Below are 115,343 nucleotides of genomic sequence, written 5' to 3'. Positions count from 1 at the left end.
GGCGTCTTCATTTTTTAGTGCCAAGTTTCAGCATAATATCGAAGAGCTTTTGGTGGCGCCGATCCCCAATTACGTGATCATTGCCGGTTATATCGGTGGCGGGATGTGTCGGGGGTTAGCGGTCGGCGCCTTGGTGACCATGACCTCTTTGTTCTTCGTCGACTTGCAGATAGCGCATCCGTTGATCGTGATTACCACCGTGGTCTTTACTTCGGCGGTGTTCGCATTGGGAGGACTTATCAACGCTATCTTCGCCAAAACGTTTGATGACATTAGCCTTATCCCCACCTTTGTGCTGACGCCCTTAACCTACTTAGGTGGGGTGTTTTATTCACTCTCACTGTTGCCCGATTTTTGGCAAGGGGTATCCAAGCTCAACCCGATTGTGTACATGGTGAACGCGTTCCGGTACGGCTTTCTTGGCGTGTCAGATGTCGGCATCATGACATCGTTTGGGGTACTGACGCTGTTTATTATCGGCTTGTATGCGCTGGCTTGGGGTTTGATTTCCAAAGGGACAGGCTTGCGTAGTTAACGACCTCACCGTATCTGTGATTCGGATTAATATTGGATAAAAAAGCCCCGGCCATGATGGCCGGGGCTTTTTATTACGAGCTTGAACGGTGATGCCTGATGGTGTGCTGACGGTTAATTAAATAAACCTTTCAGCCAGCCGACCGGGTCTGACTGACCACAGCGCTTGGCAAACTGCCCATCAATGTCCCAAACCGGCAGCGAGGCATCTCCGCGACAGCTCAGCTGGTATTGACTGCCTTTTTGCGTCACCGCGACCGTCGTGATGTGAGCCGGCCAAGATAACGTCAGCGCACTGGCGCCTCGACGACTGAGATAATCATCATAGACACGCAATGCACCTGAGGCCCCGGTGAGCCCGGTCGATTGGTTATCGTCGCGGCCAAGCCAAACTGTGGTGACTTCTTTATCATCAATACCCACAAACCAGCTGTCTCGGTTATCGTCTGTGGTGCCGGTTTTGCCGGCCAGTGCCACGTTGCCATGATGACGTTTTAAATAACCGCCGGTGCCTTGTTGCACCACTTGTTTCATCGCATACAGCGTTAGCCAGCCGGCTTGCTGAGAGACAACACGCTCGGCTTTTGGCCAATTTTGATAAAGGCTCTGTCCTTCTTTGGTGGTGACCGCGCGTAAGGCGGTTAATGGCGCACGTTGCCCACCACTGCCGAGCGTTTGATAGATTTGGGTGACGTCGAAGGGACTCATGCTAAACGCGCCGAGGAGCAATGACGGTACCTGGGGGATATTATCGGTATTAGCACCCAGTTTGCCAAAGGTATTGATCACCTCATCTAACCCCAATTGCATGCCGAGATTCACCGTCGGGACGTTATAAGACTTGGCGAGAGCGGTGAGTAAGGACACACGGCCTCGATACTGGCGATCATAGTTGCGTGGTTGCCAGCTACTGCCTTGGCTACCCTCCAAGCGAATCGGTTTATCGTCAATCTTACTGGTGAGCTGGAAACGTTCGGGGTGGCTCAACGCGGTCAGATACACCGCCGGTTTTGAGAGCGAGCCGATAGGACGTTTGGCATTTAATGCGCGATTAAAGCCTGCAAAGCCTGGGCGCGCCCCACCAACCATGGCGCGTATTTCACCGCTGCGTCTGTCTGCGATGACGGCCGCCGCTTCAAGTTTGTTGCCAGCTCTATTTTTCAGCGCCTTAACTTTATCCACCACCGCGCCTTCAATGGCTTGCTGTGAGACAGGATCCAGTGTAGTAAATATACGTAGCCCTTCTCCTGCCGCGTAGTTATCGCCTACATGTTGGCGGATCTCCTCTTTAAGTTGATCAAAATAGGCGGGTTGGGGACGCGAAAGTGTCGGGGTGGCCTGAATATCGAGCGGACGACTGGCGGCAGCATCGTAATTGGCACTGGTGAGTAGATTTTGCTCGAGCATCAAGCGTAATACCAGATCACGTCGTGTTTTCGCGCGTTCAGGGTGGCGGAAGGGATTGTAATAAGATGGCCCTTTTACCATGCCAACCAGCAGCGCGAGTTGATCAACACGTAGCTCACTGATAGGGCGACCAAAATACAAGCGCGCGCCCAAAGGAAAGCCATGCACCGGCTCGCCGCGGTTTTGGCCAAGGTAGACCTCGTTAAGGTAGGCCTCTAGGATTTTGTCTTTGCTGTAGCGAAAATCGAGGATCAAAGCCATGTAGGCTTCTTGCACCTTACGCCACAAGGTACGATCACGGGTGAGGAATAGGTTTTTAGCCAGCTGTTGGGTAAGCGTCGAGCCACCTTGCACGGTGCGTCCTGCGCGAATATTGGCGACCAAGGCACGCAAAATACCCGTAGGAGAGACGCCTTCGTGATGATAGAAGTCTCTGTCTTCCGTGGTAATCAAAGCTTCAACTAAAAATTCGGGAAAGCGCTCTCGTGGTAAGAATAAACGCTGCTCGCGAATTCCAGATTCCATCATGCCCAACAGCTTGGGCTCGATACGCAGTAATCCTAGCGGTTGTTGGCTGTTTACCTCGGTGATTTTACCCACTTGGCCGTCAGCAAAGCTCAACATCGCATGACGCGCCGGCGCGGGCCCATCCTCAAAATCAAATGGGCGACGAATGATCTCAAGCCGAGTGCTTGACGCCGAGTACTCGCCAGGCCGTTTGGGCGTACGCACTTTCTGATAGTTGAGGGCGTCTAGCTGTTGGCGCAGCTGCAAAAGGGAAAAGTCGCTGCCAGGAGACAGGTTGATGACTCGACCATAAACGACCCCAGGAAGCTGCCAAATCTGGCCGCTGAACCTGTCTTGGATTTTGCCATCCAGATAGATACCTAACATAACGACGGCCGCAATCCCGACGAGGCTGCACTTTAGCCCCAAGCCTAACAGGCGTTTCCCCCAACTTGGCTTAGTAGACGTCTTTTTGGGCTGGCGCTTGGGTGATGAACGTTTTTTGTTGCTCGGGCGTGAGCGTGTTTTTTTCTCTGCCATACAATAGCTTAACTCTGGTTAAAATGGCGCTTGGTTTTACGGGTTGGCGCATGGTTGGCCGGATCATCTGGCCAAAGGTGCTTAGGGTAGCGCCCTTTCATTTCTTTTTGCACCTCTTTGTAGCTGCCTTGCCAAAACCCCGCCAGATCTTGCGTGATTTGCAGTGGACGTCCGGCTGGAGAGAGCAACTCCACTTGCACGGCCACCTGGCCGTTAGCCAGGGTGGGTGTATCCGCCTGTCCGTACATTTCCTGCATTTTTACCGCTAAGACGGGCGCGTTTTCCGGGTTATAGCGCAGCGGATAACGTGATCCGGTTGGGACAGTAATGTGTGTGGGCAACGCGGTGTTTAATTGCTGTGTTGCCGCAAAACCGAACCAGGCCTCCAGCACGGGCTTGAGATCCAACTGCTGCAGGGCTTGCCAACGTGACATGCCATGGACAAAAGGCGCCAGCCAGGTATCGAGCGATGCCAATAAGTCGTCATCACTAAGTGGCGGTAGCATGATATCCAGTCCCCAGGCTTGTGCGCAGCGGGCGCGGGTGAGCAAGGATTGGCTGCCGCTTTGCCAGTTCAATGTATTAATGCCTTTTTGGCGCACGGCGTTTAATAACCCTTGCGCCTGTTGCTCAGCGCTGAGTGTATTAAGTGGCTCACGATAAAGCACTAATTCGCCGAGGCGTTGCTGTTTTTCTGCTTGTAATGTGCCGCGTTGGTCATCCCATTGTACGACCTCATGTTGACGTAATAAGTCGGGGCGCATTTGTTGTAGCGAGCGCAGTGAAAGCGCGATAGCACTGTAGGCGCGGCTGTCGTGTTGCTCGCCGGCCATCACATCACAAACCACGATTGCCTCGTTGTGACTGAGTGCGTCTTGGCTATCGAGTGTCACGCCGTGACCATTGGCCATCATAAAGCGCCCCGTTTTTCCCCGTCTCAATGCGATTCTATCTGGCCAGATGTTCGCGGCCAGCAGTGGCAATATGGCTTCATCGAGTGAGCGTTGTAACTTTATCCCAAGTGCCCGTGCCAGCGATTGAGCGCGGTCTTGATAGTCTTTGTGAGACATGACCGCCTGTAATTGGTCAATCAGTGCCAGTGATACACCTGAGGTCATCGGTTTGTCGGCCCATGCGGCGAGCCAGCAGGCGGTGGATAACACGGCGGTATCCGCCTTTTCAGCCCGAGCCAACATGGCGGCAGCGCGCGGGCTAGCAGCCAATTGGATGGCACGTTGCCCCAGCGCTGTGAGTCCTTGGCGCGTATCAATCAGCCCCAATTGTGTCAGTCTGGTACAGGCCGCTTGCCAATGCTTGGTGGGCGGCACGTCAAGCCAATGTAAATCTTTGACATCACAGCCCCACTGGATGACATTGAGGGCAAGATCGGTCAAGTCCTCTCGCAAGATCGGCGCGGTGGGAGTGGCAGGTAAGCGCTGAAATTGCTCTTCACTGTATAAGCGCAGGCATTGCCCTTCTTCGAGACGACCTGCTCGCCCCGCACGCTGGATGGCAGCGCTACGCGTTATTTGCCGCGTCACCAATTTATTGATACCGGTTTGGGCTTGGTGCAACACCAAGCGCTCAAGCCCAGCATCGATGACTAAACGAATCCCTTCGATGGTTAAACTGGTTTCAGCAATGTTGGTTGTGAGCACTAACTTACGTCTTCCAGGGGAGGGAGGCGCAATCGCGGCGTGTTGCGCCGAGACGTCAAGGCTGCCGTGGAGGCGGTGCAAATCCATGTCATCAGGTAGGCGCCCTTCTAGGGCGGCATAAACCTGTCTAATCGTGCCCACGCCGGGGAGAAAGAGTAGGGCCGACCCTGCGTGTTGAACGATAAAATCAAGGCTGGCGCTCGCTACTGCGCTGGCCCATGGTGAATGCCGTGACAGTGGGTGATAGTGATAATGAATCGGGTAGCTGCGCCCTTCAGTTGTCAGGGTCAGGGCGTCGGGTAAATGTTGCGCCAAGGCGTGATTATCTAAGGTGGCAGACATGACCACTAGGCGCAGATCATCTCGCAAGCCGGCTTGGCAATCTAGGCTCAAGGCGAGCGCCAGATCGGCATGCAGGCTGCGTTCGTGAAACTCGTCGAACATGATCACACTCACGCCATCGAGCATGGGGTCGGTTTGCAGCAAACGTGTCAGCACTCCCTCAGTGACCACCTCAACACGCGTTTTAGCACTGACTTTTGTCTCACCACGCATGCGTAAACCTATGGTTTGGCCAATAGGCTCATTCAGGTGATGGGCGAGGAAGCGGGCAATGTTGCGAGCGGCGAGCCGACGAGGTTCCAGTAGCACGATTTTTCCCGGCAGTGGTGCTTGCTCAAGTAGCGCGAGGGGTAAGCGCGTTGACTTACCCGCTCCTGGTGGGGCGGATAAGAGGATTTGTGGATAGGCCGCGAGCCCGTCTATCAGGTCAGGTATCACGGCATCAATCGGAAGCTGCGACAAGAATTTGCCCTTTGTGTCAGAATCAAAGTGACTATTTTAACGGACTGAGCGTAAAAGGAGAGCCCATGCGACTATTTTTCGCGCTAGGTTTGGAGGAGGACATTAACCAAACCGCCCGGGCGCAGCTGGTGGCGTATAAAAATCGCCTCAGTGGAGTAGGGCATGCGGTGCCCGATCAAAACTTACATCTTACCTTGGCGTTTTTGGGTGATGTGCCGGATGCATATATTCCTCGTCTGCAAGCCACGGTGCAAGACCTTCAACTGCCCGCCTTTTCCATCACGGCCTCGACCGTTGAAGTATGGGCTCAGCCGAGGATTGTCTGTGCAACGTTAGCGTCTCCTCCGCAAGCCTTATTGGCGCTGGCTCATCATTTACAGACCTTACCCGTTTGGCCAGCGAAAGCGGACAGTCATGCGTTTACCCCGCATATTACCTTGCGTCGTGGTGTCAAAGATGACGATGCGCTGGACTTACCGACGCCTCCTGCCCAGACATTTGCGTGTCAACGATTTGGATTATATGCTTCGCCTTCCTCCTCGTCGGATGAATCGATACCTCGAGATAATGAGGGGCGGGCGGTATACCAATGCCTGCGTCAATTCAGCCTTTGTTAATCATCAGCAGGAACGGCAGATGCAGTTTTCCCCACCACTAGCGTCGGCAACCTTAGTACGCCGCTATAAACGTTTTTTAACCGATGTGACCTTGGCTAATGGCGAGTCGCTGACGATGCATTGTGCCAATACGGGGGCGATGACCGGTTGTGCGACGCCAGGCGATACCGTTTGGTATTCCACCTCCGATAATACCAAGCGTAAATACCCTCACAGTTGGGAGCTTAATCATACCCAGCAGGGACACTGGATTTGTGTCAACACGGCGCGCGCCAACACCTTAGCGGTTGAGGCGGTGCAGGCGAATCGTATTCCTGAACTAGTGGGGTATCGACAATTACAGACGGAAGTACGCTATGGCAGTGAAAACAGCCGCATAGACCTACTATTACGTGACGATGACAAAGCGGACTGCTATATAGAAGTAAAGAGTGTCACATTATTGGAGGAAGACGGCTGGGGCGCGTTTCCGGACGCCGTCTCGACGCGTGGGCAAAAGCACTTGCGTGAGCTGATGGCGATGGCAGAGCAAGGAGATCGTGCGGTTTTATTGTTCGTTGTTTTGCACTCGGGGATTGAAAAAGTCACTGGCGCCCCCCATATCGACCCGGATTATAACCAGTTATTAAATCAGGCGTTGGCGTCAGGGGTAGAAGTGATCTGCTATCAGGCTCAGATGTCGCCGAGTGAGCTAAATCTGGTTAATTCCGTACCTTTTGTTAGTCATACCGCAAAAGTGTAAGCATGTTCACATTGGGCGTTGCGCGGCGTAAATCAAAGATTGCCACCCTAAAGGCTTTCTGCTATAGATAGCGCCCTCATTTGACAGACACGGGTCATGTCAAGGTTTTTTAGGAGAAGCTGAATGCCAGAAAGCAAAGAAAAGAAATCGCTGGGCATCCTGGCCATTGCCGGATTAGAGCCATACCAGGAGAAACCTGGAGAGGAGTATATGGGAGAGGCTCAGCTTGAGCATTTCCGTAAAATCCTCAATGCGTGGCGTAATCAGCTCAGGGAAGAAGTCGACCGCACCATGAATCATATGAAAGATGAGGCGGCCAATTTCCCCGATCCTGTCGATCGTGCAGCACAGGAAGAGGAATTCAACCTAGAGCTGCGTAATCGCGATCGCGAGCGCAAGCTGATTAAGAAGATCGATAAGACATTGCAGCGTATCGAAGATGATGACTTCGGCTTTTGCGACTCGTGTGGTATCGAAATTGGGGTGCGCCGCTTAGAAGCTCGCCCAACAGCAGAGCTATGTATTGATTGTAAAACACTGGCTGAGCTAAAAGAAAAGCAAATGGCTGGCTAACGCTGGCGCGTTATATTTGCACACATCGATGCCTAGCCGTGGTTAGCGGAGAGAAAATCAGACAGATAAAAGGGAGCCTCGGCTCCCTTTTTGTGTTTTAGGGTGCTTGTGTTAGCGCAAGATCCCCGTACAATTTGCGCTATTCACACTCGCTGCAGGCGTTGCACCTACTGTCTATGCGCTTATCATGACTTTGCAGACCGCTTATATTGGCCGTTTTGCTCCTTCCCCGTCGGGCCCGCTACACTTTGGCTCATTGGTGGCGGCACTTGGCTCGTATTTAGATGCGCGTGCACACCATGGGCAATGGCTGGTTCGGATTGAAGATATCGATCCGCCTCGGGAGCAGCCGGGCGCCGCGAGTGACATTTTGCGCACGCTAGAGGCGTTTGGTTTTGAGTGGGACGGAGAGGTGCGTTACCAAAGCCAGCACCTTTCTGATTATCAAGCACAAATAGAGGCTTGGCTTGCATCGGGACAGGCGTATTATTGCACCTGTACGCGTCGGCAGATTAAAGAGGCGGGCGGCGTCTACCCAGGTTGGTGTCGTGATAAAGGTAAAGGGGCGCAAGCGGCGGCGGTGAGACTAAAAAGTCCCGTTGAGGTGCTCGCGTTTCAGGACAGGTTGCATGGTACGCTTGATCTTGATGCGCATCTTGCCAATGAAGACTTTATCATCAAACGACGCGATGGCTTGTATGCGTATAACCTTGCGGTGGTATTGGATGATATCGACCAAGGTGTGACCGATATCGTGCGTGGGGCGGATTTAATTATGCCGACAGGACGCCATATCGCGTTGTACCAACAACTCGGCCAACCCGTGCCGCGTTATTTACACCTTCCTCTGGCTGTCAATGCAGAGGGACACAAGCTTTCTAAGCAAAACCGGGCTCCTGCCATTGATAATCAAGCGCCGCTGCCAGCTTTACGCGCAGCGATGACGTTTCTTGGTTTGCATGCAGTGGCTGAGCAAGAGGTGGCAAGTCCCACCCAATTATTGGACCTGGCGGTTAAGCGTTGGTCGTTGACACAGATACCGAGAAAAACGGAAGTGACGACAGCATTCTAAAATGGCCCACCCTGATATATTATATGCCGCTGTTTCATGGCCCGAACAATTAAATACGAGGTGAGCTATCTTTAATCGAGTGACCAGCTTTTGCCGTAAGGTTCTGAATCGTGATAGTAAAACACGCGCAATTGAGGATCTTAAGTTGGAAGTTATCCCCCGCAAAGCACATGGCATTTCGCGCAAAGGTATCAGCGAAAATGCGCTGAAAGTGCTTTATCGCCTGCACAAAGCGGGCTTTGAAGCGTACCTCGTTGGTGGCGGTGTGCGAGATTTATTGTTGGGGCGTGAACCCAAAGACTTCGATATTGCGACCGACGCAACGCCAGATGAAGTCAAAAAGCTGTTTCGTAACTGCCGGCTCATTGGGCGGCGTTTTCGTCTTGCCCATATCTTATTTGGCCGCGATGTGATTGAGGTCGCCACGTTCCGAGGCCACCACGGTAAAGGCGAAAAAGATAAGCAAACCGCTCGCTCCGAAGACGGGATGCTATTGCGTGACAATGTATATGGCACCATCGATGAAGACGCGCAGCGCCGTGACTTTACGGTGAACGGGCTGTATTACAATATCGCCGACTTTTCTATTCGGGATTATGCGGGGGGAGTCGATGATCTCAATAACCGCGTTATCCGCCTGATCGGTGATCCTGAAACGCGTTACCGTGAAGATCCGGTACGGATGCTACGCGCCGTGCGCTTTGCGGTTAAGCTTGATATGACGATTAATAGCGCGACAGCGGCGCCGATTGTCGAGCTTGCGCCGTTATTGCAAGACATCCCGGCCGCGCGAATGTTTGAAGAAAGCTTGAAGCTGTTGCAGTCCGGTCAAGGGTTCGCGACGTACCAAATGTTGCGCGAGTATAATTTATTTCAGCAGCTTTTCCCTGCCGTGGCCGCACACTTTACCGAAGCGCAATCTAGCCAAACGGAACAGATGTTAGAGCAGGTATTACGCTCAACCGATAAGCGGGTGGTTAACGAACAGCGCATTAATCCGGCTTTCTTATTTGCTGCCATGCTGTGGTATCCCTTGGTGACACGGGCGGAAGAAATGGCATTTGAGAGTGGTTTGAGCTACTACGATGCCTTCATGGTGGCCGCCAGTGACATTGTGGATGAGCAAGTTAAGACCATCGCCATTCCGCGGCGCTTCACCGCCATGATACGTGAAGTGTGGCAATTGCAAATGCGTATGACTCGTCGCACTGGTGCGCGTGCGTTTAAAACACTGGACGAGAAAAAATTCCGCGCGGCATTTGATTTGCTCGAGATGCGCGGTGCGGTCGAAGGTGAAGAGACCGAAGCGCTGTGTGCGTGGTGGCGAGACTTTCAGCGTGCAGATCAAAGTGGCCGCCAAAAAATGGTGCGTGCGATCAATAAAGTTCATAATACGCGTAAACCCAAGTCTCGTCGGCGTAAGGGACCGCCACGTCGGCGTAAACCGCAGTCAAATTCAGACGCATGAATCGGGTATATATCGCCATTGGCAGCAATCTCGGTGAGCCTGTAGAAAAAGCCAAACAGGCGATTGCTGCGTTAAAGACACTGCCGCAGAGTCGTTTTGTGGCAGTATCAGCCCTTTATACCAGCAAACCCATGGGGCCGACCGATCAGCCCGATTATGTTAATGCCGTCGCGGCGCTGGACACTCAGCTTGACCCTCTGACACTATTGGATGCAACACAAGCCATTGAGCTTGATTATGGCAGGGAACGCAAAGCAGAGCGTTGGGGACCGAGAACGTTGGACCTCGATATTCTACTCTATGGCAATCGCGTCATCGACGAGCCGCGACTGACGGTGCCACATTACGGCATGAAAGTGCGTGAGTTCGTGCTTTATCCACTTGCCGACATCGCCCCCGACTTGTGCCTGCCTGATGGCAGCACTCTCGCCGCGTGCCTGACGCGCGTTGATCGCAATGGTTTAACCCGTATTAGCGATCACGCTTAATCGGTGGGCCCCAGTTTCAGGCTTTGGGAGACACAATGAAAAAAATCACAATTACCGATCTGATCACTTGGAAGCAGCAAGGGCAGAAGTTTGCGTCCTTGACTGCCTATGATGCGAGCTTTGCTCAATTATTTGAGCAGCAGGATGTGCCTGTTTTATTAGTTGGCGATTCGTTAGGCATGGTGTTGCAAGGAAAAAGCGATACCTTGTCAGTCTCGGTTGACGAGCTAGCGTATCACACCCGTTGCGTGCGAGCGGGCAGTCCCAACAGCTTGCTGATGGCCGATATGCCATTTATGAGCTGTGCCACCCCTGAGCAAGCCTGTACCAATGCCGCAGCGTTGATCAAAGCAGGCGCCAACATGGTCAAAATCGAGGGTGGATCATGGCTGGTTGACGCGGTGAAAATGCTAACTGAGCGCGCCGTGCCGGTTTGTGTGCATTTGGGCCTCACCCCGCAATCGGTGAATATCTTTGGTGGCTTTAAAGTACAAGGCCGTGAGGAAGAGAAAGCCGAACAAATGGTGGCCGATGCGGTCGCGCTAGAGAAGGCCGGTGCGCAGATTATCGTACTTGAATGCGTTCCCGCGTCACTGGCTAAACGTATTACCGAGACGGTGTCGGTGCCGGTGATTGGCATTGGTGCTGGCGGTGACACTGATGGTCAAATTTTGGTCATGCATGATATGCTCGGCGTATCGGCAAACTACATGCCCAAGTTCTCGAAAAACTACTTGGCAGAGGCCGGTGATGCGCGCGCGGCGGTGGCTCAGTATGTGCAGGAAGTGGCGAGTGGCGAATTTCCCGGTTCCGCCCACACGTTTAAATAGAGAGACCGAGTATGCAGGTAATTTCTGAGGTGGCGCCACTGCGCGATCAAATCAGCCAGTGGCAAAAAGCGGATAAGCGCATCGCCTTTGTGCCGACCATGGGGAATCTCCACCAAGGGCATTTAACCTTGGTGCGCAAAGCTCGCGAGCGAGGCGATGCTGTCGTGGTTAGCATTTTTGTTAACCCGATGCAGTTTGATCGCGCGGACGATTTAGCCAACTACCCGCGTACATTGGATGATGACCTGGCCAAGTTGCGTGAGGAGGGCGTGGATCTGGTGTTTACACCAACGGCCGACACGCTATATCCACACGGACTCGATGCACACACCACGGTCGAGGTGCCAAGGCTCTCAACCATGTTAGAAGGGGCATCGCGCCCCGGTCATTTTCGTGGTGTTGCCACCGTGGTGAGCAAACTCTTTAATTTGGTGCAGCCAGCGGTGGCCTGTTTTGGCGAAAAAGACTTTCAGCAATTGGCGGTGATCCGCAAATTGGTGGCAGATATGGCCATGCCGATTGAGATTATTGGTGTACCCACCGTGCGTGAAAGCGATGGGTTGGCGATGAGCTCTCGTAATAACAACCTAACCGTCGATGAGCGCCAACGTGCACCAGTATTGGCAAAAACCATGCGCTGGATGAGTGCACAAATGCGCAATGGGCGTCGTGATCTCGACGATCTGATTGAAGATGCTCATGATCAACTGCGTGCAGCGGGATTACAGCCTGACGAATTTTATATTCGTGACGCCACCTCTCTTGCGTACGTGAACGAAGACAGCCGACAAGCCGTGATTTTGGTCGCCGCTTATCTTGGTAATACACGCCTTATTGATAACCTAACAGTGGAATTGCATCGAGCCGTCGATAAAGCGGACAAAGCTGATCCCAGTGGCGACTAATGCGTCGTTGCTTAGCCGTCAGCGTCCATAAAATAGGCAATTCGAGTGCGTGGCTTCAGGTACTCTTTCACCACTTCTGGCAATTTGGAGATAGGCACGGCCGTGTCTATCTCTAGCTCACTGTCGCGCATGTCAATGATGGTGGCTTGATCGGAAGGAATATCCGGATCATAAATCATCACATTGGGTTTAAGCAGGGCAGAGCTGTTCACCGAAATAATAATGCCGACATCGTCATTCGACAATTTCACCACCGTCCCCGGTGGATAGACGCCCATCATCTTGACAAATAATGCCAACAAACGTGGGTTGAACTTGGCTTTGTTGTCTTTAAAAAGATGAGACAAGGCAGCAAAAGGCATCCTTGCTGGTGCGCCAAACTGAGGGCGACATAAGCGGTCAAAAAAGTTCACCATACTGACAATTTGCGCCGCTTCGTCAATGTCATCGCCTAATAGGCCTTTGGGGAAACCACTGCCGTTAGCAAACTCGTGGTGCTGGGCAATGATGGTTTCTACCTCAGGGGTACACTCTTTCATTTCTGATACCAGTTCCGCCCCATAATTAACATGTTGACGGTAGTAATTCATTTCCGGCTCCGTCAGTCGCTCCTTTTTTCGCACGATGGCCGACGGCACCTTCTTTGTACCGATATCATGCAGCACCGCGCCGGTGATCAATGCGCGAAGCTGATCATTGTCGTACCCGTTACTACGTGCCAACATCAGCGCGAGGACGGCCACATTCAGTGAGTGCGCATACATGTCTTCTGCCAGGCTCGGATCGTCCATTAGATGCAGGGTGACATTCGACTCGCTACCAAAGACCATCATGCTATCGACGAGCATGCGGACATCCTCGTTAGCCGCTTGTGGACGGTTGGCTGCCTTCATATTGATGGCCCGTAGCTGTGCCATCGAACGTTGATAATGCTTCTGCACTTTTTGAATGCGAGCACGAAAGCGGCGTTGTTCCTCTATGCGCTGTTGTTTCTCCTGCTCCATTGCCTCTTTTTCTCGGCTGACCGCATGTGGGTCGACTTCATCCGGGTTTTCTTTTTTTTCTGTCAGTGCGGGTAAGGGCACCGCCGTACTTTTATCCGGGTAATAGTAGACAAAGCTTATCGGGAGCGAGCGTATCACCTTCGCTTGTGCCTCACTTTCTATTTGAAAACGATTGAGCATAAACGGATGATCGCGCCATTTTAGCGGCAGTTTGATGTAAAGACCGGCTTGAAGTCGCTCTGTTGAGAGCTTGATGCTATTGGCTGACATGCGTTAATGACACTCGATCCATGAGGTAAAAGACAAGAATAAACCCCCAACAGATTACCATAAATTGGTGATGTTGAGTAAAAAGCCTAATCGCTATCGCACTGAACGGAAGTCGACTTAAAGAGTAGCAAAAAGTGCCAGAGGGGGGATGCATTTGCTGTCGTGGCAAAGCGTTGCGTACCGTGTTTATAGCGGTGCGGCCTGCAAGGTGCGGCCTGCAAGGTCACCGACACGGTGTCGGCATAAAAAAATCCCCACTCATGTGAGCAGGGATTTTTTTAAGTATGGTGCCCGGAGGCGGAATCGAACCACCGACACGGGGATTTTCAATCCCCTGCTCTACCGACTGAGCTATCCGGGCTAAGGCGCACCATTAAATAGTATTAACCGTCTCTTGTCAAAGCATATTTAACGGCGTCATTCCATTGAAATAAGTATTATTCCCACCTTTTTAACCGTTGCTTTTTGTGATCTCATTCATTCTTTTGAATGAACAGAAATAAATGCAAAGGTGTTGATTTTCTTACATTTAATAAACAGTGCATCACATATTGTATTGTTTTTTAATCATAATTTTAGGTTTTCTTTTTTTAGAAATAACCCTGCTGTCGATAATCCATCTTTAAAAGTAGGGACTAAAATAAGCTGTTCAATTGATTGTTGCTACACTTATTCAACAAGCAAATGAGATGCCTTTTTTTGACAACAGCTTAGGGCGATTCGGCCATGGTAATAGCACTCGGAGAGTCTCTCGATATTTCTCAAGTACAGCAGGTAAAAGCGGAATGGGAGGCGAAAAAGACGGACAATCAGACACACGTCATCGACGCCAGCCAACTGGGCAGAGTGGATGGTGCAGGCCTGCAATTACTGCTGGGGTTGGTACTTTCGTGTGATGATCTTCAGTGGCAAAACGTACCGGATTGCTTACATACTTCGGCACAACATGCCGGCATGACGACTTTATTAAAGCTAAATACTTGATACACGGAGTAGGAGTAAAAGGATGGCCAATATACTAGCAGCGGATGATTCGGTGTCGATTCGGCAAATGGTGAGCCACACGCTAAAAGAGGCGGGTTATCAGGTTGAAACAGCGAATGATGGTGCAGATGCACTGCGAAAAGCAAAGTCTAAAAAGTTTGATCTCATCATTTCCGACGTCAACATGCCGGTGATGGATGGTTTTGAGTTTGTTAAACAAGTGCGAGGCGTGCAGCAGTACAAATTCACGCCGATATTGATGCTCACTACCGAAGCGTCCGCTGAGAAAAAATCGGCGGGTAAAGCGGCGGGCGCGACAGGATGGATTGTTAAACCATTCAACCCAGATACCTTACTGAAAACACTAAAGCGCGTGCTGTAAGGCGCATCAACGGAGGGTGATATGGCCATGGATATGGACCAGTTACGACGCATCTTTTATGAAGAATGTCGTGAGAACCTCGAAGTGCTGGAAAGAGAGCTCTTGGCGCTTGACCCGGGGGCGACAGATCTTGAATCCATTAATACCATTTTCCGTGCTGCGCACTCGATTAAAGGGGGGGCTGCCACCTTTAATCTTGACGATATTAGTCACTTCACTCATGTGATGGAAACCTTGCTTGACGAGGCTCGGGAGGGAAAGCGACAGCTCGACAGCCACACGATCGATGTATTACTGCGTGGTGGCGATTGTATCCTCGCGATGCTTGAAGCATATGAAAATGAGGCTGAGTACGACGAAAGCGAGCGAGATGCGGTGACTGCCGCCCTCAATGCGATTATGGACAGTGACGGTGCGGCTGATTCCTCTTCAAGCGCTTTATCCACGCAGCCGGTATCGAGTGACCTTGACGCGAAGGGGGCGGCGGCCGCAGACATCGAAGAGTGGTTAATCACCTTTGTGCCTCACCCGGATATGTTGTTTTCAGGCAATGACCCTGTCCGGATTTTGCGTGAGGTACATGCATTGCCGGGTGGGGCGGAAATTAGCTGTGATCCGACCCAACTGCCACGTTTTGCGCAGTTAGACCCTGAAAAGCTGTATTTACGTTGGGATATTCGGGTTGATGGACATGTCCCACGTGATGAAATCGAAGCGATTTTTGAATGGGTTGAAGACGAGTGCGATCTTACGATTACGCCTATCCATTGTGGCGTGGCCAGTGATGTGGATACCGAACCGGTTGAGGTGGAACCGTCTGCCACTGTGCCACAATCACCGGAAAAGCCCGTCTCATCTTCTCAGCCCAAATCCGCTGCCAATAAAGCCAACAAACCTGCGGCGAAAAGCGAAGCCAGTGTGTCTTCTATCCGGGTGGAGATAGACAAAGTCGATAACCTAATCAACCTCGTGGGCGAGCTAGTGATTACACAGTCGATGCTGGCAGAGTTAAGTAGTGACTTCTCCCCTGAGCGGCTTGAGCAATTGCAATCTGGCCTTGAGCAACTGATGCTCAATACCAAAGAGTTGCAAGAAAGCGTGCTCGATATCCGCATGTTGCCGATCAGTTTTGCCTTTAACCGTTTCCCTCGTTTGATTCGTGATCTCTCCTCCCAGTTGGGAAAGCGGGTAGAGTTAGTTATTGAAGGCGAGAGCACCGAGCTAGATAAAACCGTGCTCGAACGAATTGCCGATCCGCTGGTGCATTTGGTTCGCAACGCGGTGGATCATGGCTTAGAAACCCCAGAAGTCCGCGCGGAAAAAGGCAAGCCTGAAACAGGGAAAGTGCATCTGAATGCTTACCATCAGGGCGGCTCGATTGTGATTGAAGTCAGTGACGATGGCGCTGGATTACACAAAGAAAGGATCTGGCGCAAAGCGCTGGATAAAGGGCTGATTTCAGACGACCTCCCGCTCAGTGAACTGACCGACGCGCATGTTTTTAATCTTTTGTTTGCGCCGGGTTTTTCAACGGCGGAGCAAGTGTCTGATGTGTCAGGGCGTGGCGTGGGCATGGATGTGGTGCGCCGCAACATTGAGCAACTGGGCGGCAACATTGATGTGCACTCAGCACCAGAGCAAGGCAGTACCTTTAAAATCAGCCTGCCACTGACATTGGCTATCTTAGACGGTCAACTGGTGAAAGTAGAAGGCCAAGTATATGTGGTGCCGCTGATCTCTATCATTGAGTCGCTTCAGATTGATAGCCGCCAAATTAAAACCGCATCTGGTGTTCAGCTTTATCGGTTGCGAGAAGAAAACATTCCCATTCTTCGTTTAAAAGAAGAGTTTGAGCTCGGCAGCAGTGGCGACGATCTTGATAAACAGCTGCTTTGTTTGGTCGAAGCCGGGGATAAAAAGGTCGGCCTGCTACTTGATGAGCTGCTCGGGCAGCAGCAAGTGGTGATCAAAAGCTTGGAGTCAAATTATGCCCGCGTGCCTGGTATTTCAGGCGCGACCATTCTAGGAGATGGCTCTGTCTCACTCATTTTAGATATCCAAGGCTTAATCACTCAGTTTTTAGCACGTGTCAGCGATGCCAGCGGTCATATCGCGGCGGCATAAGGAGAGGCGATGCAGACGGTAACGGAATCAGACAATGTGCTCGATATCGATGATCGTGTTGAGCAACTGCAAGGCAGTGACTATCTGAGCTTCGAACTAGATGGCGAACTGTATGGCGTCGATATCCAAACGGTAGAGGAGATTCGGGTGTGGGAGTCACCGACACTGATCCCGCGCTCGCCCACTTTTATTTTGGGCGTGATCAACCTACGCGGAATGATAGTGCCCGTGATGGATTTACGTATTCGCTTTCAGGCTAAACAGGTCGATTATCACCGAGAAACCGTGGTGCTGATTTTGCGCGCCAGTGAGGTCGCCAATAACAAGGTGATGGGCGTGGTGGTCGATGCCGTTTCCGATGTGGTTGACCAAGGGGAGGGGCAGATTATGCCTCCGTTTGGTGATTCTCAGGTGATTGCTTATGTCAGTGGCTTACTCAATGTCGGCGAGCGGGTGATGTCGTTGGTGAATGTGGATGAGTTGTTGCGTATCGAGCGATGGATATAGGTGGGGATATGGCGCAATCGCGAGAATACTTAAGTTTCTTACTCGAGGATGAAGAATACGGCGTCCATATTCTCGATGTGAAAGAGGTGAGAGGGTGGTCGGAAGTCCGTCGTATTCCTAACACCCTGCCTCACATGTTGGGGGTGCTGGAGTTACGGGGGGAGTACATTCCCATTATGGACATTCGCCAGTGCTTTGGTATGACGCCAGCGACGCTCACCGCCATGAGCGTCATCATTATTGTTCGCAACCAACAAGGGGTGTCGCTCGGTATCGTCGTGGATGCGGTGGCTGAAGTGCACAACTTGGAAAAAGAGCAAATTAAAGCCCCTCCTGGACTGCATCAACACGATGAGTGGTACATGGAAGGCATTGCGTCAGTGAATGACAGGCACCTGGTGTTGATTAACTTGGAACAGTTGTTCGACTTTGATCAGTTACAACAAAGCGCACAACCGGAAAGCGCAAACGAGGACTAGAATATGGCGTGGTTTAAAAGGGAAGTACAGCAAGACAACCAACAGACAAAACAGAATGTGCAGCTGTTAGCGGCACTTAATGTCGCGCCTGCTGCACTTGTGATGCTCGACAGTCAGCAGCAAGTCACCTTGATTAATCGACGTGCGCTGCAACTGTTGCAATGTTATCAGGCAGCGATTCGCGAGCACGGCAATGTCGATTTCACCGCGCAAAGTGAAGTGCTGTTTGGTAAACCGATGAGCAGCATACTTGCGGCGGATTTGGTGGACTACCAACAGTGGCAGCAGCTTATTGACGACAAACCATCGGTCCAAACTGTCGAGTTAGGCGCGGGCAAGTTGCGTGTGTCTGCCAGTAAAGTCGCCGATGGGCAAGGCTACAGTGTTGAGCTGTGTGATGTGACGGCACGCGCCCACCAAACGGAGGAGCACCAACGTCTTAAAGGCGCATTGGATAACACTCACAGTGCGTTCGTTTTATTGGGAAGACAGGGCGAAATCACCCATGTGAATGAGCAAGCGGTAAAACTGTGTAAACAGCATGAGAAAACCTTTCGGGCGAAAAACAGTGCCTTTGTTGCCAGCCGTGACGATATTCTTGGCAAACATATTGATTATCTTTTTCCTCAGCTGCAGCGCGAAACCTTTCATACCCCCGATAAGATGCCTATCAATCGGGATATTCGCTTTAAAGATGCGCGCTTTGAGTTTCATGCCACTGCCAGTTACGACCGTCACGGTAAGCATGTAGGCACCACGATTGAGTGGCGTGATGTCACTGAAAGGCGTAAGAAAGAGTCAGAACGTTCATTATTGGCGGCCGTGGTCGAGGGAATGACCACCAATGTAATGCTAGCAGATAAAGACGGTACCATTCGCTATCTTAACCCGGCAGTGACGGAGCTGTTCAAGAGCCGTGAAGATGAAATGCGCGAGATTTTCCCCGGCTTCTCAACGGATAAACTCGTAGGCACTAGTATTGACCAATTCCACAAAAACCCAGCGCACCAACAGTCTGTGATTGCCAACCCCGACCGTATGCCATTTAAAGCTGAGATTACGGTCGGGGAACTCGAATTTGCGCTTAATTGTATTGCCCTCTACGACGATGACGATGAGTACATTGGCCCTGCGCTGCAATGGGAGGACATTACCGAGCAAATGGATAGTCAGCGCCAAGTTGAGCGTCTTATCGCAAAAGCGGCGGATGGTAATCTGAGCGATCGGATGAATACCAGTAAATATAGTGGCGCGATGGCAAAACTCGGTGAGGGGATCAACCAGTTACTGGATAGTGTTGTCGATCCGCTTAACGAGTGTATTCGCGTGATGCGAGGGGTCTCGAAAGGGGATCTCAAAACGACTATGCCGGAAGACTACAAAGGCGAGTTTGAAGATCTCAGCCAAGCGGTCAATGCATCGATTAATAACGTTCGTAACATGGTCGAAAAGATCACGCATTCGTCGGCACGGGTGGCGTCTGCGTCAGCCGAAATTGCTGAGGGAAATAACGACCTGAGCGAGCGCACTGAAGAGCAGGCGGCTAACCTGCAGGAAACGGCTGCCAGTATGGAGCAGATGACAGCGACCGTGAAGCAGAATGCGGAAAGTGCGTCATCGGCCAATACTCTCTCCACTAAAGCCAGTGAAAAAGCGCGCAAAGGCGGTGAAGTGGTCAAAGAGACCGTGGATGCGATGGCGGAAATTAACGATGCCAGCAAGAAAATTGCTGACATCATTGGGGTGATTGATGAAATCGCATTCCAGACCAATTTGCTGGCTTTGAATGCGGCGGTAGAGGCTGCGCGTGCGGGTGAGCAAGGACGTGGTTTTGCCGTTGTCGCTGGCGAGGTTCGTAACTTGGCGCAACGCAGTGCCGGCGCGGCGAAAGAGATCAAGGACTTGATCAAAGACAGTGTGGAAAAAGTCACGCAAGGGTCGAAGCTCGTGGACGAGTCTGGCGAAATGCTAGAAGAAATTGTCGCGTCGGTGTCGGAAGTCTCCCAGTTGATTGACAAAATTAATGCGGCGAGCCAAGAGCAAGCCACGGGCATTGATGAGATCACACGCTCTGTGGCACGAATGGACCAAATGACACAGCAAAATGCTGCGCTCGTTGAAGAAGCGGCCGCGTCTAGTCAGTCGATGAGAGAAGAGGGCGCGGAGTTAATTAACTTGATTGGCTTCTTCCAAGTGGATATTGATGCCGACAAGCTCGTAGATATTCAAACCCCGAGCTCGAAACCCAAGGTTACCCCGAGTCACACGACTAAGACAGCGCCTAGAGCGAGCAGTGACAGTTACCGCAATGGTGAGGCCGCCAAAGCGCGTCTCAAGGCAGTGAACAGTCAAAAGTCGTCGAGCAATGAAGTCAGTGATGAGTGGGAGGAGTTTTAATCATGTCAGCGCCAGTGAATGCTTCGTCGGCTGGCGCCTATGATTTTAGCCAACGGCATTTCCACTATGTACAGACGTTTATGGAAAGCGAAACGGGTATTTTTCTTGCGGATAAAAAGAAAAGCATGGTGTATGGCCGGCTGGCACGCTGCTTACGCAGAACAGGGATGGCGACTTTTGATGATTATTTTGCGCTGGTGGAGCAGAGCAAAGATGAACGTGTGGCCTTCATTAACGCGCTAACCACCAATAAAACCCAGTTCTTTCGTGAACGTCATCATTTTGAGTTTTTAGCGCATCAGCTTATTCCGCAGTGGCAAGCGGCGAAGCAAAAGCGTATCCGGATTTGGTCAGCGGGCTGTTCGACCGGTGAAGAGCCTTACACCATCGCGTCGGTATTGGCGGGTCATGGGATGTTAGAGGGGCAATTAGATGTACAAATTCTTGCCACTGACTTAGATACCCAGGTGCTCAATACCGCCAGTAATGGCACTTACAGCTTGGAAGTGGCGCACACCATCCCCAAAGCGTATTTGCAAAACGGCTTTTTAAAAGGAAAAGGCATCAAACAAGACTTGTTTAAGGCCAAGCGTCAGCTTCGTGATGCGATCAGTTTTAAACAACTGAATTTAAAAGGGGAGTGGCCTCACAAATACGCAATGGACGCGATCTTTTGTCGCAACGTGATGATCTATTTTGAACGCGATACACAGCAGCGACTCATTGAGCGGTTTTGGCAGCAGCTTGTTCCCGGCGGTGTGCTTTTTATCGGCCACTCGGAAGGGATCGGAAAGATGGCAGAGAGGTTCGATAACTTAGGCCACACCATGTATCGCAAACGGGAGTGATATGCACCAAGCGTTGGAATTACATCATCATGCGCATGAGAAAACACTAAAACGTTTTTTTAGTCCTGAGCATGATAAGCACATGGTGAAGCTCCAGCCTGGCGATGTTTATGTTAGCTCTGATGATGAGCTGATTGCCACAGGCTTGGGCTCATGTATTGCCGCGTGTATTTGGGACCCTTTGGCTCAAGTCGGAGGCATGAACCATTTTATGTTGCCACTCAAGCGTGAAGAGGCGGAGTCCACCTGGACCCCCGAACAGCATTTGTCGCGTGCCGCGCGCTATGGCAACTACGCGATGGAAATTCTGATCAACTCTTTGTTGCAACAAGGTGCGGTGAAAAACCGGCTGCGGGTAAAGCTGTTTGGTGGTGGCAATATCATGGGGCAAAACATCGCGATTGGCCGTAAGAATATCGATTTTGTTCGCCAATATGTCATCAATGAGCAACTCCCCTTGATATCTGAAGACCTTGGGTTGGCATTTCCACGCCGGGTACTTTTCGAGCCGCGCACGGGTAAAGCGTGGGTAAAGAAGATTCAATCGTTGAGCCAAAAAGAGCTGGTGGCGGAAGAAACGCAATACAACCAGCGCTTGCTGCAGGAGTCTTACAATGATGGCGCCGACGAGCAAGATGTGGAGTTATTCTGATGAGCCAATATCGCTACAAAGTGTTAGTTGTCGATGACTCGCCGCTTTATCGCACCTTGATAAGAGAATGCCTAGAAAGTGACGCTGAGTTAGAAGTGGTTGGCGCAGCGGCAGACCCCTACGAGGCGCGCGAGAAGATTAAAAAGCTTAATCCCGACGTGATCACGCTCGATGTTGAAATGCCCAAAATGGATGGCATCCAGTTTCTTAAAAACCTGATGCGTTTGCGGCCGATGCCCGTGATCATGGTCTCGACCCTGACTCAGCATGGTGCAGATGTCACCTTGGCGGCACTGGAAATCGGCGCGGTGGATTATGTGCCTAAGCCCTCAGCGGACAGCGCGACCGCGATCACTCGCGAGCGTGATGAGCTGGTCAGCAAAGTGAAAATGGCTGCCCAGGCCAATGTCGGACAAACAAAGAGTTGGCATAAACAGCCGAATGTCACCATCGATCGTCAGCATTACAACCGCCGGGGCTATCAAGTCATTGGTTTGGGGGCATCGACGGGAGGAACAGAGGCACTGCGTGGCGTCCTCGAACGTCTGCCTGCCCACATGCCACCGATTGTGGTGACGCAACATATCAAAGCGGCGTTTTGTGGCCCTTTCGCCAAGCGGTTAGACCGTGCGTGTCGTTTGCAGGTTGAAGAAGTGACTTCGGAAAGGGTGCCTTTGGTACAAGGGCATGTCTATGTGGCGCCGGGAAACCAACACCTTACCGTCGTTAATCGACAAGGGCATTTGTATTGTCAGCTCTCTAATAGTGACCCGGTTGAGCGACATCGTCCATCGGTTGATGTGATGTTCTCATCCATCGCAGAGTCGGTGGGAGGGAAATCTATTGGTGTGATATTAACCGGGATGGGCAGAGACGGCGCAAATGGTTTGCTGCAAATGTATCAAACCGGTGCACTTACTGCTGCGCAAGACCAAGCGAGTTCTGTGGTATGGGGAATGCCAAGAGTCGCGATCGAACTTGGTGGCGTGGTAAAGACGCTGTGTTTAACCGAAGTGGCAAATTTTTTAGTGGAGGCCGTGTATGGACGCTAATCGCTACACATTTATTTGGCCACCTGCGCTGACAATGGTCAGTGTGGTTGCGTTAGCGCTTTGGTCAATGTCTTGGCAGACCATGGCGCTTGCTGGGCTTGTGCTCGCCAGCATGAGCTGGCACCTGTGGACATTACGCCACACAGCGCAATCTATCACTCAGCATGGCGCCTCTGACAGCACTGAGACGGGCGATGAGCCTCAGCAAATTTTGCGTCGTATCCACCATATTCTGTCTATTGAACTCGTCCCTATCCGTGAGCAACTCTCACGCCAACGTGAGGTGATTGATAACTCGGTAGAAAGCCTTAACAACAGCTTTTTCACGATGCAAAGTGCCTGTCGTGAACAGGTCAACACTGCCACCAAAATGGCTAATGAGCTGCTCTATAATGATGAAAGTGAATACAGTCTCACCAAGGTGTTGCCAGCCACTGAGAAAGCCATTGATGGCTATATCGACATCATGGTGAAGGTCAGTGATAAAAGCGTGGCATCGATTTATATCATCGAAGAGATGTCCGGCAAGCTCAATGAAGTGTTCCAGCTGTTGGATGATGTGCAGGCCATGTCAGAGCAGACCAACTTATTGGCGCTTAACGCAGCGATTGAGGCGGCGCGTGCGGGGGAGAATGGGCGCAGTTTTGCGGTGGTGGCGCAAGAAGTTCGCTCTCTCGCGATTAAAGCGACCGATCTTAATACCGAGATACACAAGCACATCGATTTGGCCCAAGACAGCGTCGATAAAACAAAGTCGACAGTGGGAGAGATCGCCTCGCTCGATATGACCGAATCAATTCGCTCGAAAGACTATATTGATTCGCTCCTTGAAGGGGTTAAAGAGGTCAATGATGAAGTGGGTAAAGAGATAGAACGCGTTTCCTCTCTGGGCGAGCAAGTGCAAAGTGAAGTGAACACATGTATCAAAAACCTCCAGTTTGCCGACATTGTATCGCAACAAGGTGGGCACATACTCGATAACTTGCACATCTTAGAAGAATTGAACGAGCTCATTGTTAACACCATGGCGGACGATACCATCGACTGGCCGCAACTCAACCAACAGGTCAATGAGATAGAGGAAAAAGCGGGGTCTGCGGCGCGAGCGCCAGCGAAACAAGCCTCGTTAGACGAGGGTGACATTGAATTATTTTAAGGATGCTTCATGAATATCAAACGCGACATATCGAGTGATGAAAAACAAGCCGTTTTGCATGTAAAGGGCGAGTTTAACTTCGCTTTGGTTCAGGAAGTGCGTAACGCCTATGTGGATCTTAAAGGGAAGGACGTGATCGTCGATTTACGGGAAGCGACTTATATGGACAGTGCGGGACTGGGGATATTGCTCAATATGCAAGATTATCTCGATAAGCCTAATGGTGCGATCAAGCTGGTCAATTGCTCTGATGCGATAAAACGGGTGCTATTGATTGCCAAGTTTGAAAAGAAATTCCACATTGAGTGAGTAAGCGCCTATGAACGTCTTGGTAGTGGATGATGAACCGGCATTAGTACATTATATTGCCGCGGCATTAAAGAGCGAAACAGACAATATCAGTATGGCGATGAATGGCCAAGAAGCGTTATCGCTCCTCGAGAATATTGATCCTGGAATGTTTCCTGATCTCATCATTTCAGATGTGAATATGCCCAAGCTCAATGGCTTTGACATGGCGCAAGAGATAAGGAATCGCTATCCGCAAAAATTGCTGCCGATTGTGTTCCTTACCGGGGTGAGTGATCCTGATATCTTTGCTAACTGCTTAAAAGCAGGGGATGACTTTGTCAGCAAACCCGTTGACACCGCCGTGCTGATCGCCAAGGTGCGCACGCATTTGCGCCATGTTCGCTTATTCCGAGAAGTTAGTCACCAACGCGACCAACTCAAGCAATTCCAAGAAACCACCGTTTACGAACATGCCATGGCTAGCCAGATATTTGAACGCTTGATGTCGTTCAATGTTGATGGCGTGCCGGGTGTCGAGACGTTCTCAGGCGCATTTAGCCTTTTTAATGGTGATGTGACCATGGTTCTCCGCCGACCATTTGGTGGACTCTATATTATGATTGCGGATGCCACTGGGCATGGCTTACCCGCCGCTATCAGTACTATTCCTGCGGTTAAAACCTTTATCGCCACGGCAAGACGAGGGTTGCCTGTGGGTGATATGGCCATTGAAATAAATGAGCATATCTGTACTTTTATGCCTGTTGGCACCTTACTTGCCGGCGCGTTGGTGGAGGTGATGCCAGATGGTCTGACGGTTAACGTTTGGAGTGGCGGGCTACCCGATGCGTATTGTCTGGATAAACACGGGCAAGTACTCGCCTCATACCAAGGTCGGCATATGGCATTAGGCGCACAAGCAAAAGGGCAGTTTGATGCCACTATCACTCGATTAGCACTTCAGCCGGGCCAACGCTTGTTTTTTGCTACCGATGGCGTAACAGAAGCACGTAATAGCGCAGGTAAGCAGTTGGGCGAAGTAGGGCTGATTCGGACCTTAAGTGGCTGTCAAGGCAGTTTGATAGCACAAACCAAGCGTACCTTAACTGCCTTTGCCGGTGATAATGGTGTCACGGATGATGTGTCCATGCTCGAGCTGACCTTCCCGCTGATAGCCCCTCCTCGTGAGCCGCTTTCCGAAAAGGACGCGACTTATTCGGTCGTCCCTTCAACAACTCACATCGTGTTTGATACGGCTTTGCTAAAAGAAGCGGATATTGTTAGGGACTTGCGCGGCCGTGTAAAAGGGATGGTCGGCGAGAGTACTGACTTAGATTTGATTTGTACCGTGGCGTCAGAGCTTATCACCAATGCGCTGGACTATGGCATTTTAGGCATGCAGTCGGTGAGTAAAGACGATGTGGATGGCCTACTGCATTACTTTAGCGAGCGGCAAGCCAAGCTTAACGCGTTGAGCGGGGATTACGCCATTAAACTTGATTTGGTTTATCAGCCTGTAGAAGGCTTCTTAAACATGCGTTTGTCACACACGGGAGACGGGTTCGACTATCAGTGGCACTTACATGATAAAAATCATGATGCAGATAGCCTTTCCGGTCGAGGGATTACTCTGGTGCAATCAATCTGTGAGGAGGTCATTTACAGTGATGAAGGGCGTCAAGTCGATGTGGTATTCAAATTACAGATGAATGAGTGACATAGTTGGCGATAGCCAAACAAGCAAAAAAAACGCTAACCCTTCGGCTAGCGCTTCTTTAAAGGTGGCTCCCCCAACTGGACTCGAACCAGTGACATACGGATTAACAGTCCGCCGTTCTACCAACTGAACTATGGGGGAATAATGGTGCCTCGAGGCGGAATCGAACCACCGACACGGGGATTTTCAATCCCCTGCTCTACCAACTGAGCTATCGAGGCAATGGTGCCGGCTGCCGGAGTCGAACTGGCGACCTACTGATTACAAGTCAGTTGCTCTACCAACTGAGCTAAGCCGGCACACAAATCGCGAAATACTGTGTGTCACACCATTATTTCATTATATGGTGCCCGGAGGCGGAATCGAACCACCGACACGGGGATTTTCAATCCCCTGCTCTACCGACTGAGCTATCCGGGCTAACGGGGCGCTATTAAACGGATTTTCCGTGTCACCGTCAACTGTTTTTTTGAAAAAAGTGCTGATATCGCATTGTTTGGATAAAAACCCAGCGAAGTGCGATAAAAACAAGCAAAAATCGGCGCTCATCACCCTTTATTGGGGGAGTTTAGAAAACGCTTTTTGATAGCGTGTGACCTTTTGCAAGTAGCGCCGAGACTCCGAAGAGGGGTGGCGGTGAGTCAATGCCCAATAGACTTGATTCGGGCGCAGCTTGTTTAAATCCTGCATGGCTCGGCGTCTATTGCTGTCAAACGTGCGCAGGACATTCCCTGTTCCGCCGTTATAAGCGGAGATCATGCTGTAGTGCAGAGACAGTGGATCGCGCACGGCTTTAAGATAGCGGTTTTTAAGAATGTAAAAATAGGCAGTGCCTGTATCAATATTTCGCTCAGGATCAAAAAGGTACTTAGGCGTAGGTTGACCACTACGCTTCTTTACCAGCTTGAATACATCGCGGCCAGCCGTTTTGGGAACCACCTGCATTAATCCATATGCATTGGCCCAACTCACTGCATAAGGATTAAAACTGCTTTCGGTTTTGATGATCGCATAAATCAGTTTTTCAGAGATGCCGTAACGCTTGGATGCACGGCGGACGATATCGGCATATTGATAACTGCGCTTGGCAACATGATCGTTCACCATGGGAATGGTGACGTAATACATGTTTTGAAAACGCACTTTTTTCTTTTTTAACCGCTTGTCAATTAGGTAGTTAGCAAAGCGATTGGCGCGCCACTCCCAAGTAATTGTTTTTCCTTCATGATCCACCACTTGTCCTTCGAGAAATGGGCGCCCATTGAGTGGCACTTTCGCTGCAGAATACAGATCGACGGAAGCCGGATCTCGGGGCGTGAGTAAGGTGGTGACGATGGCTTGTTTGAGGTGAGACTTCGGTGCATCAGTGGCGACGGTTTCCACGCGGATAACACCGCGTTCAAAATCAATGCGCGCCCGACTTTTGTAATTGTCCGTGTATTTGACGTAATCCCGTTTGCCTGACACGAACACTTGGTTTTCGCCCCAGCGCACCTCAATGTTGCCGGTGAACTGGCTAATCAGTTGATTCAGGGCGTCGATGTCTTTTTCGAACTGGCCGGGGATAGGCGCTAGATTTTTAGCAAACCGATTGGTGGTTTGATAATCCACGCCTACGTATTTTTCTACGCTTTCGCGGCTACAACCGGACAGCAAGGTGCTAAAACAGCACACCAACAAGCAAAGTATTCGCGTCATCGTTATTGCATTAGTATAAAAAACACCCGCACTGAGATTAACACAATGCGGGTGCTTTGTAGCCTCGGCGATGCCCGAGTGTGGACGGGGCCGCGTTAATTAGGCCTCGGGTGGCACATAACCGTCGATATGCACATCTTGGCCTTCGAATAGAAACTTCACCATTTCTTCTTCGATCACCTTACGGTGCTCAGGATCCATCATGTTGAGTTTTTTCTCGTTAATGAGCATGGTCTGCTTTTTCTGCCACTCAGCCCAGGCTTCTTTGGAAATGTTGTCATAAATGCGTTTGCCGAGCTCGCCGGGATAAAGCTGGAAATCTAGCCCGTCGGCTTCTTTTTGTAGACGTTGGCAAAATACGGTACGGCTCATAATCTAGGCTCCTTGTCATCGCCTGTGAGATGTTGTTGGCGCTCGTGTTCTACTAAGGTTAACAGCTTTTTCACTGGTGCCGCTAACCCAACTTTTGCTGGTTGCGACAAGTTATACCAAAGCCCTTGGTTCGCTTCCATGATGATTTGCGGCCGTTCATTAACACGCACCTTGACGGGGACAATATCGAGGTGAAAGTGGCTAAACGTGTGTCTAAACGCGGTGAGCACCTCAGTGTGAGTCGGTTTGATCCCCTGCAGCTTGTCGGCAATATCGATATCAAGTGTATGCTCTGATGCTTCCGGTAAGCACCATAGCCCGCCCCATAGCCCACTGGGCGGACGCTGCTCTAACCAGATATCGTCTTGGTATTGAATGAGTAAAAAGCTGACTTGCTTTACGGGCAGAGTCTTTTTGGGCTTTTTACCGGGAAAATCAAGCTGACGACCTTGTGCGCGCGCTTCACAGCGCTCTGCGACTGGGCAAAGTTCGCACTTAGGCTTGCTGCGGGTACAGACCATGGCACCCATATCCATCATCGCTTGGTTGTATTTATCGGTATCCGTGGCGGGCGTGAGTGCCTCAGCGATGTCCCAAAGCTTGTTTTCTACCGGCTTTTTTCCCGGCCACCCCTCGATGGCATAGCAACGTGCCAAGGTGCGTTTGACGTTGCCATCCAAAATAGGGTGGGGCTGATTAAGCGATAATGATAGTACCGCGCCGGCAGTTGAGCGCCCGACACCAGGTAGCGCCATGACTTGCTCAAGCGTGGTAGGAAACACGCCGTTGTGTTCGCGTGCGATCACTTGTGCCGCTTTGTGTAGGTTGCGCGCGCGGGCGTAATAGCCAAGTCCTGTCCATAGGTGCAACACTTCGTCTTGTTCGGCATTCGCTAAATCGGTGACTGTTGGAAAGCGCGTCATAAAGCGCTCAAAGTATGGGATCACCGTGCTCACTTGGGTTTGCTGCAGCATGATCTCGCTGAGCCAGACCTTATACGGGGTTTTGTTTTGCTGCCAAGGCAGGGTTTTACGGCCATATTGCTCGTACCAGTTTAAAATGGCGTCGGAAAAAGATTGACTCACTGTGCTCTCTCTTATTGTTTTGCTCACACGTGCACAAAGGCAGGTCACAGGGTACACTAACCCGAGGGCGCACTAATAGGATCCGTGCTGCCAACTTGCGCAATGGCGAAAACTTTGCATAATGCGCAGTCCGTTTAGATTTCCAACAATCGATGGTCTTTTTCACCACCATCACTAACACTGCATCACAGGCACTCAATCATGACTGAAGTCACTAAAACCGAACTGACCGAGGATGGCAAAGTTATTCGTAAAGTACGCAGCTTTGTGCGTCGCGAAGGCCGTTTAACCAAAGGCCAAGAGCAAGCGCTCAACGAGTCCTGGCCGACCATGGGCATTGACTTCGAGGCAACCGAACTGGATTGGCAGCAGGTGTTTGGCAACGATAACCCAGTGGTGCTGGAAATCGGTTTTGGTATGGGCGCATCCTTGGTGGAGATGGCTAAAAATGCGCCTGAGAAAAACTTTGTGGGTATTGAAGTCCACACCCCAGGCGTGGGTGCTTGTTTGATGGCCGCGCGCGAAGCGGGCGTTAGCAATCTACGTGTGATGTGTCATGATGCGGTGGAGGTGTTTGAGCAAATGTTGCCGAAAGACAGCCTCGACACGGTTCAGCTGTTTTTCCCTGACCCTTGGCATAAAAAACGTCACCATAAGCGCCGCATTGTCCAATTGCCATTTGCAGAAATGGTACGCGACAAATTGAAAGTGGGCGGCGTTTTTCATATGGCGACCGACTGGGAAAACTATGCCGAACATATGATTGACGTGATGGAAGCCGCGCCTCACTATCAGAACGTGGCGCAAGAGGGGCTTTATGTACCACGCCCTGACGATCGTCCTCTCACTAAATTTGAGCAGCGTGGGCAGCGTCTTGGCCACGGTGTTTGGGATATCAAATATACGCGCACCGCATAAAAACGCGCGTGTGATTCGGTGTCACAGACACGCTTAAAGCCAACCTAGCGTTGGCTTTTTTGTCCTATGTTGTAGAAGGATCCTGCCGGTGAAACCCAGTGCGCAATTACTCGAGCAAATTCTTGCTGATGTTCGGCCATTAATTGGACAAGGCAAGGTGGCTGACTATATTCCGGCATTAGCGGATGTGGCTAATCACAAGCTCGGTATCGCTGTGTGTTATAACGATGGCGATGTGATCCGTGCCGGTGATGCGGATGAGGCATTCTCTATTCAATCGATCTCCAAGGTGTTGAGCCTGACACTGGCGATGCAAAACTATCAAGCCGAGGAGATCTGGACGCGTGTGGGCAAAGAGCCCTCGGGACAAGCGTTTAACTCGTTAATTCAGCTTGAGATGGAGCAAGGGATCCCACGTAATCCCTTTATTAACGCCGGTGCCTTGGTGGTCAGCGATATGCTACACACGCGCCAATCTGCGCCGCGCCAACGTATGCTAGAGTTTGTTCGCCATCTCGCTGACAACCCGCATCTGTGTTATGACAAAGGGGTGGCGGATTCAGAAATGCTGCACAGTGACAGAAACGCGGCGATTGCGTACCTGATGCGCGCGTTTGGTAACTTTGATAACGATGTGGTACCGGTATTAACCAACTACTTTCATTACTGCGCGTTAGAGATGAGCTGTGTCGATTTAGCGAAGGCGTTCTTTTATCTGGCCAATAAAGGGACACCGCTGTCTGACAGCACCGCGATTTTAAGTCCTACACAAAGTAAACAGATGAATGCGCTGTTGGCGACCTGTGGCTTGTATGATGGTGCGGGCGAGTTTGCATATCGAGTGGGTATGCCAGGTAAATCTGGGGTCGGCGGTGGCATTATTGCCATTGTACCTGGCGAGATGTCGATTGCCGTCTGGTCGCCGGAGCTAGACCCTTCTGGTAATTCACTGGCAGGGACGGCCGCGTTGGAGCTATTGTCGGCGAGAATTGGTCGCTCGATATTCTAATGTGTCTCGATTGTTGTGCCGATCATAAGGGCAATATTCACGCCGCTTTAACCTATAAAGGCCTCGCAGCACGCTGCGGGGCCTTTTTACTGGGCAAATACGCGCTGATGCCGTAATGGGGTTACGCGTCAGCCGCCAATGTCGCGAAAGCGTGATCGGCCGCGGCGAGCGTAGCGTCCACTTCTTTTTGACCGTGAGCTAAGCAGGTAAAGCAGGCCTCAAACGCGGAAGGTGCCAAGTAGACCCCTTGCTCGAGCATTAAGTGGAAGAAACGCTTGAAGCGCTCGGTGTCACACTGTTGCACATCTTTAAAGCAGGTGACGGTCTCTTGCTCGGTGAAGAAGAAGCCAAACATCGCGCCTGCTTGGTTGGTGGTCAGCGCAATACCGTGTTTGTCTGCCAAGGACTTAAACCCTTCTGCGAGCTGATGGGTAACATGGGTCAAGTAATCGTGGTTACCTGGCTGACGTAGCTCAGACAAACAGGCGTGCCCGGCCGCCATGGCGACGGGGTTCCCCGCCAGTGTTCCCGCTTGGTATACCGGACCTGTCGGTGCCAAGTATTCCATCACTTCGCGACGTCCGCCAAAGGCACCCACCGGCATACCACCACCGACAATTTTACCCAGTGTGGTTAAGTCAGGTTTTACGTCGTAGTAAGCTTGTGCGCCACCTAATGCCACGCGGAAGCCAGTCATGACTTCATCAAAAATCAGTAAGGCACCGAACTCATCGCACAGCTCGCGCAGGCCTTGTAAGAAACCCGGTTGCGGCGGCACACAGTTCATGTTGCCCGATACCGGCTCAACAATGATACAGGCAACATCTTCAGGGTAAGTTTCGAATGTGTGGCGTACCGACTCAAGATCGTTATAGGTGCAGGTCAGTGTGTGCTTGGCAAAGTCGGCCGGCACTCCTGGCGAGTTGGGCTCACCGAGGGTGAGGGCACCAGAGCCCGCTTTGACCAGCAAGCAATCGCCATGGCCGTGATAGTTGCCCTCAAATTTAATGAACTTATCGCGTTTGGTAAATCCGCGCGCAAGACGAATAGCGCTCATGGTCGCCTCAGTGCCTGAGTTCACCATGCGTACCATTTCCATCGAAGGCACTAGTTCTGCAACCAGCTCCGACAAGGTTGTTTCACTCTCGGTTGGCGCACCAAAGCTGAGGCCACGCTGTGCGGCATCCACCACGGCTTCGCGGATAGCACTGTGATTATGGCCTAAGATCATCGGGCCCCATGAGCCGACAAAATCGATATAGGCTTTGCCGTCGGCATCAAAAATGTAAGCGCCGTCGGCACGCTCCATGAAGACAGGGTCGCCGCCGACACCGGCAAAAGCACGCACGGGAGAATTCACGCCACCGGGAATGGTGCGTCTAGCTTGTTGAAAAAGTTGTGCTGATTTGGTCATGACATATCCTGTTTGGTAAGGCTTGGCCTAAATTGCGTTGGCGTATTTTAACCAAAGATACGGAACACTGGCGAGGTAGAGTATGATTTCGTTAAGACAAGATTGGCAATTAATACGTACTGATCACAGTTGCGATCAAACGCGCAATACTTGAACACTTTACTCAGGTATTAGATAATCCCATACTTAGCACAAAGAGCATGTGAGGTAACAATGAGCGAAGCACCTTTGCCGTTAGAGTTTTCTGAGGCCGCGGCAACCAAGGTAAAGACGCTGATTCAGGAAGAAGAAAACCCCAACCTGAAGTTGCGCGTCTATATCACCGGTGGTGGCTGTAGCGGCTTCCAATATGGTTTTACCTTCGATGAAAACGTCAATGAAGGGGATATGGAGATCGAAAAAAGCGGCGTGATGCTGGTGGTTGATCCTATGAGCTTACAGTACCTGATGGGCGGTAAGGTCGACTACACCGAGGGCCTTGAAGGATCGCGCTTTTTCATTGATAACCCCAATGCCACGACCACCTGTGGCTGTGGTGCATCGTTTAGCGTCTAACCTTTTTATGGCGACGTTCAGCTTTTTGAGATAAAAAAACGGCGCCTTTGAGCGCCGTTTTTTATGCGCCAAGGCGATTAGCCACCTCGGTTGTAATGATTCAAGCTGCCCACGGTGGCCAGTAACTGATTAAACTTACTTAGCTGAGCCATACGCGATTCGGCCAGTCGCACAAACGCCTTTTTCTGTTCGCCTTGCAACGACTTCGCCTCAGGCAGCTTTACCGTCCGCGGGTTTTTGTGTACCCCATGGACGAGAAACTCATAGTGCAAGTGTGCGCCCGTCACGCGCCCTGTTGAGCCTAGCGTACCAATGATATCCCCTTGTTTGACTCGCTGGCCGGTTTTCACTTTACGCTTGGTCAGGTGCAAATATTTGGTGATATAGGTCGAGCTGTGGCGGATAAACACATAGTTGCCGTTGAAGCGGTTATACGAGGCTTTCATCACCACGCCGTCCCCAGCTGCTTTAATGGGGGTACCCACTGGCGCAACATAGTCGGTACCACGGTGAGGCTTTACACGACCAGTGACCGGGTGCAAACGACGTGGGTTGAAGTTTGAGCTAACATAGCGGAAGTTAACCGGTGAGCGTAAAAACGCTTTTTTCATCGCTTTACCACTCGGCGTGTAGTACTTACCATTTTTTGCGCGTACTGCCGTAAAGGTATCTCCTCGGTTAGTGAAGGTCGCGGCGAGGATATTACCACTGCCAATATGCTCCCCTTCCACAAACTCTTCTTCATACAACACGGAGAAGCTATCACCATTGCGAATATCAAGGGCAAAATCCACATCCCAACCAAAGATCCCCGCCAATTGCATGATCTGATTTGGGTTTAATCCAGCATCCGAGGCTGCTTGCCAGAAGTTTGACTTGATGGTCGCGCGCGCAAAGTTTAGCTGCGTATCCACGTGCTTGGTTTCAATACGTGATTGATAGCTATCATCAATTTTGTTGACGATCAGCGTTTCATTACTGCCTCGAGGCTGAATGAGCTGCACCAGTTCGCCGTCATCGTCTACCCCTAGGCGTACTTCATCGCCTGGATTTAAGTAAGCGAGGGTTTGCGTTCTTTCGTCGGCATTCACAAGGCGATAAAGGGTCGTTGGGCTTAACCCCGCACGGCTGAACAGTAGCGCCATGCTCTCGCCAGGCTGCACTTCATAGGTTTGCCAGTTGATATTGCGCTTAAACTGCGCGGGCATCTCTTCTTTGGGAGGCAGTAATGAGACAGCTTTAACTGGTAACGGGTAATGTTTACCCGGTTCGAAATTAGGTTTAGGGCGCGGCGTATCGGCGCCGTCTGGTACCAAGATTAATAAGACAATGAATGCGCTCAATGCACCGATAACGAGTTTATGTAACTTAGGTAAGGCTGCGAGTTTATTTAACGGCATGAAGACTATGTTGAATCACTACGAATAAAGTTATGACAGTCAGACACCCAATCGGTTTTATTGGGGATGATGCCCTGAAGTAGATTTGACACGGCTGACACAAAGACCACAAACATCTTTTGACGGCAGCCGCTGCGCGCACCCTGTACACACTCTATCAGTTTAACTGGTTTCAAAAACTGTCGCTATTCGAGTAGTATGTCGGTTTATCACATTTTTGCCTATTGGGTAGGAGCAAGAGACTATGGCGAGCCTGGAAGCTGCGCTAGCAGAACTAAAACGTGGCGTAGATGAAGTAATCCCGGAAGACGAGCTGGTGGCAAAGCTGAAAGAGGATCGTCCTCTTCGCATCAAACTTGGCGCGGACCCCACCGCACCCGATATCCACCTGGGTCATACAGTGATCCTTAATAAGCTGCGAGCTTTTCAAGCGCTTGGCCACGAAGTGATCTTCTTGATTGGTGATTATACCGGTATGGTGGGTGATCCAAGTGGTAAAAATACTACCCGTCCACCATTGACACGTGAACAGGTGCTGCAAAATGCAGAGACCTATAAAGAGCAGGTGTTCAAAATTCTGGATCCGGCGAAAACGCGTATCGAATTCAACTCGAAATGGCTAGGGGAGCTGGGCACAGATGGCATGATCCGTTTGGCGGCAAGCTCGACCGTGGCTCGCATGCTTGAGCGTGATGACTTTAAAAAGCGTTATACCAGCAACCAAGCCATTGCTATCCATGAGTTTATCTACCCACTGCTTCAAGGGCACGATTCGGTGGCACTGGAAGCTGACGTTGAGCTGGGCGGCACTGACCAAAAGTTCAATTTGCTGATGGGGCGTGAGCTACAAAAGCAAGCAGGACAGAAGCCGCAAGTGGTGATGACCATGCCACTGCTGGTTGGGTTAGATGGCGTTAAAAAGATGTCGAAGTCAGCACACAACTACATTGGTGTGAGCGAACGCCCGGATGATATGTTCGGTAAAATCATGTCGATTTCTGACGATCTGATGTGGGATTACTATGAGCTGCTGTCTTTCCGTCCCCTCGAGGAAATCGTCCAATTTAAGCAGGACGTACAAGCGGGTAAAAACCCACGTGATATTAAGATTCTGCTAGCCAAAGAAATCATCGCGCGTTTCCACTCCGAAGCCGACGCCGATGCCGCTGAGCAAACGTTCGTCAATCGCTTCCAAAAAGGCGCGATGCCGGATGAAATGCCAAGCTTCACCTTCGAGCAAGGTATGGCGATTGCTAACCTATTAAAAGAGGCGGGGTTGGTTAACTCCACCTCCGATGCGCTGCGTATGGTTCGCCAAGGCGCGGTGAAAATTGATGGCGAAAAAGTCGAAGATACCAAGTTAGTGCCTGCCGCGGGTGAAGCCGTTTACCAAGTGGGAAAACGCAAGTTTGCTCGGGTGACGCTCAGCTAAACCGCACCCTAGCTGGCGTATTCAGCAGCCACTGAGAGTGCAAAACCCTCGCATGACGCGAGGGTTTTTTATATCAAATACTCAACACCGATAGTGGGACTGGCGCTTAGCCACTAGGTGTGCCAAACGCCTTTTAGTGCACGTACCATGTGTTGACCAAGATAAAACGCCGTTTGTAGGCAGGCTTCGTTAGGTTGATCATCTTCTGGCGTGTGTGCAGTCACCCCAAGGCTTGTACCACTTGGATTAATCTTTTCCACCCCTATGTTGGCGCGACCTAGACTTAACCACAGCATGTCATGCTGGCTGGCTAAGGTTTGGAAATACTGCAGTGTCTGTGGCTGGTCACCTCCTGGGTAGGTGCCCACCGTAAAGCCAGCCGCGTACTTTCCTCGCCAGTCTTGGCGCTCCCAGGTGGGGCTAGAGGCATCGGCAAACGCCTTAAATTGGGCGCTCGGTCCACCCATGTAGGTTGGCGCACCGAAGATAATCGCATCAACGTCTTTAAGCTTTTCAAACACCTTGTCATCGACAAAGCGTCCGTTTTCAATCATGTCTGGCTCAATGCGGTAAACCACAGGTTCGGCATCGCCGGCATGAATGCCTTCCGCAATCGTGGTGGCTAGCGCATGAGTATGATCGTCGACAGAATGATAAATAATGGCAATGCTGATCATAGTGGCTCCTTTACTGAGACTGTACGTCAGACCTTAGGGTGTGTTGTCTAAATTTCAACCACTGTCTATTCAGGCTCGGCATACTGTCCCAATAATGGCTTTTAAGACCTGTCTAGCGCGAACGGTGGCAAGGACAAATGCCAGCGGATCGCCGCTAAGCGAATCAATAGTGTGGTGACCATACCCACAATAGAGGCAGTCACAGAGCCCGGGCTGACTTGAACGGCGAGGGTATGAACGATGCCGCCAGCAATACAGGCAGTGGCATACACTTCTGTTCTCAGCACCATAGGTACTTCGCGCGCGAGCACATCACGAATAATGCCGCCGCCACACGCGGTGATCACGCCCATGATCACCGCTACCAAGGGAGATGCGCCATAACTCAGGGCTTTATCGACACCGATACCCACAAAGACCGCCAACCCAATGGCATCGGCACAAGGCAGCACGTACCAGGGGAGACGGCGAGGATGACGGATAAGTAGCATAGTGGCCACACAGGTGGCTAAAATCACCCAGATATAGGTGGTGTCGGTGATCCAAAACGCAGGTGTGGCCCCCATCGCCATATCTCGCACTGTCCCGCCGCCAATGGCGGTTGCACAGGCGAGAACGACCACGCCAAAGGGATCCATACGCAGACGGCCCGCCACCAGCACCCCGGAAATTGCGAACACGGCCGTACCGAATAAGTCGAATAAATACAAAATCATGGTCTGAGTCATGCTAAATCCTATTGTGCCTGACGGACTTCATCGAGGGCGGTACAAATTTGCTCGGCGGCGTTTAATGCACGAGGGGTCGCACGAGTGAGCCAATCCGGGTTAAGTGACCAAGTAAACTGGCGCGTCGCCTTAGGCAGCAACTCAGCCATTGAATGCCAACTGTCTGGTAGCTGCTCGCCTGTGTGGAAAAGCACTTTGGGGGCACGTGTGATGACTTGTTCCATATTGACTTGTGGATAGGCGGCGGGGCTGTCGGCGAAGACATTTTTCCCTCCACATAAACGAAATAACTGACTCGGCCAGGCTCGGTTACTGGCGGTCATCAGTGGCGTGTCACTGAGTAAGTAAAAGTATGGAACGGGCTCTGCACTGCGGTACTGGGCGTTTAATTGCGCCAGCTTTTGATCAAAGGCGTTAGCATTGCGTGTGGCGATGTCTGGGCTCTCGCTATAATGACCTAGCTCGCGAATAAACTGACCAATATCACTGAGCGTGTCTGGGTTGAGGTAACGGATGGTAAAGCCTAATTCCGCCAAGGCTTCCAGAGGTTTGGGCGGATTCCCGCCGCGCCAAGCTAAAATAAGATCCGGTTGCAGGGCGATAATGCGTTCGAGTTTGACTCCCCGATAGTTGGCCACGCGTTCGAGCGACTGAGCCGGCTGCGGATAATCACTGTAGGCACTTGCAGCGACCATATTGGGGCCAAGCCCAGCGGCATAAGCCAGCTCTGTGGCGTGGGGGGCGAGACTAATCACTCGCAACGGAGTGGCGTGAGCAAAAGGCATCCATGTTAAGGCCAAGACAAGCCAACAGGCTTGCAAGCGAAAAAGGGTACAAAGGGCACGAAAACGTGGCATCAATCAGTGTCCTTAAACGATTAAAACCAAGGAGCATAACCCGAGCCAGATTAAAACACTGTGGGTTAACTTCAAGCGCAGCAATAAAAGGTGATAACAAGCAGGGGTGACCCCATAGCCAATTTTGGTTCTCAAGGTCTTAGTACCTTGATAAACAGCCGGGCCGCCTAGAGAGAGCTGGAAGCGACTACCTGCACACGCGAGTAGCCAACCTGAACCAGGCGTTCGCCAGCGTCTGCCCTGCTGCCAGCCGGTTTTTAGGTGTGACCAAGGTTGACGGCTCATTGCCACGATCACAGCAAACAGCCCCATTGGCACTATATCCAACAGGTTCAATAAGCGGGCGCTGGCGAGTCCAAACGGGTAATAGCTTAAGCGGCTTGGGGTCCAAACGCGGTGAAGGTGTACCAAGCTGGTGTATAGCAAGGCACCCACACCGCCTGCGAGCAGATAATAAAATATCACGCAAACACAGTGCCGCGCTGTGCCAAGAAGCAGTGTTTCCGCGCCCGCTTTTCCTATTCCGATCAATGACAGAGACTCGGTTTCACGATTGACGCGTGTGGCGAGCAACGCGCGCGCTGCGCCCTTGTCATGTTGGTCTATCGCATGGGCGATGGTGTGGCCAAACTTATCGATTGGCCGCCAATCAAGTGCGAGCCAGAGCAATATGGCATCGAACAGGGGACGCGACCAAACGAGCTCTCGGGTGGCGATTAAAAAAATGGCGAGGGTGCCACCCATCAACATTAAGGCGAGCGCACCGGCAAGCTTACGCTGGCGCTTAGGGTCTGTATCTTTGTTGACTTGGCTCGCGAGCAAGTCGGCATACTGTCGCCAGTATTGAAACGGAGAGTATTGACTGGGCAATGGGAGTAGCCAGTGCACTAATACCGCCAACCACAGCGCCCATAAGCGGCCTTGGTCGGCGGCGTAGATCATCCATTGTTGCGGATTGAGCAAATCATCCATGGGGTCGAGTGATCAGGCGTCGATCATTGCGATCATGTTTTCCACCATGGCCGATGAGCTTTTGGCCGCTAACGGCAGAAACTCTTCAAAGGTCATGGGTGACTCTTTTTCTGCCACGACATCGGAGATGGCGCGCACTACCACAAAAGGCGTGGCAAACTGGGCACACACTTGCGCGATCGCTGCCGCTTCCATTTCGGCGGCCACCGCATCTGGGAAGTGGGTATAGATATGTTGGCGGTGGGCATCGGTGTGCACAAAGGTATCGGCGGTACAGATCAAGCCACGCACCACATGTGTTTGGCTGTCCACTGCTTTTTCTGCGAGTTGCATTAATGCTTCATCGGACTCGAAGACCGCCGGTTGCTGCGGCACTTGTCCCATTTGATAGCCGAATGCAGTGGCATCCGCATCGTGATAGCAGACTTTGGAAGACACTACCACATCACCCAGATTGAGTGAGGGCTCAAACGCACCAGCCGACCCTGTGTTGATCACCCAGTCAGGCTTGAATTGTGATAGCAGCAAGCTGGTACCAACGGCAGCAGCAACCTTACCGATGCCAGACTGAAGTAACACGATATCATGGCCTTGCAAAGTGCCAGTATAAAAGGTGCAGCCGCCTTCTTGGTGAGTGGCGCTGTTTTCCAGCTTGTCGCGCAGTAGAGTGACTTCTTGCTCCATGGCGCCAATTATGCCGATTTTCATGCTGATAATCCTGTTCGTGTAAATGCCGTTAGTGTACATGAGGCAATAAAAAAGTGCCTCCTTTGAGGCACTTCTGGATAGATAGCATCGATGTCTACGTGAACGATGTCGGACGATACCGCTGGAGCGTCGCCCGCGCTATACTTCTAGGTAGTCCATGATGCCTTCTGCTGCTTTGCGACCTTCATCAATGGCTGTCACCACCAAATCGGAGCCGCGCACCGCATCGCCCCCGGCAAAAATTTTGGGGTTCGTAGTTTGGTACAAGATATCACCTTTTGCGGGCGCTTGGATTCGTCCGCGCTCATCAAGGGCGACATCGTAAGGTTCTAGCCACTCCATCGCGTGTGGCTGAAAACCAAAGGCCATGATCACCGCGTCCGCTTCCAGCACATGCTCACTGCCCTCAATTGGCTCTGGGCGGCGGCGACCCGCAGCATCAGGCTCTCCGAGCTGGGTTTTCACCACAGTGACGCCGCTAACATTGCCATTACCGTCGACTTCAATCCCTAACGGTTGCAGGTTGAACATAAAGTTCACCCCTTCTTCGCGGGCATTTTTGACCTCACGGCGCGAGCCAGGCATGTTTTCCTCATCACGACGATAGGCACAAGTGACACTGGCGGCTTGTTGACGAATCGAGGTACGGACACAGTCCATCGCGGTATCTCCCCCTCCAAGCACCACGACACGTTTCCCCGCCATATCGATGAACGGTGGAGCATTGTCCAGTGCCATCACCTTATAGGTGTTGGAGACTAAGAAGGGCAGCGCATCAAAGACGCCGGGCGCATCTTCATTGGCGAGGCCTGCACGCATATACTTGTAGGTGCCAACCCCTAAGAAAACCGCATCGTAGTCATCGACCAAGGTTTGCATGTCGATATCTTTACCTACTTCGGTGTTGAGGCGAAACTCAACCCCCATCTCGGTAAAGACACGCTGACGATGCCGCATCACATCTTTTTCCAGCTTAAAAGATGGAATGCCAAAGGTGAGCAAGCCCCCAATTTCTGGGTAGCGGTCAAAGACCACGGGTTTTACCCCGTTGCGGACCAGTACATCGGCGCAGGCGAGTCCTGCTGGGCCGGCACCAATCACGGCGACTTTTTTATCTGTCCACTCAACGTGTGACATGTCAGGCTTCCAGCCCATCTCAAAGGCTTTGTCCGTGATGTACTTTTCGACATTGCCGATGGTGACGGCGCCAAAGTCGTCGTTGAGGGTGCAGTCACCCTCGCAGAGACGGTCTTGTGGGCACACGCGACCACATACCTCGGGCAGGCTATTGGTTTGGTGCGACAGCTCAACCGCTTCTATAATCCGACCCTCGTTGGCGAGCTTGAGCCACTGCGGAATATAGTTGTGCACTGGGCACTTCCATTCACAGTAGGGGTTGCCACAGTCAAGACAACGATCCGCTTGTGCTGACACCTCTTTTTCAGTGAAGGGTTCATAGATTTCAACGAACTCAATTTTGCGCGTTTCAATCGCTTTTTTGCGCGGGTCAATGCGCTGCACATCAATAAACTGATAGATGTTCTGGCTCATGGGTCCCTCCTTTTACTGCGCCTGAACGCGCAGCTCAGCAGCGCTGCGACTTTGGTGGCCTAATAAGGTATTCACATCAGCGGCTTTCGGTTTGACGAGGTAGAAACGGTGTACCCAAGTGTCAAAGTCATCGAGCAGCTGTTGTGCACGATCCGAGCCGGTCAGCTCGAAGTGTTGGGCTATCAGGCCACGTAAGTGCTCTTGATGGATAGCCAAAGCCTCCAAAGACAGGGCTTCAACCAACTCAGGGTTGATACGACCGTTAAAATCACCCTCTTCATCCAGCACGTATGCGAAGCCACCGGTCATCCCAGCGCCAAAGTTGACCCCGGTGCGACCGAGAATGGCCACAATGCCTCCCGTCATGTATTCACACGCATTGTCGCCCGCGCCTTCCACAATGGCATGGACGCCTGAGTTACGCACGGCAAAACGCTCACCGGCTTTACCGGCCGCAAACAATTTGCCCCCAGTGGCACCGTATAGGCAGGTGTTACCCATGATGGTGGACTCATGGCTGGCAAATGCTGAGCCGATAGGGGGCCGGATCACAATCTGTCCGCCGCTCATGCCTTTTCCGACGTAGTCGTTAGCATCCCCAATAAGGGTGATGTTCACTCCCGCGGCATTCCATACCCCGAGCGATTGGCCAGCGGTACCTTGCAGCTGGACATCCAGCGGGTTAGCTGCCATTCCGGTATTGCCGTAACGCTTGGCAATCGCACCAGACAAGCTGGCACCGACTGAACGGTCGGTATTACGAACAGACTTGTAGACACTGGCACTGTGGTTGGCCGCAATAGCTTCACCCAGCTCACTAAGCAGGGCTTGGTTAAGTTCAGCCTTGTCAAATGGCGTGTTAGGCTCACTGCAATACAAGGTCTTACCTGGCCACGGCGTTGGTGCATCGAGAATATGGCTTAGGTCGAGCTTCAGTTGCTTGGCGGTAAAGCCATCAACCGCCTCAAGGAGGTCGGTTCGACCAATCAGATCGGTAAGCTTTTCCACCCCTAGTTCGGCCAGCAGCTCGCGCACTTCTTCCCCTAGGCCTTTGAAGAAGTTCATCACTTGCTCGGGCAGGCCTTTAAAGTACTCACTACGCAAGGTTTCATCCTGAGTAGCAACGCCAGTTGCACAGTTATTGAGGTGGCAAATACGAAGGTATTTACAGCCAAGTGCGACCATAGGGGCGGTACCAAAGCCAAAGCTTTCTGCGCCTAAGATAGCGGCTTTGACAATGTCTAAACCGGTTTTTAGGCCCCCGTCGACTTGTAAACGGATCTTATGGCGCAAGCCGTTTTCAACCAGTGCTTGCTGAGTTTCAGCGAGCCCCAATTCCCACGGGCTACCTGCATATTTTACCGAGGTGAGCGGGCTTGCACCTGTCCCACCGTCGTACCCTGAGATGGTTATTAGGTCGGCGTACGCTTTGGCCACCCCGGTGGCAATGGTGCCTACGCCCGGCTCTGAAACCAGCTTAACCGACACGAGTGCCTGCGGATTAACTTGTTTGAGATCGAAGATCAGCTGGGCTAAATCCTCAATCGAGTAAATATCATGATGCGGCGGTGGCGAAATCAAGGTCACGCCGGGGACGGAGAAACGCAGTTTAGCAATTTCTGCCGTCACCTTATGGCCAGGCAGTTGTCCACCTTCTCCGGGCTTCGCGCCTTGGGCAACCTTGATTTGCAGCACATCCGCATTGGTCAGATAGTGCGGGGTGACGCCAAAACGGCCAGATGCAATCTGTTTGATGCGTGAATTGCGTTCGCTATTGAAACGACGTGGGTCTTCGCCTCCTTCGCCGGAGTTTGAGTGGCCACCTAGACGGTTCATGGCAATAGCCAGCGCTTCGTGCGCTTCCGGGCTCAAGGCACCGATAGACATCGCCGCCGAGTCAAACCGTTTGAACAGCTCCGTTGCCGGCTCTACACGCTCGAGCGCAACCGGTGAGGCCGCTTTTTTCAGTTGCATTAAATCGCGCAAGGTTGCCACAGGACGCTCATTCACGGTTTTAGCGTAGGTTTTGTAATCCATGGCCTCGCCAGATCGCACCGCGCTTTGCAAGTTGGTCACCACATCTGGGTTATACGCGTGGTACTCGCCATCGTGGACATACTTAAGCAGACCGCCATGTTCAAGCGGTTTACGCTTGATCCATGCTCGGCGAGATAGGTTGATCAAATCTTGTTGGAAATCATCAAAATTGGCCCCTTGAATGCGGCTAGCCACGCCTTTAAAGCAAAGCTCAATCACATCTTGGTGCAAGCCAACCGCCTCGAACAACTGCGAGCAACGGTAAGAGGCAATGGTCGAAATCCCCATTTTTGACATGATCTTGTAAAGGCCTTTATTAATGCCATTACGGAAGTTGACCATCACATCGCGATACGGCTTATCGACGGCGCCAATATCGACCAAGTTCGCCAGTGTTTCATAGGCTAAGTAAGGATAAACCGCCGTGGCACCAAACCCGAGTAACACCGCAAATTGATGGGGGTCGCGAGCACTGCCGGTTTCGATAATGATGTTGGCATCACAGCGTAGGTTTTGGTTAACCAAGCGTTTTTGCACCGCACCGACCGCCATTGCCGCAGGAATCGGAAGCGTATCTTTATTGATACTGCGGTCAGAGAGCACCACAAGAACGGTGCCATCACGGACACAACGCTCGGCCTGATCGCATAAATCGAGGATGGCTTGATGAAGATCTTTTTCGTTCGGATCGTAATTAATATCTAAAATGCTGTTGCGATAATAGGTATCGTCCAGCTCAAGCAGTTGCACCAGATCCGAGAACAAAAGAACCGGAGACTTAAACGCGACCCGCTCGGCGTGCCCATCGGTTTCACAGAACACATTCATTTCACGGCCAATACAGGTGGCCAGAGACATCACGTGGTTCTCGCGCAGCGGATCAATCGGTGGGTTAGTCACCTGGGCAAATTTTTGCCGGAAGTAATCGCTCACACAGCGTGGACGCGACGATAATACGGCCATTGGCGTATCATCACCCATGGAGCCAGTGGCTTCTTGGCCAATATCGCCCAGCACTTTGACGACCTGATCCACTTCCTCATTCGACATCCCAAACAGCTTTTGATAGGTCTTAAGCTGGGCGTCTTTAAGGTTACGGCTGCCTTCACTGGTGTCAGGATCTAAGTCTTCAAACGGTGTGAGACGACGGACATGTTGGTCCAGCCACTCACGATACGGATGACGGCTTTTTAGCTCATCATCGATTTCACCTGAGTGCCAAATCTTCCCTTCGCGGGTATCGATCACTAAAAGCTCACCCGGGCCCACGCGGCCTTTTTCTGACACTTCGTCAGGTGCGTAATCCCAGATCCCAATCTCGGAGGCGAGGGTAATAAACTTATCTTTGGTAACCACATAGCGCGCCGGACGCAGGCCGTTGCGGTCAAGATTACAGGCGGCATAGCGGCCGTCTGACATCACGATGCCCGCTGGCCCGTCCCATGGCTCCATATGCATGGAGTTAAAGTCATAAAATGCGCGCAGTTCATCATCCATATCTGGGTGATTTTGCCATGCGGGCGGCACCAGTAAGCGCATAGCCCGGAATAAGTCCATCCCACCGGCGAGAAAAACTTCCATCATGTTGTCGAGGCTTGAGGAATCAGACCCTGATTCATTCACAAACGGGGCGGCTTGATGTAAGTCAGGCAACAAAGGGGAGTTAAATTTGTATGCACGTGTGCGTGCCCACTGACGGTTCCCCTCAATGGTGTTGATTTCGCCGTTGTGGGCAAGGTATCTAAAGGGCTGTGCGAGCGGCCAGCGTGGTTGAGTATTGGTACTGAAACGCTGGTGGAACAAGCAGATAGATGACTCTAGGCGCAGATCCGCGAGATCGGTGTAAAAACGAGGCAGATCCGCTGGCATACACAACCCTTTGTAAACAATGGTTTGTGTGGATAGGCTGGTGACATAAAAGTCAGCATCGTCTGCCAAGGCTTTTTCTGCACGGCGACGCGCAATATACAGGCGTCGCTCTAAATCGCGTGCGCGCCAGCCTGCTGGACCATTGATAAACACTTGTTCAATGACCGGTTGAGACTGTTTGGCGATATCCCCGAGTACATCTGGGTTGGTCGGTACGGTCCGCCATCCCACCACTGATAGCGTTTCAGCGTTGATTTCTTGCTCGAAGCGTTGTTTGGCTTGTTGGGCTTTTGCCGGATCGGCACTGAGAAAAATCATGCCGACCGCATATAGACGGCTCAGCTTCCATTGGTTTTGCTCAGCAATAAGGCGGAAAAAGCGGTCGGGCTTTTGCAGTAGTAGCCCACAACCATCGCCTGTCTTGCCGTCAGAGTTGATGCCACCTCGGTGGGTCATGCGGTCAAGTGCAGCGATAGCAGTACGAACCAGTTTGTGGCTGGGCTCCCCCTCTTGATGGGCGATAAGGCCAAAACCACAGTTATCTTTTTCCAGCATTGGGTTGTACAGCGACATTGCAATTCTCCCTTGCTACTGCGTTACGCGCAGTGATTGCATTTATTGTCGTGATCCTCCTGACCACTCTGAACAGATTCGCTTTGTGACTGTGCGCTCGTTATGTTGTGATTTTTTAACGAGAAAAGTCGGTGATCTACACTCTAACTCACTGTTTTATCGATGGATTGACAGAGAATACACAGGCAAAGCGCTATTCAGCGACCTTCCAAATTAACGGTAAACCTTGCAAAGGTCAAATTTTTATATGCATCCTTTATGCATAGCAATAGAAGTATGTCTTTATTGTAAACAACTGATATAAAAGTATTTATTGTGGTTTTCTTGATGAATAATATCTATTCGCAATTATGCCATTTTGTTAAATAATTATTAAATAAAAGGCGAATTCGAGTAGATATTCTAGCTTTGATGATGAATAAAGAAGGGTGCGTTATATGCTTTCTCTTTCATAGCAAAAAGCACTGTCAATTGATGTAATAAAATAACAAATGATATTCGCAAAGCTGTGAACAGGACAATCACGCGTTCTATCAAAACTGTGGCAGAATACGTCGCCGGTGAGGTAGGGCGTGAATACGATCAAGGACAGTAATAAGGCAGACAGGAGTGGCATGGCGTTTTTTAGTTTTAGCTTGGTTTTCGTGTTAGGCGCTTTGCTTGGCTACGGTTGGCGCGCGCGTCGAGCGACACTGGCGTTATCCGATTGGCGGGTTTACATGGCCGGGTTAGACACGCCACATGCGATTGTCACGGCCGATGATGGTGATATCTTGTATGCCAATGCACCTTGTGTGGAGTCTTTTTCGCTGGTAGGTAGCCACAACCGGTTTAAAACCGCCAATGAAAAACAGCAGCAAGCGGTGCGCGCTTTTATTGTGGCGCAGCGTTGGCCTCAGCCATTTTCTAATGTTGAAGCCAAAGTCAGAGCCCCGGGCGCGAATCGGGTGCGGGTTGAGGTGACCTTATCTGGCTTGCCGATCCGCTGTCGCGGCAAGCGTGCCTGGCTCATTTCATTTTCTGCCTCTGAGTCCAACACGCAATGGCACCTGCAGCAACAAGAACAAGGTGTGCTTTTAAGCGTGATTAATTCCTTGGCGGAGCTCGTATGCTTTCAAGATGTTGAGGGAAACGTGGTGGGTACGAACGCCGCCTTTGACCGCTTCTGGCAGGGCCGAGAGCAGGAAGCAGTGCTTTGGCAAGCCGGTGAGCCGCTTTCCGAGCCGCGAACAGTACGTACCTGGGCGACACAACATCATGATCAGAGCTGCTTATTGGAAACGAATATCACAACGCTTAAAAATGATAAGCAGGAAGTGATAGGCACATTGAGTATTAGCCATGATGTGACCAATTGGCACCAGATGCAGGAGCGGTTACAAAAAGAAGCACAACAGCGTCACTCGGTTGAGCAAGTGCTGGAGCAGCGAAGTAACTTGCTCAGTGCGATTTTCCAAGCGAGTGTCGACCCTATCGGTATTTTTGATCAAGACTATTATCACTTGGCGTGTAATCAAGCGTATGCCGATGCGCTTGGCACCACCATTGAAGCGCTCGAGAATGCACCGGCGCAATATGTGGTAGATCCGGAGATATTTGATCAACACAAAGCGCGTGATAAACAGGTGCTAGAAACGGGTGGAACCATTACCTATGAAGATGTCATTTTAACGGATACGGGTGAGCAAACTTGGTATGAGGTGACCAAGTCACGCATTCAAGATCCGGTCACGTTGGCACCGGCTGTGCTGCTGATGGCACGAGATATCACCGAACGGAAAGAGACACAACAACAGTTAGCCGATGCCATCATGGCACTGCAGGAGCTCAGCTTTGTTGATAGCCTTACTCAAGTGGCTAACCGACGCAGTCTTGACGAGCAATTGAGCACGCTGTGGCGTTCACACGCCAGAGAGCAGACCCCCCTGGCGTTTATTCTTTGCGATATAGATCATTTTAAGCTTTACAACGATCACTATGGTCACCAGCAGGGTGACTGGGCCTTACAGCAAGTGGCCAAGGCGCTAAAATCGTCCGTTCATCGCCCGATGGATATGGTTGCCCGTTATGGGGGGGAAGAATTTGCGATTGTCTTACCACAGACAGGGCTAAACGGCGCGATGGATGTGGCTGAACGGGCGAGGCAAGCGATATTAGCGGCGAACATCGAACACTTGGACGAGGCATCCACCCAGCAACTGACGATGAGCCTGGGGGCGGCGTGTATGATCCCAGCGCCGGATCAAGATTATGGCGATTTGGTACAATGCGCGGATCGTGCGTTATATCAAGCCAAGCGACATGGCCGCAATCGTGTGAGTGTGCTGCAAGGTGCCTCTCATTCTCGCCCATCAAACAAGCAACGAGCCTCGGTGGCTGAATCAATTCACTTCGAATCTGGCGGTTAATAAGCCTATATGAAACAACTTAAAGTCCTTGCCCAATATTACGTCGACTTGCTGGTCAAGTTAGGCATAGTGCGCTTTAGCATGCTACTGGCTTTGGCGCTCGTGGCGCTCGCGGTAGTGGTGCAAGTGGGGATTACCTTAGTCCTTGAGGGCACGGTTCAAAATATTGATATCATTCGCTCGGTTTTCTTTGGCCTGGTGATTACGCCGTGGGCGGTTTACTTTCTGTCGGTGGTGGTTGATCAACTGGAGGAGTCTCGTCAGCGGTTATCAAAACTGGTTTCTAAGCTGGAAGAAATGCGTGCGCGTGATATGCGCCTTAACCGCCAACTCACCGAAAATATTGAGCAACTCAACTCGGAAATAGAAGAGCGTGAGAAAGCGGAGAGTGCGCGGCAGCAGGCGATTAAAGATCTTGAAAACGAAGTTTATCAGCGTGAAAAAGCGCAGTTGGAGCTGGCGGAGCAAACCGCCTTACTCCGCTCTTTCATTGATGCTTCCCCGGATTTGATTTATTACCGCAACGCTGATGGTCAGTTCTCGGGTTGTAACCGAGCGATGGAAGAGCTAACCGGTTATGACGAGAAAACGCTCAAAGGGCTGACACCTTGGGACGTTTATCGCGAAGATATCGCTGAAAAAGTGGTCGAAACCGACCAGCAAGTGTTTGACGCCAATGTGTCGATAACCTACGAGCAATGGCTTGAATATCAAGACGGGCGCAAAGCCTATTTTGAATTGCGCAAAGTGCCTTTCTTTGCCCGAGATGGGCGGCACCTTGGGCTGCTTGGTTTTGGGCGAGAAATTACCGAGCGTAAGCGCTACCAAGATGCGCTAGAAAAAGCGAGCCGAGAAAAAACAGCGTTTATTTCCACCATTAGTCATGAATTGCGTACCCCGCTCAATGGGATTGTTGGCCTAAGCCGCATGTTGCTGGAGTCAAACTTGGATGATAAGCAACGTAATTATCTGCGGACGATTTATGTCAGTGCGATCACGTTGGGCAATATTTTTAACGACATCATTGATTTAGACAAATCTGATCGCAAACGTCTTTCTCTGCATCCCACCAGTGTGGATTTAAATGAATTTGTTACCGAAATCGACAATATTTCAGGGTTGATGGCCGAGCAAAAGGGCTTACGTTTTGAACTTGAGCGAGTGACCGAACTCCCTGACTATGTGGCGGTTGATACGACGAGGCTGCGGCAAATCCTATGGAATCTCGTCGGTAATGCGGTCAAGTTTACCAAGCAAGGCTGTGTGATCATTACAGTCAGCGCGGAAGTGGACGGTGACCAAGCCCATTTATGCTTTGACGTTGAAGACAGTGGTATCGGGATCCCCGCGGATGAACAAGACAAGATTTTTGCCATGTATTACCAAGTTAAACAGGCAGGGGAAAACCTGCATGCCGTTGGGACAGGTATTGGCTTGGCGGTATCGCGTAAATTGGCCCGTTTGATGGGGGGAGATATTACTCTCGACAGTGAAGAGGGCGAGGGGAGTACCTTTACGGTTACCGTCAAGGTGCCATTGAGTGAGCCTGGAGAAGACGAAACACCGGCACTCACCCCAGTGGAGAGCAGGCTGCGTATTTTATTGGTGGAGGATATTGAGCTCAATATTACTGTTGCTACCAGCTTGCTTGAGAGCTTGGGGCACCAGGTGACCGTCGCTCGCGATGGGCAGTCGGCGTTAGATGTGTTCTCGCCAGACGCGTTTGATCTGGCGCTGCTCGACATTCAACTGCCCGATATGACCGGGTTTGATATCGCGGCTACTTGGCGAGAGCAGTATGCGCAACTGCCACCTTTAGTTGCGCTGACCGCCAATGTTATTAATGACAAAAATAGCTATCTTGCCAACGGAATGGACGATGCGATCAGCAAACCCATTAGTGTGAGTGCGCTTAACCAGGTGATTGAGCAGTATGCTTTGTCATCAAACATGGTGACAGACGTCGAGAGTGTGAATGAGCCCGCGCCGAGCCGTCCTATCGCGAATGAACAAGCAGAGCGGTTACTCGATATGGATATGCTCACTGGGTATGTGGAGTTAGTGGGTATAGACCCTGTGAAACAAAGCATTGAGATGTTTGAGTCAACCATGCCAGAGTACATCGCCATCCTCGACTCGAATATGACGGCACGAGATCAAGAAGGCATTGTTTCTGAAGCGCACAAAATTAAGGGCGCTGCAGGATCGGTGGGACTCAAGCATATTCAAAAAGTGGCGCAAAAAGCACAGTCACCCGACCTCCCCGCGTGGTGGGAAAACATTGCGGATTGGATTGATGAAATCAAAGATGGTTATCAGCACGATCTGGATGTGCTCAAAGCATGGTTAGACGAGCAAGCGTAGCGCTTCTGGCTGGCGAGCCCACTGAGAAACCAGCAAGCGACAAAGAGAAAAAAGGCGCCTTAATCGGCGCCTTTTTCTTGAGTTCGACACGCAGTCATTAAACCATGCACTGTCTCTCAACGACTCTTTATTGCTCTTCGATTTCACCGCAGAAGCGATAACCTTCACCATGAATGGTCGCAATGATCTCTGGTGTGTCATTGTGCGATTCGAAATGTTTACGGATCCGGCGGATCGTGACATCCACGGTACGATCGTGCGGCTTAAGTTCACGACCCGTCATTTTCTTAAGCAGCTCAGCACGCGTCTGAATTTTGCCTGGGTTTTCACAGAAGTGAAGCAGGGCGCGGAACTCAGAGCGAGGCAGCTTAAAGGTTTCCCCTTCTGGGTTAATGAGCGAGCGACTGTTGATGTCGAGTGTCCAACCGTTAAAGACATACACGTCGACGTTACGCTTTTCTTCGCTGTCGTTGACACTGCTCATGGCACGTGTGAGCAGGTTACGCGCACGGATAGTCAGTTCGCGTGGGTTGAACGGTTTGGTAATGTAGTCGTCGGCACCGATTTCGAGCCCGAGAATCTTGTCGACTTCATTGTCACGCCCAGTGAGGAACATCAGCGCCATGTCACCTTGTTCACGCAATTCGCGCGCGAGCAACAAGCCGTTTTTACCTGGCAAGTTAATATCCATGATCACTAAGTGAACATGATGGTTAGACAGGACTTGATGCATTTCGTCGCCATCGCTGGCTTCAAACACATTGTAACCTTCCGCTTCAAAGATACTTTTCAGCGTGTTACGTGTGACCTGTTCATCTTCTACAATCAGAATTTGCGGGGTTTGCATTGGCGATACCTAATATCTAAATAGAATCCGGTTGCACTTCACAGTCTAGACTGTCTAGCCTGTGAAAAAAATTTACAAAAATGCGAGGAGTGTCTACCGCGAACCTCGCAACTAACATATGGCACGCCATCCATAGAGAAGTGTTCGTCGATGCTAGACAACGCACCGTGAGTTCCAGCTTAAGACGGGGCGTGGCAGTATGAGTGCACCACCAAGCCAATCACTCTGATATCCATTAATTATCGCCAATTGTATTCATTTAACAGCACGCTAACAATATATTAGGATAAGGGTTGATGATTTTTTTCATCCTTTATTGACCCCAATCAAAAGCATGTTAAATGTCAGTTAGCGACGCGTTTTAACTTAACTTTCTGAATAATGACGCATAATTAGTCACTAAGCATAGTATGCGTTACGAGTAGGTGTAAACAATGTGTGATCCTGATAACCAGCAAGAATTGTGGAAAACTTACCAATCGATCGCGTTTCACGCTCCTCAAGCGCCAGATGCCGAAGCATTTGCTATTCTTACCGCATTTAATCCGCGTAGCCAACCTTTATCTGAGAAAGAGAATCAATCGCGTAATGCTCAGCTTGAAAGTGCAATGACACAACAAGGGATACGCTATTGGCCAATGAATGGTGGGGCGCCGGATGGGAGTTGGTATGAGCCGGGTTTTGCGGTTGCTGTGGATAAGCACGAAGCCATGTTATTGGCGCAACAATGGCAACAAAATGCCATCTATTGGGTAGAGAATGATAGTTTATGGTTGTTGCCTGTTTTGATGGATGCGTTCACACCGCAATCACTGAACGTGCGTTTTTCATCCTTGTTTACGGCAGCCACTCGCTAACTCTTTCCCACAACGAAAAAGGAGAAAGGCATCATGGACGATAAATTGCCGGACTTATGTGACAATCACCCGGAGGCGGTGCAATGGATCCCACTGCAGTGGCAGAACTATGGCGCTCATTGCTGCTTTGAAGGCCGAGTTCGTACAGTACGTTGCTATCACGATAATTCCAAAGTGAAGGCGATGCTGGCTACCCCAGGTGAGGGCCAGGTGCTGGTAGTGGATGGCTCTGGTGCGATGGATAGAGCCTTGCTGGGCGATCTTATCGCACAAAGCGCTGTTGATAATGGGTGGGCAGGCGTCGTCATCGTTGGGCCGGTTCGCGATGCGGCGACGCTAGCGACCTTGCCGATCGGAATTAAGGCTCTGGGTGTCTGTCCGATAAAAACGCAAAAACGCGATCAGGGCGATGTGGATGTCGCGTTAGCGTTAAACGGCGTGTCTGTGAGGGCAGGTGATTATCTGTATGCCGATCTAAATGGCGTGATTGTGTGTGCAGAGCCACTGATCAGTTAATCTGGGCGGCGGGTTAAAAGTGCAACCCAACCCCGAGTTGGTAAATCGATTCGGGGGAGGTTTCGGGACGAAACTCGACATCTAGCCCGGCATTCACATCAATTGACTCACTCAACTGGTAGCGACTGCTGACGCCCCACTGATTGATCAGGGTATCGTCATTATCGCGGCTAATTTGGCTCGAAAGACGCAGCTTGTCGGTAAAACGGTATTCAATCCCGCTTAACAACCCTTGTTGCGTGGTGTGTTGGTCGTTTTCGCTTTTCAGTTGCGTGCCCATATAAACAGATACATTACTGAGTGGGTAACGATAGCCTGACTGAATGGTCCAACTGTCAAAACCTTGTGTGGCTGATGGGATAGACTGAATAAAAAAATGATCAGCTGTCCCAGCTGGCAGCGTTTGCCAAGTTAACGGTTGGCCCCACGCAGGCGCTGCCACAGCTTGTAAGACGAGGGTCAACAGTCCTAGTTGTTTTATACTCAAATCCTGTGCCTCATTGTTCTTTTTAGGCTTAGCTCAGTCTTAGAAGACGCTGATGCGTTGCGATCAGTGTAGACAAAAAATAGATACTACTGCCGAATTTTGTCTCTCTCCTCATGCGTGCCGATAACGGTCGATAGACTAAGATGCCAATATATTGACGGTTTGCCACTTTATTGGCGCAAAAAGGCGGTAAATCGCCAGTGTGCGGTTAACACATGATGACTGAGCAAATATTAGGCCGTTTTTGGTGAGAGCGTCGCGTGTCCTAACCGGTTTTCTTCGCTGTAGGGACGCACATCATGAAAATACCCGGCCTTTACCTGGCTTTGCAGTTGCTGCCAATAACCAGCTTCAAACAGCTCTGGGTGGAGGCGATCAAACTCGTCGGCAACGGTACGATTAACCAGTAAAAATGTGCGAAATTCTTCTGGGAATACGTCATTTTCGCCCACGCTGTACCAAGGCTCTGCAGCCAGTTCATCTTCTGGGTAGCGAGGTGGCGGAATATGGCGAAAGTTTACCTCAGTGAGATACGCTATCTCATCGTAATCATAGAAAATGACCCGATTGTGACGACTGACCCCAAAGTTTTTAAACAGCATATCGCCGGCAAAGATGTTGGCGGCGGCTAATTCTTTGAGTGCATCGCCATATTCTTGTACGGCTTGGGTGATCGCGTCCGGCTCGGCTTGTTCGAGATAAATATTTAACGGGATCATGCGCCTTTCCATGTAGAGATGGCGAATGCGCACTTCGTTGTCGGTGACGTTAACGCAGGAGGGGGCAACCTCGAGGAGTTCATCAATTAAGGCGTCACTAAAGCGGTCACGGGGAAAAATAAAGTTACGGTATTCTTGAGTATCGGCCATGCGTCCAACCCGATCGTGTTCTTTAACCAGGCGGTACTTTTCCCTTACTTGGGCGTGGGTCATTTGTTTTTGCGGGGCAAACTTGTCTTTGATGATCTTAAACACAAACCCATAGGAAGGCAGAGTAAATACCGACATCACCATTCCTTTGACCCCAGGCGCGATATCAAACAAGTCATCCGAGTTATCCAGGTGGTAAAGAAACTCACGGTATAACTCGGTTTTTCCGTGCTTCTGGCAACCGATCGCGGTGTAGAGCTCGGCGGGCGTTTTGTTGGGCATCAGCTGGTTAAGGAAGTCCACCAACGCCGCCGGCACAGGGGCGTAGACCATGAAGTACGAGCGGGCAAAACCAAACACGATGCTGACATCATCACTGTCGGTAATACAGGCGTCGATGTATAGCTCCCCTTGCTCGGAGATCGCGAGCGGCAGCACCAAAGGCCGGCGCTGGTTAGCCATATCGAGTCGGCCGATAAGGTAAGCGCCTTTATTACGGAAAAAAGGCTGACGAACCATTTCTAGGGTAAAGCTCATGGTAAGTTGCGGGCCAAACCGCGCTTGGAGTATTTGTGTCACACGTTTGAGATCGCCGCTTTTATCCCGCCAAGGTAGGGTAAACGGGGTGCTATCGAGCATCCGCTCTAAGGTGGCGTAAATGCCGGCTTGCGATTGGAAGCGTCTTAATAAAGGGGTTGGATATTTGGGGATCCGTCCCCCTTGGGAGCTTTGCACGAACAGCTTATCGCGACGGATATTGCGGTGTTCAAAGATCCGGCAATACACAGAGTTAAAGAAACTCTCGGCGATATCGTAACGCGGGTAGTCATCAAGCAAGGTGACATAAGCCGCTTTGACTGCCATCAAAAAGGAGCGTGTGGCGTGCGCTTTGCCGAGCATGGCTCCTAATTGTTGACTGACCAAACCAACATGATGGTCGTAGAACTGGATACGCGCTTTAAGCGCTTGTTGAACACTTTTCCAGTCTTGTTGCTCAAAGCGCTCCTGGGCACCGGAGGTGACATCGAGAAACCGGCCATACATAGCATCCGAGCCTTGTAGTATGGTATTGGCGACTAATTGGGCCATCGCTTCTTGGGTCATTCGCGCTCCTTGCGATCTGGTTGCTCCCTTGTTCAAGCTCGCAGAGTTTTGTTGAAAAAGCAATCAGGATCACTTTTTTGTTGACCTAAGCAACATGATTCGATACACCTAGAGAGAATCAAACAAAACAAATGATATACGCAACACACATGCAACTAACGATCAGCACCCAGACCACCACAACCACCATTATTATTACTGGCACATCATGTGTTGGTGCGGGCTGATACGCACAGAATTTCCAAAAAAGCCCGTACCTTCCCAGGTACGGGCTTTTTTTTATCTTAAAAGAGAGGTCCCAAACGGATGCGAGTTTTAAAATTTGGTGGCACGTCGCTGGCCGATGCTGAGCGCTTCAGTCGCGCTGCCGATATCATTGTCAGTAACCAGGGGCAGAGCGAGGTGTCTGCCGTGTTATCCGCCCCAGCGAAGGTGACAAACATCCTCGTTTCAGTGGTTGAGAACACGGTCAAACATGGTGAAGCGGAATTGCCGCTTAAAGAGCTAGAGCAGCTTTTCGTCGGCTTGTTTCATGGCCTAGCTGAGCGTCAACCCAACCTCGATACCCAGCCACTTTTCGATAAATTAACACGCAGTCTCGGCCAGCTTCGCCAATATGTGCATGGCATGAGCTTATTGGGCTTATGCCCAGATAGCACCTATGCACGTGTCGTCAGTAAAGGTGAGCGTTTGTCGGTCGCAGCGATGCATGCACTACTCGAGGCGCGTGGGTATGCAGTGTTCGATATTGACCCGGTGGAATACTTTGCCGCGTCGGGCAGTCACTTAAGTGCTGAAGTCGACATCGAAGTCTCATCGCAACGCTTCAAACAATCGCCCATCCCGGCGAAACACATTGGTCTAATGCCAGGGTTTATGGCGGGGAATGAAAATGGCGAGCTGGTGACCCTAGGACGGAATGGCTCAGACTACTCTGCCGCGGTACTCGCAGCGTGTGTACGTGCCGAGTGTTGCGAGATTTGGACAGATGTCGATGGGGTGTACAACTGTGACCCTCGCCTCGTACCGGATGCGCGCTTGCTCAAATCGCTGAGCTATCAAGAAGCGATGGAGCTGTCTTACTTTGGCGCGAAAGTGTTACACCCCAAAACCATCGCACCGATTGCGCGCTTTCATATCCCTTGTTTAATTAAAAACGCGGCGAACCCGCAAGCAGAAGGCACCTTAATTGGTGAGGATAGCGGGGAGGACAAGCTTGCGATTAAGGGCATCACCACCTTAAGCGATTTGAGCATGGTCAACCTATCAGGCCCGGGTATGAAAGGCATGGTAGGGATGGCATCACGCGTATTTGGTGCGATGTCATCGGCGGGGGTGTCGATTGTGTTGATTACCCAATCCTCTTCTGAGTACAGCATCAGTTTTTGTATTCAAAGCCAGGACAAAGAAAAAGCCGACAAGGTGCTGAGTAATCATTTTGAGCTTGAACTGAAAGATGGTCTGCTCGAGCCTGTCGAGTTTATGGATAATTTGTCGATTGTCTCTTTGGTGGGCGATGGCATGCGCACATCGAAAGGTGTTGCCTCCCGCTTTTTCACCTCGTTGGCAGAAGTCAATGTCAATATCGTTGCGATTGCTCAAGGTTCATCGGAACGCGCTATTTCTGCGGTGGTGCCTTCAGAGCGAGTCTCTGAGGCGGTTAAAGCCTGTCATGAGAACTTATTTAATAGCCAGCATCATTTGGATGTGTTTATCGTCGGTGTCGGTGGTGTGGGGGGTGAGCTGATTGAGCAAATCCGCCGCCAACAAGCCAAGCTCCAGCAACAAGGCATTGTGATGCGGGTCTGTGGCTTAGCGAACAGCAAAGGGATGTGGCTTAACAGCCAAGGCATTGATCTAAATAGCTGGCGTGATGAACTCCCCAACCACCTGTCTACGTTCAGCTTAGCGGGGATGATCCAGCTAGTTCAGCGTAATCATATCATTAACCCTGTGTTGATCGATTGCACCGCTGATCAACAGGTCGCCGATCAATATGCTGATTTCTTGCGTGCAGGCTTTCACGTGATTACCCCTAATAAGAAAGCCAATACCAGCAGCATGGCTTACTATCACCAGTTGCGTCAGGCGGCCCGCGCGACGCACCGCAAATTTATGTATGAGACTACAGTGGGCGCAGGCCTGCCGGTAATTGAAAACCTACAAAACTTGATTGCGGCAGGGGATGAGCTGTCACGCTTTTCTGGGATCTTATCGGGATCGCTTTCCCACATTTTCGGCAAGTTAGATGACGGCGCCAGCTTTAGTGAGGCGACCAAGGTCGCGCGTGAAAACGGTTTTACTGAGCCGGATCCGCGTGACGATCTGTCGGGCATGGACGTGGCACGTAAGCTGTTGATTCTGGCACGTGAAGCTGGCATGGAGCTTGAGCTTGATGATGTTGAGGTCGAACCTGCGCTTCCGCCTGGCTTTGATCAGTCCGGTGATGTGGAAACCTTTATGGCGCGTTTGCCGCAAGCCGATGAATATTTTAAACAATGGTCCGAGGCTGCCGCCAAAGAAGGCAAAGTATTGCGCTATATTGGTGGTATCGAAGAAGGACGCTGTTTCGTCAAAATCCAAGCGGTATCTGACGATGACCCCATGAACAAAATCAAAGAGGGTGAGAACGCATTGGCTTTTTATAGCCGGTACTATCAGCCGATTCCTTTGGTGCTGCGAGGCTATGGCGCGGGAACCGCAGTGACCGCCGCCGGGGTGTTTGCGGACTTAATGCGTACACTGGGTTGGAAGTTAGGAGTCTAGTTATGGCAGTCCGTGTTTATGCACCTGCATCGATTGGTAATGTCAGTGTGGGATTCGATGTCTTAGGGGCAGCGGTGAGTCCTGTCGACGGTAGTTTACTGGGCGATGTGGTGGAAGTGGCAGACGGTGGAAACCACGCTTTTTCATTGCGCTGCCAAGGCCGCTTTATCGATAAGCTACCCGCTAATCAGCAGGATAATATCGTTTATCAGGCGTACTTGGCCTATGCCGAGGCGCTTAAAAGCCATGACTTGGCGGTGAAACCCGTTGCCATGGTGCTTGAAAAGAATATGCCTATTGGGTCAGGACTTGGCTCCAGTGCATGCTCGATTGTCGCCGCGCTCGATGCGTTGAATCGCTTTCATGACCATGCGCTCGATGAGACTCGCATGTTAGCGCTGATGGGAGAGATGGAAGCGTCCATCTCCGGTAGCTTACATTATGACAATGTCGCGCCTTGTTATCTTGGTGGCGTGCAGCTCATGCTGGAAAGCCAAGGGGTGATCAGTCAAGCGGTGCCACACTTTGAAAACTGGTATTGGGTGATGGCGTATCCGGGCATCAAGGTGTCGACGGCAGAAGCACGCACCATCTTGCCCGCCCAGTATCGCCGGCAAGATGTGATCGCCCATGGGCGCTATCTCGGCGGTTTTATTCATGCGTGTCACACGCAACAGCCTAAGCTCGCGGCGAGTTTAATTTGCGATGTGATTGCTGAACCGTACCGACAAAAACTGCTGCCGGGGTTTGTTGAAGCGCGCGAGTATGCCGCCAGTTGTGGCGCATTGGCGACGGGGATTTCCGGTTCAGGGCCAACCCTATTTAGCATTTGTGACGATAGACAGGTGGCAGAGCGTGTCGCGCAATGGTTACGCGAGCACTATATACAAAATGATGATGGCTTTGTTCATGTATGTCGCATTGATGGACAGGGCGCGAAAGAAATAGGAAGTCAGGCATGAAGCTTTATAACATCAAAGATCACAGTGAAACCGTGTCATTCTCTCAGGCGGTCCAGCAAGGTTTAGGTCGTGGCCAAGGGCTCTTTTTTCCCGAGAGCTTGCCCCACTTCGACGACATCGAGGCATTACTGGCCATGCCTTTGGTGGCGCGCAGTAGCGAAATTTTATCTGCATTAATTGGCGATGAGCTGCCTAAACAGCAAGTGAGTGAACTGGTTAAAAACGCATTTAGCTTTGCCGCACCGCTTACCCAGGTGAAAGATAATATTCACGCGCTAGAGCTTTTCCATGGCCCGACGCTCGCCTTTAAAGACTTTGGTGGCCGTTTTATGGCGCAGTCGCTGGCAGCGGTCTCTGATGGCAAAAAGATCACCATCCTCACGGCAACATCTGGGGATACCGGGGCGGCTGTTGCCCATGCGTTCTACGGTATTGATAATATCGATGTCGTCATCTTGTACCCGAAAGGCAAAATCAGCCCGCTGCAGGAAAAACTCTTTTGCACACTCGGCGGCAATATCCATACGGTCGCGATTAATGGCACCTTTGACGATTGTCAAAGCATGGTCAAGCAAGCCTTTGATGATAGCGAGCTTCGTCAGGCCATTGGTCTTAACTCGGCTAACTCCATCAACATTAGCCGCTTAATGGCCCAGATTTGTTACTACTTCGAGGCGGTGGCGCAGCTCCCTCCGCATAAACGCGATCAGGTGGTGATATCGGTGCCAAGTGGTAACTTTGGTAACCTCACGGCCGGTTTGCTTGCTAAAGCGATGGGGCTGCCGATTAAGCGCTTTATTGCGGGTACCAATGCCAATGACACGGTACCGCGCTATTTGGACTCGGGGGAATGGTCTCCGCAGCAAACGGTCGCCACCTTATCCAATGCCATGGACGTGAGTCAGCCTAACAACTGGCCACGTATCGAAGAGCTTTTCCGCCGAGAGCAGTGGACGTTGAGTGAACTTGCCTCAGGGCGTGCTGACGATGAGGAAACGGCTGAGAGCTTAAAATCGCTCTCTCACGCGGGCTATTTGTGTGAACCGCATGGTGCGATTGCTTACCGTCTGCTGGCTGAGCAGCTTGAACCAGGAGAAGAGGGGATCTTCTTGTGCACCGCCCACCCGGCGAAATTTAAAGAGTCGGTGGATGCCATTTTGGATAAAGATATCCCCCTGCCTGGGCCGCTCGCGAAACACGCGAAAATGACGCTGCTTTCTCGTGAGCAAGAGGCGGATTTCCAAGTGCTACGAGACTACCTATTAGACATTAATGGCTAACGGGTAGAAGCAACGCACTCCAGCCTATGCCTGAAAAAAAACAGCCCGCGATAGCGGGCTGTTTCAGTGTAAGCGCTCTTGCGAAAAGCAATGCGCTTATAGTGAGCTGGTAAAGGTACGTGTAATGACGTCGCGCTGCTGTTCAGGCGTCAGTGAGTTAAAACGTACCGCATAACCGGAGACGCGAATGGTCAGCTGTGGGTATTTCTCTGGGTGCTTTGCTGCATCTTCCAGCGTTTCACGCTTCAATACGTTGACGTTAAGATGCTGGCCGCCTTCGTTGACCGCTTGTGTCTCGATATTCACCTCGCGGTAATCGAATTCACCCAAAGAAGATAGGGCAACTTCCTGATCCGCTTCAAAGCCTTGTTTAGCACAAACACAACGCGCTTGATCGGTGTCTTTATCAATCAACCAAATAGAATTAACGAGTTCATCATTGGCCGCTGAGGTTACTTGAATACCAGTGATCATGGCCTATCCCCTTTTATGATAGTGACTTTTATGATGTAAGATTTCATCATTTAGAGTGCCTATATATACCCTTTAAAGAGTGGGGTTTTATTGACCTGAATCAAGTTTACCTCATAATTAACATTATGATATTTATCTTATATCAATCTTTTTTGAACTACAGTGAGGACTGTAGCACGGCTGCTTCCGCACTGCGAGTCTCACGGGGATTTTTTGATTCAAAATGTAGTAATTAAATTACAAATGAAAGTGATGTGTGCGCAAACAAGTGTGCGTAAAAAAGAGGCAAATTTGCACCACTTGTGCTCATTGTGTGACTTAGGGTGATCAGCTTATAGGCTAACACCATGAATTTATTGCTTTTATAAAGTTGGCATTAAAATTTCATTGCTAATGATGAATCCACAATGATGAGGAATGCCCCATGATTAAGCCAACCATGACGCGTGCGAGCTTACCGACCCCTAACCGCGCGGTACAAGGCCGCTGTCAGCGTCATTACCATTCACACACCGAACGAACAAAAGATCGTTGCACACACTGATTTTGCCATGCTGCCTCGTTAGAATAGCGCCAATATAATCAAAAGGAGCAACCATGACTCAGGCGCAAACGTGGCAGCAAGTATTGGCTGATGAGAAACAACAAGCGTATTTCCGAGAAACCCTTGCCTATGTTGAACAAGCACGTGCCAAGGGGGTGACGGTTTTTCCTCCGAAGGAAGATGTGTTTAATGCCTTTCGTTACACCGAGTTGGGCGAGGTGAAAGTCGTGATTCTGGGTCAAGATCCTTATCACGGGCCGAACCAAGCTCACGGGCTGTGCTTTTCTGTGCGACCGGGTGTGAAAACACCACCGTCATTGGTCAATATCTACAAGGAGCTTGCCACCGATATTGAAGGCTTTACGCCACCTTCTCACGGTTACTTGAAAAGCTGGGCGGAACAAGGTGTGTTGTTGCTTAATACTGTGCTCACCGTTGAGCAAGGAAAAGCGCACTCACACGCCAAACTGGGTTGGGAAACCTTTACTGATCGTGTCATCGATGCGGTAAATCAGCAGTGCCAAGGCGTGGTGTTCTTATTATGGGGCGCGCACGCCCAGAAAAAAGGTAAAGCGATCGATCGTCAGCGCCACCATGTGCTCACCGCGCCTCACCCGTCACCGCTGTCAGCGCATCGTGGCTTTTTTGGTTGTCAGCACTTTTCACAAACCAATGCGTTGCTTCAGGCGCAAGGGAAGACGCCCATTGATTGGCAGCCTTATCTCGAGGCGGAGTAGGCGCAGTCGCTGAGGAGCGATGAAAAAAAGGTGCTCGGTGAGCACCTTTTAGCAATCCTATGTTGAGGGTGAGTTAATCGAGGTCCAGTTGAGAGAAATCGCCAAAAATATCGATTTCTTCCAATTCTTTTTTTAGCCGCTGTTTGTCTTTCAGCGCTTCAATTTCTCTCCATTTACGTTTGACTGGTTTCGCGCGTCCGTTGCGTTGTGGCTTGTCTTGCTCGAACAGATCGTTAAAGGCAATGTTTTCCATAGTCACCTCTTTTTCACCTTGCGGTCAGATTTTAAATACCACAGCTACCCCTAACGTAAAATTGAAGTATTTCTCATTTGTGGCAGTCCGATGAAGTTTTTATGAGACCGCAATCACTGATTTTTAAAATGAGTGACTGTTGCCCCAGCCGTGATGGGTTTGAATTGACCTAGAAGGTGGTTCACGCGAAGATTGCGCCGCATTGATCATTATCCTTACTTAATCACGACGAGGGACAGTCCATTGAGCCTACTCACTTTTATTAATGATCTGATTTGGGGGTCGGTGCTCATTTATGTGCTCATCGGTGGCGGGATCTTTTTTACCTTAAAATTAGGCGGCATTCAGTTTCGTCACTTTTCTCATATGTTTTCTGTCATGCGTCATAGCCGACGCCGTGAGGGGAGCAGCATTTCCTCTTTCCAAGCCTTGTGTACCGGGCTCGCCGCGCGTGTAGGGACGGGCAACATGGCCGGGGTGGCGGTCGCTCTGTCATTAGGTGGCCCGGGGGCAATCTTTTGGATGTGGCTAATGGCATTTCTCGGCATGGCCACGGCCTTTGCAGAGAGTACGCTGGCGCAAGTGTATAAGGTACGGGATCCGGACGGCTATTTTCGCGGTGGTCCTGCCTATTACATGGAACATGGCCTAGGAATGCGTTGGATGGGGGTACTCTTCTCCCTATTACTGATTTTGGCATTTGGGCTAGTGTTTAATTCGGTTCAAGCCAACTCTATCTCACAAGCGGCACAAGTGGCATTTTCATGGCCACCGGCCTATGTCGGCGCGGGGTTGGTGCTGGTTAGCGGGTTAATCATTTATGGTGGCTTACGTCAGATAGCGCGCACGGCAGAAGTGATTGTGCCCGTGATGGCGCTGTTATATTTGTCCTTGTCTTTGTATGTGGTGTTAACCCATCTTGATAAAGTGCCAGCGGTATTTTCTTTGATCATAGAAAGTGCATTCGGTCTCCACGAAGCGGCATCAGGCGCTTTGGGCTACACCTTGGCACAAGGCATGATTCAGGGGATTAAACGCGGATTATTCTCTAACGAAGCAGGCATGGGCTCCGCGCCTAATGCGGCGGCTTCAGCGACGCCTTATCCTCCTCATCCTGTTTCTCAGGGTTACGTGCAAATGCTTGGCGTGTTTGTGGATACCTTGGTGATCTGCACTGCTACCGTGGCGATTATTCTGCTATCAGGTGAGTACATTCCCGGCGGCGAAATCACGGGGGTTGAGTTGACTCAGCGGGCGTTAAGCGCACAAGTTGGGGAATGGGGCGAACAGTTTGTGGCGGTCGCCATTTTCTTTTTCGCTTTTACCTCGATCATTGCTAATTATTCGTATGCAGAAACCAATCTGTTGTTTATCAATCATCGGTGTCGTCCGGCATTGCCGTACTTCCGTGCCTTAGTCTTGGGTATGGTCATGTTTGGGGCGCTGGCGGAACTGCCGCTGGTTTGGACTCTCGCGGATGCGTCTATGGGAATGATGGCGCTGGTAAACATGATTGCGATTTTTTTACTTTCGGGCATCGTCAAGCGGCTGGCAAAGGACTATCACACTCAGCGCTCATTGGGGCGGGTACCTGTGTTCGACAGTCGCCGCTTTCCCGAGCTGCACAGTCAGCTTGACGATAAGGCGTGGCCGCTCCCCAAACGTTAGTCACTGATACGCATGATGTGTGGTGGCGGGCGGTGGTTTTTTTATGCGGGAATGATAGGCTTAGCAAAAGATAAATAACAAAAGGGCGAGCAACATGCTGATAGTGGTTTCTCCTGCAAAAACCTTGGATTATGAAACGCCATTGCCGACAGACCGTTATACCCAACCTCAGCTTACTGAACACTCAGAGGCGTTGATTAAGGTTTGCCGTCAGCTTACACCGGCAGACATTGCCTCGCTTATGAAAGTCAGTGATAAAATCGCCAGTCTTAATGCTGTGCGTTTTTCTGAATGGTCTCCTTCTTTTACCCCAGATAATGCACGACCTGCGGCGCTTGCATTTAAAGGGGATGTGTACACAGGGTTAGATGCCAATTCGATGTCCGAGCAAGATTTTGATTGGGCACAAGATCATTTTCGTATGTTATCAGGCTTGTATGGGCTATTGCGGCCGCTCGATCTGATGCAACCGTACCGGTTGGAAATGGGGACCAAGTTGTCGACACCACGAGGCGACAACTTATATCAGTTCTGGGGCGATATCATCACAGAGGCACTGAATGATGATTTGGCGGCACAGGGCAGTGAGCTATTAGTCAACCTTGCCTCCAATGAATACTTTAAAGCGGTCAACAAGAAGGTGCTTAAAGGCGACATCATCACCCCAGTGTTTAAAGATTATAAAAACGGTCAATACAAGGTGATTAGCTTCTATGCCAAAAAAGCCCGTGGCATGATGGCGCGGTATTTGATTGATAAGCGCGCGAGCTCAGTGGCGGACATTAAAGCGTTTAATGTGGCAGGCTATTACTTTAGTGAAGCCGACTCGAAAGACAATGAGCTGGTATTTCTGCGCGACGAGCAATAAGCGGCGCCAGTGATAAAACGCGAACAATTCGAAAAAGCCCCAACAGGGGCTTTTTTCATTTCTGGCTCGAATCAGTGCAATATCCGCGCGCGGATGGTGCCTTCGATCGCTTTAAGCTTTTTCAGTGCCTTGTAGGCATGATCACTGTCTTCAACATCAATCACCACATAACCAATTTGCGACGATGTTTGTAAGTACTGTGCGGCGATGTTGACACCTTCGTCGGCAAAGGTGGTGTTGATTTTGGTCAGCACCCCAGGTCGGTTGGCGTGTATATGCAGTAAGCGCGAGCGGCCTTGATGTTCTGGCAATGACACTTCAGGGAAGTTGACGCACGACAGCGTCGAGCCATTGTCAGAATACTTCACCAGCTTACCGGCTACTTCCAGGCCGATGTTTTCCTGTGCTTCTTGGGTTGAGCCACCAATGTGTGGTGTGAGTAACGCATTATCAAACGCTTGTAGCGGAGAGCTAAATGCGTCTTTATTGGTTTTTGGCTCAACGGGGAAAACATCGATTGCCGCCCCAGCCAAATGCTTGCTTTCTAGCGCGCCGCATAAAGCATCGATATCGACCACCGTACCGCGTGAGGCATTAATAAAGATCGCCCCTGGTTTCATGCGGGCAAAGGCCTCAGCATCAATCATATTCTGCGTGCTTGGCGTCTCGGGGACATGAAGCGAGACAATATCACTGCGATTAAGCAGTTCTGTGAGCGAGTTGACTTGAATGGCGTTCCCTAACGAGAGCTTGTTATCAACATCGTAGTAATACACTCGCATCCCCAAGTTTTCTGCCAAGATACTTAGCTGGGTGCCGATGTGGCCATAGCCAATAATGCCGAGTACCTTCCCGCGAGCCTCAAAGGAGCGATCAGCGGATTTTTGCCATTCACCGCGATGCGCTTTGGCATTTTTTTCGGGGATCCCGCGTAGGAGCAGTAGGATCTCACCTAAAACCAGCTCTGCGACACTGCGGGTGTTGGAGAAAGGTGCGTTAAAAACGGGGATCCCGCGCTTGGCCGCCGCATCAAGGTCCACTTGATTGGTGCCGATACAAAAACAGCCAACCGCGACCAACTTTTTCGCTTTTGCAAAGACGGCTTCCGTTAACTGGGTGCGAGAGCGTAGTCCCACAAAGTGTGCATCTTGGATAGCTTCTTCGAGATCCTCACCGGTGAGTGAGCCTTTATGGTACTCGATGTTGGTGTATCCGGCCTGCTTGAAGGCTTCAACAGCAGTGGGATGGACGCCTTCGAGTAATAGGATTTTGATTTTATTCTTGTCCAGTGAATAGTGTGACATGCGGGCTGTTCTCTTCCTTAGAAACAATAATGGTAGCAATGTTGCGCCTGAGTGCCGGGGCGCATCGTACCTTATTCCCGCGCACGATGGCGACGAGGAGATGCGGTTGATTGACCTGGTCATTAGGTTGATCTTTTACGTCAAAAGACCGCTGGGCATGCGATGTGCCGGTATCAGAACAGTGACCAAGATAACAAAAATTCACATAAGGGGTAAGAATTATCCGTTCTAGGCCATAAAAAAAGCACCTTAAAAAAGGTGCTTTTAACTTATTGATTACACTTAACGCAAACGTTTGGCTTTTCTGGTTACTCACCACCGCGTATAAGCCTCTGATTTGCGGTATTATGCACTCAGTTTGCTACTTTTTTCACACCGGTGTCGGTACCGGTTAACACAATATCTGCGCCGCGATTGGCAAACAGCCCAACGGTGACGACGCCAGGAATGGCATTGATGGCATCTTCTAATCCTTTGGGATCTTGGATTTTCATATTGTGTACGTCGAGAATCACGTTGCCATTGTCCGTGATCACCCCTTGACGGTAACACGGGTCGCCCCCTAGTTTGAGTAATTCACGCGCGACATAAGAGCGTGCCATGGGGATCACTTCAACGGGAAGTGGAAACTCACCCAGCACATCCACATGTTTGGTGTCGTCGATAATACACACAAACTTATCTGCGATCGCCGCGACGATTTTCTCACGCGTCAAGGCAGCACCACCGCCTTTAATCATATGATGACGCGCGTTAATTTCATCCGCACCATCCACATAGATGTCTAAGCTTGCCACCTCATTGGCATCGAGTACCTCAATGCCCAACGCTTTGAGTCGCTCGGTGGAGGCTTCTGAACTTGAGACCGCGCCTTTGATGTGCTCTTTAATGGGCGCAAGGGCATCAATAAAGTAATTAACGGTAGAACCGGTTCCCACGCCGATAATACTGCCCGGCTTGACATATTCCACCGCGGCTTCGCCCGTGGCTTTTTTCTTTTCGTCTTGGGTCATGATAACTCCTGAATCTAGGGGAATGGGCGTGATTATAGCGAAGCCAATAGATGGCGTCAGGGTTTAGGTCGCGAAATACGCGTTGGCCACTGCCAATGTTGGCTGGGGGTTAAAATATGTGGCAAAGGCACATCCCACTGTTCGGTAGGTAACGCTGGCCATTGCTGGCAGTCATGCGCGAGCCCAACCGCGACCGCATCAGGCGCACATAAGCCGAGCGTGCGATCGTAATAGCCTCCTCCCATGCCCAGGCGTTGTCCTTTTGCGTCAAACGCCACCAGCGGCGTCGCAATCACGTCCAGCTTTGCAGTTGGGATTAACGCATTGATATTGAGTGTCGGCTCGGCAATACCATAACCATTGACCCGCATTGGGGTGGTCGGGGTGTAGTGAAGAAACAGTAAGTGACCACAACTAAAGGGATGAATGACGGGCAAGTAGACATTTTTGTTCGCTTTCCAGCACGCCTCAATGACAGGCGTTGTATCTAGCTCGCCATCAAATGAGAGGTACAGGGCGATGTCCGTGGCTTGCTCAACATCAGCAAGCGCCGTAAATCGTTTGGCAACCGCGTCTGCGGCGAACGTTTGTTGCTCTGGAGAAAGCTGACGACGTGCTTCGCGAATAGCATGTCGTATTTGTTGTCTAGGCTGCATAACTGTCCTTGATGCTAGCCGAAGGGTAGAGAAGAAGACCCCGGGGTGCCGTTGGGATCGATGGCCCTTGAACCCGCTGGTTCAAGGCGGGTGGGTAGTATAAGCCGTAGGCTTCTCGGTGCATGCCGAGCTTGCTCAGTAGCCTATAACAACGCACCCTTAGTTTTGCTTATCGGCTCAGGGACGTAGATCCGCTGACAAACACCCCAGGGAATTGGGTTATTCTTGCGATCCTTGCGCTGCCATTGCTTTGTCTAGTTGTGACGTCATCAGGGCGGTCCGTTGCGTGACCTGATCTTGCAATGTCTCTAACGACTGTTTGGCATCATTTAATTCGTGGCAAACATTGAGAGCGGCAATGGCAATTAGCTGCTCTGTATTGCTTACTTTAGTGCGCTCAGCCAGCCGATGCAACCGTTGATCGAACTCGCTTGCTGCATCTTTAAGCGCTTGCTCTTGCCCGGGTGGGCAATTGACGCGAACAAGACGATCTAGAATTTTGATTTCAACCGGTTGTGTGCTCATAGTCCCACGCTGGCTCCTCATCCGGCCCGATTTGTCGAGGGCCCAGTACACAATAATATGGCGCTATTCTAGCAATTATTCTGGTGAATACACTACATCGAAAATCATCTCTGCTACTGGTGCAGGGAATTTGACCAAAACATGACAGCGACATCGCGTCTCGGTAAAGCGGTACCTAGGGCGCAGCGCTAGAGGCGTCGTGAGGTTTGCTCCTTTTCACGACCAAGCGCGCACATTTTTAGACACAAATGTGAGGCGGCTCGCTTGCGACAGTGGCTTCTCGCGGCCAGGGTTGATCCTTGTCATCGTGAGGGCGTCATCTGCACTTATACACTGTCTTGCGTCATCAGTCATGCGTGGTGGGGCATCATACCGTTTTTTATCGCGGTGATTCAGCCTGATGGTGTGAAATGCTAGACTGTGCTTCTTATTTTGATGGCACAGCAAGGGGCAAGATTGTGACTGATACCCGTTTACCCGCTTATGCGACAACAGCAGACACACTGAGGGCTGACAGTTTGGCGGTGACGCCTGCAGAGATGCACGGTTTAATCGCAGGCATGCTCAGTGGTGGACTAGAGCTGGAAGATGGTAGCTGGTTAACCATGCTTTATGATTACACCCACCAAGGGATGGGGTGGCCAACAGAGTCTAAGACGCTTGCCTTGCAAAGCTATCATCAGCTAAAAGCGCAGCTTACCGGCAGTGATCTTGATTTAGATATTTATGTCCCTGACGACGAGCAGTCGGGTGTCGTTGCCCGTGCCGAAGCGCTGGTGGAGTGGATTAACGCGTTTTTAGCGGGGGTGGGACTGATCGGAACCAAAGGGCGTACCTTATCTAAGGATGTGACAGAAGCATTGGGCGATCTCAAAGATGTTGCGCAGCTGGGTGTCGATGAAGATGGCGACATGCAAGAGCAAGCCGAATTACTTGAGCAGGTTGTCGAGCATGTACGCGTATGCAGCATGGTGGTGCACGCAGAACTTGGGGCGCGTCCGGACCGTGACGATACGCCTAAAACATTGCATTAATCTCAATGACGCGTTCAGATTGAGGCGTTAAGTGACTCAGGGTGAGGTAAAAGTGGGATGAAAGCCTATGACATAGTGATCGCAGGCGGCGCAATGGCCGGTGCGACTGCCGCATTGGCCTTAGACACATTGAGTGGCGGCACACTGCGTATTGCCGTGGTCGAGGCAATGGTGCCCGATCACCGCGAACACCCGGGTTACGATGCACGCAGTATCGCATTAGCACAAGGCAGCTGTGCAGCCTTTGCGAGCTTGGGGCTGTGGGACTCACTTGCCCCTTTTGGCACGCCGATTCAGCACATTCATGTGTCTGATCGTGGCCACGCCGGACAAACCCATATTGACGCACAGTCGCAGGGAGTGCCTTATCTTGGCCAAGTTATCGAGTTAGCGGATGCCGGTGCGGTGCTTCACCAAAAGTTACAACACCGCGAGGCGATCGATGTGTTTTGCCCAGATGCCGTGATGGCGATTGAGCGAACGCCGGCGGCGGTAACGGTGAGATTAAAACAGGGGGAGTCACTGACCGCTTCGTTACTTATTGCGGCTGACGGTGGGCGCTCGTCTTGTTGCGCGCAGTTGAAGATGCCATGCAAGCAACACGATTTTGGCCAAGTGGCGGTGATTGCCAATGTCTCGACCGCACTTCCTCATCAAGGACACGCCTTTGAGCGCTTCACGCAAACAGGCCCTGTGGCGCTGTTACCCATGTCGCAAGGACGGTGTTCGTTAGTGTGGTGTGTCACCGCGGAGCAAGCTGATGCGCTGATGCAAATCAGCGATGACGCCTTTCTTCAGCGCCTGCAGCAGGTGTTTGGCTGGCGTTTGGGCAAATTGCTGCATGTTGGAGAGCGCCATGCGTATCCATTGACGCTTAACCAAGTGGTTCGTCCGGTCAGTCATCGTGTGGCCGTGGTGGGGAATGCGGCACAAAGCTTACACCCTATTGCCGGGCAAGGATTTAACCTTGGCTTGCGAGATGTAATGACGTTAGCGCACACGCTGACGGAGGCGGCAAGGCGTGGCGATGATATCGGTGCGATGCCAACATTGATGGCGTACGCCAAACAACGAACACCAGACCGAGATGCCACAGTGGCATTGACATCAGGGTTGGTTCACCTCTTTTCCAATGATAGTCCGCTTCTGGCGGGGGCACGTAATGCCGGGTTAGGGCTGATGTCAGCATTAGAGAGTATGAAGCAACCGCTTGTGCAACGCACCATAGGATGGGTAGAACCGAGATGAAAATGATCAATGCCGACGTGGCCATTGTCGGTGGCGGCATGGTGGGGCTGACACTCGCCGCCTCCCTTGCCGACACGGATTTACGGGTGGTGGTGATAGAAGGTAAAGCGCCTGACACGACCTTAAACGACATACCAGAGAACCGCGTCTCGGCGTTGAGCCGAGCGAGTGAGAACATACTGCGCACCCTGGATGTATGGCCGGGCATCGCCTCACGTCGCGCGGCCAGTTACCAGCAGATGCGGGTGTGGGAGAAAGACAGTTTTGCCGATATTCACTTTGACGCGCAGGCGTTTGGCCAGCAAAACCTCGGCCATATTGTTGAAAACCGTGTGATTCAGTTGGCTTTGCTCGATAAAGTACAAAAGCAGGACAATGTGACTGTGTTGATGCCGGAGCAATGCCAATCCATGCTACAAGGAGAGAGCGAAACTTGGTTACAGCTCGCATCTGGGGGCGGTGTGACGGCGAAACTGGTCGTGGGGGCCGATGGGGCGCGCTCTTGGGTGCGTGAGCAAGCACATTTTCCCTTGGTACAGCGCGACTATGGCCATCATGCGGTGGTGGCGACGGTGCGCACGGTGGAGCCGCACCAGGGCGTTGCGCGTCAAGTGTTTACGCCGGACGGGCCGCTTGCATTCTTACCGCTTTCCGACTCCCATCTGTGCTCGATTGTTTGGTCTATCCCCCCAGAACAAGCGACGGATTATGTCGCGATGGACTCAGCGTCTTTTAACCGCGCCCTAACCGCTGCGTTTGATGCGCAACTTGGCCTTTGTGAGGTGGTAGGCCCACGCGCCAGCTACCCGCTTACCATGCGTTATGCTCAACACTTTGCGGCGGAGCGCCTGGCTTTAGTCGGTGATGCGGCGCACACCATCCACCCTTTGGCTGGACAAGGGGTGAATTTAGGTATGCTCGACGCGGCCGCCTTGGCGCAAACATTGGCCTCACTCGCCGACAAAGGGAAAGACATCGGGCATTATGCCGGTTTGCGCCAGTATGAACGTTGGCGCAAAGCGGAAGCGGCGCAGATGATTGCAGCGATGCAAGGCTTTCGAAGTTTATTTGCGGGCGATAATCCGGTTAAAAAGCTCGTCCGTGGCGTGGGCATGCGCGCCGTCAATCATTTGCCTGGCGCCAAGCAGCCATTTATGGCGCGTGCGCTAGGCCTTGTGGGGACGTTACCCGAGCTGGCTAAGCCGTGTGAGCGAGGCGCGACTTTTTGGTGATTGCGTGATGGCTGAATTGGCGAAAAATAGAGAATATGCTAAATACCACAAAGACCCTCGCCGAGCAGGCAATGGTTGAATGGTGAGTATGATGTTGAATTTACCGACTGACGGTGCGAGTTGTCATTGGGTGTAACAAGGAACAAGACTATGAGTGATATCCCATCTGAATTAAAATTTACCGCGACACATGAGTGGGTTCGCCCTGAAGGGGAAGGCCTATTTACCATTGGTATTTCTGACCACGCCCAGGCGCTGTTAGGGGACATGGTGTTTATCGATTTGCCTGATGAAGATGACACCTTTGATGCGGGTGACGATTGTGCGGTCGCAGAGTCGGTAAAGGCGGCGTCAGATATCTATGCGCCCATCTCTGGTCAGGTCGTGGCCGTCAATGAAGAGTTAGACAGTGCCCCTGAACTGGTTAACAGCGATCCCTACGGTGATGGTTGGTTGTTCCAGATTCAAGCGACAGATGAGTCTGAAATCGATAGCCTGCTTGATGCGCAAAGCTATGAAGAAACGTTAGGCGATCAAGACGCAGACTAAAACGGTCAGGGGTAGCACCTGTGCTATCCGTGTCTTTTTGCTCCCGATAACAAACAGGGGCCCGTCCAACGGGCCCCTGTTTGTATTGTGCGGCCAAGTCAGTAAGTGGTCCGCAACGAGCCAGCTTGTTCTGGTTCTCGCAGCCCTTCTTGATACACATCTCGAATCAAACCGTTAACTTCCTTCACGGTTTGGTAGTGACAGATAGTGGCGTGATCGGGGGCGCTTAACCAACCATTATTAAAATCAAACCGACCGCGTCCGGCGATATATAGGCGCCCTGAGAATAAGCGTGTGACATGTTTGGCGACAAGCTTGGGTGAGTAGCGATTAAAAACGCGCATAACCTCTTCTTACTAATGTTGGTGGTCGTCACCCGGTAGGGGTGTGAAAACGGCACCGATTGTGAAGTGGGTTTATGTCGCGGTGATGACAATGCCTAAAAAAACATTCACTTTATCCTTACCATAAATCCGCCTGGTTGAAGGCATCGACGCAGCACGGTTTGGAGCCTAATGCTGGCAAGTCACTGTCAGTAAGCGACTGGGCCAGCCAACCGTGTGGGTAGCTTAATGTATGTGGTGGCACGATCTCGGTAGGGTCGGCAGCGCTAAACCCTAGCTGGGTGTAGAAAGCAGGATCCCCGTAGGTCATCACCGCCTGATAACCCAAAGTGCGTAGCTGTTGCAGCCCGGCGTTGATTAATGCTTTTCCATGCCCTTGGCGCTGATAATCCGGGTGGATAGCCATCGGAGAGAGCAGCGTTATCTTATTGGTATGCGGGTAGGTCAACCGTGAGAAAAAGACAGCGCCCACTAAGCTCTCACCCTCAAGGTATCCCCAGCCATGACAGTCTTCACTGGGCGTTTCACCGAGCAGCTTATCCACCAGTTGTCGGATGACTTCACCGGTGTCGGCCCCCTCACTATGCGTGAACGTTTCACTGACCCGTTGCGCCACGTAATCGGGATTAAGGGTCGATAGAGAGACGATGTTCATTAGGTTTCCTTTTGCGAGTGAGACAGGGTTGATGACGTTTTTAGGGAAGCCACGCGCTTGTCGACAATGGTGGTGATCTGATCAATGAGCCACTGCATTTTGGGGTGACCGCTCGCTTGATGTCGCCATGCCAAGCCAATATCAAACCCTGGCACATCAATAGGGGGAGGGCTGAATGCCAGATGGTTAGCATCGTTAAAGGTATCTAATCGCGCCATAAGCTCTGGGACGGTACAAAGCAGCTGTCGCCCTTTGAGCAGTTGCCTCACCGTGAGAAACCGCTGCGATCCCATCACCACTTGTCGATGATAGCCGAGTGCTGCCAAACGCGCATCTATCGGGCTGGAGAGCTGGCCATATGTGCTAACCAGTGCATGTGGTGTAGCGACAAAATCGGCGAGGGTGATGGGTGTGCCGAGCCCGGTGCTGTGTGGATCAAATAAGCACACATGCTGCTCATGGTATAATACCTGACTATCAAGAATCTCGGTGTTGTCGGGGATCACGCCGATCACCGCGTCGACATCATCGTTTTTAATCGCGTCCAGACAGTGGCGACGGTCAACCGGGCGCAAGCTAAGTTGTGCTAAAGGAAGTTGCTGGTTGAGGGTGTCGAACAGTGCAGGGGCGAAGATAAGCTCAGCGTAGTCGGTGAGCCCAAGGCGGATCTGACCATCAAACAGGACAGGCTCAAAAGCGGGCGGGGTCAGCACGTCCGTGGCGAGGGTGTCGAGTAGCGCCTCAATTTTAGGGGCGATATCCAGTGCGCGAGCAGTGGGTACCATTTGGTGTCCACGCCGCTCAAAAAGGGGATCGTCAAGCATGGTACGCAGACGTGCCAAACTATGGCTCATGGCTGACTGACCCAGAGATAGGCGCTGTGCAGCCCCAGTCACGCTGCGTGTTTCCATTAAAGTGACAAAGGTCACCAACAAGTTGAGATCGTATTTACGCCAGTGTTTTTGTGCCATCCGTTGGGTCATTCCTTCATTTGATTTGCCCGATTACGACATATTTCGGCACGCAGCGGCTGGCAAAGTGCGAGAAGATCCTTCACGCTCACCCATAATCCGGCATGGGGATCACCGCTGCTAATAGTGACAGTTTCATAGTCCCAGATCTGCTCATCAAAGACCAAGGCCAGATCCGGAGAGAGCCCTAGTGGCGCGACAGTACCGCGTGCGTAGCCGGTAGTGCTTTGCACTTGTTGGGCACTGGCAAGTGTCATCCGTCGCCAGCCGAGTAGTTGGCGCACTTTGGGTGGGCAGACTTGCTGATCGCCTGGGACACAAGCCACTGCATAGCGCCCTCCCATATCACGCAACACCATGGTTTTGAGCATTTGAGAAGGATCAATACCACGTTGTTTCGCGGTTTCCTCAATCGATTGTGTCGCGCGTGACTGCCACAGTATTTGGTAGCGAATATGGGCGCTATCGAGCGCGGCAGTCACCGGGGTTTGCCAATTAGGATCCGCGTACACGGCTTAATCATCGTCCTCAAGTGAATAAGGAAGTGGCTCACGCTGCCATGCGTACGAAGGAGACTCAGCAAGGCGGAAAGCGGTGTCGTCGTCCAAGTTGTTTGGCAGCACGGCTAACACGCTCGCATTGCCGTTAGCATCGCGATAACCAGCGATCACTGTCCCGCCTGCGCGCCAATTATCACCCACCGCACGTTCGATTTTGTCGCCTGCAACAGGTGTGTGCTCGGCGTGGCCGCTCAGCGTGTACATGGCGCGCTTATTCATGCCTCGATACTTGGCTCGTGCCACGGTTTCTTGTCCGGTATAACAGCCTTTGGTAAAACTGATCGCGTCCAGCGCCTGAAGATTTAGCGATTGCGGGATAAATTCACCGCTGGTCGCTTGCTCGATGCGGGGTAATGCCGCGTCAATATCCCACTTGTCCCAATACTCATGGGTGAGCAATGCGGCTGAGTATTGATGGGTAAGCTCTGTGGCTTTGGCCGCGTCAACCACCAGCAACCAGCGATGTGGTTCAACGTATACAGCGGTGCCTTGTTGCCCTTGGCGAACGTCACCGTGCGGGCCGAAGTGATCAGCCACTACCTTGTCTGCCTGTGTACCAATGACACCGAGCAACACGGCATCGACCTTTTCAAACGCAATCTTGGAAAAAATGGCGTACTTTTTTACTTCTTGAAGCTGGGTGGCTTCAATCGACGCCGGTTGCACCATGGCGAGCCCGTCTTGGTAATGGAAAAAACGCAGTACTGACCAAACTTTACCTTTTGGATCGCAATGGGCGGCGAGGGTCGATTTATCTTCTGCGAGGTTCGCAATATCGCAAGTGAGCTGGCCTTGTAAGTAGCTTTTCGTATCATTGCCGCTCACTTTAGTGATTGCCCAGTTATCAAGGGCAACCATCGCCAGTTCAGGTTGTGGATCACTGGGGTGTGTATCCGCAGGCTCAAAGGCTACGGTTTGATACCATTCACTCATAACATTCACGCTCTCTGTTGAGAAAACATAGACTCTGCCCCGTATACTAATAGGGAGCATAAAGCTTGTCAGCCTTTGTCTTGTCGGGCGATTGCTGTATAAACCGAATTAACGCTAGAGAGCTCTCAGATTCGTGGTTTGTTGCTCAGCAAAAGTAGTCGCCCGATAACGGCATTGATAGTATGCGAGTACTGACATCATCGATAGAGGTAAACAATGGTTAATACCGAGGATAAAGCGCGGGTTCGTTGGGCATGTCGTCGCGGCATGTTGGAACTGGATGTGTTGGTTATGCCGTATTTTGAAGCCTGCTACGACACGCTTAATGAAAAAGAAAAACAGGATTTTGTCGCATTTTTGGAAAGCGCGGATCCTGACTTGTTTGCCTGGCTGATGGGGCATGGTAAACCTGACGACCCGAAGATGAAATCTGTTGTCGATAAGGTCGTCGCTTATAACCGCAGTAAGTTACGTACATAGTCACCTACATTGCCCGCGTTATGTCACTGTCTGTCTGCTTTTGCTAGGAACGATGGTGGCTTGGCTGGCCGTGTCGCATGTTTCCCTTCCTTTGAGTGCTCGTGCTGTGCTAACCGTTTGGGCGGTACGAGACTTGCTCCGTTTCCATGCTCACCTCATCGCTAACGAAGGCCCCTTTCGCTTTTCATCTGACGCTTGGGCGGTCATGCCTAATGGGCAGTATCGAAAACTGACCTGTGTTTATGCGACCCCATGGCTGCTGGTGCTCGCCGCGCGTGCGGATGCCCAATACCTTTATATTTGGCGTTATGGCCTTCCAGACTATCATTTTCGTCTGATTTATCGGCATTGCTGTCAGTAAGGCTGGGATAGCATGTGACATATTTGTGACAAACCGATTGCGTGGCTTTACTTTTTCACGTTATCTCCGATATTCAAGGAACACGGGTTCAATCCATTCTGCTCAGATAACGCTGTAGGGTCGCTATGAATATTAAACAAAAACTCTTGTCACTCACCTTGATGTCGGTGTTGGCGCTACTTGCAGTTGCCGCCGTTGCATGGAAAGCGGAAACGCGGCTACAAAAAATGCACAGTCAGCTAACCACGGTCTCTGATCTTGAGGTGATCTTGCTCAATCTACGCCGCAATGAGAAAGACTTTCTCGCGCGCATGGACCCCAAATATCTCTCCCGTTTTGATAACAATGTCGACGCGTTCGATCAGCTGCTGAGTGATTTTCGCGCCCGCAGTGCTTCGTTGGGGCTGGAGACTGCGACCATTGATAAAGTGCAGCGAGCAATGACAGCGTATGCCAACGGCTTTCGCGATCTGGGTAAGGGTTACCAAACATTGGGGTTAACCCCTGAGCAGGGGATCCGAGGACAGATGCAAAACGCGAGCAAGAAAATGGTGGCAGCGACCAAAAATGACATTGTGCTTGAGAGTAGCGCCCGCTTATTAGCCGCAGATGCCAAACTGTTTGTGCAAAGCAGTAACCTTGACTACATCGATGAATATCAAAGCCAAATGCAAGAGCTTGAAGATTACCTTCGCGGTGACCTGCTCGCTTTATTTCAAGCGCATCAGGCGCAAGTGGACAAGATTGTCGCGCAGAAAAAGACATTAGGGCTAGCGGCAGACAAAGGCCTACTGGGGCAAATCCGGGGGAAAACCCACCAAGTTGAGGAAATGTTCGATGTGCTCAGTAAAGAGTATGAGCAGGCCATTTCGCAAGCCTTAAGACAGACCGTGATGATGACCGGATCGGTGGTGGTGATACTGGCACTGGTGATGACAGCGATTTCGTTGTGGATGAACCGTGGCATTCAACAGCGTATTTACCGATTTAGTGAGCAAATGGCCGCCATTACACAGCAGCGGGATCTGACCTTGAGAGCTGACGAAAACGGTCGTGATGAGATTGCCTTCATGGCGAAAGACGTTAACCAGATGCTCGGCAGTATCCAAACCATGGTTTTGGATGTGAGTCGCGCCATACAAGCGCTTAATCAAAGTGCAGAGCAAGTTGAATCCCGTACTGAAGCCACTGGGGCCGCCATGGCTACCCAGTTAGATGAAACCACTCATGCCGCGACTGCGATGAATGAGATGGAAAGCACCATTCGCGATATTGCGGGTAATACCGATCAGGCCGCGGAGAATGCGCGCACCAGCTTAAGCCGTGCGGAGAACGGGCAAAAAGTGGTGGATGACACTAAAGCGATGATCATGACACTGGCAGAAACCCTCAGTAATACCAGCAACGAGGTGCTTGAACTGAGTAAGCTGTCTGAAACCATCGGCTCAGTATTAGATGTGATTAAAGATATTTCCGAGCAAACCAACTTATTGGCACTGAACGCGGCGATTGAAGCGGCGCGCGCTGGTGAGCAAGGACGTGGCTTTGCGGTCGTGGCTGATGAGGTGCGCCAGTTGGCGACCCGTACGCGTGAATCAACCGATGAAATTTCTGGCATTATTACGTCGTTGCAAGCGCAAACTCAGTCAGTTTCTGAGCGTATGGAGCAAAGCCGAGAAGACGGGGAAACATCCGTGGGTAAGGTGGAAGCGGCTTCGCAAGAGCTCTCGCAGATCATGGAAGATATGCAAAACATCATGGATATGAGCACCCACATTGCCACGGCGATCGAGCAGCAAAGCTCGGTGGCAAAAGAAGTCAATCAAAACGTGCACAATATTCAAGATATTGCGCAAAACAGTACTGAACGCGCCAACCAGAACCGCGAAGCGGCACACAAGGTGGCCGAAGAAGCCGCACACCTTGAGCGTGCGGTGAGCGAGTTTAAAAGCGAATAACCGCGATGATATCCAGTAAAAAGGCCAGCCTCTTGAGGCTGGCCTTTATCATTAGCAGTCGGCGAGCGACACGTACTAGCAGGGCTGATCTGGCGTTAATACGGTGGGACCGGATTGCTCGTTAGGCTCAGGGTAATCAATGGTGTAGTGAAGGCCTCGGCTTTCTTTACGTTGCATGGCACAACGAACCATGAGCTCTGCCACCTGTAAAAGGTTACGCAACTCCAGCAGATTGTTTGAGACCCGGAAATTAGCATAATACTCATGTGTTTCTTGCTTGAGCAGTTCGATACGGCGTAGCGCACGCTCCAACCGTTTGGTTGAGCGGACAATGCCCATGTAATCCCACATAAACAGGCGTAACTCATGCCAGTTATGCTGGATCACCACTTCTTCGTCGGAACAAATTACTTGGCTCTCATCCCAAGGGGGGAGCGCAGTATGCGGCTCGATATGGTCTGAGTGCGCTTTAATATGCTCAGCGGCTGACCATGCATAAACCACACATTCGAGTAGCGAGTTAGATGCCATACGGTTCGCGCCATGCAAGCCGGTGTAGCTCACTTCCCCAATGGCGTATAAGCCGGGTAAATCTGTGGTGCCGTTTTTATCCACCATCACGCCACCGCACGTATAATGGGCGGCTGGGACAATAGGGATCGCCTCTTTAGTCAGATCGATGCCGTATTGCTTGAGCTTTTCGTAGATGGTGGGAAAGTGTTTGATCACAAATTCAGGGTCTTTGTGGCTGATGTCGAGATACATACAGTCGGCGCCAAGGCGCTTCATTTCGTAGTCAATCGCACGGGCAACCACATCACGCGGGGCAAGCTCGCCGCGTGAATCGAATTCCGCCATAAAGCGCGAGCCATCTGGGCGTTTAAGGTGAGCGCCTTCACCGCGCAGTGCTTCAGTGAGCAAAAAGTTGCGCGCGTCTGGATGGTACAGACACGTTGGATGAAACTGATTAAATTCTAGGTTGGCGACACGACAACCTGCGCGCCATGCCATGGCGATGCCATCACCGGATGACACATCGGGATTGGAGGTGTATTGATAAACTTTCGAGGCCCCTCCGGTGGCGAGTACCACATAGTTGGTGCGCACGGTCTCAACCACTTCTTGGTTTCGGTTCCAGATGTAGGCGCCGAGGACGTGGTTTGGACCACCTAATCCGACTTTTTTACGGGTGATAATATCCAGCGCATTGTGTCGTTCAAGCAGGGTGATATTAGGGTGTTGGCGCACATTATCTTGAAGCGAGTTTTGCACGGCCATTCCGGTCGCATCGGCGGTATGCAAGATACGGCGGTGGCTATGGCCGCCTTCACGGGTTAAATGATACCGAGGGGTGTCGTCGTCGCTATCTTCTTGATCGAACGGGACACCGCCATCAATTAACCACTGCACACAATCTTTAGCATTGCGGGCAATAAAGTCCACGACCTGGGTATCGCAGATACCTGCGCCTGCGATTTGGGTATCCTCGACATGAGATTCTACCGAATCTTGTTCGTCAAACACCGCGGCAATACCGCCCTGTGCGTAAAGCGTTGCCCCTTCGCTGAGCGGGCCTTTACTTAATACAATCACCTTGTGGGTCGGCGCTAAGCGGAGCGCCAGTGACAAGCCTGCGGCACCACTGCCGATGACTAGCACGTCACATTGATGTTCCTGAGTTGTGGTCGTCATGATCCCTAATCCTCTTTCTGCGCCCCCAATGTTACACCAATTTGACGTGGCTGCGCGCGGTAAGATCAAATCCCGTCTCGCTTGGGTGAAAGTTTGCAACCATGGTATGGTTCGGGCGACAATGCCCTCAGTCAAAGAGACATTCTTTGACCATTCCGTCACAGTAATGTGATTCAACGCATAATAAAACCAACATGGTGAGGAACTTTTCGCCGGCTGGGTTATCGAATCGTGTGCGAAAGCTCGCAAGCGGGTTTAACCGCGCTCTGACAACGTCGGGCCTAGAATTTCGATAATCGGGCGGAAAGATCAACCAAGGAGTAAACGCTCGAATGGGCGAGCAGCTAACCGACCAGGTTCTAATAGAACGTGTACAGAATGGTGACAAGCAAGCTTTCAATCTGTTAGTCGTCAAATATCAGAATAAGGTATGTAACCTTATCGCCCGCTATGTCGGTACACACAGTGGTGATATTCCAGATATTGCGCAAGAGGCGTTTATCAAAGCGTATCGCGCATTGCCGGGATTTCGTGGCGAGAGTGCGTTTTATACTTGGCTGTATCGCATTGCTGTGAACACCGCGAAAAACCATTTGGTGGCACAAGGACGACGTCCGCCAGGCAGTGATATTGATGCCGACGAAGCAGAAAATTACGAAAGTGGGGGTTCTTTAAAAGAAATATCGAACCCTGAAAACTTGATGTTGTCAGATGAATTGAGACAGGTGGTATTTTCGACCATAGAAACACTGCCTGACGACTTAAGAACCGCAATTACCTTACGGGAGCTCGATGGGCTCAGCTATGAGGAAATTGCACAGGTAATGGATTGTCCAGTCGGTACGGTGCGGTCGCGTATTTTCCGAGCGCGTGAAGCGGTTGAAAAACGCATCCGGCCACTGATGAAACGGTAACGAGTTTTACTGGCTGCATGACGGTGACTTGAATGACGGATAGAGAAAAAATTTCAGCGTTGTTAGATGGCGAACTGGTGGATACGGCAGTCATCCACGAGATTGAGCGAGATGATAACGCGCAACAGGCTTGGGGGAGTTTTAGCACCATTCGCGATGTGATGCGTGGTGAGGCACCCAGCTCGTTGCAATGGAACATTGCCGATTCTGTAGCGTCCGCGCTGGAAGCAGAACCTGCTTATCAAGGCGATCACCTTGATAATAACGTGCTCCCCATGCACGAAGCACAGCCGCGTCCTGAAAAGGCGCGTCGTCACTTACCAGGGTGGCTGCAGCAGCTGACACAGGTAAGCGTTGCCGCGTGTGTCTCGTTGGCCGTGATCGTGGGTGTGCAGCAATATAATCAGTCTGATGCGAGTTCGCCGGTGGCCAGCACGCAAACCCAACCGCCAGTACTAGAAACGATTCCTTTTGCAGGGGCTGCGGAGCCGGTCAGCTTAAGCCGTGACGATCTACGTGCCACACCTTCTGAGGCCGAGTTGATGGAGCAGCGTCGCCGCGTCAATGCCATGCTCAAAGACTATGAATTGCAGCTGCGCTTGAATAAGGATAGGCTGTCTAACCATCAGACAATGGCACCGTCGACAAGCAGTAATAATCAATGAAAAAAATTCTGATCGGTGCGCTTGCGCTGGTCAGTTTGATGTCTGCGCAAGCCTCGGCCGAACCTTCTGCCGAGGCTTTGTTACATCAAATGGATACCGCAAGCGACACCCTAGATTATGAAGTGTCCTACATCTTGGTAGGTAAAAATAGTCTCGAACCCCTTCGCTTTCGTCATGCCCAAGTTGGGGATGATGCCTACGGCCACCTCATGTATTTAAGTGGCCCGCCGCGAGAAGTCATCCGTCGAGGCGGTGAAATCAGCTATTTTGAACCAGGCTACGACCCTTTCACCATTGCCAGTGATCATATGGTTGCGCCTTTGCCAACGCTTATCCAAGCCGATATCGATGTGCTGGCTAACCATTATGATTTTGTCTCTATGGGGCACGCGCGTGAAGCGGGGATGGATTGCCAAGTGGTTCGGATTACCCCGAAAGACGGAGAGCGTTATTCGTATGTATTATGGTTAGATGAGAACAGCAAACTGCCTGTCAGGGCGGATTTGCTCGACCGTGATGGCGATCCGCTTGAGCAATATCGTGCGTTGTCGTTGGTCGTCTCCTCACAAATCAGTACCTCAATGCAAAAGCTGGCTGAGCTGGCATTGCCACCGGTACTGACCTTGCCACAAACCACGCAGCGCTCCGACTTAGATTGGCAGGTCACCGCGTTACCTGAGGGGTTCGAACCTGTATACAGCAATCGTCACCGTTTGATGATGACTAAACGTGCGGTCGAGAGTCAGATGTTTAGTGATGGTTTGTTCAGCTTTTCTGTGTATCTTGCCAAAGCCGATGATGTCTCGGTGCGTAAGCAAATTGTTCGCCAAGGTCGGCGCACACTGCATAGCGTGACCAGTGGCAATGCAGAAATCACGGTGGTCGGCGATATTCCTCCTGAGACAGCTAAACGGGTGGCGGAGTCTGTCCGTATTACTGATATGCCTGCTAGCAAGTCAGAACAGAAGGTTGAACCATGATCAAAGCATTGGCAGAAGTTACCGGTTACCAAGATGGTTGGTTGTCATTGGCCTGCCAGCAGCAAACCAGTTGCGGTAGCTGCCAGTCACAAAGTCAATGTGGCACTGGTATTGTGTCCAAAGCCCTTCCTGGTAAGGTGAAACACCTTAAAGTACGTGCCCCAAAACCCCTGCCGGCCGGCACCTTAGTTGAAATTGGCTTAGGTGAGGCGACCTTATTACGCTCCGCGTTATTGGTCTACATGGTGCCTTTAGTCATGATGCTAACGGGGGCACTGCTCGGGCAATTTTTGTTCGCCACGCTCGCCGGCAGCGGGGAGGGTGGCGTTATCGCGCTAAGCCTAGGGCTGGGAGCGGTTGGCGTGGGCCTAGCGCGTCATCTTGCACCGCGTATCGGTACCCAAGAGCAGCAACAGCCTCAACTGTTACGCGTGATGGGGGAGCCCGTCTCTGACTTGGCGGTAATAAATACCACACAGCAGGATAGCGACTAGCCACTATTTTCGGTAGAATCCCGCTCACTTGATCTTAGGATCCCATTCTTATTGATAACGAGTAAGTCACACCAACACATGAAGCATATTCGTAACTTTTCGATCATCGCCCATATTGACCACGGTAAGTCGACACTTTCTGACCGACTGATTCAAGTATGTGGCGGCCTAACTGACCGGGAAATGGCAGATCAAGTTCTTGATTCAATGGATCTGGAACGTGAACGCGGTATCACCATCAAAGCACAAAGTGTGACACTGAACTACAAAGCCAAAGACGGCGAAGTGTATCAGCTCAACTTCATCGATACGCCAGGACACGTTGACTTCTCTTATGAGGTGTCACGCTCGCTCAAGGCGTGTGAAGGTGCTTTGCTGGTGGTCGATGCAGGACAAGGGGTTGAAGCACAGACGCTCGCCAACTGCTACACCGCCATTGATATGGACCTGGAAGTGGTTCCTGTCCTGAATAAGATTGACTTGCCGGCTGCTGATCCTGATCGCGTCGCGCAAGAAATTGAGGACATCGTCGGTATTGAGGCCATTGACGCCACTCGCTGTTCGGCGAAAACCGGCATGGGTGTTGATGATGTCCTTGAAGACATTGTACGCCAGATCCCGCCACCTGAAGGCGATCCTGACGCGCCAACGCAAGCGCTGATTATTGACTCCTGGTTTGATAAATACCTCGGCGTGGTCTCTTTGGTGCGCATCCGTGAAGGGTCGCTGAAAAAAGGCGACAAAGTGAAAATCATGAGCACGGGCCAAGAATGGAACGTGGACAGCATTGGTATTTTCACGCCTAAGCGTAAAGAGCTCAATGGTCTGCAAACCGGTGAGGTTGGTTGGGTGATTTGTGGGATCAAAGATATCCTCGGCGCGCCAGTGGGCGATACCATCACTCATGCTAAAAACGGCTGTGAAAAGCGCATTGAAGGTTTCCAACAAGTGAAGCCGCAGGTTTATGCGGGTCTGTTCCCCATCTCATCGGATGATTACGAAAGTTTTCGTGATGCCTTGGATAAGCTGAGCCTTAACGATGCTTCCTTGTTCTTTGAGCCGGAAAGCTCTGCGGCACTGGGCTTTGGTTTCCGTTGTGGTTTCCTTGGCATGCTGCACATGGAAATCATCCAAGAGCGGTTGGAGCGCGAGTATAACCTCGATCTGATCACCACTGCACCGACCGTGGTGTACGAGGTGACCCAAAATGATGGCGAGGTCATTTACGTCGACAGCCCATCTAAACTGCCACCTATCAATGACATAGAAACCATTGGTGAACCGATCTCGCGGTGTAATATTTTGGTGCCGAGTGAGTTTGTCGGTAACGTCATTTCACTGTGTGTGGAAAAGCGTGGTGTGCAGGTCGATATGGTCTATCACGGCAACCAAGTGGCACTGACCTATGACATTCCGATGGCCGAAGTGGTTCTCGATTTCTTTGACCGGATTAAATCGACCTCACGTGGTTACGCGTCGTTAGACTATAACTTCGAGCGCTATGAAGTATCTGACATGGTGCGGGTGGATATCCTCCTAAACGGTGAACGCGTCGATGCGCTGGCGATTATCACTCACCGTGCGCACGCACAGCCGCGTGGTCGCGAGCTGGTGGAAAAAATGAAAGAGTTTATTCCTCGTCAGCAGTTTGATATTGCCATCCAAGCTTCAATTGGTAATCACATTATTGCGCGCTCGACGGTGAAACAGCTACGTAAAAACGTGACCGCGAAATGTTACGGCGGTGACGTGAGCCGTAAGAAAAAGCTTCTGCAAAAGCAAAAAGAAGGTAAAAAGCGAATGAAGCAGGTCGGTAATGTCGAGCTGCCGCAAGAAGCCTTTTTGGCCATTTTGCACGTGGGCAAAGATAAATAACGACGGATTCCATTATGGCCAATACGTTTTCTTTGATTTTAGTGCTGGTGACCTTGGTCACCGGCATTGTTTGGGCGTTAGATAAATACCGTTGGGCACCGCGCCGCCGCCAAGCGGCAGGGGAAACCCTCAAGGTGTCAGCGCGTGAACTGGATGCCGAACAAGTTGCTAAAGTGGCGCCTCAACCGAGTTGGGTTGAAAATATGGCGTCTATTTTTCCAGTGATCGCGGTGGTACTGGTGCTGCGCTCATTTATTTATGAGCCGTTTCAAATTCCATCCGGATCGATGATGCCTACCTTATTGGTCGGGGATTTTATCTTGGTGGAAAAGTTTGCCTATGGCTTACGCGATCCTGCCTTCCACACTGAAATTGTCGAAACCGGTAAACCAGAGCGCGGTGATATCGTGGTATTTAAATACCCGCCTCAACCCAATATCGATTACATTAAGCGCACGGTCGGGCTGCCGGGCGATACGGTTGTGTATGAAGATAAGCGCCTATGTATTCAGCCCAAGGGCGAATCTCAGTGTCAGCCGGTGCCGATTGACGATATTCAGCCGAGCCAGTTTATTCAAGCGGGCATCAACCTTGTGCAAGCGCAGGAGCAGTTAGGGGAGCAGTCGCATCAGATTTTGGTGCACCCTAAAAAGCAAGATCGGGTGAGCGCGTATCAGCCACGTCCGGGCGTCAACCGCTGGGTCGTGCCAGACGGGCACTATTTTATGATGGGTGACAACCGTGATAACAGCGCGGATAGCCGCTTCTGGGGCTTCGTCCCTGAACGCAATCTCGTGGGCAAAGCGGTTGCTATTTGGGTTAGCTTTGAATTTGAGCGCCCCAGTGATAGCTGGCTACCATCGTGGGTACCGACAGGCATTCGCTTTAACCGTATTGGTGGAATTGATTAATTCTGGACTATGATGACAAAACTAACAGATAAGTTGCAGCGTGATATCGGCTACCAATTTAGCAACGCTGCATTACTCGAATTGGCGTTAACGCACCGCAGTGCCAATGGCACCCATAACGAGCGTCTCGAATTTTTAGGCGACTCGATTTTGAGCTTTGTGATTGCCGAGGATCTTTACCACCGTTTTCCGAAAGTGGACGAAGGCGACATGAGCCGAATGCGTGCTACCTTGGTGCGTGGTAACACCTTGGCGGAGATCGGACGTGAGTTTTCTCTGGGCGAAGTGATGCGCCTTGGCCCAGGAGAACTTAAAAGTGGCGGGTTTCGTCGTGACTCGATTCTCGCTGACGCCGTCGAAGCCTTGATTGGCGCGATTTTTTTGGACAGTGATATCAACCGAGTACAGGAGATTATCCTGCAGTGGTATCAACACCGCCTCGAGACCATTGAGCCTGGCGCGAGTCAAAAAGATCCGAAAACCCGACTGCAAGAACACCTACAGGGTAAACGCAAACCCTTGCCGTCTTACACGGTGATGAAAGTGCGTGGTGAGGCACACAACCAAGAATTTACGGTAGAGTGCCAAGTATCAGGACTGGAGAGTTCTGTGATTGGAAAAGGCAGCAGCCGTCGCAAGGCAGAGCAAGCGGCTGCAGAACTCGCATTACAGAAGTTAACATAATGACTGATACACAGCGCTGTGGCTTTATTGCCATTGTAGGCCGTCCGAACGTCGGCAAATCAACATTACTGAACCGCTTAGTGGGGCAAAAGCTGTCGATCACTTCGCGGAAACCGCAGACCACACGTCACCGCATCATGGGGGTGGATACCCGTGATAACTATCAAGCGGTATACGTTGACACCCCAGGGCTGCACATCGAAGAAAAGCGCGCGATCAACCGCTTGATGAACCGTGCGGCGAACAGCTCATTAACCGATGTCGAACTGGTGTTATTTTTGGTCGATGGCACCCATTGGACCAAAGACGACGAGATGGTGCTCAACAAGTTAGCGCGCTCTGGTTTGCCAACGGTCTTGTTGGTCAATAAAGTCGATAATGTGAAAGAGAAAACCGAGCTCTTTCCACACCTTCAAACCTTGTCGGAAAAGATGGAGTTTGTTGACGTGATCCCGGTGTCCGCGAAACACGGCACCAATATCGATGTGGTTGAACAGAAGGTGCGTGACGCGTTACCGGAAAGTGAGTTTTACTTCCCTGAAGAATACGTCACAGACCGCTCTCAGCGCTTTATGGCCTCTGAAATTATCCGCGAAAAGCTGATGCGCTTTACCGGTGAGGAGCTGCCTTACTCGGTCACCGTCGAAATCGAGCGCTTTGACTACAACCCAGAAACGGACGGGTTTCATATCAATGGTTTGATCTTGGTTGAGCGCAATGGTCAAAAGAAAATGGTCATTGGTAAAGGCGGCGAAAAGATCAAGCGCATTGGCCGTGAAGCGCGTCTAGACATGGAAGAGCTGTATGAGCGCAAGGTTTACCTTGAGCTTTGGGTAAAAGTGAAGTCAGGTTGGGCCGACGATGAACGCGCGCTACGCAGCCTCGGTTATATCGACGATCTCTAAGTGACCCACTGATTCAGGTACCCATGCCAGGAGGAGAGAGTGAGTGGACGGGTTTCAACGCGGCTTTGTATTGCATACGCGCCCTTACAGTGAATCCAGTCTGCTTTTGGATATCTTTTCTGAGCACGAGGGGCGCGTGACTCTGCTTGCCAAAGGGGCACGTCGGCCACGCTCGGCGATAAGAGGTGCCTTGCAGCCTTTTACCCCTTTGCTGCTCAAATGGGGGGGACGTGGTGAACTGCGCACTTTACGCAGTGCCGAAGCCACAGGCCTCGCCCTACCGCTATCAGGCAATGCCCTGTATTCCGGTTTTTACCTCAATGAGCTGGTGATGCGTGTGCTGGAGCCTCACACGCCTTACCCGGCATTATTTCATGACTATGTGACCGCATTGACCCAGCTGGCTCGCTACAATAATCCTGAGCCAGCCCTGCGTTGTTTTGAACTCGCGTTATTAGAAGCCTTGGGCTATGGGGTTGATTTTCTTCATTGTGCTGGCAGCGGTGACCCGATTAACGATAACATGACGTACTTGTATCGCGAGCAGCAAGGCTTTGTGGCATCGATCATGAAAAGCCAACACCGACAATTTACGGGGGCCGATCTGCGTGCGTTGGCGACGCGTCACTTTGAGACGGTCGCTCAGTTACGTGCCGCAAAGCGTTTTACGCGTATGGCGCTCAAGCCATATCTTGGCCCCAAGCCGCTCAAAAGCAGAGAATTGTTTAGAAGGAAATAATCATGGATAAAATCTACTTGGGTGTGAACATCGATCACATCGCGACAGTGCGCAATGCGCGTGGCACCGCGTATCCGGATCCTGTTCATGCCGCTGAGTTGGCAGAGCGTGCAGGCGCGGCTGGGATCACGGTTCATTTGCGTGAAGATCGCCGCCACATCACTGATCGTGATGTTCGCTTGCTTAAAGAAACCTTGCAAACCCGGATGAATTTGGAAATGGCGGTCACCGATGAAATGGTCGAGATAGCCTTGGAGACGCAGCCTGAGTTTGTATGTTTGGTGCCAGAAAAGCGTGAAGAGCTGACGACTGAAGGGGGCCTCGATGTCGCGGGCCAGCTGGATAAAGTCAAAGCCGCCACGCAAACGTTGAGCGAAGCGGGGATTAAGGTTTCCTTATTTATCGATGCCGACCGCACCCAGATAGAAGCCGCTCACCAATGTGGCGCGCCGTTTATTGAACTGCACACCGGGCATTACGCCGATGCCGCCAATGACAATGATCGCCAAGCCGAGTTGAAGAAAATCTCAGCGGCGGCCAGTTATGCGGTCGATTTGGGGATCAAAGTGAATGCGGGCCACGGCTTAACCTATCATAACGTCACGCCGATAGCGGCGATGCCAGAAATGCATGAGCTGAACATCGGTCATGCGATCATTGGCCGTGCCATGTTTGATGGTTTGCAAAAAGCCGTCGCGGATATGAAAGCGATCATGGAAGCGGCGCGTCGCTAAATGGCCATTGCTGGAATTGGTACTGACATTGTTGAGATTGCGCGTGTTGAAAAAGCCCTCGCGCGCCAACCACGCTTTGCTGCCAGGATCTTAACCGAGCCTGAGCAAGCCAATCTGGCGCGCCATCACGCGCCTGGACGTTTCCTCGCCAAGCGCTTTGCCGCCAAAGAAGCCGCCGCCAAGGCGCTTGGAACCGGCATTGCCAACGGGGTAACGTTCCACGACTTTATTATCACCAACCAGGCCTCGGGCCAACCTACCTTGCGCTTGTCGGGCCGAGCCGCGGAACTGGCGCAGGTGCGTGGCATTACACAGTGTTGGCTCACCCTCTCTGATGAAAAAGCGTATGCCATCGCGTATGTGGTGCTAGAAACCGCATAAGCTTACTGCTGTATGGCTGCACCTCACACGGTGTGGCGTTCGATGTTTTATGAGGTACCCAAGTATTGTGGTGCCAATTGTTCAATGTGCGCAATTTCATCTTGCAGCTCTAACAGCTCTGGCTCGATAGCAGCCATATCCGCGCCTGCTTTTAGTTGGGTTTCGAGCTCATGACACAAGCTTTTTAGCTGCGGGACACCGCTATACGCGCAACTCCCATGGAGCTTGTGAATAGCGTGCCATAACTGATCACTCTCTAACTCTCCGGCCAATGCTTGCTCAACGGCCTCTTTCACCGAGTCAAACGAGGCCAATAACATGGTTAGCATCTCTTTCGCCAGATCCGTTTTGCCTGCCGCTTGATTGAGCGCGCGCTGCCAATCTAGGTGTCGCACACTTTGATCTTGGTTGGCTGACGGGCTTGGCGATGGGACGCTTTGCGCTTGAGAGGCCGCTTCATCAAGATGCAGCCAGCGTGCGAGGGTACTCTCTAACATGGCTTCTTCAATTGGCTTGGTCAGGTAATCGTCCATCCCCGCTTCAAGGAGACGCTCACGTTCACCGGGCATCGCGTGGGCGGTCACCGCAATAATCGGTGTTTGCTGATTGAATCCCGCTTTGCGAATTTCTTGGCTAGCGGTGACACCGTCCATCTCTGGCATTTGGATGTCCATCAAAATAATATCAAACGCTTGTTGGTGGGCAAGCGCGACCGCTTTCACCCCATCTTCTGCGGTGATCACCTTCTCGACCCGTTCGGCCAGCAAGGCAGTGATCAGCTTTAAGTTGGCTGGATTATCATCGACGGTCATTACCGTATAAGGCGCTTTTTGTGATGCACTTGGCTTAGGCAAGGGTAAAGGCGTCGCCTCAGGGGACCCGATTAATGCCTCCAGCAGTTTACGTTGAGGGATAGGCTTGGCAATACAGGCGCTGACCCCGGCTTTTAATAGATGCTCAGACGCTTCTAGCTCAGTGGTTGGCAAACACACTACCACTGATTGCGCTTGCTGCTCGCAGACCTGCACCGCTTGTTGCATGGCATCAAGACTCGGCATGCTTCCCGCGTCGAAACAGAGCAAGGCAAAGTGATAGTGACGGTCCGTCAGCACATTGGTGCCAGATGCAGTGTCGACATTCAGCCCCACTTGCGTCAGCCGCTTACGCAAAATCTCGCGAGTGCGCGCATTCGGCTCAACGATCACGATGTCGCGACCCACCAAAGGTTCAATGTCGAGCGGTTGTGAAACTGGCAAATCGGTCTGCGTGAGCTGCAGGGTAAACCAGAAACTTGAGCCTTGGTGAAGGCGACTGGTAAAACCAATGTCACCGCCCATTTGTTGGACCAGTTTCTGTGTGATCACTAGGCCAAGGCCAGTACCACCATAGCGACGCGAAATGCTGGCGTCCGCCTGCCTAAAGGCTTGGAAAAGCTGTGCTTGCTGGCGTTCGGAAATGCCAATGCCAGTATCTTTAACCATTAACTGTAGCTCAACGGTTTCATCGTGAAGCTGCTTGAGATCGACACTGACATCAATATTCCCGCGCTCAGTAAACTTGGCGGCATTCCCAATCAGGTTTATCAGCACTTGTTGGATACGGAGTGGATCGCCCACGGCCCCTGCAGGAATACGCGCATCGGTCCGCAAGGTGAGCTCTAGTCCTTTCTCGTGCGCCATCGGCGCAAGCAGTCGCATCACTTCATCGAGCATGTCTTGAACATCAAACGGGATGTTTTCCAACAGCAGTTTGCCTGCTTCTAACTTAGAGAAGTCGAGGATGTCATTAATGATGGTGAGCAGGTTATTAGCCGACTTTTCAATGGTGAGCAAATAGTCACGCTGGCTGCTGCTGAGCTCGGTTTTGAGCATTTGACGCGTAAAGCCAATCACCCCGTTAAGTGGGGTACGTAGCTCGTGCGACATGTTGGCCAAGAACTCAGATTTAACCCGCGCCGCTTCTTGCGCATTTTTCTTGGCGATATCGAGTTCAACATTCTGAATTTCCAATTGCTCGAGGGTTTCGCGCAGATCACAGGTCGCCTGATCAATACTTTGCTGCATTTCTAAATGGTATTCCGACAACGAAATAGCCATCGCATTGATACCGTTTTTCAAGGTGTCGAGCTCACCGAGTAACTCACCCTCAATCCTGACATCAAGATGGCCGCGCCGAATTCTATCGACTAAGGTCACCATGTTACCAATCGGATGGGTGACATCCGCAATTAAGCGATAGGCAAAGAAGCATGACAATATTCCGCCCAAAGCAACCATCACCAGTGCGGTGATCATCTCCTGGTATTGCTTTAACCGCACCGAGCTCAAATCTAGCTCCATGGCAATATAGCCCAGCGGTCGCTCAACATTGAGGCCAGGGGTAAACCGACCAATCTCCAAAATAGGGGCGCGCAGAATCAAGGTATCCTGCTGTTGGCTTATCTGCAGTTGTGTGGGGATAGGTTGGCCACTGTTAACCGAGAGCATGGCAAGATCGCGGTGATAGTTCGAGGTGACAAATAGCTCGTTACGTCGGTCGAACACGGCAATACTGCGCACAAACTGTGAGTGCTGGCGGTGCGCAAAGCCAATTAGCCGGCGTACGTTTTCACGGCTATCATTTTTCAATCCGACTTCGCTGGCAATCGCCAGTGGCTCGATGATCGCAGAGCCGGTGACCGTCAGTTGCTGTTCAAGATCTTGGTAGCGGGTGCTGGTAAAAAACGCGCTCAGTAATAGGCCGACAATCAACGTTGGGGCAATGGTCAGAACAGAGACACGGGTGCGGAGGCCATATTTGGTCATGCTAGATAAACTATGGGAAAATAATCACGACATTTAGCCGTCAGTGTACATGATTCAATCACAAAATAGTCAGCGAACTATCACAACTCCCACTGGCAGGATCTCTTGACTGGCTTGGCGACAAGCTTTTAACACTGGAATCGATAATGGCGCGCTTTTTTAAGCCTGAGAAAAAGAAAAAGGTTGAGCAAAAGCATCAACTGCTGACCATAGAACGCTTGGACCATCATGGTGACGGAGTGGGTTTTTTGCAGAAAAAACCTGTTTTTGTCCCGGGAACCTTGCCCGGCGAACAAGCCTTGGTGCAATTGACCGAACAAAAGCGTCAATATGCGCGCGGTCAATTAATTAAGTTGGATAACCAGGCCGCGCAGCGTATTGAGCCTGGTTGTCCTCTTTACCAGCAGTGTGGGGGCTGTAGTCTTCAACACTTGGATCACCAAGCACAGGTCGCACACAAGCAGCAAACGCTCAATGAGTTGATGCAAAAATTTGCAGGTGATGAGATAACGCTGTCAACGCCGATAGAAGATGCGGCTTGGCATTATCGTCGTCGTGCGCGGATCAGCTTGCAGGTGGATAAAAAAGGGGCATTGGCGATGGGATTTCGCGCCCGTCAACGAAGCGCGATCATCACAGTGAATCAGTGCCCGGTGTTAAGCGCACCACTCAACCGCCTCCTGTCAAGCTTACGTCCTTGTTTAGAAAGCCTGCGTGGCCGTCGTGTATTGGGACACTTAGACGTCATTGACGCTGACAACACATCAGTGGTCTCACTGCGTACCACTAAGGGCTTGCACAACGACGATCGCCACGCGTTAATGGCGTGGGCACAGACGCAAGACTGCACACTGTATTTGTATCAAGGCGACATGGCACCGGAGCGTCTTGTCGGGCCTGCGCCCTATTATAATGTGGCAGGTTGTCAATTGGCGTTTGCGCCCAGTGACTTTATTCAAGTCAATGCGAAGGTCAACCAAGAAATGGTAGGGCAAGCACTTGACTGGCTTGCCCTTGAGCAAGACGATCGTGTGTTGGATCTTTTCTGTGGCTTGGGTAACTTTAGCGTGCCAATGGCTAAGCGTGTGAAACACGTGGTAGGCATTGAAGGTGTGCAAGCTATGGTGGACCAAGCAGCGGATAACGCGGCAAAAAACGGCTGTGAGAACGCCGAGTTTTACCAAGCTGACTTGAACAGTGACGCGCTGATGGGTGAATGGGCGCAACAGGATTTTACCAAAATCTTACTCGATCCGGCACGTGCGGGGGCTGCTGGTGTCATAGACTTTGTGGCACAATCTAAGGCTTCACATATTGTGTATGTGTCTTGTAACCCTGCCACGCTAGCACGTGATGCGCGCGTATTGCTCGATAATGGCTATCAGCTGGTCACGCTTGGTATGTTGGATATGTTTCCACAAACAGGACACATGGAGTCGATGGCTTTGTTCATGCCTGTCACCAAACGGTTGGCATAATACAAGTTTGGCCCTCGTGGCCTGTCGATACGGATACGCCTCTCTTGTCACTCGAGAGATAAGGATAGGAACGGTTATGGTTGCGGTACGAGAAGCCCACCTACACGAAGACGAAGCGTTTGATCTCAATACCTGGGTTCAACGGTTAGGGCAAGATCCCTCAACCACTCAGGCGTTGGTAGATGGTTATCAATACTGCCGAACATTGAGCGACGATGAAGCCGTGCTCAGCCAGCCACTATGGCGTGGCCGGGAGATGATTGAAATCCTCGTCACCTTGAGCATGGATGCTGATACCTTATTGGCAGCCCTGTTTTTCCCCGTGGTTGAGGCGGAGCTTATCAGCCTAGATACCCTTGCGGACGCTTACTCAACCTCTATCGTCAAACTGATAGAAGGGGTACAACAGACGGCGGCCATTCGCCACTTAAATACCCAAACAGAGACAGAAGCGACCTCGTCTCAGGTTGATAACGTACGTCGTATGCTGTTATCGATGGTGGAAGACTTTCGCTGCGTGGTGATCAAGCTGGCGGAGCGCATCTGTCATTTACGCGAAGTGAAAGAGGCGGAGGAATCTGTCCGCCAACAAGCGGCAAAAGAGAGCGCCAACATTTATGCCCCCTTGGCTAACCGGTTAGGCATTGGTCAGTTAAAGTGGGAGTTGGAAGACTACGCGTTCCGTTACCAGCATGCGCAAACCTACAAACAAATCGCCAAGCAACTCGCGGAAAGACGGATTGATCGCGAAAACTACATCACTGATTTTGTCGACGATCTGCAGCAGGCGATGGAAGCGTCCAACATCAATGCGCAAGTCTATGGTCGCCCCAAACACATTTACAGCATCTGGCGTAAAATGCAGAAAAAGAACCTGCAGTTTGACGAGTTGTTTGACGTGCGTGCGGTACGCATCATCGCAGAAGAGCTACAAGATTGTTACGCCGCGTTAGGGGCCGTGCACACCAAATTCCGCCATCTGCCCAAAGAGTTTGATGATTACGTCGCCAACCCGAAACCCAATGGTTATCAATCCATTCATACTGTGGTGCTGGGGCCGGAAGGTAAACCGGTAGAAATTCAAATCCGCACCAAACAAATGCACGATGATGCAGAGCTTGGGGTCGCCGCACACTGGAAGTATAAAGAAGGGGCGGCCAGTGGGCGCAGTGGGTACGACGAGAAAATTACCTGGCTGCGTAAACTGTTGGCATGGCAAGAAGAAATGTCAGACTCGGGTGAAATGCTCGATGAGCTGCGCAGCCAAGTGTTTGACGACCGGGTTTATGCCTTTACCCCGCGCGGCGATGTCGTGGACTTACCCAGCGGCGCCACGCCGTTGGATTTTGCTTACCATATTCACTCCGAGGTAGGGCATCGGTGTATCGGAGCGAAAGTGGAAGGGCGTATTGTCCCGTTCACTTATCACCTTCAAATGGGCGACCAGGTAGAAATCATTACCCAAAAAGAGCCCAACCCCTCGCGAGATTGGCTAAATCCCAGCCATGGCTTTGTGAATTCGAGCCGGGCACGCGCCAAAATCAATGCTTGGTTCCGCAAACAGGATAAAGATAAGAACATTGCCGCGGGTAAAGAGATTTTGGATACTGAGCTGCAAAAAATCGGTGGTACCAGCAAAGACGCTCAACTCGCGCTCAAACGCTTTAATGTGAATACACTGGATGAGCTCTACGCGGGAGTTGGTAGCGGTGATTTGCGTATTAATCAGGTGGTTAACCATATCAATGGCCTGATTAACAAGCCAAGTCTTGAAGAAGAAGAGCAACAGCTTTTAGAGAAGCTGCAACAAAGTGAGCAAAAGCCGAATACGGGCAAGGCGCACCGTGATGCAGTGGTTGTGGAGGGGGTTGATAACTTAATGACTCACCTTGCGCGTTGTTGTCAGCCATTACCCGGTGATGAGATCAAAGGTTTTGTCACCCAAGGGCGGGGTATCTCTGTGCACCGCGCTGATTGTGAGCAACTCAACGAACTGAGTCATCACGCGCCCGAGCGCATTATTGCCACGGTTTGGGGTAAAGGGCACATTGGTCAGTACCATGTGCGGATCCGCTTATCTGCCAATGAGCGTACCGGGTTGGTCAAAGACATCAATACCGTGCTCAGCAATGAAAAAGCACGCGTAGCGGGCATGCAAAGTCGCGTGGATTACAAAAAACAAATGTCTATTATGGATTTTGATTTAGAAATCTCCGATCTCGACACCCTGAGCCGCGTGGTTAACCGGCTTGAACAAGTAAAAGATGTGGTCGAGGCCAAACGTCTTCGCTAATCATCCTTCGCCCTGTCTCGACAGGGCGTTTTTTTAGAAGGAATGCTTTTATGGCTCCTATCGAGCAATTACTGACCATTATGGCGGCCTTACGTGATCCCGACAAAGGTTGTGATTGGGACAACGCGCAACACTTCGCCTCCATCGTGCCTCATACGCTAGAAGAAGCCTATGAAGTGGCGGATGCCATTGAACGTGAAAACTGGTCAGACCTAAAAGATGAGCTCGGTGACCTACTTTTTCAAATTGTGTTCTACAGTCAATTGGGGCGGGAAGAAAACCATTTTGATTTTGAGGATGTGGTGCGCGGCATTTGCGACAAACTCATCCGTCGTCATCCTCATGTTTTTGGTCCCAAAGATGCGCAGGGAAAGCCTTTAATGGCACCAGATTGGGAAGGTATCAAAGCGAAAGAGCGCGCCGAGAAATCGTCCTCTGTGCAACCGGAAAGTGTGCTCGATGGGGTGACACAAGGCTTACCCGCCTTAATACGAGCGTATAAATTGCAAAAGCGTTGTGCACGTGTGGGCTTTGATTGGCCGACTGTCGCCCCTGTGATAGATAAAGTGCGGGAAGAGATTGAAGAAGTCGAGCAAGAGCTGGCGCAAACTTCTGTCAACCAGGCGCGTGTGGAGGAAGAAGTCGGGGACTTGTTATTCGCGGTGGTAAATTTGGCTCGCCACCTAGGGACAGATGCCGAGCAAGCCCTACGCCGTGCCAACCAAAAATTTGAATCTCGCTTTCGTAAGATTGAAAACCACTTACGTGATAATGAAAAAAACATTCAACAATGTCAGCTAGATGAACTAGAATCGGCATGGCAGGCCGTCAAAAAGGCGAATAAGTAAATATCCTGTAATTGGCATAATTGATTTGTGACAATTAAAAACACCAGGGTGTGTGGTAGCTTTCACATTGTGGGAGTCAATGGGGTCTGGTATCATAATGTCCCGTCCAGAACTTCATTAATTTCCTCTAAATCCAACTCTCAGGTTTAGCATGACGACGAACTACATTTTTGTTACGGGCGGTGTTGTATCCTCCCTCGGTAAGGGTATTGCTGCAGCCTCATTGGCAGCCATTCTTGAAGCGCGTGGCCTTAACGTCACCATCATGAAACTCGACCCTTATATCAACGTGGATCCAGGGACAATGAGCCCTACCCAGCACGGGGAAGTATTCGTCACGGAAGACGGCGCAGAGACCGACCTTGATCTCGGCCACTACGAGCGCTTTATCCGCACCAAAATGACCAAGCGTAATAACTTTACCTCTGGTCGTGTGTATGCGGATGTACTGCGCAAAGAGCGCCGTGGAGATTACCTGGGAGCCACCATTCAGGTGATTCCACACATCACCAATTCGATCAAAGACCGCATCATCGCCGGTGGTGAAGGTCACGATATTGCCATTGTCGAAATCGGCGGGACAGTGGGCGACATTGAGTCGCTGCCGTTTTTAGAAGCGATTCGTCAGCTGACCGTTGAAGTCGGCCGCGAACATGCCATGTTTATGCACTTGACTCTGGTCCCTTATTTGGCGGCCGCGGGTGAAGTGAAAACCAAGCCAACGCAACATTCGGTGAAAGAGCTGCTATCGATTGGTATCCAGCCTGATGTACTGGTGTGTCGTAGTGAGCGCCCGATCCCGGCCAATGAGCGCGCGAAAATTGCGCTGTTCTGTAATGTGGCAGAAAAAGCCGTGATCACCATGAAAGACGTAGACTCTATCTACAAAATCCCATCACTCATCCGCTCTCAAGGCTTGGATGATCTGGTTTGCAGCCGCTTTGGCATTGAAGCGGCGGAAGCTGACCTGTCAGAGTGGGAACAGGTCAGCTACGAAGAAGCCAACCCAATGGGCGAAGTGACCATTGGTATGGTGGGTAAATATATCGAGTTGCCGGATGCGTATAAATCTGTCAACGAAGCGTTGAAGCACGGTGGGTTGAAAAACCGTCTCACCGTCAACATCAAGTATGTAGACTCGCAAGATCTTGAAACACGTGGCACGGAAATGCTGCAAGACTTGGATGCTATCTTGGTACCAGGTGGATTTGGTGACCGAGGTGTAGAGGGCAAGATCCTAGCGGCACAATATGCGCGTGAAAACAAACTGCCCTATCTCGGCATTTGCCTAGGAATGCAGGTTGCCCTGATTGAATACGCGCGTAACGTCGCGGGTATGGAAGGCGCAAACTCGACCGAGTTTAACAAAGAGAGTAAATACCCAGTGGTGGGCCTGATCACCGAGTGGGTGGATGAAGAAGGCAAAGTGGAAGAGCGCAGTGAAACCTCTGATCTGGGCGGTACCATGCGTCTTGGCGCACAGCTTTGCCACCTTGCCGAAGGTTCTAAAGCACACCAGCTTTATGGCAACACGCAGATCCACGAGCGCCATCGCCACCGTTATGAAGTGAACAACTTATTGCGTCCGCAGCTAGAAAAAGCGGGGCTTTCAATCTCAGGCTTGTCTGCAGATAAAAAGCTGGTGGAGATCATCGAGAACCCTGAGCACCCATGGTTTGTTGCGTGCCAGTTCCACCCAGAATTCACGTCGACACCACGTGATGGTCACCCACTGTTTGCCGGGTTTGTTGCGGCGGCAGGCAAAAAACAGCGCGGTGAGCTATAAACGAGATTCGAGCGGTCGCCTGAACGTAGGCAGCCGCTTTTATTTTTAAAAACAATGACAGACGAGAGGAATCACAATGTCTAAGATCGTTAAAGTTCTAGGCCGTGAAATCATCGATTCACGCGGTAACCCAACCGTTGAAGCTGAAGTACACCTAGAAGGTGGCTTCGTTGGTATGGCGGCAGCACCTTCAGGTGCATCAACGGGTTCTCGCGAAGCGCTAGAACTGCGTGATGGTGACAAGTCACGTTTCATGGGTAAAGGCGTTCTAAAAGCGATTGAAGCGGTTAACGGCCCCATCGCCGAAGCCCTACAAGGTAAAGACGCGAAAGCCCAAGCCGATATCGACCAAGTGATGATCGATCTCGACGGCACTGACAACAAATCTAAATTTGGTGCGAATGCTATCCTGGCGGTGTCTCTTGCTAACGCAAAAGCAGCCGCGGCTGCGAAAGGCATGCCTTTGTTTGAGCACATTGCTGAACTAAACGGCACGGCTGGTCAGTTCTCAATGCCTCTGCCAATGATGAATATCCTTAACGGTGGTGAGCACGCGGATAACAACGTTGATATCCAAGAGTTCATGATCCAGCCTGTTGGCGCGAAAACCCTGAAAGAAGCACTGCGCATCGGTGCGGAAGTATTCCACAACCTCGCAAAAGTACTGAAAGCCAAAGGCCTAAGCACTGCCGTGGGTGACGAAGGTGGTTTTGCACCGAACCTAGAATCAAACGCTGCTGCACTGGCTGCGATTAAAGAAGCGGTTGAGCAAGCGGGCTACGAGCTGGGTAAAGACATCACTCTTGCGATGGACTGTGCGGCGTCTGAGTTCTATGACAAAGAGCAAGGCATCTACAACATGAAAGGTGAAGGTAAAACCTTCTCTTCAGAAGAGTTTAACCACTACCTGGCAAAACTGGCTGAAGAATACCCAATCGTGTCTATCGAAGATGGTCTAGACGAGTCAGATTGGGATGGCTTTAAGCACCAAACTGAACTGCTGGGTGACAAACTTCAGCTAGTGGGTGATGACCTGTTCGTAACCAACACCAAGATCCTCAAAGAAGGTATCGACAAAGGTGTGGCGAACTCTATCCTGATCAAATTCAACCAGATCGGTTCTCTGACCGAAACGCTGGCAGCGATCAAGATGGCGAAAGACGCAGGCTACACAGCCGTGATCTCTCACCGTTCAGGTGAAACAGAAGACGCCACCATCGCTGACTTGGCGGTTGGTACGGCTGCAGGCCAAATCAAAACCGGTTCGATGAGCCGTTCTGATCGTGTGGCTAAGTACAACCAGCTAATCCGTATTGAAGACGCGCTGGGTGAAAAAGCACCATTTAATGGTCTAAAAGAAGTGAAAGGCCAATAATCGGCACTTAAGCACTTTTTGCCAAAAAGCCGTCCCGTTTAACGGGGCGGCTTTTTTCATTTAGGAAAACCATGACACCAGCCAGCGGATCCGCTAGCCTATGCGGTTAGTCAATCAGGGTGTGAATACCCTGAGCCGATATTGGAAGGAGTACAGGTATGAGGCTGCTATCGGTTGCACTGTTTCTCACGCTCGTGTGGCTGCAGTACGAACTGTGGCTGGGTAAAAATGGCGTGACAGACTATTGGCAAATTGAAGCCAATGTCGCCGTACAGCAACAAGCCAACCAAAAACTCGTTAAGCGTAACCAGCAAATGTACGCAGAAATTGCGGATTTGAAGCGTGGGCAAGAAGCGATTGAAGAGCGCGCACGCAATGAGCTGGGCATGATAAAGCCGGACGAGACATTTTTCCGATTAGTCGATAAATCCCAGTAACTGACAGCCGTTGACTGGCGGTACAACCAAAGAAGATAACTTGTGGTCGAACAACCCCCTTTGCAGCACAACACCGCTTTACAGCCCGGAATAAGCGCCGTGGTACCTGCCGCAGGTGTCGGCAGCAGGATGCAAGCTAGCTGCCCGAAACAATACCTCCCTCTAGCCGGCAAAATGTTGATTGAGCATACCGTTGAGCGTTTACTCTCTCACCCTGCCGTCGCTGACGTGATCATCGCCATTGGTGCTGACGATAGCTACTTTGCGCACACTCGCTTGAGTGAGCGTCCGAATGTGCGTGTGGTCTTGGGTGGAGCGACGCGTGCCGCGTCGGTGCAAGCTGGACTCGATGTGGTCAATACGCAATGGGTGATGGTGCATGATGCCGCACGCCCTTGTGTGTTGCATGCCGATATTGACGCCTTGATTAGACAGGCGCAATCTCACCCGGATGGCGCCTTACTCGCGGCGCCGGTTAGAGACACCATGAAGCGTGCGGACGCGCAAGGGCAGGTGGCTCACACTGTCGAGCGAGAGGCGCTTTGGCATGCATTGACCCCACAAATGTTTTTAACCCAAACGCTAATCCAGGCACTTAATGTGGCAGGCGATCAGGTGACTGACGAAGCGTCTGCCGTTGAAGCGCTTGGGGGGAAGCCTGTGCTGGTCCCTGCCAGTGCCAGCAACATAAAAGTCACCCACCCTGAGGATAAGTGGCTGGCCGAGTTTTACCTTTCACAACAAGAAGGCAAATCATGATTCGAATTGGACATGGGTTTGATGTACACAAATTTGGTGGTGATGGCCCGGTGATCATTGGTGGTGTGGCTGTGCCTTATGAACAAGGGTTGCTTGCGCACTCGGACGGTGATGTGGCACTCCATGCACTGTGTGATGCCCTGTTGGGCGCGATTGCTGCCGGTGACATTGGCCAGCATTTCCCAGACACCAGTGATGAGTGGAAAGACGCCGACAGCCGTATGCTGCTGCGCGACGTTTACCGCAAAGTACAAGACAAAGGCTATCGCTTGGGCAATGCAGATATCACTATCATCGCGCAAGCGCCTAAAATGGGCCCACATATCGACGCAATGCGTGAAACCATCGCCAGTGATTTGTGTGTGACGGTGGATGCGGTTAACGTCAAAGCCACCACCTCAGAGCGTTTGGGGTTTACCGGACGCAAAGAAGGCATTGCCTGTGAGGCGGTGGTGCTATTAAACAAAGAGGCCGTATGACAGACTTACTCGCGCCCTTGGCTTACTTACATGGCCAACCGACACAGTCAGGAACGTTAAAAGCGTCACCGGACGATTTTATTGTCTCAGAATCCCTGGGTTTCACCCCATCAGGTCAAGGTGAACACTTTTTAGTGCGAATTAAAAAGCGTGGTGAAAATACCAAATACGTCGCCAATGAGCTGGCAAAAGCCTGTGGGGTTAGCTCGCGGCAAGTGAGCTGGGCGGGCCTTAAAGATCGTCACGCCGTGACTGAGCAATGGTTCAGTGTGCATCTGCCAGGCAAAGCGGATCCGGACTTAGCAGCGTTTGTCCAAAATCATCCAGGCGTTGTGAGCATTGAAGGGACAGCCCGGCATCAGCATAAATTGCGTCCTGGCGATCTGACCGGCAATCAGTTCACGCTCTGCATTCGTGATCTGGCGTCGCCACAGGCTTTAGTGCCGCGCTTAGCCGCGATAGCCGAGCAGGGCGTGCCCAATTACTTTGGTGCACAGCGCTTTGGCCGTGATGGCAATAATGTTGAGATGGCACGCGCCTGGGGACGTGGAGAGAAAAAAGTCCGTGACAAAAGCAAACGCAGTTTTTATCTCTCAGCAGCCCGATCGCTGCTGTTTAATCAAGTCGTCTCTGCACGAATAGAGGCGGATGCCTTTACCTCTACCTTGGCGGGTGACCTGTGTCTCGACGCGCAGCAGCAAACGTACTTGGTTGAGCAGGCAGGGCAGTGTCATTCTGCGATCACCGGCCCTCTGACCGGCGATAATGCGTTGCCCACTGAGGGGCAAGCACAGCACTTTGAGCAAGCGGTGGTCGACAAAGAGCCTGAGCTATTAGCCGTGATCCGTGATAATCGCATGCGCCATGACCGTCGTGTGTTGTGTTTATTGCCGCAAGCGATGACCTGGACACACGATGCTGACACCTTAACCGTGAGTTTCTTTTTACCCGCGGGCGCATTTGCCACCGCGGTGATGCGAGAGTTAGTCGTCGCGACCCCACAAGGAGAGCACAATGCGAATATTGATTAGTAACGACGACGGTTACCATGCCCAAGGGATCCAATCCTTGACCGAGGCGTTATCGACCATCGCAGATGTGGTGGTGGCCGCGCCGGATCGTAATTGTTCAGGCGCGTCAAATTCACTCACATTGGAAAACCCCTTACGCGTGCGCGAACTTGGACCTCAGCGTTATGCGGTTCAGGGGACCCCCACAGACTCGGTGCATTTGGCGCTACGGCAATTGGTACCCTGGGAGCCTGATTTTGTGATCACTGGGATTAACCATGGTGCTAACCTCGGTGATGATGTGCTTTACTCGGGGACAGTGGCCGCGGCGACAGAGGGCTTTTTCCTGGGCGCGCCAGCTATTGCAGTCTCACTATGTGGTCACCAACACTTTGAGACAGCTGCACATGTAGTGAAACAATTCTTAGCCAAGAACCAGCGCCATGCCGCGCCCAGTCACCGCCTCATTAATATTAATGTGCCCGATGTGCCAATCGATAGCCTAGAGGGGTGGAAAGTGACACGTCTTGGCGCCCGTCATCATGCCGAAGACGTGATAAAACAAAGCGATCCGCGGGGCAAACCGATATACTGGGTCGGTGCGCCAGGTCAAACCCAAGATGCAGGGCCGGGAACCGATTTTCACGCCATTGCGGCGCAGTACGTTTCTATTACGCCACTGCAGGTAGACTTAACCGCCCATGATACCCTAGGCGTGTTTTCACAATGGTTAAGTGAGTAGGCGGCAAGTACGTCATCGTTGGTGAGCCGCATTGAGGCGGCAACCGTTTCAATAGACTTATACTCAGTGATAAAGGAAGCAGACGTTGAGTCAAGCGCAATCACTTATTCAATTTTTGCAGCAACAAGGTGTGACTGACACCGATGTGCTAAACGCCATGCAGGCGGTGCCTCGGCATTTATTTGTCTCTGAAGCCATGACCCACCAAGCTTATGGTAACAATGCGTTACCTATTGGATGGGGACAGACTATTTCACAACCTTATATTGTGGCTAAGATGACATCATTGCTCAATTTGCGACGCGATAGTCGCATTTTGGAAATTGGCACCGGATCGGGTTATCAAACAGCGGTCCTCGCTAACTTGGTTGATCATGTTTATTCTGTCGAGCGGATCAAACCATTACAAATGCTGGCCAAACGGCGCTTAAAGCAGCTAGATATTTATAATGTGTCGACAAAACATGGAGATGGTTGGCAAGGGTGGCCGTCGAAGGGCCCTTATGATGCGATCATGGTAACAGCGGCCGCGGCCCACGTGCCCGACGCGCTGTGCGATCAGCTCAATGATGGCGGCGTGATGCTTATTCCGATTGGTGATGATGAGCAAATATTGATGCGCGTCACTCGCCAAGGCACCACTTTTCACACCGAGACGGTTGAATCGGTTAAATTTGTTCCCCTGGTGGCAGGTGAGCTGGCATAAACTGTCTCAGAGATGGAGCTGTGTTTAAAAACAGATGAAAATCGCGCTTTTTCTGTCACTGTTAGTGGTTATATCTGGTTGTTCCTGGCGAGGTCCGGCACCGGTATCCAGCGTGACACCAGACTATACCAGCGTTGATAGAGGCAGCTATCGCGGCAGTTATTACGAAGTGAAGAAAGGCGATACCCTCTACTATATCGCTTATATCACGGATCGTGATATCGACGACATCATCGAACACAACAATCTACAGCCTCCCTATACCATTTATCCCGGGCAGACACTGGCTTTGTGGAAGCCCGCCTACCAACGCCCTGACGTGGCCCAATCCACATCAGGCGCGACAAATGTGGCCTCTGCCACAACGTCAGCTGCAAGCGCGAGCGTGGCAGCAGCATCTTCTAGAAAAAGCGCCAACCCTAGCAAATTCGAGGAAAAAAAGAAGTCTAAAACCGCGACTGAACGCACAAAAGGCGTTGAATCGGGGTCATCGTCGAGGTACAGTCAAACGAAAGAAAAAAGTAAACAAGCTGTTAAAAAGCGGACCGCCAGCCCATCTAACCAACAGATAAGCTGGCAATGGCCAACCAGAGGCCGGATGGTGTCCCGATTTTCTAGCACAGAGCGAGGCAATAAGGGCATAGATATTGCTGGACAACGAGGACAGGGCATTCAGGCAGCGGCAGATGGAAAAGTCGTGTACGCCGGCAGTGCGCTTCGGGGTTACGGTAAATTAATAATAGTGAAACACAATGATGATTATCTAAGCGCCTATGCGCATAACGATAGTTTTTACGTTTCAGAAGGCCAAGCTGTCAAAAAGGGGCAGAAAATAGCTTCCATGGGCAGTTCTGGTGCAAACAGTGTTCGGTTGCATTTTGAAATTCGCTACAAAGGAAAATCGGTCAATCCGTTACATTATCTGCCAAAGCGGTAGCACAGGGTAACCAAGGTGATATCGCCGCAGCCACCAATGTGACGGGGCCGGTATAAGCAGAAATGCGTTCTGCTTAGCTGCTACGTCATAAGGGAGGCGCTATGAGCCAAACAAATACCGCAAAGAAACTGGACGGCTTGAACCAAGACGTTGAATTCGACACCGTGGAAGCTCAAGCTGACGAGGTGCTCGAAGAAGTCGAAGAGGCAGTACAGCAACAAGCGGCCACTTCAAAGGCCTCTGATGCCACCCAACTCTACCTCAGCGAAATTGGCTTTTCACCGCTGCTTACCGCTGAAGAAGAGGTGCTCTACGCACGTCGAGCGCTGCGCGGTGACGAGGTTGCTCGCAAGCGTATGATTGAGAGTAATCTTCGCTTGGTGGTGAAAATCTCACGTCGCTATTCTAACCGTGGTTTAGCGCTGCTCGATTTGGTCGAAGAAGGAAACCTCGGCCTGATCCGTGCGGTGGAGAAGTTTGACCCTGAACGCGGCTTCCGCTTTTCAACCTATGCAACCTGGTGGATTCGTCAAACCATTGAACGTGCCATCATGAACCAAACGCGTACCATTCGCCTGCCTATTCACGTGGTGAAAGAGCTGAATGTGTATCTGCGCACGGCGCGCGAGCTGGCGCAAAAGCTTGACCATGAACCGACCGCTGAAGACATCGCGGCGCAGCTTGATAAGCCAGTGGAAGACGTGAACCGGATGCTTCGTCTTAACGAGCGTATTGGCTCTGTGGATAACCCAATTGGCGGCGATTCAGAAAAAGCCTTGCTAGACATCATTCCAGATGAGAAGCAAGACGGCCCAGAGTACACCACACAAGACGATGACATGAAAAAGTCGATTGTGCAGTGGCTACAAGAGCTTAACCCTAAGCAGCGAGAAGTGTTATCACGTCGTTTCGGACTTTTGGGTCACGAAGCGTCAACGTTGGAAGATGTGGGGCGTGAGATTGGTTTGACTCGCGAGCGAGTACGTCAAATCCAGGTGGAAGGGCTACGCCGCTTGCGCGATATGCTGACGCATCAAGGTCTGAGCATTGAGTCGCTCTTTAACGTTGAGCAATAAACGCGCTGTCAATATCGCATCAGTCATAGCGCGAGACTGACAATCATAGACGCAAATGAAGGGACAGCGATGGCTGTCCCTTTTTATTGGCGGTCATGATGGCTCGCAAGATGACGGCGCGGCTGATTAGCGAGATTGCTGTAACGCCTTGAGGGCATAGAGGGCGTCTAAGGCTTGCCGCGGGGTCATATCATCAGGGTTTAACGCATCGACTGCGTTATCCAGCTCGCTGGGTTCAGGCAGTAAGGCGAGCTGAGCGGGGGCTGGATCACCGACCGTTTGTTCAGCATTAATGGTATGTTGGCCGCTTTGCTCTAGTTGTGCCAGTTTACGCTTGGCGCGCCGAATCACCGGCTTGGGAACGCCAGCGAGGCTCGCCACGGCCAGACCATAAGACTTACTGGCTGCCCCTTCCTGAACCGCGTGCATAAACGCAATGTCATCGCCATGCTCCATGGCATCAAGATGCACATTCACCAAGCCTTCCATTTGCCCTGGCAGTTCAGTGAGTTCGAAATAATGGGTGGCAAACAAGGTCATTGCTTGGATTTTCTCTGCCAACCATTCCGCGCTGGCCCACGCCAAAGATAAGCCATCGTAGGTGCTGGTACCGCGGCCAATCTCGTCCATCAACACCAAGCTGTTAGCAGTTGCATTGTGGAGAATATTGGCGGTTTCTGTCATTTCCACCATAAATGTGGAGCGGCCGGAAGCGAGATCATCAGAGGCACCAATACGAGTGAAAATGCGATCGACGGGCCCAATGGTTGCACGATCGGCGGGCACATAAGCACCAATATGACTCAGCAAGGTGATCAACGCGGTTTGGCGCATATAAGTGGATTTACCTCCCATATTAGGACCGGTAATGATCAACATTCGGCGCTCAGGACTTAAGGCGATGGGGTTGGGAATAAAAGGGTCAGTCATCACTTGTTCAACCACAGGATGGCGACCGGCCTCAATATTGATCCCCGGTTTGTCGCTAAGGGTGGGGCGGTGATAATTGAGTGTATCTGCTCGCTCGGCGAGGTTACATAGTACATCGAGCCCAGAGAGCGCTTCAGAGGCATGTTGCAGCTGGGCCAAGTGTGGCAGTAACAAATCAAACAACTCTTCCCACAAACGCTTCTCTAACGCTAACGCATTAGAGCGAGAGCTTAAGACTTTATCTTCGTGCTCTTTTAATTCTGGGATAATGTAACGCTCTGCATTTTTAAGCGTTTGCCGGCGGACATAGTGTGTCGGCACCCGATCGCTTTGCGCGCGGCTGATTTGGATATAAAAGCCATGGACTTGGTTATAACCCACCTTCAGAGTATCGATGCCATATTGCTCGCGCTCGCGGGTTTCTAGTTCTTCTAAGTAGCGTGATGCGCCTTCCGATAAGTCGCGCCATTCATCCAGTTCCGCGTTGTAACCTGGCGCAATCACACCGCCATCACGGATCACCACCGGCGGGTTCTCGACCACTGCACGGGTGAGCAAATCTTGCAGCTCTGGCATCGGTGTGGTGGCAGTGAGGTAATCGGAAAACGCACCGTGATCCAGCTCGGTGAGCAGTGTCTGTACCTCGGGCAGCTGTGCTAATGCGGTGCGCAGCCTTGCCATATCACGCGGACGGGCGGATCGCATTGCCAAGCGAGCAAGTACACGTTCAATGTCGCCGATAGGTTTGAGTGCTGCACTTAATTCCGAGTGTAGGCCACTATCAAGCAATGTCCCGATTGCATCCAAACGTTGGTTGAGTACATGGCTATCGCGTAGAGGTTGATGGAGCCAGCGCTTCAGTAAGCGACTGCCCATCGGCGTCGTCGTCCGATCCAAAACGTCAGCCAGCGTATTGTCGGTGCCGCCAGCGAGGTTTTGGGTGATCTCTAAATTACGCCGTGTGGCAGCGTCTAACACCACAGCGGTGTCTTGCTGATCTTTGATGATGGCACGAATATGGGGGAGCGCGGTGCGTTGGGTTTCTTTGGCGTATTGCAACACACAGCCAGCGGCACAGAGCCCCAGCGTACAGTCTTCCACGCCAAAACCGACTAAATCGCGCGTGCCAAATTGACCGGTCAGTTGACTGCGAGCAGTGTCGAGATCGAACTCCCAAATGGGGCGACGCCTTGCGCCGCGGCTCACCGCAAGTAAATCAGGGTAGGGAAAGTCTTCGGGGTAAAGCAGCTCTGCCGGTTGCGTGCGTTGCAGCTCAGCTTGCATTTGCTCGTAGGTGGCAGGTTCGGTCAGCACGAAGCGCCCTGATGTGATATCTAGCGTGGCAAAACCAAATTGGTCGTTATGACAGGTCAGTGCGGCGACCAAGTTATCAACCCGCTCGCTAAGCAGCGCTTCATCCGATACCGTACCGGGGGTGACGATTCGCACCACCTGGCGCTCAACCGGGCCTTTACTCGTGGCGGGATCACCTATCTGTTCACAAATCGCCACCGGCTCTCCTAGCTGCACCAGCTTGGCTAAATATCCCTCTACGGCATGAAAGGGCACACCCGCCATGGGGATCGGTTCACCGCCTGAGCTGCCGCGCTTAGTCAGCGAGATATCCAAAAGCTGAGAGGCACGTTTGGCATCGTCGTAAAAGAGTTCGTAAAAATCCCCCATGCGATAGAACAGCAGTTCTTCAGGGTGCTGCGCCTTGAGTTTGAGGTACTGTTGCATCATAGGGGTGTGCTTTTCGAGCGCTTGTACTGTCACGACTAGACCTGCAAAATGGAACATTGAAAAGGGTAGGTAGAATACGTGATCGTACGGCAAAGGGTAAAGTTGCGGTACCGGTTTCTTCACCCTAAACAAAAGGAGTGAATGGTGGAACAGTTATTCTCGCTAGCAAAGCAACTCGGCGACGCCTTATTGGATGCGGGCTTAACGGTGACCACCGCAGAGTCTTGCACCGGTGGCGGTATTGCTTACTGCTTGACGGACGTGCCGGGTAGCTCGCAGTGGTTTCAGCAAGCTTGGGTCACCTATAGCAACCAGGCTAAGCATCAACAGGTGCATGTGCCAGACGATTTATTGACCCAATACGGCGCGGTCAGTGAGCCTGTGGTAACGGCCATGGCAGAGGGCGCACTCAATGAGGCTGCCGCTGACTTGGCGATTGCCGTTAGCGGTGTCGCTGGTCCGAGTGGAGGCAGTGCGGATAAACCTGTTGGCACCGTGTGGTTCGCATGGGCTTGGCATGGCGGCGAAACCGACACTGAAGTGTGTCATTTTGAGGGTGATAGGCGCGCGGTCCGTGAACAAACGGTCGTGCACGCGTTGTCACATGCTCTCACGCGCTTGTCTCCGTAACTGGAGGCGTGTCGCATCACAAAGATTTTTTCTATACAGGGCTAGACACTGTATAAATGGACAGTATACTTAGCCCCAATTACTGATAGCTTTCATCGCATAGCGATAGCGTTTTATTTCCTGGAGACTGAAATGGACGATAACAAAGAAAAGGCGCTCGCAGCCGCACTCGGACAAATCGAAAAGCAATTTGGCAAAGGCTCAATCATGCGTCTGGGTGATGACCGCACTATGGACATCGAAACCGTATCGACCGGCTCTTTGTCTCTCGATATCGCCCTAGGTGCAGGTGGCCTGCCTTTTGGTCGTATTATCGAAATCTATGGCCCAGAGTCATCAGGTAAAACGACGCTGACGCTAGAAGCGATTGCCGAAGCACAAAAAATGGGTAAGACCTGTGCCTTTATCGACGCTGAGCATGCCCTTGACCCTATTTATGCGCGCAAGCTGGGTGTGGATATCGATAACCTTTTGGTCTCTCAGCCAGATACCGGTGAGCAAGCGTTGGAAATCGCTGATGCACTGACACGCTCGGGCGCTGTCGATATGATCGTCATTGACTCGGTAGCGGCATTGACACCTAAAGCTGAGATTGAAGGCGAGATGGGCGACTCACACATGGGTCTGCAAGCGCGTATGTTGTCACAAGCGATGCGTAAGCTCACAGCCAACATCAAAAACAGCAATACCATGATGGTATTCATCAACCAAATTCGCATGAAAATTGGTGTGATGTTTGGTAACCCAGAAACCACGACTGGGGGTAACGCGTTAAAATTCTACGCCTCGGTTCGCTTGGATATTCGCCGCATTGGTGCGATTAAAGAAGGTGACGAAGTGGTGGGGAACGAAACCCGCGTCAAAGTAGTAAAAAACAAAGTCGCTGCACCCTTCAAACAAGCTGAGTTCCAAATCCTTTACGGCCAAGGCATTAACTTGCAAGGTGAATTAGTGGACTTGGGCGTAAAACACAAGCTGGTAGAAAAAGCCGGTGCTTGGTATAGCTACAAAGGCGATAAAATTGGCCAGGGCAAAGCAAACGCATGTAAATACCTAAAAGAAAACCCGCACGTCGCTGAAGAAATCGACACCACCTTGCGTGAGATGCTACTGCAAACCGCGCTAAATAACGAAGCGGTCGACGCGAACGCAGAAGCAGAAACCGAGGACGACCAACTGTAATGGCCGCGTCGTGCCAAGAGGTCGCGGTGGGTTTATTGGCCCGCCGTGACCACTCTGTTCACGAACTGCAGCAAAAACTGTCGCAACGCGGCTTTGACCAAGACACCATCGACATCACGCTGGAGCAGTGTCTGGCGCGTGGGTGGTTGGATGATGCCCGCTTTGCGGCCAGCTTGTTGCGCCAAGGTGTGAGTAAACACCATGGCTGGTTACGTATTTGCCAAGACGCCAAGCGAAAAGGTATCGACACTGAGTTGTTATCACGCGCCGAACAGGAGCAGGAGGTTGACTGGTATGCGCTAGCCAGAGAGACCGCAGAGCGTAAATATGCCGATCTCGATGGTCGCCTTCCGCCTGCCGAGCAAAAGGAAAAAGCCAAACGCATGCGCTTTTTACAGTCACGTGGCTTTAACTTTGATCAAATCCAATACGCACTCAGTCACGACGATCCGGACACGCATTTCTAAACCAATCCCACTCTGTCTCTTTTCCGCACGCGATCGGTTGTTTACAATGGCGTAAATAAAACCATGCTTCCATCGCGTCACGACCATATCTGGTTGCTAACGCAATATTCGATTATCAGGATTAGCCAATGTATATGAGCACTGATGAGATCCGTACAGCGTTTCTCAAGTTCTTTGAAAGCAAAGGGCACCAGATTGTGCCTAGCTCGTCGCTCGTGCCTGCCGATGACCCAACGCTTTTGTTTACCAACGCAGGAATGAACCAGTTTAAAGACACCTTTTTAGGGGTTGAAAAGCGTGACTACACGCGTGCAACGTCAGCACAGCGTTGTGTGCGGGCGGGCGGCAAACACAACGACCTTGAAAACGTCGGTTTTACCGCGCGCCACCATACTTTCTTTGAAATGCTCGGCAATTTCAGCTTCGGTGATTACTTCAAGCAAGATGCGATTCAGTACGCGTGGACGTTTTTGACTGAAACGATTGGCTTGCCAAAAGAAAAGCTGCTGGTGACTGTTTACAAAACCGATGACGAAGCGTTCGATATTTGGCACCAGCAAATTGGCGTGCCTGCGGATCGCATTGTGCGTATTGGTGATAAGGAAGGCGGTAAGCCTTACGAGTCAGACAACTTTTGGCAAATGGGCGATACTGGGCCATGCGGACCATGCAGTGAGATCTTTTATGATCACGGTGAGCATATCTGGGGCGGTCCTCCAGGCACGCCAGAAGAAGACGGAGATCGCTTCATTGAGATCTGGAATATCGTCTTTATGCAATTCAATCGTCAAGCTGACGGTACGATGGAGAACTTACCTAAGCCATCAGTGGATACCGGCATGGGGATTGAGCGGATTGCGGCCATCAAGCAGGGCGTCCATTCCAACTATGAAATTGATGTTTTCCAGCAATTAATTAAGCAAGTCGCGGAGATCATCGGGGTTGAAGATCTGACTAACCAGTCTTTGCGCGTGGTGGCAGACCATATCCGCTCTTGTGCGTATTTGATTGTTGATGGTGTGATGCCATCGAACGAAGGGCGGGGCTATGTGTTGCGCCGTATTATTCGCCGCGCGGTTCGTCATGGTAACAAGCTCGGCAGCAAAGACGCGTTTTTCTACAAGTTGGTTGGTCCTCTCGCCACCATCATGGGGACGGCAGGTGAAGACTTGCGTGCGCAGCAAACCATGGTGGAAAAAGTCCTTAAGATTGAAGAAGACAACTTTGGCCGCACGCTTGAGCGTGGCATGTTGATGTTGGAAGAGGCTTTGGACAAGGTTAAGGGTGACGAGTTGGATGGCGAAACTGTCTTCAAACTCTATGACACTTACGGCTTCCCAGCAGACTTAACTAACGATGTTGCGCGTGAGCGCGGTTATCGTATTGATGAAGCCGGCTTTGAAGCGGCGATGGCAGCCCAGCGTCAGCGCGCGCGGGAAGCCGGGCAGTTTGGCACTGACTACAACCAAGCGATAAAAGTGGAGCATGGCTCGGATTTTTGTGGTTACACAGGGACAGAAGGCAGCGGTCAGATCACTGAGATTTTTGTCGACGGAGACACCGTTGATAGCCTGGTATCAGGCGATAAAGCGGTCGTGATCCTTGACCACACCCCTTTCTACGCCGAGGCTGGTGGCCAGTGTGGTGATACAGGGGTGATAGAAACAGACCAAGGGCGATTTACCGTGACGGATACCCAAAAAGCGGGGCAAGCCATTGCGCATTACGGTAGCTTGTCGGAAGGGCAACTGAGTGTCGGGACACAAGCAACCGCTCGCGTCGATGCAGAGCGCCGTCACGCGGTAGCGATGAATCACTCCGCCACCCACTTATTGCACGCCGCGCTGCGTGAGGTACTGGGGGAGCACATTGCGCAGAAAGGCTCGCTCGTCCGGCCTGATGGTTTGCGTTTTGACTTCTCACACCTTGAACCTGTCACCGCTGACGAACTCAAAGCGGTTGAGCGGATCGTGAATCAGCAAATCCGTGAAAATAGCCCCGTGCAGACTGAGGTGATGGATATCGAAGCTGCCAAGCAAAAAGGGGCGATGGCACTGTTTGGTGAGAAGTACGATGACCAAGTGCGCGTACTGAGCATGGGCGACTTCTCTATCGAGCTGTGTGGCGGGACACACGCAACGCGTACAGGTGACATTGGGATGTTTAAAATCGTCTCGGAAGCGGGTATCGCGGCCGGTGTGCGTCGTATTGAAGCCATTACCGGGCAAGCGGCCATTGATAGCGTTTATCAGCAACAGGCGGACTATGAAGCCAAGCTTGCCGATGCCCAGAGCAAAGCGAAAGCGTTAGAAAAACAAATTCAGCAGCTTAAGCAGAAACTAGCCGCACAAGAAAGTGCTGGGCTGATCAATCAAGTCCGTGAGCTAAACGGGGTAAAAGTGTTGATTAGCCAACTTGATGGCGCGGATAACAAAGCGCTACGTAGTATGGTTGATGATCTGAAAAACCAAATGGGTAGCGGTATCGTGCTGCTCGGCAATGTGGCCAATGACAAAGTCGGCCTGATTGCGGGTGTCACCAAGGATTTGACCGGCACGGTAAAAGCGGGTGAACTGGTCAACCTTGTCGCGCAACAAGTGGGTGGCAAAGGCGGTGGTCGTCCTGATATGGCGCAAGCGGGGGGCAGTGATGTGAGTGCACTGCCTAGCGCGCTAGCCTCAGCAGAGACATGGCTCACTGAGCAGTTGTAATACACTTTTGTTTTTATTGAAAAGTCAAGAGGGTCGCGTATTGCGACCCTTTTTTGTGATCTAGATTAATAATTGCACTTTTTTTCTGATTCTGTATAGTGCAACGCCTTAAGCGCTGTGTCAGCGGTAAGACGTGATATTGGTTAGATTTTGTCGCCACGCTGGCCAATGCAGTACAGATTTCTCTTACACTGTTATCTCAGGTCAATCGCCTCCACGGCTAACGGCATGATGATAAAACAGTAAATTTCTCTGCCCTTTTCTGGATATGGTGTGATAATTCGGCCATAGTGTGGAATACGGACGCGAGTAAGCGCCCGTATTGGCATCATGAGCAGGGAAAGAATCCAACGATCACAGGTAACGGGCCGATACGCTGGCGGGTTATCTGGCTCAGACACTAATTGAATAAGTAAAAGATTGATACTCAAGGAGTAGAAGCATGCTGATTTTAACTCGCCGTGTGGGCGAAACCTTGATGATTGGTGATGAAGTCACTGTCACTGTATTGGGTGTAAAAGGTAACCAAGTCCGTATTGGTGTGAATGCACCGAAAGATGTTTCGGTTCATCGTGAAGAGATCTACATGCGTATTCAGGCCGAAAAAGGCGCGCCTTCAGGTGGTCAGAGCGACTACTAACAAGGCAAGAAGAGGTCGACCACAGGTCGGCCTTTTTTATCGCCGCTTTTCCCATAAAATCAGAATGAAACGGCGATAAATCCAACAATAAAATCGGGCTGTGGGTGATAATTGTCCATTTGTTGGTGGCAAGACGATTTTTGCCAGAAAAGTGTTTGACATATATGTGGCTCAAAGTAATATGTGCACCCGCAGCGACGGTGAGGTGGCCGAGTGGCTGAAGGCGCTCCCCTGCTAAGGGAGTATACGGTTTGTAGCCGTATCGAGGGTTCGAATCCCTCCCTCACCGCCATGATTTACAAGCCTGCCTTGTAGTAAGATGTGCGTCCGTAGCTCAGCTGGATAGAGTACCTGGCTACGAACCAGGCGGTCGGAGGTTCGAATCCTCCCGGACGCGCCATCTCTTCACGGAAGACCCGCAAGATTGTTCATGATGAACGTAAGATTGACGACACGCGCTCGTAGCTCAGCTGGATAGAGTACCTGGCTACGAACCAGGCGGTCGGAGGTTCGAATCCTCCCGAGCGCGCCATCTTCAATCTTAGCCAATCCGTCAGCGCGTCCGTAGCTCAGCTGGATAGAGTACCTGGCTACGAACCAGGCGGTCGGAGGTTCGAATCCTCCCGGACGCGCCATTTTGGCTCCC

General features: G+C 51.4%; 103 protein-coding genes, 9 tRNA genes, 1 other RNA gene and 1 other annotated feature (1 of these 114 running past the window's edge). Of the genes, 75 read left to right on the top strand and 38 right to left on the bottom strand.

Features of this window, described 5'->3' with window-relative positions; translation table 11 throughout:
• Positions 1-535 carry the 3' portion of an ABC transporter permease gene (locus tag BZG25_RS04005; protein WP_046074006.1) on the top strand. Its footprint begins 236 nt before the window's first position, so the window shows 535 of its 771 coding nt (coding positions 237-771); its start codon lies off the left edge, out of view; its stop codon occupies positions 533-535.
• A gap of 113 nt (positions 536-648) precedes the next feature.
• Here the strand turns inward: BZG25_RS04005 and mrcB are convergent, their stop codons facing one another.
• Together mrcB and hrpB are read right to left on the bottom strand one after the other, a co-directional pair.
• Positions 649-2,988, bottom strand: coding sequence for a penicillin-binding protein 1B (mrcB, locus tag BZG25_RS04000; RefSeq protein ID WP_077638547.1), 2,340 nt, complete (start codon positions 2,986-2,988; stop codon positions 649-651).
• An 8-nt stretch (positions 2,989-2,996) separates the two neighbouring features.
• Positions 2,997-5,450, bottom strand: coding sequence for an ATP-dependent helicase HrpB (gene hrpB, locus BZG25_RS03995; protein WP_077638546.1), 2,454 nt, complete (start codon positions 5,448-5,450; stop codon positions 2,997-2,999).
• Positions 5,451-5,515: 65 nt separating this feature from the next.
• Here hrpB and thpR point away from each other — a divergent pair, with 65 nt between their 5' ends.
• From thpR to panC, 8 genes are all read left to right on the top strand, one after another.
• On the top strand, positions 5,516-6,067 hold the full coding sequence (gene thpR / locus BZG25_RS03990) for an RNA 2',3'-cyclic phosphodiesterase (RefSeq protein WP_077638545.1): 552 nt from the start codon (positions 5,516-5,518) through the stop codon (positions 6,065-6,067).
• A gap of 19 nt (positions 6,068-6,086) precedes the next feature.
• Complete coding sequence (sfsA, locus tag BZG25_RS03985) at positions 6,087-6,809, top strand: DNA/RNA nuclease SfsA (RefSeq protein WP_077638544.1); 723 nt, start codon at positions 6,087-6,089, stop codon at positions 6,807-6,809.
• 123 nt (positions 6,810-6,932) lie between these two features.
• A complete protein-coding gene (gene dksA, locus BZG25_RS03980) occupies positions 6,933-7,382 on the top strand; it encodes an RNA polymerase-binding protein DksA (RefSeq protein WP_046074011.1) in 450 nt (149 codons plus the stop codon).
• Positions 7,383-7,569: 187 nt separating this feature from the next.
• Entirely contained in the window at positions 7,570-8,454 is an 885-nt protein-coding gene (gluQRS, locus tag BZG25_RS03975; RefSeq protein WP_077638543.1) for a tRNA glutamyl-Q(34) synthetase GluQRS, read from the top strand.
• 103 nt (positions 8,455-8,557) lie between these two features.
• Positions 8,558-9,922: a polynucleotide adenylyltransferase PcnB gene (pcnB, locus tag BZG25_RS03970; RefSeq protein ID WP_206744465.1), complete on the top strand. Its 1,365-nt coding sequence runs from the start codon at positions 8,558-8,560 to the stop codon at positions 9,920-9,922.
• Entirely contained in the window at positions 9,919-10,410 is a 492-nt protein-coding gene (gene folK / locus BZG25_RS03965; RefSeq protein ID WP_077578745.1) for a 2-amino-4-hydroxy-6-hydroxymethyldihydropteridine diphosphokinase, read from the top strand. Before pcnB ends, folK begins: the two co-directional genes overlap by 4 nt.
• 35 nt (positions 10,411-10,445) lie before the next feature.
• Entirely contained in the window at positions 10,446-11,240 is a 795-nt protein-coding gene (gene panB / locus BZG25_RS03960) for a 3-methyl-2-oxobutanoate hydroxymethyltransferase (protein WP_077578746.1), read from the top strand.
• A gap of 11 nt (positions 11,241-11,251) precedes the next feature.
• Positions 11,252-12,145 (top strand): pantoate--beta-alanine ligase, encoded by an 894-nt coding sequence (gene panC / locus BZG25_RS03955; protein ID WP_077578747.1) that lies wholly within the window; start codon positions 11,252-11,254, stop codon positions 12,143-12,145.
• 11 nt (positions 12,146-12,156) lie between these two features.
• On the opposite strand, the gene BZG25_RS03950 is transcribed toward panC, so the two are convergent.
• Both BZG25_RS03950 and BZG25_RS03945 read right to left on the bottom strand, forming a co-directional pair.
• Positions 12,157-13,419 carry an HD domain-containing phosphohydrolase gene (locus BZG25_RS03950; protein ID WP_077578748.1) on the bottom strand — a complete coding sequence of 421 codons (1,263 nt, stop codon included), beginning with the start codon at positions 13,417-13,419 and terminating at the stop codon, positions 12,157-12,159.
• Positions 13,420-13,704: 285 nt separating this feature from the next.
• Positions 13,705-13,780, bottom strand: a tRNA-Phe gene (locus BZG25_RS03945).
• Positions 13,781-14,145: 365 nt separating this feature from the next.
• Here BZG25_RS03945 and BZG25_RS03940 point away from each other — a divergent pair.
• From BZG25_RS03940 to BZG25_RS03885, 12 genes are read left to right on the top strand one after another with little or no spacing between them, the layout of a single operon-like run.
• Positions 14,146-14,403: an STAS domain-containing protein gene (locus BZG25_RS03940; RefSeq protein WP_077578749.1), complete on the top strand. Its 258-nt coding sequence runs from the start codon at positions 14,146-14,148 to the stop codon at positions 14,401-14,403.
• A gap of 22 nt (positions 14,404-14,425) precedes the next feature.
• Positions 14,426-14,785, top strand: coding sequence for a response regulator (locus BZG25_RS03935; RefSeq protein ID WP_046074018.1), 360 nt, complete (start codon positions 14,426-14,428; stop codon positions 14,783-14,785).
• Between the two features lie 21 nt (positions 14,786-14,806).
• Complete coding sequence (locus tag BZG25_RS03930; protein WP_077578750.1) at positions 14,807-16,909, top strand: chemotaxis protein CheA; 2,103 nt, start codon at positions 14,807-14,809, stop codon at positions 16,907-16,909.
• Between the two features lie 9 nt (positions 16,910-16,918).
• Positions 16,919-17,416: a chemotaxis protein CheW gene (locus BZG25_RS03925; protein WP_046074020.1), complete on the top strand. Its 498-nt coding sequence runs from the start codon at positions 16,919-16,921 to the stop codon at positions 17,414-17,416.
• 8 nt (positions 17,417-17,424) lie between these two features.
• Complete coding sequence (locus tag BZG25_RS03920) at positions 17,425-17,895, top strand: chemotaxis protein CheW (RefSeq protein ID WP_046074021.1); 471 nt, start codon at positions 17,425-17,427, stop codon at positions 17,893-17,895.
• A gap of 3 nt (positions 17,896-17,898) precedes the next feature.
• A complete protein-coding gene (locus BZG25_RS16200; RefSeq protein ID WP_077578751.1) occupies positions 17,899-20,292 on the top strand; it encodes a methyl-accepting chemotaxis protein in 2,394 nt (797 codons plus the stop codon).
• Positions 20,293-20,294: 2 nt separating this feature from the next.
• A complete protein-coding gene (locus tag BZG25_RS03910; protein ID WP_077578752.1) occupies positions 20,295-21,140 on the top strand; it encodes a protein-glutamate O-methyltransferase CheR in 846 nt (281 codons plus the stop codon).
• Position 21,141: 1 nt separating this feature from the next.
• Positions 21,142-21,792 carry a chemotaxis protein CheD gene (locus tag BZG25_RS03905; RefSeq protein WP_046074024.1) on the top strand — a complete coding sequence of 217 codons (651 nt, stop codon included), beginning with the start codon at positions 21,142-21,144 and terminating at the stop codon, positions 21,790-21,792.
• Complete coding sequence (locus BZG25_RS03900) at positions 21,792-22,844, top strand: chemotaxis response regulator protein-glutamate methylesterase (RefSeq protein ID WP_077578753.1); 1,053 nt, start codon at positions 21,792-21,794, stop codon at positions 22,842-22,844. Before BZG25_RS03905 ends, BZG25_RS03900 begins: the two co-directional genes overlap by 1 nt.
• A complete protein-coding gene (locus BZG25_RS03895; protein ID WP_077578754.1) occupies positions 22,834-24,000 on the top strand; it encodes a methyl-accepting chemotaxis protein in 1,167 nt (388 codons plus the stop codon). The genes BZG25_RS03900 and BZG25_RS03895 overlap by 11 nt, the downstream gene beginning before the upstream one ends.
• A 9-nt stretch (positions 24,001-24,009) precedes the next feature.
• Entirely contained in the window at positions 24,010-24,309 is a 300-nt protein-coding gene (locus tag BZG25_RS03890) for an STAS domain-containing protein (RefSeq protein ID WP_046074027.1), read from the top strand.
• A 10-nt stretch (positions 24,310-24,319) separates the two neighbouring features.
• On the top strand, positions 24,320-26,008 hold the full coding sequence (locus BZG25_RS03885; RefSeq protein ID WP_077578755.1) for a SpoIIE family protein phosphatase: 1,689 nt from the start codon (positions 24,320-24,322) through the stop codon (positions 26,006-26,008).
• A gap of 65 nt (positions 26,009-26,073) precedes the next feature.
• On the opposite strand, the gene BZG25_RS03880 is transcribed toward BZG25_RS03885, so the two are convergent.
• The 7 genes from BZG25_RS03880 to mutY all read right to left on the bottom strand — a co-directional run bounded on the left by BZG25_RS03880 (position 26,074) and on the right by mutY (position 29,163).
• A tRNA-Asn gene (locus tag BZG25_RS03880) sits at positions 26,074-26,149 on the bottom strand.
• A 4-nt stretch (positions 26,150-26,153) separates the two neighbouring features.
• Positions 26,154-26,229 (bottom strand) — tRNA-Phe (locus BZG25_RS03875).
• Positions 26,230-26,231: 2 nt separating this feature from the next.
• Positions 26,232-26,307, bottom strand: a tRNA-Thr gene (locus BZG25_RS03870).
• Positions 26,308-26,352: 45 nt separating this feature from the next.
• Positions 26,353-26,428, bottom strand: a tRNA-Phe gene (locus BZG25_RS03865).
• Positions 26,429-26,563: 135 nt separating this feature from the next.
• The gene (mltC, locus tag BZG25_RS03860) at positions 26,564-27,706 is read right to left on the bottom strand and encodes a membrane-bound lytic murein transglycosylase MltC (RefSeq protein WP_108743034.1); all 1,143 of its coding nucleotides are present in this window, start codon (positions 27,704-27,706) and stop codon (positions 26,564-26,566) included.
• Positions 27,707-27,805: 99 nt separating this feature from the next.
• Positions 27,806-28,078: an oxidative damage protection protein gene (locus BZG25_RS03855; RefSeq protein WP_046074030.1), complete on the bottom strand. Its 273-nt coding sequence runs from the start codon at positions 28,076-28,078 to the stop codon at positions 27,806-27,808.
• Entirely contained in the window at positions 28,075-29,163 is a 1,089-nt protein-coding gene (mutY, locus tag BZG25_RS03850; RefSeq protein WP_077578756.1) for an A/G-specific adenine glycosylase, read from the bottom strand. Before mutY ends, BZG25_RS03855 begins: the two co-directional genes overlap by 4 nt.
• 201 nt (positions 29,164-29,364) lie before the next feature.
• Between mutY and trmB the strand changes: the two genes are divergently transcribed.
• Positions 29,365-30,081, top strand: a complete 717-nt coding sequence (gene trmB / locus BZG25_RS03845; RefSeq protein WP_046074032.1) for a tRNA (guanosine(46)-N7)-methyltransferase TrmB — start codon at positions 29,365-29,367, stop codon at positions 30,079-30,081.
• Positions 30,082-30,169: 88 nt separating this feature from the next.
• A complete protein-coding gene (glsB, locus tag BZG25_RS03840; RefSeq protein WP_077578757.1) occupies positions 30,170-31,090 on the top strand; it encodes a glutaminase B in 921 nt (306 codons plus the stop codon).
• A gap of 121 nt (positions 31,091-31,211) precedes the next feature.
• Here glsB and hemL read toward each other — a convergent pair whose 3' ends face one another.
• A complete protein-coding gene (hemL, locus tag BZG25_RS03835) occupies positions 31,212-32,504 on the bottom strand; it encodes a glutamate-1-semialdehyde 2,1-aminomutase (RefSeq protein WP_077578758.1) in 1,293 nt (430 codons plus the stop codon).
• Positions 32,505-32,717: 213 nt separating this feature from the next.
• On the opposite strand from hemL, the gene erpA reads away from it, so the two are divergent.
• Positions 32,718-33,059 carry an iron-sulfur cluster insertion protein ErpA gene (erpA, locus tag BZG25_RS03830; protein ID WP_021022145.1) on the top strand — a complete coding sequence of 114 codons (342 nt, stop codon included), beginning with the start codon at positions 32,718-32,720 and terminating at the stop codon, positions 33,057-33,059.
• A gap of 77 nt (positions 33,060-33,136) precedes the next feature.
• Here the strand turns inward: erpA and BZG25_RS03825 are convergent, their stop codons facing one another.
• Positions 33,137-34,459, bottom strand: coding sequence for a peptidoglycan DD-metalloendopeptidase family protein (locus tag BZG25_RS03825; RefSeq protein WP_077578759.1), 1,323 nt, complete (start codon positions 34,457-34,459; stop codon positions 33,137-33,139).
• A gap of 244 nt (positions 34,460-34,703) precedes the next feature.
• On the opposite strand from BZG25_RS03825, the gene tyrS reads away from it, so the two are divergent.
• Positions 34,704-35,891: a tyrosine--tRNA ligase gene (gene tyrS, locus BZG25_RS03820; RefSeq protein ID WP_077578760.1), complete on the top strand. Its 1,188-nt coding sequence runs from the start codon at positions 34,704-34,706 to the stop codon at positions 35,889-35,891.
• Between the two features lie 113 nt (positions 35,892-36,004).
• Here tyrS and BZG25_RS03815 read toward each other — a convergent pair whose 3' ends face one another.
• The 7 genes from BZG25_RS03815 to gltB all read right to left on the bottom strand — a co-directional run bounded on the left by BZG25_RS03815 (position 36,005) and on the right by gltB (position 45,863).
• A complete protein-coding gene (locus BZG25_RS03815) occupies positions 36,005-36,568 on the bottom strand; it encodes a flavodoxin family protein (RefSeq protein ID WP_077578761.1) in 564 nt (187 codons plus the stop codon).
• A 101-nt stretch (positions 36,569-36,669) separates the two neighbouring features.
• Complete coding sequence (locus tag BZG25_RS03810) at positions 36,670-37,284, bottom strand: TRIC cation channel family protein (protein ID WP_046074211.1); 615 nt, start codon at positions 37,282-37,284, stop codon at positions 36,670-36,672.
• Positions 37,285-37,304: 20 nt separating this feature from the next.
• On the bottom strand, positions 37,305-38,153 hold the full coding sequence (gene btuF, locus BZG25_RS03805) for a vitamin B12 ABC transporter substrate-binding protein BtuF (protein ID WP_108744006.1): 849 nt from the start codon (positions 38,151-38,153) through the stop codon (positions 37,305-37,307).
• A 12-nt stretch (positions 38,154-38,165) separates the two neighbouring features.
• Positions 38,166-39,125, bottom strand: a complete 960-nt coding sequence (locus tag BZG25_RS03800) for a cobalamin biosynthesis protein (protein ID WP_046074046.1) — start codon at positions 39,123-39,125, stop codon at positions 38,166-38,168.
• 12 nt (positions 39,126-39,137) lie between these two features.
• Complete coding sequence (gene mtnN, locus BZG25_RS03795; protein ID WP_046074047.1) at positions 39,138-39,833, bottom strand: 5'-methylthioadenosine/S-adenosylhomocysteine nucleosidase; 696 nt, start codon at positions 39,831-39,833, stop codon at positions 39,138-39,140.
• Between the two features lie 138 nt (positions 39,834-39,971).
• Positions 39,972-41,384 (bottom strand): FAD-dependent oxidoreductase, encoded by a 1,413-nt coding sequence (locus BZG25_RS03790; protein ID WP_046074048.1) that lies wholly within the window; start codon positions 41,382-41,384, stop codon positions 39,972-39,974.
• 12 nt (positions 41,385-41,396) lie between these two features.
• The gene (gene gltB / locus BZG25_RS03785; protein ID WP_077578763.1) at positions 41,397-45,863 is read right to left on the bottom strand and encodes a glutamate synthase large subunit; all 4,467 of its coding nucleotides are present in this window, start codon (positions 45,861-45,863) and stop codon (positions 41,397-41,399) included.
• A gap of 614 nt (positions 45,864-46,477) precedes the next feature.
• On the opposite strand from gltB, the gene BZG25_RS03780 reads away from it, so the two are divergent.
• Both BZG25_RS03780 and arcB read left to right on the top strand, forming a co-directional pair.
• Entirely contained in the window at positions 46,478-48,271 is a 1,794-nt protein-coding gene (locus tag BZG25_RS03780) for a diguanylate cyclase (RefSeq protein WP_077638541.1), read from the top strand.
• Between the two features lie 9 nt (positions 48,272-48,280).
• On the top strand, positions 48,281-50,635 hold the full coding sequence (gene arcB, locus BZG25_RS03775; RefSeq protein WP_046074050.1) for an aerobic respiration two-component sensor histidine kinase ArcB: 2,355 nt from the start codon (positions 48,281-48,283) through the stop codon (positions 50,633-50,635).
• Between the two features lie 127 nt (positions 50,636-50,762).
• Here arcB and arcA read toward each other — a convergent pair whose 3' ends face one another.
• Positions 50,763-51,482: a two-component system response regulator ArcA gene (gene arcA, locus BZG25_RS03770; RefSeq protein WP_046074051.1), complete on the bottom strand. Its 720-nt coding sequence runs from the start codon at positions 51,480-51,482 to the stop codon at positions 50,763-50,765.
• Between the two features lie 434 nt (positions 51,483-51,916).
• On the opposite strand from arcA, the gene BZG25_RS03765 reads away from it, so the two are divergent.
• A complete protein-coding gene (locus BZG25_RS03765) occupies positions 51,917-52,339 on the top strand; it encodes a DUF3293 domain-containing protein (RefSeq protein ID WP_046074052.1) in 423 nt (140 codons plus the stop codon).
• A gap of 33 nt (positions 52,340-52,372) precedes the next feature.
• Positions 52,373-52,855: a putative 4-hydroxy-4-methyl-2-oxoglutarate aldolase gene (locus BZG25_RS03760; RefSeq protein ID WP_077638540.1), complete on the top strand. Its 483-nt coding sequence runs from the start codon at positions 52,373-52,375 to the stop codon at positions 52,853-52,855.
• 13 nt (positions 52,856-52,868) lie between these two features.
• Here BZG25_RS03760 and BZG25_RS03755 read toward each other — a convergent pair whose 3' ends face one another.
• Together BZG25_RS03755 and aceK are read right to left on the bottom strand one after the other, a co-directional pair.
• The gene (locus BZG25_RS03755; protein ID WP_046074054.1) at positions 52,869-53,342 is read right to left on the bottom strand and encodes a hypothetical protein; all 474 of its coding nucleotides are present in this window, start codon (positions 53,340-53,342) and stop codon (positions 52,869-52,871) included.
• A gap of 233 nt (positions 53,343-53,575) precedes the next feature.
• Positions 53,576-55,315: a bifunctional isocitrate dehydrogenase kinase/phosphatase gene (gene aceK / locus BZG25_RS03750; RefSeq protein ID WP_077638539.1), complete on the bottom strand. Its 1,740-nt coding sequence runs from the start codon at positions 55,313-55,315 to the stop codon at positions 53,576-53,578.
• Positions 55,316-55,480: 165 nt separating this feature from the next.
• Positions 55,481-55,597 (top strand) — a sequence feature (Thr leader region).
• Between the two features lie 24 nt (positions 55,598-55,621).
• Between aceK and thrA the strand changes: the two genes are divergently transcribed.
• The 3 genes from thrA to thrC are packed head-to-tail and all read left to right on the top strand — an operon-like array spanning position 55,622 to position 60,323.
• A complete protein-coding gene (thrA, locus tag BZG25_RS03745; protein ID WP_077638538.1) occupies positions 55,622-58,081 on the top strand; it encodes a bifunctional aspartate kinase/homoserine dehydrogenase I in 2,460 nt (819 codons plus the stop codon).
• A 2-nt stretch (positions 58,082-58,083) separates the two neighbouring features.
• Positions 58,084-59,043: a homoserine kinase gene (thrB, locus tag BZG25_RS03740; protein ID WP_077578954.1), complete on the top strand. Its 960-nt coding sequence runs from the start codon at positions 58,084-58,086 to the stop codon at positions 59,041-59,043.
• Positions 59,040-60,323, top strand: coding sequence for a threonine synthase (gene thrC / locus BZG25_RS03735; protein ID WP_077578953.1), 1,284 nt, complete (start codon positions 59,040-59,042; stop codon positions 60,321-60,323). The genes thrB and thrC overlap by 4 nt, the downstream gene beginning before the upstream one ends.
• A gap of 96 nt (positions 60,324-60,419) precedes the next feature.
• Here the strand turns inward: thrC and grcA are convergent, their stop codons facing one another.
• The gene (gene grcA / locus BZG25_RS03730) at positions 60,420-60,797 is read right to left on the bottom strand and encodes an autonomous glycyl radical cofactor GrcA (protein WP_046074059.1); all 378 of its coding nucleotides are present in this window, start codon (positions 60,795-60,797) and stop codon (positions 60,420-60,422) included.
• 597 nt (positions 60,798-61,394) lie between these two features.
• Here grcA and ung point away from each other — a divergent pair.
• On the top strand, positions 61,395-62,078 hold the full coding sequence (gene ung / locus BZG25_RS03725) for a uracil-DNA glycosylase (protein ID WP_046074060.1): 684 nt from the start codon (positions 61,395-61,397) through the stop codon (positions 62,076-62,078).
• Positions 62,079-62,151: 73 nt separating this feature from the next.
• On the opposite strand, the gene BZG25_RS03720 is transcribed toward ung, so the two are convergent.
• Positions 62,152-62,331 (bottom strand): DUF3545 family protein, encoded by a 180-nt coding sequence (locus BZG25_RS03720; RefSeq protein ID WP_046074061.1) that lies wholly within the window; start codon positions 62,329-62,331, stop codon positions 62,152-62,154.
• Positions 62,332-62,574: 243 nt separating this feature from the next.
• Here BZG25_RS03720 and BZG25_RS03715 point away from each other — a divergent pair, with 243 nt between their 5' ends.
• Together BZG25_RS03715 and yaaA are read left to right on the top strand one after the other, a co-directional pair.
• Positions 62,575-63,999: a sodium:alanine symporter family protein gene (locus BZG25_RS03715; RefSeq protein WP_077578952.1), complete on the top strand. Its 1,425-nt coding sequence runs from the start codon at positions 62,575-62,577 to the stop codon at positions 63,997-63,999.
• A 94-nt stretch (positions 64,000-64,093) separates the two neighbouring features.
• Positions 64,094-64,867, top strand: a complete 774-nt coding sequence (gene yaaA, locus BZG25_RS03710; protein ID WP_046074063.1) for a peroxide stress protein YaaA — start codon at positions 64,094-64,096, stop codon at positions 64,865-64,867.
• Positions 64,868-64,938: 71 nt separating this feature from the next.
• Here the strand turns inward: yaaA and serA are convergent, their stop codons facing one another.
• The 5 genes from serA to zapA all read right to left on the bottom strand — a co-directional run bounded on the left by serA (position 64,939) and on the right by zapA (position 68,365).
• On the bottom strand, positions 64,939-66,171 hold the full coding sequence (gene serA, locus BZG25_RS03705) for a phosphoglycerate dehydrogenase (RefSeq protein ID WP_046074064.1): 1,233 nt from the start codon (positions 66,169-66,171) through the stop codon (positions 64,939-64,941).
• A 353-nt stretch (positions 66,172-66,524) separates the two neighbouring features.
• A complete protein-coding gene (rpiA, locus tag BZG25_RS03695; protein ID WP_046074066.1) occupies positions 66,525-67,184 on the bottom strand; it encodes a ribose-5-phosphate isomerase RpiA in 660 nt (219 codons plus the stop codon).
• Between the two features lie 56 nt (positions 67,185-67,240).
• Positions 67,241-67,840 carry a 5-formyltetrahydrofolate cyclo-ligase gene (locus BZG25_RS03690; protein ID WP_077578951.1) on the bottom strand — a complete coding sequence of 200 codons (600 nt, stop codon included), beginning with the start codon at positions 67,838-67,840 and terminating at the stop codon, positions 67,241-67,243.
• A 33-nt stretch (positions 67,841-67,873) separates the two neighbouring features.
• Positions 67,874-68,056: non-coding RNA, 6S RNA (gene ssrS / locus BZG25_RS03685), on the bottom strand.
• A gap of 3 nt (positions 68,057-68,059) precedes the next feature.
• Positions 68,060-68,365 carry a cell division protein ZapA gene (gene zapA / locus BZG25_RS03680; RefSeq protein ID WP_046074068.1) on the bottom strand — a complete coding sequence of 102 codons (306 nt, stop codon included), beginning with the start codon at positions 68,363-68,365 and terminating at the stop codon, positions 68,060-68,062.
• A gap of 458 nt (positions 68,366-68,823) precedes the next feature.
• Here zapA and BZG25_RS03675 point away from each other — a divergent pair, with 458 nt between their 5' ends.
• From BZG25_RS03675 to gcvH, 4 genes are all read left to right on the top strand, one after another.
• A complete protein-coding gene (locus tag BZG25_RS03675) occupies positions 68,824-69,399 on the top strand; it encodes a UPF0149 family protein (RefSeq protein ID WP_046074213.1) in 576 nt (191 codons plus the stop codon).
• Between the two features lie 57 nt (positions 69,400-69,456).
• The gene (gene ubiH, locus BZG25_RS03670) at positions 69,457-70,647 is read left to right on the top strand and encodes a 2-octaprenyl-6-methoxyphenyl hydroxylase (RefSeq protein WP_077578949.1); all 1,191 of its coding nucleotides are present in this window, start codon (positions 69,457-69,459) and stop codon (positions 70,645-70,647) included.
• A complete protein-coding gene (locus tag BZG25_RS03665; protein WP_077578948.1) occupies positions 70,644-71,879 on the top strand; it encodes an FAD-dependent 2-octaprenylphenol hydroxylase in 1,236 nt (411 codons plus the stop codon). The genes ubiH and BZG25_RS03665 overlap by 4 nt, the downstream gene beginning before the upstream one ends.
• Positions 71,880-72,038: 159 nt before the next feature.
• Positions 72,039-72,428, top strand: a complete 390-nt coding sequence (gene gcvH, locus BZG25_RS03660; protein WP_321166657.1) for a glycine cleavage system protein GcvH — start codon at positions 72,039-72,041, stop codon at positions 72,426-72,428.
• A 98-nt stretch (positions 72,429-72,526) separates the two neighbouring features.
• On the opposite strand, the gene BZG25_RS03655 is transcribed toward gcvH, so the two are convergent.
• The 5 genes from BZG25_RS03655 to ygfZ all read right to left on the bottom strand — a co-directional run bounded on the left by BZG25_RS03655 (position 72,527) and on the right by ygfZ (position 75,891).
• Entirely contained in the window at positions 72,527-72,772 is a 246-nt protein-coding gene (locus tag BZG25_RS03655; RefSeq protein ID WP_077578947.1) for a DUF1107 domain-containing protein, read from the bottom strand.
• Positions 72,773-72,890: 118 nt separating this feature from the next.
• Positions 72,891-73,427 (bottom strand): GNAT family N-acetyltransferase, encoded by a 537-nt coding sequence (locus BZG25_RS03650; protein WP_077638537.1) that lies wholly within the window; start codon positions 73,425-73,427, stop codon positions 72,891-72,893.
• A complete protein-coding gene (locus BZG25_RS03645; protein ID WP_046074074.1) occupies positions 73,427-74,398 on the bottom strand; it encodes a LysR family transcriptional regulator in 972 nt (323 codons plus the stop codon). The genes BZG25_RS03650 and BZG25_RS03645 overlap by 1 nt, the downstream gene beginning before the upstream one ends.
• Before the next feature lie 8 nt (positions 74,399-74,406).
• Positions 74,407-74,910 carry an aminoacyl-tRNA deacylase gene (locus tag BZG25_RS03640; protein WP_077638536.1) on the bottom strand — a complete coding sequence of 168 codons (504 nt, stop codon included), beginning with the start codon at positions 74,908-74,910 and terminating at the stop codon, positions 74,407-74,409.
• A 3-nt stretch (positions 74,911-74,913) separates the two neighbouring features.
• On the bottom strand, positions 74,914-75,891 hold the full coding sequence (ygfZ, locus tag BZG25_RS03635; RefSeq protein ID WP_077638535.1) for a tRNA-modifying protein YgfZ: 978 nt from the start codon (positions 75,889-75,891) through the stop codon (positions 74,914-74,916).
• 216 nt (positions 75,892-76,107) lie between these two features.
• On the opposite strand from ygfZ, the gene BZG25_RS03630 reads away from it, so the two are divergent.
• From BZG25_RS03630 to BZG25_RS03620, 3 genes are all read left to right on the top strand, one after another.
• Positions 76,108-76,371 carry a succinate dehydrogenase assembly factor 2 gene (locus BZG25_RS03630; RefSeq protein ID WP_046074077.1) on the top strand — a complete coding sequence of 88 codons (264 nt, stop codon included), beginning with the start codon at positions 76,108-76,110 and terminating at the stop codon, positions 76,369-76,371.
• A 52-nt stretch (positions 76,372-76,423) separates the two neighbouring features.
• Positions 76,424-76,732: a hypothetical protein gene (locus BZG25_RS03625; protein WP_077578944.1), complete on the top strand. Its 309-nt coding sequence runs from the start codon at positions 76,424-76,426 to the stop codon at positions 76,730-76,732.
• A gap of 125 nt (positions 76,733-76,857) precedes the next feature.
• Positions 76,858-78,690 (top strand): methyl-accepting chemotaxis protein, encoded by a 1,833-nt coding sequence (locus tag BZG25_RS03620; RefSeq protein ID WP_077638534.1) that lies wholly within the window; start codon positions 76,858-76,860, stop codon positions 78,688-78,690.
• A 75-nt stretch (positions 78,691-78,765) separates the two neighbouring features.
• On the opposite strand, the gene nadB is transcribed toward BZG25_RS03620, so the two are convergent.
• The gene (gene nadB / locus BZG25_RS03615) at positions 78,766-80,382 is read right to left on the bottom strand and encodes an L-aspartate oxidase (protein ID WP_077578942.1); all 1,617 of its coding nucleotides are present in this window, start codon (positions 80,380-80,382) and stop codon (positions 78,766-78,768) included.
• 332 nt (positions 80,383-80,714) lie between these two features.
• Between nadB and rpoE the strand changes: the two genes are divergently transcribed.
• From rpoE to acpS, 11 genes are all read left to right on the top strand, one after another.
• Entirely contained in the window at positions 80,715-81,296 is a 582-nt protein-coding gene (gene rpoE / locus BZG25_RS03610; protein ID WP_046074081.1) for an RNA polymerase sigma factor RpoE, read from the top strand.
• Between the two features lie 32 nt (positions 81,297-81,328).
• Positions 81,329-81,961, top strand: coding sequence for an RseA family anti-sigma factor (locus BZG25_RS03605; protein WP_046074082.1), 633 nt, complete (start codon positions 81,329-81,331; stop codon positions 81,959-81,961).
• Entirely contained in the window at positions 81,958-82,941 is a 984-nt protein-coding gene (rseB, locus tag BZG25_RS03600) for a sigma-E factor regulatory protein RseB (RefSeq protein ID WP_046074083.1), read from the top strand. Before BZG25_RS03605 ends, rseB begins: the two co-directional genes overlap by 4 nt.
• Positions 82,938-83,435 carry a SoxR reducing system RseC family protein gene (locus BZG25_RS03595; protein ID WP_077606142.1) on the top strand — a complete coding sequence of 166 codons (498 nt, stop codon included), beginning with the start codon at positions 82,938-82,940 and terminating at the stop codon, positions 83,433-83,435. Before rseB ends, BZG25_RS03595 begins: the two co-directional genes overlap by 4 nt.
• A gap of 78 nt (positions 83,436-83,513) precedes the next feature.
• Positions 83,514-85,310, top strand: coding sequence for a translation elongation factor 4 (gene lepA, locus BZG25_RS03590; RefSeq protein WP_046074085.1), 1,797 nt, complete (start codon positions 83,514-83,516; stop codon positions 85,308-85,310).
• Positions 85,311-85,324: 14 nt separating this feature from the next.
• On the top strand, positions 85,325-86,221 hold the full coding sequence (gene lepB, locus BZG25_RS03585; RefSeq protein WP_077578940.1) for a signal peptidase I: 897 nt from the start codon (positions 85,325-85,327) through the stop codon (positions 86,219-86,221).
• Positions 86,222-86,233: 12 nt separating this feature from the next.
• The gene (gene rnc / locus BZG25_RS03580; RefSeq protein WP_046074214.1) at positions 86,234-86,905 is read left to right on the top strand and encodes a ribonuclease III; all 672 of its coding nucleotides are present in this window, start codon (positions 86,234-86,236) and stop codon (positions 86,903-86,905) included.
• Positions 86,905-87,810: a GTPase Era gene (gene era, locus BZG25_RS03575; RefSeq protein ID WP_046074087.1), complete on the top strand. Its 906-nt coding sequence runs from the start codon at positions 86,905-86,907 to the stop codon at positions 87,808-87,810. The genes rnc and era overlap by 1 nt, the downstream gene beginning before the upstream one ends.
• 43 nt (positions 87,811-87,853) lie before the next feature.
• Positions 87,854-88,549 carry a DNA repair protein RecO gene (gene recO / locus BZG25_RS03570; RefSeq protein ID WP_046074088.1) on the top strand — a complete coding sequence of 232 codons (696 nt, stop codon included), beginning with the start codon at positions 87,854-87,856 and terminating at the stop codon, positions 88,547-88,549.
• A 2-nt stretch (positions 88,550-88,551) separates the two neighbouring features.
• Positions 88,552-89,283, top strand: coding sequence for a pyridoxine 5'-phosphate synthase (gene pdxJ / locus BZG25_RS03565; RefSeq protein WP_077638533.1), 732 nt, complete (start codon positions 88,552-88,554; stop codon positions 89,281-89,283).
• Positions 89,284-89,664: a holo-ACP synthase gene (acpS, locus tag BZG25_RS03560; protein WP_046074090.1), complete on the top strand. Its 381-nt coding sequence runs from the start codon at positions 89,284-89,286 to the stop codon at positions 89,662-89,664.
• 47 nt (positions 89,665-89,711) lie between these two features.
• Here the strand turns inward: acpS and barA are convergent, their stop codons facing one another.
• Positions 89,712-92,468, bottom strand: a complete 2,757-nt coding sequence (gene barA, locus BZG25_RS03555) for a two-component sensor histidine kinase BarA (RefSeq protein WP_046074091.1) — start codon at positions 92,466-92,468, stop codon at positions 89,712-89,714.
• 146 nt (positions 92,469-92,614) lie between these two features.
• Between barA and rlmD the strand changes: the two genes are divergently transcribed.
• The 13 genes from rlmD (at position 92,615) to rpoS (ending at position 106,394) form a co-directional block, all read left to right on the top strand.
• Positions 92,615-93,946: a 23S rRNA (uracil(1939)-C(5))-methyltransferase RlmD gene (rlmD, locus tag BZG25_RS03550; protein ID WP_077578937.1), complete on the top strand. Its 1,332-nt coding sequence runs from the start codon at positions 92,615-92,617 to the stop codon at positions 93,944-93,946.
• 76 nt (positions 93,947-94,022) lie between these two features.
• Positions 94,023-96,239 carry a GTP diphosphokinase gene (gene relA / locus BZG25_RS03545; protein ID WP_046074093.1) on the top strand — a complete coding sequence of 739 codons (2,217 nt, stop codon included), beginning with the start codon at positions 94,023-94,025 and terminating at the stop codon, positions 96,237-96,239.
• Between the two features lie 50 nt (positions 96,240-96,289).
• Complete coding sequence (gene mazG / locus BZG25_RS03540) at positions 96,290-97,087, top strand: nucleoside triphosphate pyrophosphohydrolase (RefSeq protein ID WP_077638532.1); 798 nt, start codon at positions 96,290-96,292, stop codon at positions 97,085-97,087.
• A 151-nt stretch (positions 97,088-97,238) separates the two neighbouring features.
• Positions 97,239-98,873, top strand: a complete 1,635-nt coding sequence (locus BZG25_RS03535; protein ID WP_077606146.1) for a CTP synthase — start codon at positions 97,239-97,241, stop codon at positions 98,871-98,873.
• Positions 98,874-98,949: 76 nt separating this feature from the next.
• Positions 98,950-100,248: a phosphopyruvate hydratase gene (gene eno / locus BZG25_RS03530; protein ID WP_046074096.1), complete on the top strand. Its 1,299-nt coding sequence runs from the start codon at positions 98,950-98,952 to the stop codon at positions 100,246-100,248.
• Positions 100,249-100,406: 158 nt separating this feature from the next.
• Positions 100,407-100,685, top strand: a complete 279-nt coding sequence (ftsB, locus tag BZG25_RS03525) for a cell division protein FtsB (protein WP_046074097.1) — start codon at positions 100,407-100,409, stop codon at positions 100,683-100,685.
• A gap of 42 nt (positions 100,686-100,727) precedes the next feature.
• Positions 100,728-101,444, top strand: a complete 717-nt coding sequence (gene ispD, locus BZG25_RS03520) for a 2-C-methyl-D-erythritol 4-phosphate cytidylyltransferase (protein ID WP_256363591.1) — start codon at positions 100,728-100,730, stop codon at positions 101,442-101,444.
• A complete protein-coding gene (gene ispF / locus BZG25_RS03515; RefSeq protein ID WP_077638531.1) occupies positions 101,441-101,923 on the top strand; it encodes a 2-C-methyl-D-erythritol 2,4-cyclodiphosphate synthase in 483 nt (160 codons plus the stop codon). Before ispD ends, ispF begins: the two co-directional genes overlap by 4 nt.
• Positions 101,920-102,954, top strand: a complete 1,035-nt coding sequence (truD, locus tag BZG25_RS03510) for a tRNA pseudouridine(13) synthase TruD (RefSeq protein WP_077638530.1) — start codon at positions 101,920-101,922, stop codon at positions 102,952-102,954. The genes ispF and truD overlap by 4 nt, the downstream gene beginning before the upstream one ends.
• Complete coding sequence (surE, locus tag BZG25_RS03505; protein ID WP_077599247.1) at positions 102,938-103,675, top strand: 5'/3'-nucleotidase SurE; 738 nt, start codon at positions 102,938-102,940, stop codon at positions 103,673-103,675. The genes truD and surE overlap by 17 nt, the downstream gene beginning before the upstream one ends.
• An 85-nt stretch (positions 103,676-103,760) precedes the next feature.
• A complete protein-coding gene (locus BZG25_RS03500; RefSeq protein WP_046074102.1) occupies positions 103,761-104,381 on the top strand; it encodes a protein-L-isoaspartate(D-aspartate) O-methyltransferase in 621 nt (206 codons plus the stop codon).
• Positions 104,382-104,415: 34 nt separating this feature from the next.
• Complete coding sequence (locus tag BZG25_RS03495) at positions 104,416-105,318, top strand: peptidoglycan DD-metalloendopeptidase family protein (protein WP_077578933.1); 903 nt, start codon at positions 104,416-104,418, stop codon at positions 105,316-105,318.
• A 101-nt stretch (positions 105,319-105,419) separates the two neighbouring features.
• The gene (gene rpoS / locus BZG25_RS03490) at positions 105,420-106,394 is read left to right on the top strand and encodes an RNA polymerase sigma factor RpoS (protein WP_046074104.1); all 975 of its coding nucleotides are present in this window, start codon (positions 105,420-105,422) and stop codon (positions 106,392-106,394) included.
• 126 nt (positions 106,395-106,520) lie between these two features.
• Here the strand turns inward: rpoS and mutS are convergent, their stop codons facing one another.
• Positions 106,521-109,124, bottom strand: coding sequence for a DNA mismatch repair protein MutS (gene mutS, locus BZG25_RS03485; protein WP_371326845.1), 2,604 nt, complete (start codon positions 109,122-109,124; stop codon positions 106,521-106,523).
• Positions 109,125-109,211: 87 nt separating this feature from the next.
• Here mutS and BZG25_RS03480 point away from each other — a divergent pair, with 87 nt between their 5' ends.
• The 9 genes from BZG25_RS03480 (at position 109,212) to BZG25_RS03440 (ending at position 115,332) form a co-directional block, all read left to right on the top strand.
• Positions 109,212-109,697 (top strand): CinA family protein, encoded by a 486-nt coding sequence (locus BZG25_RS03480; protein ID WP_077578961.1) that lies wholly within the window; start codon positions 109,212-109,214, stop codon positions 109,695-109,697.
• Between the two features lie 132 nt (positions 109,698-109,829).
• The gene (gene recA, locus BZG25_RS03475; protein WP_046074105.1) at positions 109,830-110,879 is read left to right on the top strand and encodes a recombinase RecA; all 1,050 of its coding nucleotides are present in this window, start codon (positions 109,830-109,832) and stop codon (positions 110,877-110,879) included.
• Positions 110,879-111,346, top strand: coding sequence for a regulatory protein RecX (locus BZG25_RS03470; RefSeq protein ID WP_152794935.1), 468 nt, complete (start codon positions 110,879-110,881; stop codon positions 111,344-111,346). Before recA ends, BZG25_RS03470 begins: the two co-directional genes overlap by 1 nt.
• A 128-nt stretch (positions 111,347-111,474) precedes the next feature.
• Positions 111,475-114,057 carry an alanine--tRNA ligase gene (alaS, locus tag BZG25_RS03465; RefSeq protein WP_077578932.1) on the top strand — a complete coding sequence of 861 codons (2,583 nt, stop codon included), beginning with the start codon at positions 111,475-111,477 and terminating at the stop codon, positions 114,055-114,057.
• A 442-nt stretch (positions 114,058-114,499) separates the two neighbouring features.
• Complete coding sequence (gene csrA / locus BZG25_RS03460; RefSeq protein ID WP_046074107.1) at positions 114,500-114,697, top strand: carbon storage regulator CsrA; 198 nt, start codon at positions 114,500-114,502, stop codon at positions 114,695-114,697.
• Between the two features lie 199 nt (positions 114,698-114,896).
• Positions 114,897-114,989 (top strand) — tRNA-Ser (locus BZG25_RS03455).
• Positions 114,990-115,020: 31 nt separating this feature from the next.
• Positions 115,021-115,097 (top strand) — tRNA-Arg (locus BZG25_RS03450).
• A gap of 55 nt (positions 115,098-115,152) precedes the next feature.
• Positions 115,153-115,229 (top strand) — tRNA-Arg (locus tag BZG25_RS03445).
• Between the two features lie 26 nt (positions 115,230-115,255).
• Positions 115,256-115,332 (top strand) — tRNA-Arg (locus BZG25_RS03440).
• Positions 115,333-115,343 lie beyond the last annotated feature (11 nt).

This window comes from Salinivibrio sp. ML198, assembly GCF_001996015.1.
Classification (GTDB): domain Bacteria; phylum Pseudomonadota; class Gammaproteobacteria; order Enterobacterales; family Vibrionaceae; genus Salinivibrio; species Salinivibrio siamensis.
Note: the sequence above shows the minus strand (reverse complement) of the source record. Positions and strands in the feature narration are given on the sequence as shown.

Excerpts from the sequence above, each read along its gene's own strand:
- BZG25_RS03920 (WP_046074021.1), top strand. The coding sequence starts at position 17,425 with ATGGCGCAATCGCGAGAATACTTAAGTTTCTTACTCGAGGATGAAGAA.
- serA (WP_046074064.1), bottom strand. The coding sequence starts at position 66,171 with ATGTCACACTATTCACTGGACAAGAATAAAATCAAAATCCTATTACTC.
- BZG25_RS03900 (WP_077578753.1), top strand. The coding sequence starts at position 21,792 with ATGAGCCAATATCGCTACAAAGTGTTAGTTGTCGATGACTCGCCGCTT.
- csrA (WP_046074107.1), top strand. The coding sequence starts at position 114,500 with ATGCTGATTTTAACTCGCCGTGTGGGCGAAACCTTGATGATTGGTGAT.
- alaS (WP_077578932.1), top strand. The coding sequence starts at position 111,475 with ATGTATATGAGCACTGATGAGATCCGTACAGCGTTTCTCAAGTTCTTT.
- BZG25_RS03535 (WP_077606146.1), top strand. The coding sequence starts at position 97,239 with ATGACGACGAACTACATTTTTGTTACGGGCGGTGTTGTATCCTCCCTC.
- BZG25_RS03800 (WP_046074046.1), bottom strand. The coding sequence starts at position 39,125 with ATGGATGATTTGCTCAATCCGCAACAATGGATGATCTACGCCGCCGAC.
- rpoS (WP_046074104.1), top strand. The coding sequence starts at position 105,420 with ATGAGCCAAACAAATACCGCAAAGAAACTGGACGGCTTGAACCAAGAC.
- BZG25_RS03620 (WP_077638534.1), top strand. The coding sequence starts at position 76,858 with ATGAATATTAAACAAAAACTCTTGTCACTCACCTTGATGTCGGTGTTG.
- BZG25_RS03885 (WP_077578755.1), top strand. The coding sequence starts at position 24,320 with ATGAACGTCTTGGTAGTGGATGATGAACCGGCATTAGTACATTATATT.
- lepB (WP_077578940.1), top strand. The coding sequence starts at position 85,325 with ATGGCCAATACGTTTTCTTTGATTTTAGTGCTGGTGACCTTGGTCACC.
- barA (WP_046074091.1), bottom strand. The coding sequence starts at position 92,468 with ATGACCAAATATGGCCTCCGCACCCGTGTCTCTGTTCTGACCATTGCC.
- BZG25_RS03595 (WP_077606142.1), top strand. The coding sequence starts at position 82,938 with ATGATCAAAGCATTGGCAGAAGTTACCGGTTACCAAGATGGTTGGTTG.
- mtnN (WP_046074047.1), bottom strand. The coding sequence starts at position 39,833 with ATGAAAATCGGCATAATTGGCGCCATGGAGCAAGAAGTCACTCTACTG.
- mrcB (WP_077638547.1), bottom strand. The coding sequence starts at position 2,988 with ATGGCAGAGAAAAAAACACGCTCACGCCCGAGCAACAAAAAACGTTCA.
- BZG25_RS03925 (WP_046074020.1), top strand. The coding sequence starts at position 16,919 with ATGCAGACGGTAACGGAATCAGACAATGTGCTCGATATCGATGATCGT.
- BZG25_RS03935 (WP_046074018.1), top strand. The coding sequence starts at position 14,426 with ATGGCCAATATACTAGCAGCGGATGATTCGGTGTCGATTCGGCAAATG.
- trmB (WP_046074032.1), top strand. The coding sequence starts at position 29,365 with ATGACTGAAGTCACTAAAACCGAACTGACCGAGGATGGCAAAGTTATT.
- recA (WP_046074105.1), top strand. The coding sequence starts at position 109,830 with ATGGACGATAACAAAGAAAAGGCGCTCGCAGCCGCACTCGGACAAATC.
- thrC (WP_077578953.1), top strand. The coding sequence starts at position 59,040 with ATGAAGCTTTATAACATCAAAGATCACAGTGAAACCGTGTCATTCTCT.
- mutS (WP_371326845.1), bottom strand. The coding sequence starts at position 109,124 with ATGTTCCATTTTGCAGGTCTAGTCGTGACAGTACAAGCGCTCGAAAAG.
- BZG25_RS03910 (WP_077578752.1), top strand. The coding sequence starts at position 20,295 with ATGTCAGCGCCAGTGAATGCTTCGTCGGCTGGCGCCTATGATTTTAGC.
- folK (WP_077578745.1), top strand. The coding sequence starts at position 9,919 with ATGAATCGGGTATATATCGCCATTGGCAGCAATCTCGGTGAGCCTGTA.
- panC (WP_077578747.1), top strand. The coding sequence starts at position 11,252 with ATGCAGGTAATTTCTGAGGTGGCGCCACTGCGCGATCAAATCAGCCAG.
- BZG25_RS03645 (WP_046074074.1), bottom strand. The coding sequence starts at position 74,398 with ATGGCACAAAAACACTGGCGTAAATACGATCTCAACTTGTTGGTGACC.
- rpiA (WP_046074066.1), bottom strand. The coding sequence starts at position 67,184 with ATGACCCAAGACGAAAAGAAAAAAGCCACGGGCGAAGCCGCGGTGGAA.
- ispF (WP_077638531.1), top strand. The coding sequence starts at position 101,441 with ATGATTCGAATTGGACATGGGTTTGATGTACACAAATTTGGTGGTGAT.
- BZG25_RS03895 (WP_077578754.1), top strand. The coding sequence starts at position 22,834 with ATGGACGCTAATCGCTACACATTTATTTGGCCACCTGCGCTGACAATG.
- rpoE (WP_046074081.1), top strand. The coding sequence starts at position 80,715 with ATGGGCGAGCAGCTAACCGACCAGGTTCTAATAGAACGTGTACAGAAT.
- rseB (WP_046074083.1), top strand. The coding sequence starts at position 81,958 with ATGAAAAAAATTCTGATCGGTGCGCTTGCGCTGGTCAGTTTGATGTCT.
- acpS (WP_046074090.1), top strand. The coding sequence starts at position 89,284 with ATGGCCATTGCTGGAATTGGTACTGACATTGTTGAGATTGCGCGTGTT.
- gluQRS (WP_077638543.1), top strand. The coding sequence starts at position 7,570 with ATGACTTTGCAGACCGCTTATATTGGCCGTTTTGCTCCTTCCCCGTCG.
- nadB (WP_077578942.1), bottom strand. The coding sequence starts at position 80,382 with ATGACGACCACAACTCAGGAACATCAATGTGACGTGCTAGTCATCGGC.
- btuF (WP_108744006.1), bottom strand. The coding sequence starts at position 38,153 with ATGCCACGTTTTCGTGCCCTTTGTACCCTTTTTCGCTTGCAAGCCTGT.
- BZG25_RS03780 (WP_077638541.1), top strand. The coding sequence starts at position 46,478 with ATGGCGTTTTTTAGTTTTAGCTTGGTTTTCGTGTTAGGCGCTTTGCTT.
- era (WP_046074087.1), top strand. The coding sequence starts at position 86,905 with ATGACTGATACACAGCGCTGTGGCTTTATTGCCATTGTAGGCCGTCCG.
- thpR (WP_077638545.1), top strand. The coding sequence starts at position 5,516 with ATGCGACTATTTTTCGCGCTAGGTTTGGAGGAGGACATTAACCAAACC.
- BZG25_RS03905 (WP_046074024.1), top strand. The coding sequence starts at position 21,142 with ATGCACCAAGCGTTGGAATTACATCATCATGCGCATGAGAAAACACTA.
- ygfZ (WP_077638535.1), bottom strand. The coding sequence starts at position 75,891 with ATGAGTGAATGGTATCAAACCGTAGCCTTTGAGCCTGCGGATACACAC.
- BZG25_RS03650 (WP_077638537.1), bottom strand. The coding sequence starts at position 73,427 with ATGAACATCGTCTCTCTATCGACCCTTAATCCCGATTACGTGGCGCAA.
- truD (WP_077638530.1), top strand. The coding sequence starts at position 101,920 with ATGACAGACTTACTCGCGCCCTTGGCTTACTTACATGGCCAACCGACA.
- tyrS (WP_077578760.1), top strand. The coding sequence starts at position 34,704 with ATGGCGAGCCTGGAAGCTGCGCTAGCAGAACTAAAACGTGGCGTAGAT.
- BZG25_RS03930 (WP_077578750.1), top strand. The coding sequence starts at position 14,807 with ATGGCCATGGATATGGACCAGTTACGACGCATCTTTTATGAAGAATGT.
- zapA (WP_046074068.1), bottom strand. The coding sequence starts at position 68,365 with ATGAGCACACAACCGGTTGAAATCAAAATTCTAGATCGTCTTGTTCGC.
- BZG25_RS03655 (WP_077578947.1), bottom strand. The coding sequence starts at position 72,772 with ATGCGCGTTTTTAATCGCTACTCACCCAAGCTTGTCGCCAAACATGTC.
- BZG25_RS03940 (WP_077578749.1), top strand. The coding sequence starts at position 14,146 with ATGGTAATAGCACTCGGAGAGTCTCTCGATATTTCTCAAGTACAGCAG.
- ftsB (WP_046074097.1), top strand. The coding sequence starts at position 100,407 with ATGAGGCTGCTATCGGTTGCACTGTTTCTCACGCTCGTGTGGCTGCAG.
- BZG25_RS03760 (WP_077638540.1), top strand. The coding sequence starts at position 52,373 with ATGGACGATAAATTGCCGGACTTATGTGACAATCACCCGGAGGCGGTG.
- pdxJ (WP_077638533.1), top strand. The coding sequence starts at position 88,552 with ATGGATAAAATCTACTTGGGTGTGAACATCGATCACATCGCGACAGTG.
- BZG25_RS03810 (WP_046074211.1), bottom strand. The coding sequence starts at position 37,284 with ATGATTTTGTATTTATTCGACTTATTCGGTACGGCCGTGTTCGCAATT.
- surE (WP_077599247.1), top strand. The coding sequence starts at position 102,938 with ATGCGAATATTGATTAGTAACGACGACGGTTACCATGCCCAAGGGATC.
- BZG25_RS03720 (WP_046074061.1), bottom strand. The coding sequence starts at position 62,331 with ATGGAAAACATTGCCTTTAACGATCTGTTCGAGCAAGACAAGCCACAA.
- thrB (WP_077578954.1), top strand. The coding sequence starts at position 58,084 with ATGGCAGTCCGTGTTTATGCACCTGCATCGATTGGTAATGTCAGTGTG.
- ung (WP_046074060.1), top strand. The coding sequence starts at position 61,395 with ATGACTCAGGCGCAAACGTGGCAGCAAGTATTGGCTGATGAGAAACAA.
- dksA (WP_046074011.1), top strand. The coding sequence starts at position 6,933 with ATGCCAGAAAGCAAAGAAAAGAAATCGCTGGGCATCCTGGCCATTGCC.
- arcA (WP_046074051.1), bottom strand. The coding sequence starts at position 51,482 with ATGCAAACCCCGCAAATTCTGATTGTAGAAGATGAACAGGTCACACGT.
- rlmD (WP_077578937.1), top strand. The coding sequence starts at position 92,615 with ATGGCGCGCTTTTTTAAGCCTGAGAAAAAGAAAAAGGTTGAGCAAAAG.
- BZG25_RS03605 (WP_046074082.1), top strand. The coding sequence starts at position 81,329 with ATGACGGATAGAGAAAAAATTTCAGCGTTGTTAGATGGCGAACTGGTG.
- arcB (WP_046074050.1), top strand. The coding sequence starts at position 48,281 with ATGAAACAACTTAAAGTCCTTGCCCAATATTACGTCGACTTGCTGGTC.
- BZG25_RS03790 (WP_046074048.1), bottom strand. The coding sequence starts at position 41,384 with ATGAGCCAGAACATCTATCAGTTTATTGATGTGCAGCGCATTGACCCG.
- rnc (WP_046074214.1), top strand. The coding sequence starts at position 86,234 with ATGACAAAACTAACAGATAAGTTGCAGCGTGATATCGGCTACCAATTT.
- mazG (WP_077638532.1), top strand. The coding sequence starts at position 96,290 with ATGGCTCCTATCGAGCAATTACTGACCATTATGGCGGCCTTACGTGAT.
- sfsA (WP_077638544.1), top strand. The coding sequence starts at position 6,087 with ATGCAGTTTTCCCCACCACTAGCGTCGGCAACCTTAGTACGCCGCTAT.
- hemL (WP_077578758.1), bottom strand. The coding sequence starts at position 32,504 with ATGACCAAATCAGCACAACTTTTTCAACAAGCTAGACGCACCATTCCC.
- BZG25_RS03630 (WP_046074077.1), top strand. The coding sequence starts at position 76,108 with ATGGTTAATACCGAGGATAAAGCGCGGGTTCGTTGGGCATGTCGTCGC.
- BZG25_RS03470 (WP_152794935.1), top strand. The coding sequence starts at position 110,879 with ATGGCCGCGTCGTGCCAAGAGGTCGCGGTGGGTTTATTGGCCCGCCGT.
- BZG25_RS03765 (WP_046074052.1), top strand. The coding sequence starts at position 51,917 with ATGTGTGATCCTGATAACCAGCAAGAATTGTGGAAAACTTACCAATCG.
- gltB (WP_077578763.1), bottom strand. The coding sequence starts at position 45,863 with ATGTCGCTGTACAACCCAATGCTGGAAAAAGATAACTGTGGTTTTGGC.
- yaaA (WP_046074063.1), top strand. The coding sequence starts at position 64,094 with ATGCTGATAGTGGTTTCTCCTGCAAAAACCTTGGATTATGAAACGCCA.
- BZG25_RS03625 (WP_077578944.1), top strand. The coding sequence starts at position 76,424 with ATGGTGGCTTGGCTGGCCGTGTCGCATGTTTCCCTTCCTTTGAGTGCT.
- eno (WP_046074096.1), top strand. The coding sequence starts at position 98,950 with ATGTCTAAGATCGTTAAAGTTCTAGGCCGTGAAATCATCGATTCACGC.
- erpA (WP_021022145.1), top strand. The coding sequence starts at position 32,718 with ATGAGCGAAGCACCTTTGCCGTTAGAGTTTTCTGAGGCCGCGGCAACC.
- BZG25_RS03950 (WP_077578748.1), bottom strand. The coding sequence starts at position 13,419 with ATGTCAGCCAATAGCATCAAGCTCTCAACAGAGCGACTTCAAGCCGGT.
- BZG25_RS03815 (WP_077578761.1), bottom strand. The coding sequence starts at position 36,568 with ATGATCAGCATTGCCATTATTTATCATTCTGTCGACGATCATACTCAT.
- ubiH (WP_077578949.1), top strand. The coding sequence starts at position 69,457 with ATGAAAGCCTATGACATAGTGATCGCAGGCGGCGCAATGGCCGGTGCG.
- BZG25_RS16200 (WP_077578751.1), top strand. The coding sequence starts at position 17,899 with ATGGCGTGGTTTAAAAGGGAAGTACAGCAAGACAACCAACAGACAAAA.
- BZG25_RS03690 (WP_077578951.1), bottom strand. The coding sequence starts at position 67,840 with ATGCAGCCTAGACAACAAATACGACATGCTATTCGCGAAGCACGTCGT.
- mltC (WP_108743034.1), bottom strand. The coding sequence starts at position 27,706 with ATGACGCGAATACTTTGCTTGTTGGTGTGCTGTTTTAGCACCTTGCTG.
- grcA (WP_046074059.1), bottom strand. The coding sequence starts at position 60,797 with ATGATCACTGGTATTCAAGTAACCTCAGCGGCCAATGATGAACTCGTT.
- BZG25_RS03890 (WP_046074027.1), top strand. The coding sequence starts at position 24,010 with ATGAATATCAAACGCGACATATCGAGTGATGAAAAACAAGCCGTTTTG.
- BZG25_RS03825 (WP_077578759.1), bottom strand. The coding sequence starts at position 34,459 with ATGCCGTTAAATAAACTCGCAGCCTTACCTAAGTTACATAAACTCGTT.
- panB (WP_077578746.1), top strand. The coding sequence starts at position 10,446 with ATGAAAAAAATCACAATTACCGATCTGATCACTTGGAAGCAGCAAGGG.
- thrA (WP_077638538.1), top strand. The coding sequence starts at position 55,622 with ATGCGAGTTTTAAAATTTGGTGGCACGTCGCTGGCCGATGCTGAGCGC.
- aceK (WP_077638539.1), bottom strand. The coding sequence starts at position 55,315 with ATGACCCAAGAAGCGATGGCCCAATTAGTCGCCAATACCATACTACAA.
- relA (WP_046074093.1), top strand. The coding sequence starts at position 94,023 with ATGGTTGCGGTACGAGAAGCCCACCTACACGAAGACGAAGCGTTTGAT.
- lepA (WP_046074085.1), top strand. The coding sequence starts at position 83,514 with ATGAAGCATATTCGTAACTTTTCGATCATCGCCCATATTGACCACGGT.
- BZG25_RS03665 (WP_077578948.1), top strand. The coding sequence starts at position 70,644 with ATGAAAATGATCAATGCCGACGTGGCCATTGTCGGTGGCGGCATGGTG.
- BZG25_RS03495 (WP_077578933.1), top strand. The coding sequence starts at position 104,416 with ATGAAAATCGCGCTTTTTCTGTCACTGTTAGTGGTTATATCTGGTTGT.
- BZG25_RS03855 (WP_046074030.1), bottom strand. The coding sequence starts at position 28,078 with ATGAGCCGTACCGTATTTTGCCAACGTCTACAAAAAGAAGCCGACGGG.